Genomic DNA, 111,545 nt, shown 5'->3' with positions numbered 1-111,545 from the left:
AACAACGGACGGCTTGTAGTTGAGCATAGCCTGGCGCGAAATGAATTCAAGCTGGCGCGGCGTGGGCATAAAAAAAGCCGTCGCCCAAACGGCGACGGCCTGATATCAGCGTCAGAAGTGAGCGTTAGCCGTGCTGTTGACAGCCGGCACACTGCTTATTCTGGATCTGCTGGAAGAAGTCGTTACCTTTATCATCAACCAGAATAAACGCCGGGAAATCTTCCACTTCGATTTTCCAGATAGCTTCCATCCCCAGTTCCGGATAGGCCACGCACTCGAGGCTCTTAATGCTCTGCTGGGCGAGCACTGCTGCCGGGCCGCCAATGCTGCCGAGGTAGAAGCCGCCGTGTTTATGGCAGGCATCGGTCACCTGCTGGCTGCGGTTGCCTTTCGCCAGCATTACCATGCTCGCGCCGTGCGACTGCAGCAGATCGACATAAGAGTCCATGCGGCCTGCGGTAGTCGGACCGAGGGAGCCGGAGGCATAACCGGTCGGCGTCTTCGCCGGGCCCGCGTAGTAGATCGGGTGATCTTTGACGTACTGCGGCAGCGCCTCGCCGTTATCAATAAGCTCTTTTAGCTTGGCGTGGGCGATGTCGCGGGCCACGATGATGGTGCCGTTGAGGCTCAGGCGGGTTGAGACCGGGTGCGCCGACAGTTGCGCCAGGATTTCGCTCATCGGCTGATTCAGGTTGATGCTGACGACATTGCCTTCACCCTGCTGACGCAGATGTTCAGGGATATATTTCCCCGGATTGCTCTCCAGCTTCTCGATCCAGATGCCGTCGCGGTTGATTTTCGCTTTGATGTTGCGGTCGGCGGAGCAGGAGACGCCCATGCCGATCGGGCAGGAGGCGCCGTGGCGCGGCAGACGGATCACCCGGATATCGTGAGCGAAGTATTTCCCGCCAAACTGCGCGCCGAGGCCGAGGTTCTGCGCTTCCTGCAGCAGCTCCTGCTCCAGCTGGACGTCGCGAAACGCCTGACCGTGCTCGTTGCCTTCGGTCGGCAGGCCGTCGTAGTAGCGGGTGGAGGCCAGCTTCACGGTCTTCAGCGTCGCTTCTGCCGAGGTACCGCCGATCACAAACGCGATATGGTATGGCGGGCAGGCGGCGGTACCGAGGGTACGCATCTTCTCGACCAGATAGTTTTTCAGCTTCGCCGGAGTGATCAGCGCTTTGGTTTCCTGATAGAGATAGGTTTTATTGGCGGAACCGCCGCCTTTCGCCATACACAGGAACTTATACTCTTCACCGTCGACGCTGTAGAGATCGATCTGCGCCGGCAGGTTGGTGCCGGTGTTGACCTCTTTATACATATCCAGCGGCGCGTTCTGTGAGTAACGCAGGTTATCTTCGGTATAGGTGTTGTAAACGCCCTGCGCCAGGGCGGCTTCATCGCCACCGCCGGTCCAGACGCGCTGGCCTTTTTTACCCATGATGATCGCGGTGCCGGTATCCTGACAGGTGGGCAGAATACCTTTGGCGGCGATTTCGGAGTTGCGCAGGAACTGCAGCGCCACGTATTTGTCGTTTTCGCTGGCTTCCGGGTCGAGCAGAATCGAGGCGACCTGCTGCTGATGCGCCGGGCGAAGCATAAAGGAGGCGTCATGGAAGGCCTGCTGGGCGAGCAGGGTCAGCGCCTGCGGCTCTACTTTCAGAACCGGCTGGCCGTCAAATTCGGCGACAGAGACGTGCTCTTTGCTGAGCAGATAGTATTCGGTATCGTCGTGCGCCAGCGGGAACGGATCCTGATAAACAAACGGTTTAGTCGACATAGTCACTTACTCCATAAAGATAAAAACCGCCGGGGTGGTCCCGGCGGTTATGAATCAGAACATCATGGACATCCACGGATAGCCAATCAGCAGCAGGGCGGCCAGGAAGATGGCGCCAAAGATGGTGCCGAGGCGCCAGTAGTCTTTGGTCGGCAGGTAGCCGCTGCCGTAGTAGATTGGGCTTGGGCCAGTACCGTACGGGGTGATAATCCCCATCACGCCCAGCGAGGTGACCATCAGCAGGACGAACACTTCCATATTCATACCCGGAATGGTGGCCGCAATAGTCAGCATGGCCGGCAGCAGGGCAGTGGTGTGCGCGGTGGTGCTGGCAAACAGGTAGTGCAGCAGGTAGAACGCCAGCAGCAGGACGATGGTCGCCACGCCTGGGGAGATACCGCCCATCAGCGCGCCGCCCTCTTTACCCAGCCAGGCGATGAAACCGGTGGAGGAGAGGCCGTCGGCCAGCGCCACCAGGGTGGCAAACCAGACAAAGGTGTTCCACGCCGCTTTGTTGTTGGTGATGTCGCTCCAGGAGAGCACGCCGGTCCACAGCATCAGCACGATAACCAGCAGGGCGGCCAGCGCCGGTTCAATCCAGTCGGCGGCGAAGATCCACATCATCAGCGCGAAGCAGACGAACACCAGCAGCAGAATTTCATTGCGCGACAGTTTGCCCAGTTTTTCCAGCTCACGCGCGGCCCACAGCGGCACTTCGTTATTGATTTTCACTTCCGGCGGATAGAACCAGTAAGCCAGCAGCGGCATAGTCAGGATCAGCAGGACACCGAGCGGCAGGAAGGCGATGAACCAGGTCCCCCACGAGATGTTGATGCCGACGATGCTTTTTACCAGCGCCAGGGCCAGCAGGTTCGGTGCCAGCGCTGACAGGAACATCGAGCTGGTGATACAGGCGGCGGTGATCGCCACCCACATCAGATAGGAACCGATTTTACGCGCGCTCGGGTCGTTTGGTTTTGAACCGTACAGCGGCGGCAGGTTGGCAATAATCGGGTAGATGGTACCGCCGCTGCGCGCGGTGTTAGACGGCGTAAACGGCGCCAGCAACAGGTCAGCGAAGGTGATGGCGTAGCCCAGCGTCAGGCTGCGACGGCCAAGATATTTCACCAGGATCAGCGCCAGGCGGCGGCCAAACTGGGTTTTATCGTAGCCGGCGGCGAACATGAACGCGCCGAAGATAAGCCAGACCGTGGAGTTGCCGAAGCCGCTCACCGCCCATTTAAAGGAGGCGCCGGCCAGCTTGAAGCTCGGGGCGGCCATCTGTTCCGGGCTGAACAACAGCCACTGGCTACAGAGGGCGATCACCACCACGCCGGTGATGCCGATAACGGCGCCAGGCAGCGGTTCAAAAATTAACCCGACGATCACCCCGACGAAGATGGCGAAGTAGTGCCAGGCGTACGGCGGCAGGCCGTCCGGGACCGGAACGAACAATAACAGTACGGCAACGATAATCGGCAGCGCCATCATCAGGAGACGTTTTTTAGTCGCAGTCGTTGGATTGACTGCACCGGCAGGCGGTATGGTTGTCTTTTTCTCTTTCATAATGAGTATCTGCAAGTTGTTGAAAATAGCGTTTACGCCAGCGACATGCTCAGTGATTTCTTTAATTACAAAAGTTACTTTAGTTTTTATTTTTCGTTTCTGAGTATCGTTAGGGCGTTTATTTAACGCGTTTGTCTGGGCGTTAAATTAAATTTGTTGGTTATTTATATATTGCGCTTTCAATGGCCGTTGCAATTGATCGAGATCAAGAAAAGCAGGTGATTTCACTATTTTTTTATTATCAGTATAACCCTATATGATGAGGTGTTAATTTGGCTAAAATATCGATAAATGTTAAAATAAAAATGAACATTTAATGCTGAATTTATCTATTATTTTCGTAACCGCATGAAAATAAATGTTTTTATTGAAATTTGCGATCGTTTTTAATGTTAACATAAGTATCTAAAATGTTATCGTGCATTTGTATTATGTAAATGCTATTTATTATTTTAATAATACAATAGAGGTAGCGATGTTATTGTTGGGGTTAAATAGTTTTATAACTAACGTAATTGATTTAGTAACTAAAAAACACGCTATATTATTGGCATGACAACAGGAATTAAAAAACCAAAACCATTAATGATTCCGTCACCCCATTCTGAGTTTTTAATATTTTAAAATCTGGAGCGTAACTTATGACCAGTAACGAACGAATTCTGCAGCCATTTACTTTACCAAATGGTACGGAGCTGAAAAACCGTTTGCTCATGGCGCCGATGACCACCTGCACCGGTTATTTCGATGGGACTGTCACCAGCGAGCTGGTGGAGTACTATCGCGCTCGCGCCGGCAGCATCGGCACCATTATTGTCGAGTGCTGCTTTATTGATGACTACGGCCTGGCCTTCCCGGGCGCGATCGGCATCGATAATGATGAAAAAATTGCCGGCCTGGCGAAAATCGCCGAGGCGATCAAAGCGCAAGGTTCAAAAGCGATTCTGCAGATCTATCACGGCGGACGCATGGTCGACCCGCAGCTGATCGGGGGGCGCCAGCCGGTGGCGCCAAGCGCTATTGCCGCGCCGCGTGAGGGCGCCGCGATGCCGCGGGCGCTGAGCGGAGAAGAAGTGGAAGGGATGATCGCCAAGTTTGGCGACGGCGTCCGTCGCGCCATTCTCGCCGGCTTTGACGGCGTCGAAATTCACGGCGCCAACACCTACCTTATCCAGCAGTTCTATTCACCGAACTCCAACCAGCGCGACGACGAGTGGGGCGGTAGCCGCGACAATCGCGCCCGTTTCCCGCTGGCGGTCCTCGACATCACCCACAAAATGGCCCGCCAGTACGCTGACGATGCCTTTATCATCGGCTATCGCTTCTCGCCGGAAGAGATGGAGGTCCCGGGGATCCGCTTCGACGACACCATGTATCTGCTGGAAAAGCTGGCTGCCCGCGGTGTCGATTATCTGCACTTCTCGGTGGGCGCGACCCTGCGTCCGTCTATCGTCGATACCAGCGATCCAACACCGCTGATCGAGAAATACTGCGCGATGCGCTCTGAAACCCTGGCTCAGGTGCCGGTGATGGGCGTCGGCGGGGTGGTTAACGTTGCTGATGCCGAGCTGGGCCTCGATCACGGTTATGACCTGATCGCCGTGGGCCGCGCCTGCATCGCCTATCCGGACTGGGCGGCACGCATCGCCGCCGGTGAAGAGCTGGAGCTGTTTATCGACAGCACCCAGCGCGAGGCGCTGCACATTCCGGAACCGCTGTGGCGCTTCTCGCTGGTGGAAGCGATGATCCGCGACATGAGCATGGGCGACGCTAAATTTAAGCCGGGGATGTTTGTTGAAACCGTTCAGGATGACGCCAATGAACTGGTGATCAACGTTAGCCTCGAAAATGATCATATTGCCGATATTGAACTGGCGGCGAGCCCGGTGCAGACCGTCGAGTTCACCACCAGCTTCGAAGAGATCCGCGAACGTATTCTGACCGCCAACACCCCGCACGTGGACGCCATTTCCGGTGCTACCAGCCAGAGCGAAGCGGTGAAAAAAGCGGTCGCTAAAGCGATGCTGAAATCCAGCAAAGCGCTGGCAGCGGAAGAGGGCGGCAATGACGCCGCGCCGAAAAGTTATGACGTGGTGGTGGTCGGCAGCGGCGGCGCCGGCCTGGCGGCAGCCATTCAGGCTCACGACGAAGGCGCCAGCGTCCTGATCGTCGAAAAAATGCCGACCATTGGCGGCAACACCATCAAGGCTTCCGCCGGGATGAACGCCGCGGAAACTCGCTTCCAGCGGGTCAAAGGTATTCAGGACAGTAAAGAGTTGTTCTATCAGGAAACCCTGAAGGGCGGCCACAATAAAAACAACCCGCAGCTGCTGCGTCGCTTCGTGGAGAATGCGCCGCAAGCCATTGAGTGGCTGGCGGACCGCGGCATTATGCTCAACGACATCACCACCACCGGCGGGATGAGCATTGACCGTACCCACCGTCCGCGCGACGGATCAGCGGTCGGCGGCTATCTGATTAGCGGCCTGGTGCGCAACATCACCAAACGCGGGATCGACGTCCTGCTGGATACCTCGGTGGAAGAGATCCTGATGAGCGGGGATGAGGTGAGCGGTGTACGTCTGGTCAACGACGAAAAAGAAGTCATTGAAGTACAGACCAAAAGCATCGTAGTGGCCACCGGCGGCTTCAGCGCCAACAGCGCGATGGTGGTGAAGTATCGTCCGGACCTCGAAGGCTTCGTCACCACCAACCACAAAGGGGCAACCGGGAGTGGTATCGCGCTGCTGGAACGCATCGGCGCTGGCACCGTGGATATGGGCGAAATTCAGATTCACCCCACCGTCGAACAGCAGACTTCGTACCTGATTTCCGAATCGATTCGCGGCGGCGGCGCTATTCTTGTTAACCAGCAGGGGAACCGCTTCTTTAACGAAATGGAGACCCGCGATAAAGTCTCGGCGGCGATTATCGCCCTGCCGGAACACTATGCGTACATTGTCTTTGACGAGCATGTGCGGGCGAAAAACAAAGCTGCCGATGAGTACATCGCCAAAGGCTTCGTCACCAGCGCCAGCTCCCCGCGTGAACTGGCGGAGAAACTGGGGATGGATTACCATGCCTTCCTCGCCACCCTCGAGTGTTACAACGGGGCAGTGGAAAAACAGCATGATGAACAGTTTGGCCGGACCACCGCGCTGCGCGCGCCGATTAACGAAGGCCCGTTCCATGCCATTCGCATCGCCCCCGGGGTGCACCACACCATGGGCGGCGTGACCATTAACACCGATGGCGAAGTGCTGAACGTTGACCAGCAGCCGATCCACGGCGCCTACGCCGCCGGTGAAGTGGTGGGCGGGATCCACGGCGGCAACCGCATCGGCGGTAACGCGGTCGCGGATATCATCATCTTCGGTACCCTCGCGGGCCACCAGGCGGCGAAACGTGCCAGAGGATAACAGGTAATTGCTGATGCCGGGCTGGTGCTTTTGCCGCCCGGCTTATCCCTTCTGAAGGAGAGCCCGATGTCCGATAACCGCGTCTATAGCTACTCCGCCGTCCTGATGGGTTCCCCCATTCTGCTCAAACTTTATTCCCACGATGAGGCGCTGGCCTCCCGCGTATTTCAGTTAATTAAACGCTACGAAGATCTGCTTACCGTTAACCGTGCCGAGTCGCAGGTGATGGATATCAACCATGCCGCCGGACGCCATCCGGTCACGGTCAGTCGCCCGGTCTTTCAGCTGATTCAGTGCGCCAAAGCCGCCAGCATGGTGCGCGACAGCGCCTTTAATCTTGCCATCGGCCCGCTGGTGAAGCTGTGGCGAATTGGTTTTCAGGGGCACAGCGTGCCTGACGCGGCTGATATCAGAGCCCGACTGGCGCTGACCCGCCCACAGGAGGTGATCCTCGATGAGACTACCTGTAGCGTGTTTCTCCAGCAGCCGGGGATGGAGTTGGATCTTGGGGCGATCGCCAAAGGCTATATCGCTGACCGCGTGCGCGATTATCTCCGTCAGCAGCAGGTGGCGAAGGCGCTGATCAATCTCGGCGGCAATGTGCATACCCTCGGCGAATGGACCATTGGCCTGAAAAAACCGTTTGCCGACGCGCAGGCGCTGATTGGCTCCCTGACGATCAACGGGCAGTCGGTGGTCACTTCCGGAACCTATGAACGTTATTTTGAGCAGGACGGCAAACGCTGGCACCATATTCTCGACCCGCGCAGCGGTTATCCGCTGGATAACGAACTCGACAGCGTGACAGTGATTTCCACGGATTCTTTAGACGGCGATATCTGGACTACGCTGCTGTTCGGCCTCGGCGTAGAGAAGGGCTGCGCAGCACTGCGTCAGCGTGAGGATATCGACGCGATTTTCGTCACCAAAAATCGCGACATCATTCTCTCATCGCCGCAGCGGCTGCGTTTTGCGCCGCTGGACAGCGGCTATCAGGTTATTGACTGTACTGCTTAAGCAAACTGTACTGTTCGGCGACCAGGCGGTAGCGATAGACCGGTCGCCCGGTAGCGCCGTAGTGGATAGTGGTGTAGAGGATATTGATCTGTGCCAGCCAAATCAGATATTTGCGGCACGAGACGCGGGAGATATTTACGGCCGCCGCCAGCTCATCGGTAGAGAATTCAACGTCCGGATGGGCGTCAATCCACTGGCAGAGCGTACGCAGCGTTTGCGCGGTTAGCCCCTTGGGCAGCTTGCGCGCGTCGCTGGCCTCCGGCGCGCCGCCGTGCAGCAGACGGTCGACGTCGGCCTGTTCGTAATACGGCTGGCCGGTCATCAGTTTACGCTTCTCCCGCCAGGTGGTGAGCGCCTCTTCAAAGCGCGGAAACTGGAAAGGTTTGATCAGGTAATCAACCACCCCGTAATGCATCGCGGTCTGCACCGTGGCGGCGTCTGCCGCCGAGGTGATCATGATGACATCGATAGCGCGCCCCGACTCGCGGATGGTCGGCAGTAGATCCAGCCCGCTGTCCTGTTGCATGTAGACATCCAGCAGCACCAGATCGATCTCCCGCTGCTTATCGTTAATCATCTCCTGGGCCTGACTGAGCGTCGAAGCGCTCCCGCTGCAACGAAAGCCGGGAACTCTTGCCACGTACAGGCGATTCAGTTCGGCCACCATCGCATCATCGTCAACAATCAACACATTTATCACGCACGTTTCCTTTTACTATCCCAGGGGAGATGAACAAAAAATTGGGTAAATACGCCGGGTTCCGACTCGACGGCGAGGGTGCCGCCCAGTTCGCGCAGCTGCTGGTTGGCGAGAAACAGCCCGACGCCACGATTCTCGCCTTTGGTGGAGAAACCTTTGTTAAAGATAGCGTCGATATTATTTTCCGGGATCCCCGGTCCGTCATCGCTCACTTCACCGCTTAGCCAGCCGTCCTGGTAGTGCAGCAGCAGGCCGATCTCACCCTCCGCCTGGCCGCTCATGGCGTCCAGCGCGTTCTCGATAAGATTGCCCAGCACCGTCACCAGTACCGTGACCTGCTTCTCGTTCGGGCAATCCGGCACCAGGCTCTCTTCCGCCAGCGTCAGCGTAAAGCCGCACTCGGTGGCGCGCTGAATTTTACTTATCAGGAAGCCCGCCACCACCGGGGATTTAATACGGTGCTGAATGTCGCCGATGTCCGCCTGATAGCGGTGGGCGGTCTGCAGCACGTATTCCTCGAGTTTGCCATAGCTTTTCATATTCAGCAGGCCGAGGATCACGTGCAGTTTATTCATAAATTCATGAGAGGTGGTGCGCAGGGCATCCACATAGCTCATCATGCCATCCAGCCGCTGCAGCAGCTGGCTCACCTCGGTCTTATCGCGGAAGGTACAGATGGCGCCGACCACCGATTCCTGGTTGCGAATGGGCACCGTATTGCCGATCAGCAACAGGCCATTGCATCCCAGTTCGCGGTCGTACATCGGCTCGCCGCTCTGCAAGACGGTCTGCAGGTCGGCCAGTAGCGGCGTGTGGGCGAGGGTTTTGTCCGGGCCGGAAAAGAGGATCTCCTGCGCCGCCGGGTTGATCAAATTGACTTCGCCGTGGGCATCGACGGCAACGACGCCCTCCTTCAGGGCGTGAAGCATGGCCTGACGCTGTTGAAACTGGGTGGAAATCTCCTGCGGCTCCAGCCCCAGCAGGACGCGCTTCAGACCGCGTACCAGGCTCCAGGTGCCCAGCGCGCAGACCAGCGCGCTGAACAGGATTGTCAGGAGCACGTCCCAGCGGCTGTTGGCGATCTGTTCGTCCACTTTACTCAGCGAAATGCCGACCACCACCACGCCAATTTGCTGGTGCTGGTCGTTGAACACCGGGGTGAATACCCGCAGCGCCGGGGCCAGCACGCCGTGGTTAATGGCAACGTTCTCTTTTCCCTGCAGCGTGGGCAGGATATCCCGGCCGATAAACCGCTTACCGATGATAGAGGTATCCGGATGCGAATAGCGAATACCGTGCATATCGGTGACGATAGCGTACAGCAGGTCGTTGCGCCGGGTGATGGCCTGCGCCAGCGGCTGAATGATCTGCTGCTGCGGGGGCGCCTCCAGTCCGCGCTTCACCTGCGGCATATCAGCCATGGTGCGCGCCACCGCCAGCGCGGTCTCTTTCAGACCGTCGCGGGTGGCATTGCTGATCTGCATATACCACAGGGCATAGACCAGCAGGAGCACGGCGCCGATGACGCTGCCAATCATCAAGGATACGGCGGTGCTCAGCTTTAACGGTAAGGCGCGTTGGCGAACGCGAGGCTGCTGCTCTGATGCCTTCATGACGATCCCGGATAGATTCAGTGAAGGCATATTATCGCCGATAGGACGGTTTTCATAAAGCCGTGTAATCAAAGCCAATCGAGGCGGTTTAGCCGATACGTAAACCGTTTCACATGCTCTGCCAGCAATCCTTCTGGCTGGCCATGCCAGCGGGCGGCGAAGATGAGACGTAAGACAGCATTGCTCATATAACCGACAATCGCCCGTAAACGAGCGTTGGGGACGGTAAACTGTGACCCCGACGGCGGTAAAGCACAGAACATTCCACTTATAGTGGCGGCAGAGGTTAAATAGACCTGGTGAATATAAGGATATGCATCAGGCCGCTGATGTCGCCGAGATGCGCTTTTTCTGTTGTAAATGGAGGTTGTTATGAACAGTTCGCTAACCGCTGCAATGCAGGCCCGCCGTCACCCGGATACCACTCACATCGATCGTCTCGCCACGGCAGACATGCTGGCGATGCTGCATCAGGATGATAAGCAGATATCGGAGGCGGTCGGCGCCTGCCTGCCGGACATCGCCCGGCTGATTGATGTCGCCACCGCGACGATGGGCCGGGGAGGGCGCCTGGTCATTATCGGCGCCGGGGCGTCAGGCCGGACGGCCATCGAGGCGGTCAGCGACTATTCGCCGGAAGGCAAACACGCGCTGGTGGGACTGATTGCCGGTGGGCAGACGGCGGCGATGGCCGAGCGGGAAACCGCAGCACATAATTATGACCTGGGCGCCTTTGAACTGCAGTCGCTGGACTTTTCCAACCACGATATGCTGCTGGCGTTGACCGTCAGCGGCAAGACGCCATGGGTGTGGGGCGCGATGCGCCACGCCTGGTCGCTGGGGGCCCCTATCGCTGTCGTCACTCAGCAGGCGGCCAGCGAGGCGGCGCAGCTGGCGGATATCATTATTGCCCCACAGACCGGGCCGGAAGCGGTGGCAGGCTTAGCCAATCCGAAGGCTCAACTGGCCCAGCGGCAGATCGTCAACATGCTGACGACCGCGCTCGCCATCCGTGACGGTCGGGTGTACAGCAATCTGCGGGTGGACGTGCAGGCTGACAATTCGCACTGGGCGGAGCGGCAGATAGCGATTGTCATGGCGGCCACCGACTGCACGCGCAGTGAAGCAAAAGCGGCACTGGCCAGCTGCCATCAGCACTGCCGCACCGCGATCCTGATGCTGCTCAGCGGGCTGGATGCCTGGCACGCGCGCGAGCTGCTGACGCAACATCATAATCACCTGCGTCTCGCCCTGCGCGAAGCACACCGCAGCAGCACGACTACTCCCGCCCATTAACCCCTCAGCCAGGCGCGCGCGATTGTCGTACGCGCCTGGACTTTATTAACTAAAAAAATCTCTATTTTTTATTTTTCTCAGCAATCAGGCTGAATTTTCGATCTTATTTTTCACCAGGTATCATTTTGATGTCTCGCTTTGCTTTTTTAAGTTAAATAATTATTTGATTAAAAATGCCAGAGTGTAAATGATATTTTAAAATAAAGTAAAAGTGCGTTAATATGCTGCCTCTTATTACCGTGTGCTACGTGATAATTCTATTATGCCTGCAATGAAAAAAACGATTATTTCCTTTACCGCATTAGCGATGTTCGTCAGCGCGGCGACGCATGCTGAAGCGGATACCTCTAAAAAAACCGACTTCCTGCTGATTGGCGGCGGGATCATGAGCGCCTCGCTCGGCACCTGGCTGCAGGCGCTGCAGCCGGACTGGAACCTGACCATGGTGGAGAAACTGGACGGCGTGGCCCTGGAATCTTCCAACGGCTGGAATAACGCCGGTACCGGCCATTCAGCGAATATGGAGCTGAACTATACCCCGGAACGAGCGGACGGGTCGATTGACGTCAGCAAAGCGCTGGATATTAACGAACAGTTTATGATTTCCCGTCAGTTCTGGTCGGCACAGGTGAAACGCGGTATTTTGCACGACCCGCACTCCTTTATTAACTCCACACCGCATATGAGTTTCGTGTGGGGCGATAATGTGGATTACCTGCAAAAACGTTATAACGCGCTGCAGCAGACTACCTTATTCCAGGGGATGAAATTCTCCACCGATCACGCGCAAATTAAACAGTGGGCGCCGCTGGTGATGGAAGGTCGCGATCCGCAGCAGAAAGTGGCCGCCACCTGGACGCCGGTGGGTACCGATGTCAACTACGGCGAAATTACCCGCCAGCTGATCGGCAGCCTGAAGAAAAATAACCACTTCACCCTGCAAACCTCCTCCGAGGTGACCGATTTCAAACGCAATGCTGACAACTCCTGGCACGTGACGATTAAGAACGTGCAGAGCGGGGAAGCGCAGACTATTGACGCCAAATACGTCTTTATCGGCGCCGGCGGCGGCGCGCTGAAGCTGCTGCAGAAAACCGGCATTCCGGAAGCGGATAACTATGCCGGTTTCCCGGTGGGCGGCTCGTTCCTGATGACCGAGAACCCGGCGGTCACCGCGCAGCATCTGGAGAAAGTCTATGGTCAGGCTTCGGTCGGCGCGCCGCCGATGTCGGTGCCGCATCTTGACGCTCGTTATCTCGACGGTAAGCGCGTGGTGCTGTTCGGGCCATTCGCCACCTTCTCGACCAAGTTCCTGAAAAATGGTTCGTTCTTTGACCTGCTCAGCACTACCACCACCGATAACGTGCTGCCGATGACCCACGTCGGTCTCGACAACTTCGATCTGGTGAAATATCTCGTCAGCCAGGTGATGCTCAGTGATGATGACCGTTTTGCTGCGCTGAAAGAGTACTACCCGGACGCGCGTAAAGAAGACTGGAAATTGATCCAGGCCGGTCAGCGCGTGCAGATCATCAAGAAAGACGAGGAGAAGGGCGGCGTTCTGAAGCTCGGTACCGAAGTGGTGGTCGATCAGCAGAAAACGATTTCTGCGCTGCTCGGCGCGTCGCCGGGGGCTTCCACCGCCGCGCCGATCACCCTGAACGTACTCAAGCAGATGTTCCCGCAGCAGTTTAACTCGCCGGAGTGGCAGAGCCGTATTCACGCTATCGTGCCGAGCTACGGTCAGAAGCTGAACGGTAACGTGGCGCTAACCCAGCAGGTATGGGATGACACCGCCGCGGCGCTGCAGCTGACTAAGCCGCCGGTGATCCAGATGCCAGCGGCTGCGCCAACCGCGACCGCCAAACCGGCTGAACCGCAGCGCGACGCCTCGCCGCAGCACGATATGGCGCTTTAAAAGCACATTCGTGCAGTGAACAAAAGGGAAGACCACGGTCTTCCCTTTTTTACATCCACTTTTCCCTGCCGCTATTTATGAATGATGCTCATCACCCTGTTATGATTTCCGGGGATTATCCGTTGCCCCGAAACCGGCTAAAATAGCCAGGCACTTCACCGCTTTCCTCTCCTTAACGGATACCATAATGACTTCATCGCATCAGCGCGCCACCAGCGGGGCGCTTTTTATTTTGATTTTAAGCGGCCTGATGGCCTTTACTTCGCTCTCCACCGATATCTATCTGCCGGCCATGCCGATGATGGCCGCGCAACTGCACGGCGATGCCGAACTGACGATCACCGGATTTCTGATTGGCTTTGCACTGGCGCAACTGGTGTGGGGGCCAATAAGCGACCGGCTGGGGCGTCGCACGCCGCTGTTCATCGGCATGGTGCTATTTATTATCGGCTCCGCCGGCTGCGCGCTGTCGACCACCATCGATCAGATTGTTTTCTGGCGCGTGTTTCAGGCGCTTGGCGCCTGCACTGGGCCGATGCTGGCAAGGGCGATGGTTCGCGATCTGTTTGCTCGTACCCGCGCCGCGCAGATGCTCTCGACGCTGACTATCGTGATGGCGATTGCGCCGATTGCCGGGCCGCTGATCGGCGGGCAGATGATTAAATTCACCAACTGGCACACTATTTTCTGGCTGCTGGTGGTGATTGGCGCTCTGATGTTTATCGCCTTGTGCTGGCTGCCGGAAACTCTGCCGCCAGAGCGTCGGCAGAAAGGATCGCCGCTTAGCGCGTTTCGCAATTACGCCGCGTTGGTAAAAAACCGGACGTTTATGCGTTATACCCTCAGTCTGACTTTCTTTTACGTCGCGGCTTACGCTTTTATCACCGGTTCGCCGGATGTCTATATTCGCTATTACGGCGTTGCGCCGCAGCACTACGGCTGGCTGTTCGCGGTCAATATCGTTGGGGTTATGCTGATGAGCGTGGTCAATCGTCGTCTGGTGCAGCGCCATGCGTTAGGTTCGCTGTTGAAGGCGGCGCTGGCGGTATCGGCGATTGCCGTCGTCGTGCTGGCAGCCGGCGTGCGTCTGCATATCGGCGGCGTGGTGCTGATTGTGGTGAGTATTTTCCTGTTCTTCTCAATGAATGGGGTGATTGCCGCCACCTCAACCGCTGCAGCGCTGGATGAGGCCGGTGAATATGCCGGTTCCGCTTCGGCGCTGATCGGCTCGCTGCAGTATGGCAGCGGCATTATCTCTTCGCTGTTGCTGGCATGGCTCCACGACGGTACGCCATGGACGATGGCGTGGATCATGGCCGCTTTTACGCTCGCCAGCCTGCTTTTGGCGTGGCTCCATCGGCGCGTCGATTAATGAATTGAGTTCATAGAGACAAGTTGATTTCCCGGCTGGCGAGTAAGCGAACCGACAACGCGGAGAATATTGACGATAATTAGCGGTTGCGGTCAAAACGGACGTGAGGGTTATTGTTATACTGCCTTGAATTACTGAAGAAAAACGATAACCAGGAGTGTGGAAGGGCTATGAAAGACGATATCAACCAGGAGATCACCTTCCGCAAGCTGTCGGTCTTTATGATGTTTATGGCGAAGGGCAATATCGCCAGAACCGCCGAAGCCATGAAGCTCAGCAGCGTTAGCGTGCACCGCGCGCTGCATACGCTCGAAGAGGGTGTCGGCTGCCCGCTGTTTGTTCACAAAGGGCGCAACCTGCTGCCGCTGCAGGCGGCGTGGACGCTGCTTGAATACTGCCAGGATGTGATGAGTCTGATGAGCCGTGGGCTTGAGGCGACGCGTAAAGTCGCCGGCGTCGGTCAGGGACGGTTGCGCATCGGTACCCTCTATTCGCTGACGCTGGAAACCGTTCCACGCATCATCATGGGGATGAAGCTGCGTCGCCCGGAGCTGGAGCTGGATCTGACCATGGGCTCTAACCAGATGCTGCTGGATATGCTGGAGGACGATGCGCTGGATGCTATCTTAATCGCCACCAATGAAGGCGAGTACAATCATTCGGCCTTCGACGTGGTGCCGCTGTTTGAAGATGATATCTTCCTCGCCGCGCCGGCGACGGAACAGCTGAATACCACTCAGCTTGCCGACCTGCGCGATTATGCCGATCGTAAGTTTGTTTCGCTGGCGGAAGGGTTTGCGACTTATGCCGGATTTCAGGAGGCCTTTCAGGTGGCCGGTTTTGAGCCGGAAATTGTGACCCGGGTGAATGATATCTTTTCGATGATAAGTCTGGTGCAGGCAGGCGTCGGCTTCGCGCTGCTGCCGGGACGCATGAAGAAAGTTTATGAAAACGATGTGCAGCTGTTAAAGCTGGCGGAACCCTATCAGATGCGCCAGCTGATCTCTATCGTCTATTCGCACCATCGCGAGCGCGATGCCGACCTGCTGGCGCTGGCGGCGGAAGGGCGGATGTACGCCCGCAGTATTAATCGCTAAGCCGCTGCGCCAGATGGCGGGCGACGTCTACGCCGCTGCGCTCCAGCGAAATGGTCTCGCCGCGCCAGCCCGCCTGGCGGGTCAGGCAGGTGAGCACCCCGCCGGGCGGCATCTCGATTGCCAGCCTGGCGTCGCGTTCATCGGCGGCGATCATCGCCTCCTGCCAGTGCACGGTGCGCGCCATGTTCATCGCCAGATCGTCAGCGATCCGCTGCGGATCCCATAGCACGCGCGCCGTCGAGCCGCTTAAATAGGCGCGCTGAGGGCGCGTTAAGGTGACGTCGGCAAAGGCTTTTGCCAGCGCTGCGGCGGGTTTATCAAGCAGTGCGCAGTGCGAGGGCACGCTGACCGCCAGCCGCTGGGCTTTACTGGCGCCAGCCCGCAGCGCCAGCTGCGCCACCTCGGCCATCGCCTCATCGCGCCCGGCGATCACGATCTGCGTTTCGGCGTTGAGGTTGGCGAGATAAACCTCGTGGCCCTGCATCAGCGCCTCAACCCGCGGGCGGGTCAGCCCCATAATCGCCGTCAGCCCGTAACCTTCGGGATAAGCCTGCTCCATTAAATCGCCGCGCAGCGCCACCAGCCGCAGCGCGCTGGCGAAATCGAGCGCGCCGGCAATCACCGCTGCCGGAAACGCGCCAATAGAGAGGCCGCTGACCATCTGCGGATCCACGCCCTGGCGCTGTAGCTCGCGCGCCCAGGCGACCCCGGCGATCAGCAGACAGAGTTGTACCGCACGGGTGTGTTTTAGCGCGTCGGCGCTATCGAGAGTAGCGACTTCATCCCCCAGCACGGCGCGCGCCTGGGTGAAGATAGCCTCGCGATCGGGGATGGCCGCCAGCATGCCGGGGCGCTGGCCGCCCTGACCGGGAAAAGTAAATAAAATCTTCATCATTCCTCCCTGTGCCACGGCGTCGCGGTTAAGCGTGCGCCATGGGATGTTTTCAGCAGCGCACGGCCATCGCGCAGCCACTCATTAAGGGCGAAGGCGCCGTAGGGCGTTTCTACCTGGGTATCGGCGCGGCACGGCAGTTGGGCCACACGGGCCTGCCATTCGCGCAGCGCCTCGCGATCCAGCGGCTGCGGCGCGCGGATCAGCAGATCCAGATCGCTTGCCGCATGGAGTACCGGGATCTCAGTGGCCAGCGCATAGCCGGTACTGCCGGTGACGCCCCAGCCCCAGGACCAGGGGTATAAGGTAAGGGCGATAGCCGCCTGAACCGGCGGCTGTGAAACAAAAGGGGAGCCCAGCAGACGCTCGCGCTCCACCAGCATTTCCGGCGTCACGCAGCGCACGATATTGTGCGCCTGGACCCAACCGGCGGCGCGCTGCTCGCGCTTCATGCCCCGCACCCCCACCGGGATGCGGGCCTGGTTATCAACGTCGCGTCTCACCACCACCGGCAGCGCGGCTCGCCACTGCTGAGCCACCCACGGCTCGGCAATCGCTTCCAGGGCGCTGGCGTGGTTTAACCAGAGTAAATCGTGGGGACGCGGCGTTGATGACATGGTTTACAGTCCTGAAGTCAAAGAGATAAACAGCGGTAGCGACAGGATACACAGAACCGAGCTTAACAGCAGCACGGCTTCAGCATCAGGAGACTGGACGCCGAAGCGGTTGCCGAAGACCACGCCGAAGAAGCCGGCGGCCAGGGCAATCATCAGGATCGCGGTAATGGCAATGGAACCGTGCAGACCCAGCAGCATCACCAGACCCCAGGCAATAAACGGCTGCACCAGCAGTTTTACGATGGTGGAAGTGGCGATCAGCGCATTGAGCTGCAGTTTACGTGCCGACAGGATCACCCCGGTGAGGAACAGCGCGGCGGCGGTGGCGGCCAGGCCCAGCGGTTTGATGGAGGCCAGCAGCATTTCCGGCATTTTAATGCCGATCGCGGAAAGCACCACCCCAAGCAGCGGGCCCCAGACGATCGGTTTTTTCACCGAACGCCACATCAGCACCGGCAGCATCGCCAGCGTAGAACCGCTGTTTTCACCTGCGGCGCGGGCTTTTTCACGTTCCAGAATCAGCAGGCAGAACGGGGTCATCAGTACCGAGCCGCAGGCGATAGAGACCGCCACCGACAGCGAGGTTGACGCGCCTTCACCCAGCACGCTGCCGAGGATCGGCAGACCCAACGCGGCATAGTTTGGCAGGGCGACGGTGAGGGTCAGCACCGCGGCATCCTGCGGCGTGCGTTTGAACACGCTGGTGGCGAGGAAGTAGATCGCGGCATAGGTGATCCACATCGCGCCGGTCAGCACCAGCACCAGCGGCGACTGGGCGACGATACCGGCCCACGGCGTTTGTACCGTGGCGCTAAACAGCGTGGCGGGTAAGGCAAAATCCATTACAAAGATATTGAGCAGGGAGACATTTTTATTATCTACCATCCCGGCCTTACCGGCCCAGAAGCCCAGCAGCATAATGACGAAAATCGGGGCAAGAGCATGAATAATCACATAAGTCATAAATCACCTGTAAATAAAATAGAGTACTGGCGCGATTGTTATTTTTTCTAAAAGCCGTCCCTTCCCGGAGCGTGTATTCCGCGCTCCGGGGGACAGCTTCCGGCAGGTTTTCTTCTACTACTTACGTACGAACGTCTTACCAGCTGGCGCGCATGCGATCGCGAACCAGTTGTGAGCTACGGCGGTTTTCCGCGCCCAGGCGGCACTTCAGCGAGGTATCTTTGCGCGCGTCAGCGATGGCGTCGCGCAGGGTACGGCTGACCAGCGACAGATCGCCTTCGTCTGGCGCATCCGGATGGCTGATATCGAGCAGGGCGGAGAGCAGGCCGAGCGTCGCATAGTTGCTGACGTCGTAGGCCATCGGCGGGATCGTCGCCGCCAGTTTCTCCAGCGCCTCTACGGTACGCAGCGTAATGCGCGCCGCCGATTCTTTCCCCATCGCGTGGACCAGCACGCCGCTATCGTTAAAGGCGATCAGGCGGTTGGCCTGGTAGCCGTGGGCCAGAAACGCCCCGGACATCGCTTTTCCGACAATCAGGCCAATCACCGGGTGGCCGGCAAGACGGGCTTTGGCATAGGCGCCTGCCGCCCCGGCCAGCGCCTGGTGGATGCCGAAAGCTTCTTCGCGGCGGCCATAGGCCTGGCTCGGGACATCAATTACCGCGACGATCGGCCGTTTGACAGGCTGGTCGGCGTCAGCGGCGATGGTTTCATTGACCACTTTCGCCAGCGTCCAGCCTTCCAGCAAGCCGACTTCGCCGCCGGCGGCGCGCGGGTAGTGGTTGTTGGCGTCTGGCACCACGGCGATAAAGCGGACGCTTTCGCCAGCAATCTGGCCATCTGCGACCTGCACCGACGGGCACAGACCACTCATCAGCGGCGCGTCGGGCGCCAGTTTATTCAGCCACAGCGCGGCGCGGTTTGGGAACTGACTCATTATTTATCCTCCCGGGCAAAAAGCTGTTTAATCTGCGCGGTATCCGCCTGCTGGCGGGTATCGAACTGGCTCAAGCGACGCAGATAATCGTCATAGTTGTCGCTACGGTGCTGGGCTGGTACGCCTTTGGCGGTCGCCTCATTCATTGCGGTTTTAACGGCATTAACGCCATCGTTAACCAGCGCGTCGACCAGGCCGCTGGCGGCGCGAATTTCACCCCCGGTCATGCTCCAGATAAACGGCCGGTTGCGGGAGTCGTACTCTTCAATGCCGGCTTCCTGCTCGATAACCTGCGGGCCGTTGAGGCCGAGACGGGCTTCACGGGTGACGATAAGGTAGCTGCACAGCGCCGCGGCGATGGACATGCCGCCGAAGCAGCCGACGGTACCGGTAATGATCCCGACGACCGGGGTGTAGCGGCGCAGGTCGACAATCGCGGCATGAATATCGGCGATGGCGGCCAGACCGAGGTTGGCCTCCTGCAGACGTACGCCGCCGGTTTCGAGGCACAGTACCGCCTGGGTCGGGATACCGTTGCGGTTATCTTCCGCCGCCAGCTCCAGTGCGGCGGCCATTTTGGCACCGGAGACTTCACCCATACTGCCGCCCTGGAAGGTGCCTTCGATGGCAATCACCACCGCAGGTTGGCCGTTGATCGTGCCTTTGGCGACCACCATACCGTCGTCGGACTGCGGGACGATTCCCTGTGCGCCGAGCCACGGCGACATAATGCCTTCAAACGGATCCAGCAGTTCGCGGTAGCTGCCATCGTCCAGCAGGGCGTGGGCGCGTTCGCGAGCGCGCAGTTCGATAAAGCTGCGATCGTTACGCATGAGCGGCCTCCTCAAAGACTTGTTCAATACGAATACGGGCGACGCCCGGCGTGGCGCCGAAGTCGTGGATAATCAACTGCCCGGCGGGCAGACCGTTGATCAGGTTTAACCTGTCGAACAGCGCCTGCCAGCGCGCCTGGCTGTTATCCACGGAGGTAGTGATCTGTACGTTGAGCGTGGCGCTCTGTGCGGCGGTATAAAGCACTTCCATATCGCCTGAACCTACGACCCCTGCCAATGCTTTGCCGCTGAGGGCGCGGTTGGCAGGAAATGACAATGTAATCTGTTCCATAACATCCTCTGAATGCGTTAGCCGGCAACCCGGTCGAGAAACAGGGTGGCGGCAAGGAGATCGGCCGCGCCACCCGGCGAGGCGTTGTGCGCCAGCATCTGCGCATCAAGGCGCGACAGCGCGGCGCGACCGGCGACGCTGGCGCAACCGCCCGCCGCCAGAACCTCGCGAGCGCCTTGCTGCATAGCGTGCAGGCCGTTCATGCCGGCGCGCGACAGCACGCAGGTATCGCTCAGCGAGGTCATGATGGCCATCAGCGCATCAAGGCGCGCCTGCGGCTCGCTGGCGCCTCGCGCCCGGCTTTGCTGCAGTTGCGGCAGCGCCAGGGTGGTAACATGCGGAAATCCGCGCTGCGCTTCCTCGCGTGCGCCCGGCACCTGCCAGCGGCGGCTGGCGCGCAGACCCTTACTAAAGCTTTTCGGCGCGAAACCGTCCGGCAGGCGGGCAAGGGCGGCTGCGGCGGCGGCGATCGCCTGTGATTGACCCTCTCCACCCAACATCGCCACCGCGCTGACCAGCAGGCCCAGCGCCCAAATGGCGCCGCGGTGGGTGTTAACTCCACCTGTCGCCATCATCATCTGCGCTTCACCTTCGCGACCGAGGCGGCCGACGGTTTCGCGCAGGGCGATATCCGCCGGACGCTGCCAGCTTTGCTGCGCCAGCGCGTGAAAGGTCGGCTGCAGGCTGCGGGCGGAGCGTTCCATCAGGTCCAGATTAAGATCCTGATGCGCGCCGTTGCCGCGACTATCGACCAGGCCCGGTTTCGGACTCAGACGGGCTTCGTCAATCAGACACGCGCTGGCGGTATGCGCCAGCCAGCTGACGCGGCTTTCTGCGTGCAGGGGGGAGAGATTTTTCATTACCAGCTCCGGAATTTTGCCGGTGGGTTGTACAGTCCGTCGGACCACTCCACCAGGTCGGCGACGCTGCCGGCCGCCAGTAGCGAGCGGGTGGCATCGCTGCGGCGAATGCCGATATCTTCCGGGTACACCACTTTGCCGCTCTGGCGCAGGGCGGCGACGCGTTTGGCGTCCACCCCGAGGCCAATATCGGTGATCCCGGCCACCGCGGCGACCATCGCCCGGCGCTCTTCAAGGCTCTCCGCGCGGTACAGGTAAGCGATACCTTCTTCGGTCAGCACGTGAGTCACGTCATCACCATAAATCATCACCGGCGCCAGCGGCATGCCGGAGGTTTTGGCGACGTCGACCGCGTCGAGCGTTTCAACGAAGGTCGGTTTCACGCCGGCCTGGAAGGTTTCGACCATCTGCACCACCAGTTTTTTCCCGCGCTGCATCGGGTCTGGTTCAGTGATCATATTGAGCCAGGCCGGGGTGGCGTGGCGGCGACCGTGCGGGTCGTGGCCCATGTTCGGCGCGCCGCCGAAGCCGGATAGGCGGCCGCGGGTGACGGTGGAGGAGTTAGCCAGGCCATCAACCTGCAGGGTCGAACCGATAAACATATCTACCGCGTACTGACCTGCCAGCTGGCAGAAGGCGCGGTTAGAGCGCATTGAGCCATCCGGGCCGGTAAAGAAGATATCCGGGCGGGCGCGGATGTACTCTTCCATCCCCAGTTCGCCGCCGAAACAGTGCACGCTCTCCACCCAGCCGCTCTCGATGGCCGGGATTAAGGTCGGATGCGGATTCAGCGTCCAGTGTTTACAGATTTTGCCTTTCAGGCCGAGCTGTTCGCCGTAGGTGGGCAGCAGCAGTTCAATAGCAGCGGTATTAAAGCCGATACCGTGGTTAAGCGACTGCACCTGATGCTCCGCGTAGATGCCTTTGATCGCCATCATCGCCATCAGAATGTGTTCTTGCTTAATCAGGCGCGGGTCGCGGGTGAACAGCGGTTCAATGAAGAACGGTTTGTCGGCGACCACCACGTAATCAATCCACGAGCCGGGAATATCCACGCGCGGCAGATCGCATTCGTCGTCCACCAGTTCGTTGACCTGGGCTATCACAATGCCATCGTGGAAGGCGGCGGCTTCGACCAGCGCCGGGGTATCTTCAGTACTTGGCCCGGTGTACAGGTTGCCTTTGCGGTCGGCTTTATAGCCCGCGATCAGCGCGACGTTTGGCGACAGATCAACGTACAGGCGGGAGTAGAGTTCGATATAGGTGTGGATGGCGCCGATTTCGAGCAGGCCATCTTCCAGCAGCTGCGAAATGCGCAGGCTCTGGGTGCCGGAGAAAGAGAAATCCAGTTTACGGGCAATGCCTTTTTCAAACAGGTCCAGATGCTCGCTGCGCCCGACGCTGGGCATAATCATATGCAGGTCGTGAATTTTTTGCGGATTGACCTCGGCGAGCATGCGGGAGAGGAAATCAGCCTGTTTCTGGTTGTTGCCTTCCAGCACCACCCGATCGCCCGGGGCGAGCAGATTTTCCATTACGCTGACCAGCTGGTCAGTGGGGATGACTTTGCCGGCGATCTTCGCTTCGGCCAGCCGCCGCTGTTTTTCCGTCCGGCGACGGTTCCAGACCCGCGCCGTCGTTTGTTCAGCATTCATTGTTAACCTCCTGATTCGACAAATCGTTTTGTTTGTCCTGGTGGAAGTTAGTGTGCGATGCGCGGCGCTGCGCATCAATTAAGGACGGCGGCTAATTGTTAGCTTTAGAGTAACGATTGGGTCTTACCGTTTGTGATAGGGATCAATAATACGAAAGGCGTAGTGGTCTAAGAGAAGAGCGCAGGTGAGCAAGCCGGCCGGCACTCGGCCGGCCGTGAGAAGGGGTTATTCTTTGCTGACATCACTTAATAAGAAAGCAATACTCTGACCGCCGCTGGTCTGCTCGAGGGCAATTTTGGCGATAATCGTCAGTGGCACCGACAGCAGCATGCCGACCGGGCCCAATAGCCAGCCCCAGAAGATCAAGGACAGAAACACTACCAGCGTGGAGAGCCCCAGGCCACGTCCCATCACCCGTGGCTCCAGAATGTTGCCGAACACCAGGTTGACGATCAGGTAGCCGGCCAGGACCACCAGCGCCTCGTACAGCCCGCCAAACACCAGTACCTGCAGGATCGGCGGGATGGCCGCCAGCACCGAGCCAATATTGGGAATATAGTTGAGCGCGAAGGCCAGCAGTCCCCACATGAAGGCGAAGCGCACGTCCAGCAGCACTAGCATGCCCCAGACCACCAGGCCGGTCACCAGGCTAATCGCGGTTTTCAGCACCAGATAATGCGACACGCTGTCGATGGCCCGCTGAATGGCGCCCATCCCTTCAACCGGACGGGACATCAGCTGTTGCAGCTTGGCGGGAAGCTGGGGGACCTCCAGCAGCATAAATACCACCGTCAGCAGCAGCAGAAAAATCGAGGACATCGCGTTCGACAGCTGAGTGAGCAGGCTGGTGACCAGCGTCATCACCGCGTTAGGGTCGATGTATTTATTCAGCTCCACCACCGAGACGGTGAACCCCATGCGCTGCAGCCAGGGGGCGATGGTTTGCATCGGCTCGTAGAGATAGTTGCGATATTGCGGTAAGGTGCGCGCCAGCTCGTTAAGCGAGGTCCCCAGTGAGGCCAGCAGCACAATGGCCAGCATGACGATGAGGCCAATCAGCATCGAGATCGCCAGCACGCGCGGGACCCGGCAGCGGACCAGCAGTTGTACCAACGGATTAATGATCACCGCCAGAAAGAGGGCGAGAATAAAGGGGACAATAATGTCCGCCGCAAAGCGAATGCCGGTAAGGATGATCACCAGCATGCCCAGCATGATGACCATCTTTAATCCGTTAAGTGTAATAATGGGTTTAGCCATAGGTCCCGACCTCAATCTTCCTTGCCTATTAACAGGTTGCGTTACATTAGCATAATGACGTTTTTTTGCAGAAAAAACGCATTGAAGCAAAACGGCGGCGTAAAGAATTGCAAATTCTTTGAATTAAATGTAGCACTATGCTACAAATTTATCTGTGTATAACTACTGAGGACAATTTTCATCCGCAACGGACGAGAAGCAACACCGCGGATAATTGTAATTTTATGGACAATCAGTTCAGGATGTATATTTTAAACCACCCCGCAGTCTCTCTCTCTTTTTCCCGTTTTGCCGGCGAGCAGCACTGGCATTCGGCGCTATAGTCACCTTCTCTCTGCCTGAGCTGGCGCCAAGCGCACAGCGAAATCTACGTCAGAAATTTTCCTGTTTACGCCTCGCGTAAACGGTAATGGATTATATTCTCAAGCAGGAGAAGGGATCATGTTTTATTGGATTTTATTAGCTTTAGCTATTGTTGCTGAAATTACCGGCACCTTGTCGATGAAATGGGCGAGCGTGAGCGGTGGTCATACCGGTTTTATTTTAATGCTGGCCATGATTGCTCTGTCATATATTTTTCTTGCCTTTGCGGTTAAAAAAATTGCCCTGGGTGTGGCCTACGCGCTATGGGAAGGGATCGGCATTTTGCTGATTACCGTGTTTAGCGTGCTGTTGTTTGATGAAAGCCTGTCGCCGCTGAAGATCGCCGGCCTGACCACCCTGGTGGTGGGGATCGTCTTAATTAAGTCCGGCACCCAGAAAAAAGCGTCGTCAAAGCAGGAGGTGGCCCATGCAGCAGTTTGAGTGGATCCACGCCGCGTGGCTGGCCGTCGCCATCGTGCTTGAAATCATTGCCAACGTCTTTTTGAAGTTTTCCGATGGCTTCCGCCGCAAGGTCTACGGCATCCTGTCCCTGGCGGCGGTGCTGGGCGCGTTCAGCGCCCTGTCGCAGGCGGTTAAAGGGATCGATCTCTCGGTCGCCTATGCGCTGTGGGGCGGCTTCGGTATCGCGGCTACCATCGCCGCCGGCTGGGTGCTGTTTGGTCAGCGCCTGAATAACAAAGGCTGGGCGGGGCTCATCCTGCTGGTGGCCGGCATGGTGTTAATTAAACTCGCCTGACGTCTCGCCGCCTGCAAAGCCAGGCGGCAAAACAGGTCCTCTGTAGTATGCTTAACTCAAGATCAGCCCCTCGCTGATAGTGTGCCTGGTGACGATGAGGACTGCGCATGTTCACTGCTTTCGGCTGGCGGAAAATTCCTTCCGCCAGGACGTTGTCAATAATGATATTCCTCGCCGGCCTTGGACTCACCGCGTCGGTCATTTCTCTGCTGTATCTCTCACAACACCTGATTGCCAGCAAATCTAATGAAATCGATCAGCAGCGTTCGGTGCTGTCGGTGGAAGGGGCGGTACAGACCTCGGTCAATCGGGTGCTGTCGCTGGTGCTGGACAATGCCATCTGGGATGACGCGGTAACGCAGACCTACGCCCCGTCACTCGATCAGAAATGGCTGTACGATTCCTGGGGATCAGGCTTCAAAATCAATAACCTGTACGATGGCACCTTTGTCCTCGATGAACATTATCGTATCCTGTGGGGCGCCTTTCAGAGCCAGGTGCTGCCCCGGACTGACCTCTCATTTCTTGGGGCTGGGCTGACCAGTCTGATCCGCTCTCATGCACAGGCATTGCGTGAGGGAAAAAACGCCTTTGCCGGTATCACGCGCACGGAGGCCGGGATCGCCTTTGTCGGCATCGGCCTGATACGCCCAACGACAGGTCGGCTTCAGGTATTTGATGCGACGCGGCGCTATCTGGTGATAACCCGGCATATCAACCCCCAACTGCTGGAGCGCCTGGGTGACACCTTTCAGATTCGTCATCTGCATCTCGCCGAGGGGCCTGGCGCCTACCGTATTCCGCTGCGAACGCAGGCGGGTGAGGTGCTGGGATACCTGGCCTGGCAGCCGCGCCTGCCTGGCGCTGAAGCGGCGCAGGCCTCGTCAGGCAGCATGGGACTGATCGCCGGGGTGGCGGCCAGCCTGATCCTGCTGTTTATCCTTTTTAGCAGTTTGGGCATGTATAAGCTGGCGCGCGGGGAGCGTCAGGCGCGGGAGATAGCCATGATTGACTGGCTGAGCCGTCTGCCTAACCGGCGAGCGCTTCTGCTGCGGTTAAGCCAGGTATGCGAGACGGGGAAACACGATATTCAGTGCGTGGTGTTTATCGATCTGGATGGTTTTAAGGACGTCAATGATAACTATGGTCATGATGTCGGCGACGCCCTGATCCGCCATATCGCCAGCGCCCTACAGACGCGGGTACCGACGGGGGCCATGCTGGCGCGGATGGGCGGGGATGAGTTCGCCATGGCGGTGAGCGGCGCAAAGGCGATTGACCGGGCGGCGGCGTTCGCCTGGGCAGCGCTGGAGCTGCTGAAAGCGCCAGTGACGCTCAGCAAACGCAAAATTTATATCGGCGCCAGCATTGGCATCGCCAGCGGCGCCCCGGCGGAATGTTCCAGTACCGAGCTGTTTCGCCGGGCGGATATCGCCATGTACCACGCCAAGAAGAGCGGGAAGGGGCGGACGGCCTGGTATGACGATGCGCTGGATGCCGTGCGGCGTCATCAACTGATGATTGAGAACGGCATCCGCCAGGGGCTGGAGCAGGATGAATTTGAGGTCTGGTATCAGCCGGTGGTCGATGCCGATACCCTGGCGATGACCGGCGTGGAGGCGCTACTGCGCTGGCCGCGACGCCCGCAGGGGGCGCTGGCGCCGGATGCGTTTATTGCCATCGCCGAGAGCAGCGGCCTGATTGATGCCCTCGGGCAGTTCGTTCTGCAACGCGCCTGCAGCGACCTGCAGCCGGTGGACGATCTCCTTTTGTCGGTGAACATCTCGCCAGCGCAATTTCGCGACCCGGCTTTTGAAAACCGGGTGATGAAGACCGTCGCGGCCTGCCGCTTTCCGCCGTCGCGCCTGCAGGTGGAGGTGACGGAGAGCTATGTGCTGGAAAATCCGGAACGTTCGCAGGCGGTGGTGGAGAATCTGAAGGCCCAGGGTATTGCCGTGGCGCTGGACGATTTTGGCACTGGCTACTCAAGTATTGGCTATTTACGCCGCTTTCGCTTTGATAGCCTGAAGATCGACAAATCTCTCGCCGGGCGGGTGGACAGCGATGAACAGGCGGCGGAGATGGTGCGCGGGACGGTGCGCATTGCCCGCGCGCTGGGGATGACGGTCGTGGCGGAGGGGGTTGAGGATCTGCAGCAGCTGACGCTGCTGCGGCGGGCCGGCTGCGACCGGCTTCAGGGGTACTATTTCAGTAAACCGATGCCGATCGCCGATCTGCTGCAGCGGCGTCAGTCGCAGGGGTGATTACTCTCCGGCCAGTGCTTCCAGCTTATCGCGAAAGCCGGTAACCGAAATGGCGCGGTTGTCAGCCCGCCAGCGATCCTGCGGACCGGGAGCGGAGCTTTGCACGGCGATCACTTGCCAGCCGTCCTCCGTTTTCAACAGCAGCGGCGACCCGCTGTCACCAGGCAGCGTATCGCACTGATGCGACAGCACGCTGTTTTGCGCCCAGCCGGTCACGATGCAATCCTGATGGCTGTACAGATTATCCAGATGATCCTCCGGATATCCCGATTGGGTCACTTTACGGTCCGCTGCCTTCAGCGCAGCGGTGAGATCGGCCTTGCTACCCGGGAAGAGTGGGATCGGCGTGATGCCCGAGGGAGCATAGCGCAGTACGATCAGGCCAAAATCTGACGGCGCCGCGGCGGAGGGCACGATCCAGCCATCGCCATCGGCCTTCAGGCGCTTACCTAAGGCCGGATCCACTCGCCCTTCAATGCCGTGAATTTCATATACCCAGCCGCCCTTGCGCGAAATAAAGCGCAGAGCAACCGCTTTGTCCGGTTTGCCGCGCGGAGGCGTCAACAGACAGTGGCCAGCGGTCAGCGCCAGGTGAGGGGAGATAAGCGTCGCTGTGCACAGATTGCCGCTGGCGGTTTCCAGTTGGCCGATCGCATCCCACGGGCTTTCCTCGGGGTGGCTCACCGCTTTTCGGTCATCATGGCCGAAAAACAGCGTCTTAATATCTTTGGCGCTCAGTCCGCTATCATCGGCATGTGCGCCCAGAGGTAACAGATAAAATGAACACAGCAATAACAGAACGTCTCTACGCATATCACTCTCTGGGGAGGCTATGATGTCTATTGACAGTAGCAGGAGATTTAAGTTTTTGAAAGTAAACAATAATTCTAATCAGACCAAACCGCTGCCATCAGGCGAGGCGGGCTGACGCTGCCGCTGGCAAAACCGTCTGATTTCAAACGGTTAATGCCAGCTGATTGCTTTAGCTATTTCCGCAGAAAGCGACGTCCGACGCAACAAAATTCGTGTATCAGAACGTACTGAACCCGGCGAATAATTCATCAGTCTGGCATTGAGATTATTCCTGGTTTGCCAGCGATTCGCTGAAAAATAATGCGCTTACCCGCCAAAACTTCACCAGAATTCGCACTTCTTTACGCCTCTCGTAATTATTTTCAATGCGAAACATTTTCTCACCGAAAACGTTGTTACCGTCACTCCGCCGTTGAGTAAATAGAGAGGTAATACCGGCGATGATAGCCTGAATTCTATTTCCCCGACGTTGGGAGGGTATATGTCTAAAAAAGGTATTCGCGCACTGGTTTATGTTTCCCTGGTCTCAGTCGCTATCTGGGGCGCGACCGGTTATCTGGTGATGGAAGCGGTGCGCGTACTGTGAAGCGTCTGGTCACCGCGAGGTGGCCGGCGCGCGCTAGTTTATGACTACAGTGTCTGGCGTCTTCGGGCGCCGGGCATTTTTTGTGCCGCAGGAATTTCAGGGTAATGAGACGCGGGAAGGTGTCGTCAGCGATCGCCGTACGGTATTTATTATTCTGCAAAGCCAGCAGAAGCAGTAAATGAGAGCGTGGCGGAAATGATTAATAGAGGAAAAAGCGGGTAGCAACCACTGCGCAAATGATTAACAGGATCAGGATGAGCTCGAAACGATAGCGCCGCAGCATAGTGCTCTCCAGAAAAAACGGCGCTGAAACAGCGCCGATTATTAAGAAGGTTAGTTCACCGGGAGGAATTATGCTGCCGGCTGTGCAGCAGGTTTAGCGGCCTGGTGTTTAGTGGTTTTGTGGTGTTTTTTTGCAGCCTGCGCTTTCTGTGCTACCGGTTTAGCCGCAGCTTTGTGGTGCTTTTTAGCCGCCTGAGCTTTCTGCGGAGCAGCGGGTTTAGCTTCTACTTTTTTGTGTTTTTTAGCGGCCTGGGCTTTCTGGGCAGCGGCTGGTTTAGCTTCTGCTTTTTTGTGTTTTTTGGCAGCCTGAGCTTTCTGCTCTGCAGCTGGTTTTGCCGCGGCTTTGTGGTGTTTTTTGTGATGGGTGGTCTTGGCAGCAGTGCTGTGGGTAGCAGCCGGTGCCTGAGTGGTGCTTACTGCGTCAGCAGCGAAAGCGGCAGAAGAGAGACCCATAGCAGCGGCAACGACCAGAGCTAATACTTTTTTCATTCTGATATCCTCGAAAAGTTTTCTTAATTTCAACCCCACTGCGGGGCCGGTGAAATCACTATATGCTTGTCTTTTCGAGCTTTCCGTGAGTGTTTGGTATCGGCGTGTAACCGAATGTACAACACGCCTGGCCGTGGGGAGTGGAAGGACGCGCCGGGTAGCCCGGCGCGTACGATCACAGATAGCGGGCGGTAAGGTGTTCGCGGAAGTAGCGGCTGTTGAGATCCTCGCCGGTGGCCTGCTGGATCAGCTGCGAGGTGGAGAAGCGGCTGCCATGCTGCCAGATATTCTGCCGCAGCCAGTCGAACAGGGCGCTGAAATCGCCCTCCGCAATATCGCGGTCTAACGTCGGCAGCGCGCGCCGGGCGGCGGCCATCAGCTGGGCGGCATACATCGCACCCAGCGTATAGGAAGGGAAATAGCCGAATCCGCCGTCGGTCCAGTGAATATCCTGCATGCAGCCGTCCCGGTAGTTGCCGGTGGTCGACAGCCCCAGCCAGTGCTGCATCTTCTCGTCCCACAGCGCCGGGATATCATCTACTTCAATCTCGCCGTCAATCAGCGCGCGTTCAATTTCATAACGCAGGATCACATGCGCCGGGTAGCTGACCTCATCGGCATCGACGCGAATAAAGCCCGGTTTCACCCGCTGATTCCAGGCGACAAAGTTGTCGCTGCTAAAGGCTGGTTGATCGCCAAAACGCTCACGCACCGCCGGTAACAGGCGGTTGAGGAAAGGCTCGCTACGTCCCAGCTGCATTTCAAAAAACAGGCTCTGCGACTCGTGGATAGCGGTGGAGCGAGCGAGTCCTACCGGCTGGTCGACCCACGGGCGAGGCAGATTCTGTTCATAGCGGGCGTGGCCGGTTTCGTGGATCACGCCGAACAGGGCGCTGAGCAGGTCGTTTTCGTTGTAGCGGGTGGTGATGCGCACATCCTGGGGGACGCCGCCGCAGAACGGGTGAGCGCTGATGTCGAGGCGCCCGCCGTCGAAGTCAAAGCCGAGGATGCGCATGGCCTGCAGGCCCAGCTCGCGCTGAGCGGCAATCGGGAAAGGCCCCTGCGGGGCGAGTAATGTCTGCGTCGCTTGCTTAGCGACCGCTTGCCGCAGCAGGGAAGGCAGCCAGGACTTGAGGTCGGCAAACAGGCTATCCAGCCGGGCGCTGGTCATATCTGGTTCGAAAATATCGAGCAGCGCGTCGTAGCGTGAGCCGCCTCTGGCATCGGCGCGGATCTGCGCTTCCTGACGGCTCAGCCTGACCACTTCGCGAAGATTGTCGGCAAAGCCAGCCCAGTCGTTAGCGGGACGCTGGCTGCGCCAGGCGTGCTCACAGCGGCTGCCGGCAAGAGATTTTGCCTCCACCAGGCTCTCCGGCAGCAGCGCGGCCTGATCGTACTGACGCTGCATCTCCCGCAGATTGGCCTGCTCGACGTCATTGAGGTCCTGCTGGCGGGCTTCCTGCAGCCATTGGCCCACTTTTTTATCGGTCAGGATCTGATGCTGCAGCACGCCGAGCTCCGCCAGCGCTTCGCTCCGGGCGGCGCTGCCACCTGGGGGCATCATCGCAAACATATCCCAGCCAGCGATGGCGGAGAGATGCGAAAAGCGCGACAGGCGCTGAAAGGTACGGGTAAGCTGCTGATAAGGCGTATTTTCAGTCATAGTGGCGTTCGGTCCGTGACAGGTGAATGAACAGGTTATCGGTATCCTTCTACACTATCCTGATACGCCCGGCGGGTCGAGCGTTGCGCATAGGGGAAGGGAAAGACACATGGCGGGAGAATAAGCTCACCTCTGTGATCGGTGTGACAGAAAACGGTAACATATCGGTACTAAACTGTGATCGATTACACAGGTCTGGAGGTTAGGGGGTGGTTTATGAATCCGTTCACCTGGCTGTTTATTGCACTGCTGTCCGTTGATGCCGTCAGAGAGTTGATGGGCTTGTCTTCCATTATGGGCATGTGGTGAAACGTGGCCCGCAGGCCACGTCACACGCGACTATTTCAGTCGTTGATGTAAGCAGGTGCCGGTCAACAGCGCGGCAAGGAGCAGCAGCGCGATAAACCCACCGACGCCGTTCCAGCCGTAGTGATGCCAGAATACCCCGCCTAACGTCCCGGCAAGACTTGAACCCAAATAATAGCTGAACAGATACAGCGATGACGCCTGACCGCGGGCGCGGCGGGCGCGTGGGCCAATCCAGCTGCTGGCGACGGAATGCGCGGCGAAGAAGCCAGCGGAAAACAGCAGCATGCCGATGAAAATAAGCCACAGGGAAGAAAAGAGCGTCATCAGCAGGCCGCAGAGCATGACAGCGGTAAAGCCGAGCATCACCGGTCCGCGGCCAAAGCGTACGGTCATGGCCCCTGCCTTCGGTGAACTCCAGGTCCCGGTGAGATAAGCTACCGACAGCAGGCCTACCACCGCCTGGCTTAGCGACCATGGCGACATCATCAGCCGGTAGCCAATATAGTTAAACAGGGTGACAAAAGCGCCCATCAGCAGAAAACCTTCGACGAACAGCAGCGGCAGACCGCGGTCGCGCCAGTGCAGACGAAAGTTGATCAGCAAGTTTTTCGGTCGCAGCGAGGTCGAGCGGAAATGGCGCGACTCGGGCAGAATGCGCCAGAACATGATGGCCGCGGCCAGCGCGAAGCCACTGATCACCGCCAGCGCCACGCGCCAGCCGAAGAAATCGGTAAAGACCCCGGTCAGCAAGCGGCCGCTCATGCCGCCGATGGAGTTGCCGCTGATATATAACCCCATCGAAAAGGCGACGAAACTGGGGTGGATCTCCTCACTCAGGTAGGTCATGCCGACCGCCGCCACGCCGCTCAGCGACAGGCCGATCAGGGCACGCATAATGAGGATGCCGTGCCAACTGGTCATCATGGTCGACAGCAGCGAGCAGCAGGCGGCCAGCAGCAGGGCGGTGACCATCACCGGCTTGCGCCCGATGGCGTCGGACAGCGGGCCGGTAAACAACAGGCCCACCGCCAGCATCGCCGTGGAAATGGAGAGTGAAATACTGCTGCTGGCCGGGGAGACGCCGAACTCGTTCGACAGCACCGGCAGGATCGGTTGCACGCAGTAGAGCAGAGCAAAGGTGGCCAAACCGGCGGAGAACAGCGCGAGGGTGACGCGCATAAATTGCGGGGTGCCGCGCTTAATAAACTGATCCGGGCGGGATGCACCAGCGACGCTGACCTCGCCCGCCGGCACGGTGTCAACGGTTGTTGTACGACTCACAGAGAATTCCTTGCGTAGAAGTTGCTGCTTACCAACAGAATGTTGTGACCATTCAGCTCACATTTTTAGGGTATGAAAATGTAAATATTCTGTCTAATATATTAATAATCTCAAATAAGACGTTTTAAATATGAATATCGAGTTGCGTCATCTGCGCTATTTTGTCGCCGTCGCGGAGGAATTACATTTTGGCCGGGCCGCAGCGCGACTGAATATTTCTCAACCGCCGTTAAGCCAGCAAATTCAGATCCTCGAGCAGCAGACCGGCGCCCGCCTGTTCGCGCGCACCAATCGCAGCGTCAGTCTGACGGCGGCCGGAAAGCAGTTTCTCGCCGATAGCCGACAAATTCTTGCCCAGGTGGATGACGCGGCCGCCCGCGCTGCGCGTCTGCATCACGGTGAAACCGGCGAACTGCGTATCGGCTTTACCTCCTCGGCCCCCTTTATCAAGGCGGTATCCGATACGTTGTCGATGTTTCGTCAGCGCTACCCGGATGTGCATATTTTGACCCGCGAGACCAACACCCGCGAACAGATTGTGCCACTGAGCGAGGGGGCTCTCGATCTGGGGCTCCTGCGCAATACCCAACTGCCGGACACCCTGGCGTGGGAGCGGGTGCTGCGCGAGCCGTTGCTGGCGATGGTCCCGGCCGACCATCCGCTGGCCCGCCAGCCCTCGGTCAGCCTGGCGGCGCTGGCGCGCGAACCCTTCGTCTTTTTCGACCCGCACGTGGGTACCGGCCTGTATGACGATATCCTCGGCTTGCTGCGTCGTTACGGTCATACGCCGGTGATTGCCCAGGAGGTGGGGGAGGCGATGACCATTATTGGTCTGGTGGCCGCCGGACTGGGGGTGTCTATCCTGCCGGCCTCCTTTCAGCGCGTACAGCTCAGTGAAATGCGCTGGCTGCCGATCGACGAACAGGATGCGGTGTCGGAGATGTGGCTGGTGTGGTCGAAACATCATGAACAGGGAGCGCTGGCAAAACGCTTTCGCGAGTCGCTGCTGGCCTGGAAAACCGAGCACAATTGAGGCGAAAAGGGGCTGGAAATGTGCGGTAAATCACAAGGCTAAGTAAAAATTTGACGTTCACCATCGAAGTGCTTCACCATAGCCGAAAGTTTATTTCGAAGCGCGAAAATAAAGGGAGTCAATGGTGGTAGCGGATAGTCAACCAGGCCATATCGATCAAATTAAGCAGACCAATGCGGGCGCCGTGTATCGCCTGATTGATCAGCTCGGCCCGGTATCGCGTATCGACCTCTCCCGATTTGCGCAACTGGCTCCCGCCAGCATCACCAAGATTGTCCGCGAGATGCTGGAAGCGCATCTGGTGCAGGAGACGGAGATCCAGGAGCCCGGCAGCCGTGGCCGCCCGGCGGTGGGGTTGATGGTAGAAACCGAGGCCTGGCACTATCTTGCGGTGCGCATCAGCCGCGGCGAAATCCACCTTTCGCTGCGTGATTTAAGCAGTCAGCTGGTGGTGGAGGATCAGCTGGAGCTGGCCCTCACCGACAGCACACCGTTTCTGACCCGTATTATTGATCATATCGATCGGTTCTTTATTCGCCACCAGAAGAAGCTGGAACGGCTCACCTCCATCGCCATGACGATGCCGGGTATCATTGATACCGAAAATGGCATTATTCATCGCATGCCGTTTTATGAGGATGTCAAAGATGTGCCGCTGGGCGATGTGCTGGCCAACCATACCGGGGTGCCGGTCTACATTCAGCATGACATCAGCGCCTGGACTATGGCGGAATCGTTGTTCGGCGCCTCGCGCGGCGCCCGGGATGTCATTCAGGTGGTCATCGATCATAACGTCGGCGCCGGGGTTATCACCGACGGACGCCTGCTGCATGCTGGCAGCAGCAGCCTGGTGGAGATCGGCCATACTCAGGTCGATCCCTACGGCAAGCGCTGCTACTGCGGCAACCATGGCTGTCTGGAAACCATTGCCAGCGTAGAGAGCGTGCTGGAGCTGGCGCAGATGCGCATGGCCCAGTCGATGAGCTCGCTGCTGCACCAGCGTCCGCTGAGCGTGGAGTGGCTGTGCCAGGCCGCGCTGCAGGGCGATCTGCTGGCCAGAGACATTATCAGCGGCGTGGGTAACCACGTCGGCCGGATTCTGGCGATCATGGTCAATCTGTTTAACCCGCAGAAAATTCTGATTGGCTCGCCGTTTAATCTGGCGGCAGATATCCTTTTTCCGGCAATTTCCAGCTGCATTCGGCAACAATCGCTCCCGGCCTACAGCCAGCATATCGCGGTTGAAAGCACCCAATTTTCCAATCGTGGCACGATGGCTGGCGCGGCGCTGGTCAAGGATGCGCTCTATAACGGATCCTTACTCATACGACTGTTACAGGGTTAACATTTTTTCATAGTCACACCAAAAATTGCGCTATCTCAAGCCGACCTCTGGCGGCATCACGTAGACTTTGCCCACTGTTGATTATTTCTCTCCCGTATATTTCATCGACAAAACTGTGGGGTTAGTGATGTTTAAGCGTTTCTTTATTACAGGTACAGACACCTCTGTCGGGAAGACAGTGGTTTCCCGTGCGCTGTTGCAGGCACTTGCTGCCAGAGGCAAAAGCGTGGCCGGGTACAAGCCTGTGGCGAAGGGCAGCAAAGAGACGCCAGACGGTTTGCGTAACAAAGACGCGCTGGTGCTGCAGAGCGTCTCCACGCTGGCGTTGCCGTATGAGGCTGTCAATCCCATAGCGTTAAGTGAAGACGAAAGCAGCGTGGCGCACAGCTGCCCGATCAACTACGGTTTGCTGTCGGATGGTTTGCAGCGACTGGCCGGTCAGGTCGATCACGTGGTGGTTGAAGGCACCGGCGGCTGGCGCAGCCTGATGAACGACCTGCGACCGCTCTCCGAATGGGTGGTACAGGAGCAGCTCCCGGTGCTGATGGTGGTGGGGATCCAGGAGGGGTGTATCAACCATGCGCTGCTGACGGCCCAGGCGATCGCCAATGACGGGCTGCCGCTGATCGGCTGGGTGGCCAACCGCATTAACCCCGGTCTCGCGCACTACGCTGAAATCATCGATGTCCTCAGTAAGAAGCTGCCGGCGCCGCTGATTGGCGAGCTGCCGTACCTGCCGCGCGCCGAACAGCGTGAGCTGAGCCGCTACGTCGACTTAGACATGCTCGGCAACGTGATGGCGATAGATCGAATCCCGGCGTAACGTCCGCGACAGCACCGACGCCACCACGCAGGTGATCAGCAGGCCGGGCAGCAGCGCATACTGCCCGGTCATCTCACAAATCATCAGGGTCGACATGATTGGCGCATGGGTGGTGGCAGCCAGAAACGCCGCCATGCCGGTCAGACCGATCATCATAGCCATCTCTTCATTCCCCGGCAGCCATAGCCCGCTGACGCTGGCAAACAGCATGCCCATCGCCAGGCCGACAAACAGCGTGGGGGTAAAGACCCCGCCCGGCGCACCGGAGCCGCTGCTGGCCAGCACCGCCAGCAGTTTGCACAGGAAAACGCCGGCCAGCAGTACGCCGGACGGCGGTATCTGCAAATAGCTTTGCACCACGCTGTAGCCGTTGCCCCACACCGCCGGGGTGATGAGCGATAAGCCGCCGACAATCAGCCCACCCAGCGCCAGCTGCCACGGCGGCGTCAGTTTCAGTTTGACGAAGCCGCGATGACTGGAGTCCATCAGCCAGATAAACAGCGGGCCGCATACCCCGGCCAGCAGGCCAGTCGCCAGCATTAAACCATAGTGCAGCGCGCTGAGGTTCTGCTGCAGGACGACGTGGTACAGCGGCGCGGCGCCGCCGTTGAGAAACTGCGTCAACAGCAGGGCGATCACCGCCGAGATAACGACCGGCCCAAGCGAGGCCAGCATCAGCGTGCCAAAGAGAATTTCAGCAATAAACAGGCTGCCGGCCAGCGGGGCATGATAGGCGCTGGCCATCCCGGCAGCGGCGCCGCAGGCGACCCACAGCTTCCATTCAGTCTGCGGCGTGAAGCGGCGGGCGAACAGCGACGCTGCCAGCGCGGCCAGCAGGATCATGGCGCCTTCGCGGCCAATTGCGCTGCCGGTGACCACGACCAGCAATGACGCCAGCGATTTCACCAGGCTTGCCGGCGTATCGAAGCAACCGTCGCCGGTCTCCAGGGCTTCCATATAATCGGTGGCGGCATGCGGGCGCGCGATGCTGCGTCGCTGCCACAGCCAGAGAAGTGCCCCTGCCGCCAGGCCGCCCAGCGCCGGGGTAATCAGTCGCCGCCACGCCGGCAGCGACTGCGCCGCGTTGACCAGGCTCCCGCTGTCATTGCCAAGAAACAGCGTTTCCAGCACCATCATCGCATGGCGAAACAGCGCCACCGCCAGGGCGGCGAGAAGGCCAATCAGGGTGGCGATCAGCAGGCGGCGAAACATCACCTGCACATCAGGATAGGGATGAAGACGGTGCATCAGTCACGGCGAGGTTCGGAAAACATGGCCTTATTGTGATAGGGAATAACCTTAGATGCAAAAGCGATAAGTGCGGGTGAGGGGCTGGGAAGCGACGAAATAAAACCGCGCCGGATACCGGCGCGGTGAAGGGTTAACGATAGAGCGCTTTTTCCGCCACGGCGATCGGCAGATTCTCCTGCCACTGCGCCAGCGTTGCCTGCGCCAGCTGACCCAGCGCCTGGTAGAAGGGGTGGGCGGCATGGTCGACAAAGACGCTCAGGAAGCGCCCGGACCACGGCAGCAGGTGCCAGGCCAGCAGCTGGGCAAACAACGCATCCTGCTCCGTCTCGCACAGCCATGCCGCCAGCAGCAGCAGGGTGCCGAAATGATCTTCCGGTTCGTTACGCTCGGCGTCCAGTGCGATGCCGTTCGTGCGCATCCACTCGCGCAGGGCCAGCGTGGAATCGCCAAACAGCACTGACTCTTTATCCAGCCAGACGGATCCCCATGGCGGCGCCGGCAGGGCCCACGGGCCGATAAACAGGCGTTGCCAGGCTTCCGGTAATGACTCTTCCGTCGACGCGGCAAAGGCTGACGCCAGTGGGGCGGTTACCGGGAAGGGCCACTGTTGCTGCCAGCTGCCGTCCTGGAAGGCGGCGACCAGCGGCGCAATGTGCGCGCTATTCGGCGCATAAGAGAACAGCGCGCCCAGGGTGCGGGCGCTTAACGCGACAGCGTCGCGGTTTGGGATCGGCATCATTACTTATTCCTTTCTGCGGCGCGCGCCAGCGCGCCGTCTCATTAACCGGCAACCGCCATACCGACGGTCATATGCAGACCATAAAACAGGCCGCGACCAATACATTCCGCGATCAAGACCAACAGCAGGCCGATCAGCAGCCCCGTAGCGCGCGGCGGTTGGCGGCGGATCAGCGGACACAACCAGCAGCCAAGACCGAGAGCCAGCAGTATCAGGCGTAACGCCTGGAGTTTGCCGTAATCTGGCAGCAGGGTGGCTGCCTGCTGGACTGAACTGTGAATGGTACTGAGTCCGGCGCTTTGCATGATGATAACGACGGCGCCGATCGCCAGCGCGGCCACGCTGAGTCCGGCAAAAAACCAGCCGTTAAAGTTGACTTTCGCCAGCCGCAGCAGCAGGGCGGCGAACAGCGGCCCGCTGAGGAGCATCGTCAGGAAGAACGCGCTGGTAGTGTAGCCATTGTACCATGTTGGCACGGTATCGATTTGGTAAACCCGGGTCATCGCCAGAACAAACAGCAGCCCCAACAGCATGGCGATCACCAGCCAGACTTTACCCAGCGCCGCCGGCATTTTGCCCAGTACCGCCAGCAGCCACCAGAATCCTCCCACGGCGAAGAACAAGGCGCCGCTGGCGATTTCATTGCTCAGCGCCGAGGCGCCGACGCGGTTCAGCGAGTTAAACGCGCGCAGAGGCGAACCGAGATGCATCACCGAAGCCAGAAAACCAATGCCCATCAGCAGCCAGATAAAAAACATGCTGCGCACCAGCCGTTGCTGCGCTTCGCGCTGGTTTGTCAGCGATAGCCAGCCCAGCCCGCTGACGAGGGTCGCGCCGACCACGCATTGCCCCAGTACCGTAAACAGCACCAGCGGCCATTCATGCCATCCGCTTCCCATCTCACACCTCCTTTGGATTTGCCAGATAACCGGTGGTATCGCCACACGGACGGGCATTGGCGTTAGGTTTGATCACGATACTCGGCCTGGTAAAGTGCGCCGAGGGCAGCGGGGCCACTGCGGCCAGCTGGCCGTGCTTGGCGCGCAGCTCGGCAATCGGCCCGAAATCGAGCGCCCGCAGCGGGCAGGACTCGACGCAGATCGGCTTTTTCCCCTCGGCGACGCGCTCGTGACAGCCGTCGCACTTGGTCATGTGGCCTTTGTCGGCGTTGTACTGCGGGGCGCCGTACGGGCAGGCCATATGGCAGTAGCGGCAGCCAATGCACACCGCTTCGTTGACCACCACAAAACCATCGTCGCGCTTGTGCATCGCCCCACTTGGGCAGACCTTGGTGCAGGCCGGATCTTCGCAGTGGTTACAGGCGATGGAGAGGTAGTAGGCGAACACATTCTGCTGCCAGACGCCGTTGTCCTCCTGCCAGTCGCCGCCGGCATACTCATAGATGCGGCGGAAGCTGACCTCCGGGGTGAGATTCTTGTAGTCCTTACAGGCCAGCTCGCAGGTTTTACACCCGGTACAGCGAGCGGAATCGATAAAGAATCCATATTGCGTGCTCATGGTTTACTCCTTAAACCTTTTCGATGTCGACCAGGTTGGTATGCTGTGGATTCCCCTTCGCCAGCGGCGACGGGCGGTGGGTGGTCAGCGTATTCATGCAGGCGCCATGGTCGATCCGGTCTCCGGCCATATTCGCGTCGTGCCAGGCGCCCTGGCCCATCGCCGACACGCCCGGCATGATGCGTGGCGTCACTTTCGCCGGAAGACGGACTTCGCCGCGCTGATTAAAGACGCGCACCATATCGCCGTTTTTAATCCCGCGTTTTTCCGCGTCAAGCGGATTGAGCCACACTTCCTGGCGACAGGCCGCTTGTAATACATCGACGTTGCCGTAGCTGGAGTGGGTGCGCGCTTTATAGTGGAAACCAAACAGCTGCAGCGGATACTGGCTGCGCAGCGGATCGTCCCAGCCTTCAAATGTGGAGGCGTAGACCGGTAGCGGGCTGATAACTTCGTCTTTCTCCAGCTGCCAGTGGGCGGTAATCTCGGCGAGCCGGCTGGAGTAGATTTCAATTTTGCCGGACGGGGTTTTGAGCGGATGCGATTCAGGATCGCGTCGGAAGTCGCGATAGGCGACGAAGTGGCCGTTCGGATCTTTACGCTTGTAGATGCCCATCTGTTTCAGGTCGTCGTAGCCAGGTAGCGCCGGGTCTTTCGCCACCATTTTGGCATACAGATGCTGCAGCCACTGCGCCTGCGTGCGCCCCTCGGTAAAACGTTGATGCACGTCGTCGCCGAGCCGTTTCGCCACTTCACTTAAGATCCAGTAAATCGGTTTGCGTTCGAACTTCGCCGAGGTAGCAGGCTGGATAAAAATGAGATAGCCCATATTGCCGGCGTAGTCGTTGGGAATAATATCTTCCTGCTCAACGGTCATCAGATCGGGCAGCAGCAGGTCGGCGTATTTCGCCGACGAGGTCATAAAGTTGTCGATAACCACAATGGTCTCGCACTTGCTTTCGTCCTGCAGGATCTCGTGGGTCTTATTGATGTCGGAGTGCTGGTTGATGATGGTGTTGCCCGCGTAGTTCCACAGGAACTTGATCGGCACATCCAGCTTCTCTTTGCCGCGTACGCCGTCGCGGGTGGCGGTCATCTCCGGGCCTCGAGCGATGGCGTCGGTCCAGGTGAAGCAGGAGATGGCGGTCTTCACCGGATTTTCCAGCACCGGCAGACGTTCGATAGTGATGGTGTAGGTTGATTCGCGGGCGCCGCTGTTGCCGCCGTTGATGCCGACGTTGCCGGTTAAGATCGGCAGCATGGCGATCGCGCGGGCGGAGAGTTCGCCGTTGGCCTGGCGCTGCGGTCCCCAGCCCTGGCAAATATAAGCCGGTTTACTCATGCCGATTTCGCGCGCCAGCTTAATGATGCGATCGGCGGGGATGCCGGTAATACGCGAGGCCCACTGCGGCGTTTTAGCGACGCCGTCGTCACCCTCGCCAAGAATATACGCTTTGTAGTGGCCGTTTGCCGGCGCCCCGACCGGCAGCGTTTTCTCATCGTAGCCAACGCAGTATTTGTCGAGGAATGGCTGGTCGACGAGATCCTCGTTTATCAGCACCCAGGCGATACCGGCGACCAGCGCGGCGTCCGTGCCGGGACGAATAGGGATCCACTCATCTTCCCGACCGGCGGCGGTATCGGTGTAGCGCGGGTCGATAACGATCATCCGCGCGTTAGAGCGCTCGCGAGCCTGCTCCAGATACCAGGTAATGCCGCCGCCGCTCATCCGGGTTTCCGCCGGGTTATTGCCGAACATCACCACCAGCTTGCTGTTTTCAATATCCGAAGTACTGTTGCCGTCGTTGCTGCCGTAGGTATAGGGCATCGCGCAGGCAATCTGTGCGGTGCTGTAGGTACCGTACTGGTTAAGCGAGCCGCCGTAGCAGTTCATCAGCCGCGCTACCGGCGACGCTGAAGGCGACGAACGGGTGATGTTGCCGCCGACGATCCCCGAAGAGTAGTTAATGTACACGGCTTCATTGCCATACTGGGCAACGGTGCTTTTCAGACGGTCAGCGAGGATATCCAGCGCCTCCTGCCAGCTGATGCGTTCAAATTTGCCTTCCCCGCGCTTGCCGATGCGCTTCATGGGATAGTTAAGGCGATCCGGATGATTGATGCGCCGACGAATAGAGCGCCCGCGCAGGCAGGCGCGGACCTGGTGGTCGCCGTAGCGGTCGTCGCCGGTATTATCCGTTTCGACGTAAACCACTTCATCATCCCGCACGTGCAGCCGCAGGGCGCAGCGGCTACCGCAGTTGACCGAACAGGCGCCCCAGACAATGCGGGTGTTGTCGCCGGTAGCCTGTTGTACTGCTGCCGCGGCGCTGCGCAGTGTAAAGGGCAGGGTAAGCCCGCCGGCGGCCAGCGCCAGAGAGCTGAGGGCTGTGGATTTGAGTAGCGCGCGTCGGGAGACGCCGCCGGGGGATTCCTGATTCGACATTGCTCACTCCATGATAGTTATGCTGTGCGGAGAAGGGCCGCCACGTCATTAACAGACGCAGGGGTGAGCGATAATACGTTATGGGTAGCCAGCAGATCTTATCCCTGGTCAATGCAGGGATAAGATCTTTCATTTGAAACCGAAGTGGGTTTACTGAGCGTCGTTTTCGGCGGGACTGTCGCTGTTACGCGTATAGGTGATTTTGAAGGTGTCATTGGCGCAATGACCGACCACCTGAACCCCGGGCTGGTCTGCCTGATCGTTTGGCACAATGGCCAGGCTGAAGGCGGTTTCCGGTACGCCATTGTTGATGATCTTCTGCTGGATGTCGCTTTTGACCCGTTCACAAGAGTCGGGGGCCGCCAGCACGGTCGTGGAGCACAGCAGTAGCGCAGCGCCTGTCCAGAGGGATAGTTTCATCTTACACTCCTTATCGATGTTATCCAGAATTAAGCATAGCAGAACTGGTGTAAACAATTGTATTTGCTAATATGATCTGATGTACACAAAAGGAATCGCCTGTGAAAAGATTGTATTGGCTGATCCCGGCAGCGCTGCTGCTGACGGCGTGTGACCGCCAAAGCGCTCCGGAAGCCTTCACCCCGGAGATGGCGAGTTTTTCCAATGAGTTTGAGTTCGATCCGCTGCGCGGGCCGGTGAAAGATTTTAGCCAGACGCTATTGGATGAACACGATGTGGTGGTCAAGAAGGTGAGCGCTCAGCTGTCAAAAGAGGGATGTTTCGATCTGCTGACCCTGGAAGATGTGGAGAACAATACCGGCGCCACGCTGCTGCTGGATGCCAACTATTACGTCGATGGGCGCACCCACGAGAAGCGACTGCGCCTGCAGGGCAAGTGTCAGCTGGCAGAGATGCCCGCCACGGGGGTGAGTTGGGAGACGGATGATAACGGTTTTATTATTCGCGCCCGCGGCAAAGAGACCACCGCCACCTACCGCTATGACAGCGATGGCTATCCGCTGGGAAAAACCACCACCGCCAAAGAAGAGCAATTTACCGTCGCCTCCACGCCGTCGAAAGATCCGCGCAAGAAAATGGACTATACCGCCATCAGCACCTTCAACGAACGCACACTGGGCACGGTACGCCAGACCTGCGACTATGATCGCCACGACAATCCGCTGAGCTGTGAGCTGCAGGTGATTGATGAAAGCGTGCAGCCGCCGCTGACACGCCATTACACCATCAAGAACCGCATTGATTATTACTGAGCCGTCGGCTTCAGCAGGGCCGGTCCTGGGGTTTTGTGTTCGGCCAGATACTGGTGCTGGAACAGACACATGCGAATGGTGTTGCGGTACTCGCCGTTAATGAAAAACTCATGGATGAGTTCACCCTCGACGATAAAGCCGAGCTTGCGGTAAATATGGATCGCTTTTTCATTCTCTTTATCGACAATCAAATACAGCTTATACAGATTAAGAACCGTAAAACCGTAGTCCATGGCCAGCCGCGCCGCGCGAGTGGCAAGGCCTTTTCCCTGGAAGTCCGGTGAGATAATGATCTGGAACTCGGCCCGCCGATGAACATGGTTGATTTCAACCAGCTCTACCAGCCCGGCTTTATCGCCATTGCATTCGATGACAAAGCGACGCTCGCTTTGATCGTGGATATGTTTGTCGTACAGATCGGAGAGCTCAACGAAGGCCTCGTACGGCTCTTCAAACCAGTAGCGCATGACGCTGGCGTTGTTATCGAGCTGGTGGACAAAGCGCAAATCTTCCCGTTCGAGGGGGCGGAGTTTGACGTGTAGCGCGTCGGTCATGGGTCATCCTGTGGTTAAAGCTGAACAGCGCGTTATGAAAGGCGGCGCCCGCAGGCGCCAGCGTTGACAGGAAGCGGATCAGGGATTGATTGCCCGGCCGGTGCGGCGGTCAAGGCAGCGCAGGGTGTTCGGCTCCCAGTAGGCATTGACGTTGGCACTCTTCTGGCAGTTATCCTGCGCGTCGAAGGCGACATCGGTTTTGTCCCACTCTTTTTCCGCCCGCTTATTGACCTTCTGGCGCAGGCTGCGGGTGTCGTTCCATTGCTCTTTTTCCATCGACGCCTGCTGACGGCTTTGCGCGCTGTCGCCAGATTCAATCACCAGCCGGTCGGTGGCGGCGAAGGAGCTGGAGGTATAGACCACGGCGCTCAACGCCAGAATGGCGGTCAGGCACCAGCGTTTCTTCAGTGTCATGTTCATCACGGTTTCCTTTAAGTGATGGGTTAACCCTCAGGCTAAGTTTACTACAGCTCTTTTGCCGGGCATAGCCGACAAAACAGCGTGGGGCAGAAGCCATTATCGCGTAGAATGGTTCAACGCTTTGTCTCATTTACGAATCTTTTAATGCTCAAAACAACGCTCCTGTTCTTTGCCACCGCCCTGTGCGAAATCATCGGCTGCTATCTGCCGTGGCTATGGTTAAAGCGCGGGGCCACGCCGCTGCTGTTGATCCCCACCGGCCTGGCGCTGGCGCTGTTCGTCTGGCTCCTGACGCTCCATCCTGCCGCCAGCGGGCGGGTCTATGCCGCCTACGGTGGGGTGTACGTCTGTACCGCCTTGCTCTGGCTGCGGGTCGTGGATGGCGTCAAGCTCAGCCATTACGACTGGGCCGGGGCGATCATCGCCCTGTGCGGCATGCTGATCATCGTAGCGGGCTGGGGGCGGGCCTGAGCTCGCCTTGTGTGATCGCTGCCACTTTTTTAAACCTTAATTCTTGTATGGTAGTCGACCTGTTGCCTTACTTATCAGACATTCTCTTTTGTTATGACTCTGTAAGGAACAACGATGGCTATCGAGACACTTGCCGCCCGGACGGGGGCGACGCCGCTGCGTATCCGTCGGGTGCAGAAGATCACCCTGACGCTGCTGTTTATCGCCGGTATCGTCAACTTTCTTGACCGCTCTTCGCTGAGCGTCGCCGGGGAGGCGATACGCGCCGACCTGGGACTCAGCGCCACCGAGTTTGGGGTGCTGCTCTCCGCCTTTTCGCTCTCCTACGGCTTCGCACAATTGCCGTCGGGAATATTGCTGGATCGCGTTGGACCGCGCATTGTGCTCGGCGCCGGACTGATTTTCTGGTCCGCAATGCAGGCCCTGACCGGGATGGTCAATTCGTTCTCGCATTTTATTCTGCTGCGCATTGGCCTCGGGATTGGTGAAGCGCCATTTATGCCCGCCGGTGTGAAATCAATCAATGACTGGTATGCGCAAAGAGAGCGCGGTACGGCGGTGGGGATATTTAACTCCTCGACGGTGCTGGGGCAGGCCATTGCGCCACCGGCTCTGGTTATTATGCAACTGGCCTGGGGCTGGCGAACGATGTTTGTGGTGATTGGCTTAGCCGGTATCGTGGTCGGTCTGTGCTGGTATGTGGGCTACCGAAATCGCCGGCACTTCACCCTGCAGGAAGAGGAGCAGCAGTATCTGGCCAGCGAGGAGGTGGCCCGCCCGGCGCTGAAATTTAGCGAATGGCTGGCTCTGTTTAAACGGCGCACCACCTGGGGGATGATTCTGGGCTTTTCCGGTGTGAACTACACCGGCTGGCTGTATATCGCCTGGTTGCCCGGCTATTTGCAGGCACAGCAGGGGTTAAGCCTGGCCCGTACCGGCTGGGTGGCGGCGATCCCGTTCCTTGCGGCGGCGGTGGGGATGTGGGTCAATGGCCTGGTGGTCGATGCTCTGGCGCGCAGAGGTTACGATCTGGCGAAAACCCGGAAAACGGCGATCGTGATCGGTCTGGTGCTGTCGGCCCTGGGCACCCTGCTGGTGGTGCAATCCTCCACGCCGACCCAGGCGGTGGCTTTTATCTCCATGGCGCTGTTTTGCGTCCATTTTGCCGGGACGTCGGCCTGGGGGCTGGTGCAGGTATTGGTGGCAGAGCATAAAGTGGCTTCGGTGGCAGCGATCCAGAACTTTGGCAGCTTTGTGTTTGCCTCCTTTGCGCCGATCGTCACCGGGTGGGTGGTGGATACCACCCATTCTTTTAATCTGGCGCTGGTGATCGCCGCCGGCGTGACCTTCACCGGGGCGTTGTGCTACTTCTTTATCGTTAAAACCCGTATCGACTAACCGCCAGACCGGACTCCCGGTTAAATGACAGGCCCGCAGGGACGCGTGGCCGGTGTGTCATTCGTCGACTTCTTTTATTTCCTCGCGGCGACTGTTTCCCCATTCCATCAGCGATGATTTTGTGACGGTTCACTCCCGGCAGCGAACCGGCCATATCTTCTTGTATGGTAGTTGACAGAAATCAAAGATGTTATACCAATTGCGTGCGATGGTTGAGACACAAAGGCATTCTCCTCGAGAGTTCTCCCCGAGAATGGTTGATGAGACACATAACAACGAGAGTCATCATGGAAAACACCCTTTTAACCGCCAACGCCATGCTGCCAGGCTACGATCGCAGCGCGCTGATCCCCCGTATCGTGCACCTTGGTTTTGGCGCATTCCACCGCGCCCATCAGGCGGTATATGCCGATATTCTTGCCAGTGAACATGGCAGCGACTGGGGCTATACCGAAGTCAATCTCATCGGCGGCGAGCAGCAGATCGCCGACCTCCGCCAGCAGGATCGGCTGTACACTGTGGCCGAAATGTCCGCCGACGCCTGGACCGCACGCGTGGTTGGGGTGGTGAAGCAGGCGCTGCACGCCCAGGTTGATGGCCTCGAAGCGGTGCTGGCGGCGATGTGTGAGCCTCAGGTAGCCATTGTCTCCCTGACCATTACCGAGAAAGGTTATTGTCATTCGCCGGCCAGCGGCGAGCTGCAGCTCGATCACCCGCTGATTGTCGCCGATCTGCACAACCCACACCAGCCAAAATCGGCGCCGGGCGTGGTGGTGGAGGCTCTGGCTCGCCGTCGGGCGGCAGGCTTGCCGGCTTTTACCGTGATGTCCTGCGACAACATGCCGGAAAACGGTCACGTGATGCGCAATGTCGTCTGCGCCTACGCCCGGGCGCTGGACGCGGAGCTGGCGGCCTGGATTGAACAGAACGTCACCTTCCCATCGACCATGGTGGACCGCATTGTCCCGGCCGTTACCGCGGAAACCCTCGATAAAATTGAGCAACTGACCGGCGTGCGCGACCCGGCCGGGGTGGCCTGCGAACCTTTCCGTCAGTGGGTGATTGAGGATAACTTTGTTGCCGGACGTCCGCAGTGGGAAAAAGCGGGAGCGGAACTGGTCGCCGATGTAGTGCCTTTTGAAGAGATGAAGCTGAGGATGCTCAACGGTAGCCACTCGTTCCTGGCGTACCTGGGCTATCTGGCCGGTTATCAGCACATCAACGACTGTATGCAGGATGATAACTATCGCCGCGCGGCGCTGGCGCTGATGCTGGACGAACAGGCGCCGACGCTGAAAGTGCAGGGGGTAGATCTACCGCGCTACGCCAGTCTGCTGATTGACCGCTACTGCAATCCGGCGCTGAAGCACCGTACCTGGCAGATAGCCATGGACGGCAGCCAGAAGTTGCCGCAGCGCATGCTGGACTCCGTACGCTGGCATCTGGCGCACCAGCAAGATTTCACACTGCTGGCGCTCGGTGTGGCGGGCTGGATGCGCTATGTCGGCGGCGTTGACGATGCCGGCCAGCCGATTGAGATTTGCGATCCGCTGTTGCCGGTTATCCAACAGGCGGTGGCGGCCAGCGCCGAGGGTGAAGCGCGGGTGAAAGCGCTGCTGGGTATTGAGGCGATCTTCGGCCTGGCGTTGCCGCAGGAGCCCCGTTTCGTCTCGGCGGTGACCCGCGCCTATCTGGCGCTGCAGCGGCTGGGGGCCAAAGCCACTGTCGCCGCGTGGGCTGCCGAGCAATAATCCGCTTCCGGTGTCGGCCTCGTCGTCGACACCGGCTATTTTGTTATCTCTGCCACCTTCCGCTGATATTTCTTTTTTTGCTGTCGATCGGTTTTAGCGCGCTGAAAAGATGATCGAACGCAATGTCTATACATAACTCTATATTTCCCTGATTTACTAAAGATAATTAGCTGTTATTTTTCCGAATAATGGCTGGTAATTTACTGCCATAATGGCATAGTTAAGTCATTGAAAAAGAACTTTCTCTGGAAAAGGAGTACGGGCCATGTATAAAAAAATTTTATTGCCTGTTGATGTCTTTGAAATGGATTTAAGCGATAAAGCTGTGCGTCACGCGGAATTCCTCGCCACTGCAGAAAACGGTGAAATCACATTGCTCAACGTTCTGCCGAACAGCAGTCGTTCACTATTACGCGGCTTTACGGCGGATATTCGTAAATTTGAAGCCTATATGAAAGAAGAGTCGGAGAAAAAGATGCGCGAGGTGGCGCGACTGTTCGACATTCCGATGTCGCGGATCCATACCCGGGTGGTCTTTGGTAACGTGCGCGACGAAATTCTGGCTATCAGTAATAACGAAGAGTTCGATGTGATAGTGGTTGGCTCCCGCAAACCGGGCATCTCCACCCATCTGCTGGGCTCCAACGCCGAGTCGATTCTGCGCTACGCCAAAACGCCGGTGCTGGTCGTCCGTTAATCCCCTCATGACGACGGCTGCGTCAGCCACGCTGGGCAGCCGTCTGACCATTAATCTTCGCTAAACCAGTCGCGGTTCTCCTGGCGGATCAGTAACACGGACTCGCTGATTTCATGCAGATGGACATTCATTGCCTGCTCTACTGCCTCCGCGTCGCGTTTTTCCAGCGCGGTGAAAATCTCATGGTGCTGACGCAGGAGCATCTCCGGTGAGGTGATATGGTCCAGGCTCATGTAGCGCACGCGGTCGATGGCGGCTTTAATATTTTCCACCGTATCCCACGCCAACTGACAATCGGCAATGATCGACAGCTTCTGGTGAAACTCATCATCAAGCAGGAAAAAGTCGTTTGATTGTTGTCTGTCGACGGCAATACGCTGCTGATGGAGATTCTGCTCCAGCTGATAAACCTGCTCATCGTTAATCATGCCGGCGGCGCGGCGGACCACCGCGCACTCAATCGCCTGGCGGACAAAGCAACCATTGCGCACCTGCGACAAGGAAATTTTATTGACGTAGCTGCCGCGCTGGGGACGTATCTGGATAAGCCCATTTTCCGCCAGCTTGATGAAGGCCTCGCGCACCGGCTGACGCGACACATCGAAACGCACGGAGACTTCTTTCTCGGACAGCGGTGTGCCCGGCGGGATCAGGCAGTGAACGATATCCCGGCGGAGGATGCGATAAATTTGCTGATTAACGGGTTGCGTCGGATTCAGTTGCGATTCTGCGGCCATTGATGGTTACTTTTTAAGGGATTATGCGCACTATTTTACGCGTTTTTTGCGGTTCCGCCCATACCCGGCCCGCAGGCCGGGTGGCAGACGGTTAGCCCTGGCGGTGAACGCTGAGTCCGGCAAAACTCTGGCTCACCGGCATCATCTCCAGGGTGTTGATGTTGACGTGCTTCGGCAGGGTGGCCACCCACCAGACCGCCTCGGTCACATCTTCCGGCGTCAGGGCTTCGGTGTTCTCATAAGTTTTCCCGGCCTTGGCGTCATCACCTTTAAAGCGGACGTTGGAGAACTCGGTGCCCCCCACCAGACCCGGCTCGATGTCGGTGACGCGCACCGCGGTGCCATGCAGGTCGGTGCGTAGATTCAGACTGAACTGACGGACGAAGGCTTTGGTCGCCCCATAGACGTTGCCCCCGGCATAAGGCCAACTGCCTGCCGTGGAGCCGATGTTAATGATATGCCCGCGATTGCGCTCCACCATACCCGGCAGGACCGCGCGGGTCATGTACACCAGCCCTTTATTATTGGTGTCGATCATATCTTCCCAGTCTTCCACGCTGGCGCGGTGCGCCGGCTCCAGACCCAGCGCCAGACCGGCGTTATTCACCAGGACGTCAATCGCCTGCCACTCGGCGGGCAGATCGGCAATCAGCGTCTCAATGGCGGCGCGGTTGCGGACGTCAAGCTGGGCGATATAAAGGTTGTCACCGAGGTCGTCTTTCAGCGTCTTCAGGCGCTCTTCACGACGTCCGGTGGCAATCACTTTATGGCCGTTAGCGACGAAACGGCGAGTAATACTTTCACCAAAACCGGCGGTGGCACCGGTAACCATGATAATCATCTTACTGTTCCTCAACGCTTTTTGTGTTTTCATACCATAGCACGCACAGACGGCGACCGGTAACGGAAATCATTGCGACCCCTTAAGGAGAAGCCTAATCTTACAGGATTAGCCTGTGCAGGAGAGAAAGATGTCTGAACAAAATCCCTTTTTTAGCGTGAGTTTGCTGCCTTACCAGGCACCCCCGTTTGATCTCATCCAGGACTGCCACTATCGCCCGGCGTTTGATGAGGGTATCCGGCAGCAGCGCGCGGAGATCCGCGCGATAATCGACAACCCGGAGCCGGCGAATTTTGCCAACACGCTTGAGGCCCTTGAACAGAGCGGACAGCTGCTGGCTCGAGTGACGCGGGTCTTTTTCGCCATGGCTGGCGCCCACACCAACCCGTTCATCCAGTCTCTGGATGAAGAATTTTCTGCTGAGCTCGCCGAGCTGGGGAATGACATCTGGCTTAACGAGGCCTTATTTCAGCGAGTGAACAGCGTCTATGAGCAGCGTGACGCGCTGGCATTAGACAGCGAATCTCATCGTCTCCTGACCCTCACCTGGCAACGTTTTGTCCATGCCGGGGCGACGCTGGCGCCGGCGCAGAAGGCGGTGCTGCGCACGCTGAACACCGAAGCGGCGACCCTGCAAAGTCAGTTCCAGCAGCGGTTGCTGGGGGCGGCCAAAAGCGGTGGCCTGGTGGTTGATTACCGACATCAACTGGATGGCCTGGCGGATGAGGAGATAGCGGCGGCCGCCGACGCGGCGAGGGAAAAAGGGCTCAGTGACCGCTGGCTGCTGACGCTGACCAATACCACCCAGCAGCCGCCGCTGCTCTCTTTGCGCGACCGACAGACGCGGGAGAATCTCTTTGCCGCCGGCTGGACGCGCAATCAGCAGGGCGATGAGCATGATACACGTCGCCTGGTGCTGCGACTGGCGGCGATCCGCGCGCAGCAGGCGGAGCTGCTGGGCGCGGCCGATTACGCCAGCTGGGCGCTGACCGATCAAATGGCGGCCTCTCCGGCGGAGGCATTAAATTTTATGCGCCGGATCGCGCCGGCTGCGAGGGCGCGGGCGGAACGAGAGCTGGCTGACATCCAGCAGGTGATTGACAACGAGGGCGGGGCGTTTCGCGCCGCGGCATGGGACTGGCTCTATTACAGCGAACAGGTGCGGCGAGCTGCCTTTGCCATTGATGATGCGCAGCTTAAACCCTATTTTGCTCTCGAGCGCGTGCTGCAGGATGGCGTCTTCTGGACAGCCACGCAGCTCTTTGGCCTCCGCTTTGTCGAGCGCTTCGATATCCCCGTCTATCACCCGGATGTTCGGGTCTGGGAGATCTTCGATCACAACGGCGAAGGGATGGCGCTGTTTTACGGTGACTACTACGCACGCGACTCAAAAAGCGGCGGCGCCTGGATGGATGTGTTTGTCGAACAGTCTACCCTGCGGGAGCAGCGACCGGTTATCTACAATGTCTGCAACTACGCCCGGCCGCAGGCAGGGCAGAGCGCGCTGTTGTCGTGGGATGAGGTGATCACTCTGTTCCATGAGTTTGGCCATACCCTGCATGGGCTGTTCGCCAGCCAGCGTTACGCCAGTCTCTCCGGAACCAATACCCCGCGCGATTTTGTCGAATTTCCTTCGCAGATCTTCGAACACTGGGCCAGCCAGCCGCAGGTGTTTGCCCACTACGCGAAGCACTACCAGTCCGGGGAGCCGATGCCGGAAGCGCTACGCGACAATATGTTGCGTGCGGCAACCTTCAATAAAGGTTACGACATGAGCGAGCTGTTGGCTGCTGCGTTGCTCGATATGCGCTGGCATAGCCTGTCGACCTCGGCGATACCGGAGGACGTGGATGGGTTTGAGCAGAAGATATTGCAGGAAGAACACCTGGATCTGGCGGCCGTTCCGCCGCGCTATCGCAGCAGCTATTTCTCCCATATCTTTGGCGGCGGCTACGCGGCAGGCTATTACGCCTATCTATGGACCCAGATGCTGGCCGACGACGGCTATCAGTGGTTCGTGGAGCAGGGCGGTTTGACCCGTGAGAACGGTCAGCGTTTTCGGGAAGCGATTCTGTCGCGCGGCAATAGCACTGATTTAGCTGAACTTTATCGCCAGTGGCGCGGGCACGATCCACAGATTGAGCCGATGCTGAAAAATCGTGGGTTGAATGCGTAGGGCCATTTCGGGCTGACACGATAACCGGGCGCGATGCCCGGTTTTTTTTCGACTTTTTCTTCCCCAAAATCCCTCCAAAACTTTTCCCCAAAATAAATTTTTAAATTTTGCTAAATTTGCATGGGGGTACGGCCCAATTTTTCACGTAGCTACACCTTTACTTTCACCCAATCGAGACCCCGATCGTTGTGATACTGTGCTGTCATTTTTTCTGATGAGTGTCCTAACAGCTGTTGGGTATTGATTCCCTGTGCCTCATACAGACGTTCGGACAGTGAGCGCTGCTCATGGAAAGTAGGCATTGTTTTCCCTCTTTCAATGGAAAGGTTAGTGCTATCCACTGCGAGTTTGAAGGAAACGCTAAGGCTGTTCTCGCCAACCTGATCGCCGGCTTTTCCTTTCCCGCTGGACGTTACGTGGTGAAGAAGCCACGGGCTAACAACCCGATCCCTACAGCGCTTGATAACTTGTGCCAGGTTAATGTCCAGCACCTCACTGCGCAAACTGAGTGGAATAGCAAGTTTCACACCTGTCTTTAGCTGCTTAACGTGCAGGTATCCATCCCAAACATCTGAGAACTTCATTTTGGCGAGATCACCGCGCCTTTGTCCGGTGGCTATCGCCAACAGCATGGAGTTTTGAACGTAAGGGGCCATATAGCTGGCCGCTTCAAAGATCGCTTGCCACATTTCAAAATTCAGTCGAGAGCGGTTTACTCGAGCAACGACTTTTCTGGTAGCTAGTGCCGGGTTGTATCCTGGCTCAACTTCGCCCGCATGTTGTGCTTCCCTGAACAAATCGATCCAGACGCTACGAAGCGTTTGTGCCATTCGTGCTTTACCTTTGGCTTTATATTCGTCGGTAATGGCTGCAAGCATTTTCGTGGTTACTTCCTGTAGAGCACTGTCAGCAGTTGAGTACGTCCGCGCAGTGATTCGGATCACCAGACATCAGGGGCGACTCACGACCGCCGAGGCATTGGTGAGAGCTAATTTGCCGGAGATGTGCCAGGGGAGGGAGGCTGCCTAAATCCCCCGCAGAACGCAAAGCCGCGCAGCTAATCTGTTAGTGATATATAATCCCCTTCATAACCTGAGGGGGATTTATGTTTAAAGAAAAAATGAACCTTGAAGCTGGCTACACTCTTTTGGACGACGGCACAGTCAGGAGGGGGCATTTAGTTAGCCGCATAGATCGAAGTTACATTGTCTTGGACGAGAATCAGAACAAAATTGGCACAGCCACAGTGACTGTTATCGAGCAAACCAAGCCGCCATTTAAGGAAGATGTTCATATTGTGAGAAAGGACCTGGAAGGGAATGTGGTTCTTGATGTGCGGTATGTAGATGATTAATAATGAGTAAATTCAACATTGCAGCCAAATCGAAAGACGAGCAGGACAAGGTCAACGTCGACCTCGCCGCTTCCGGCGTAGCCTACAAAGAGCGCCTGAACATGCCGGTTGTCGCCGAAGAAGTAGCGATTATCAGGTAGGGAAGGGCGTATTTAATTTCGAGTGAGGAAGTACAGGGGAGGAAAAATCGTGCTAGATCTTGAAAGCATTTATAAAAATGTAAGTGTGGAAGATGTTCTTCTGTATTTTTCACCTATTACTCCATACCCTAGCATCGACCGTATGTATGTTAGGTATAACTTTGATGTTGTTGCTAATGGTGAGTTACTAAGGACTCATGACAGACTGTTCAAGGAAGGAAAACTAAAACATACAGGCCAACCTCTTCCCGATAAAGGCCCTAACTGGAGAGAACCTGAATTTGTCAAAGAAAAACGGTATGGGGTTACCTAGGAACTCTCAACTTCCAGTAGCCTAGGGATACAAGGAAAACAACAGTTGGTATCGTATATGAATACAACATTACTTCTGGTTTGTGCTGTTCTTATATCAAACTTGGCACTTGCTGTAGAACATAAAGAAGAAATAGTGCCAGTGCGTATAAGTTGCCCTTCCCCTTATTATCCAGCTTCTGCTATGGCTAATAAGATTAGCGGCACTGTAACATACTCTGCCGAAGTAAATGAAAAAGGAGAAGTTACTTCTGTTGATACAACCGGTACTGAGATCTTTTTTAGAGAAACTAGATCAGCAATCCGGAAATGCAAGTTTGAGCCAGGAAGACCGGGCGTTGCCCGTGGAATCATAAGATTTAGGCCGTATCAACCGTAAGTGCTCCTAACTTTTTGGGGAAGTTACCTCTGGAACTATGCTTCGCAAGAAGATTTAGATGCACATGGCATGTTTTATCTATTTCCTGCATAGGTTATCTGGTTTTTCTTGCATATGTATGGCGATAAACCTTGCTATTTTATTGGCATCTTGGCGTTACCTAGAGGCGCGCTCAAGCAAAACATCATGTACCTGCTTCAGTGGGGCTTTTCGCATATGCTCATTTTGCATCTATCCCCGGGAAGGGCGATAATTATCTCGTCAGCCTGAGCAACTGACGACTTACTTCCGGCGCCAAGTGGGGACACATGGCGCAAAAACCTTACAGCAATTCCTATCACCGATGGCGAAAGGCACCAGCGATTTTCTGTATTCAGCGTTTGACCTCTCCGGAGGTGAAGCGTGAACTTCCCACAGGAAAGCATCAAACCTCATAACGGTAGCTTCTCGGCTATAGGTAAGCACCTGCAGCCTTATCTAGCCATCGCGATAGCTCCATACTGATACTCAAACCGTGACGTGAAAGATGCAAAGGACATGCAAGAGGCGCGCTGTGGCCATGCGGTGCCTCCGCCTTTTGCTGAGGCGCTGTGAGGGCTAATTTGCCGGAGATGTGTTAGAAGAATTTGGCGGGATAGTGTCATACTGAAAAAGAGCTATAGTAGAAATGTACTACCCCCGCGTTGTGGGGGTAATTGGGTAATACAAGTGATGCTTTTTGATAAAGCAATCATCTTCCCCCGTTTGCGGGGGTTATGTAGTCCAAGCCCCTCTTTTTGAGGGGCTTTTTATGTCGAAGTGGTAGCCAGAGAGTAGCCTGAGCACCTCAGCGGCTACTTCATCGAACGCGTCCGCCACAATCGCGAGCGAAGCGTCCAACTCCCATGCGCCAGCAATCCTCGTTATCAGGAAATGGAAGAAGCAAATAAAAAGTAATCTTTACTACAATGTTGTTTAAGCGTCATTAATATATTTCTATTGAGCACCAAAGACTTAACTATCATTTTTTCATTTCTTTAGTATGGTTACCAAATTTATATTGGATCCTATCATGCGCATATTGAAAATCGTTGTAACTGGAACCGTACTGCTGCTTGCTGCCTGCGCAGAACCGCAAAGCCAGTCGGTGTTATCAATGACCAAGGTCTTGGCAAGCGAGTCAACAAATCTGTCTATAGTTGAATGTTCACTTGGCATTAAGATGCTTGATGACAAAGGAAACTCATATCAGGATACAAGCGGCATTTGTGTTAATGAAATGAATTTACGCCTGAAAAGCGGAACAATGACGCAAGCAGAGCTCGAAATTGATAAAAACCGAGCACAAAACGAAATTGCACAATATCAGCAGCAATTGGCTATTGCTGCGGCTAATGATAGAGAGGAAAGAAAAGAACAGGCCGACAGGCAAAACGCCTTTCAGATAAGGAACGCGATATGCCAAAACAGAATTGGCGGTTGCAACTACTAACGCTAAATCAGACATTCTGGTATCAGTAATGAATGCAATAACAAGCTTTGATTATCATGATCGAGCAGCCGTTATATCTATGCCAACCTGAGAAACTAAATACTAGATTTCGGCGTCAACTGGGGGACATATGATGCACAAAAACTTAAGCAATGACTGTGACTGATGGCTTCGGTCACCGGCTATTTTCTTCATTCATCGTTTTATCTCTCTGGAGATAAAGAGTGAACTTCCCTCAAGAAGGCATAAGGTTGTATAACGGAAATTTCGCAGCTATGGTCAGCACCTGAAGCTGTTTCTTTCCAATGGTGTTACCTCCCGACTGATTCTCCAATCGTGACATGAAATATACCAGAGAAATATTATCTCTGGGCTATCTTAACGCTGTGCCACCCCATTATCCCCTCCAAGTATTCCCAAGAATTATTACCACACTCAAGGGGGGCAAAAGAAGCCCATTTGGCTGAGAATGTCCTTGAAATGGCGCTTACCTATGCGAAAAACGCTTAAGGGTGTATTATAATCCGATAACTGACCATTTGGTAGTGTTAGATATGGATGATGGTTCGGTTCAGACTGCCATTTTATATAATGCTGTCCATATCAACTTAACAATATTGAAAAAGGAGTTCTGTAATGAGTATGAATTTGATAAATCTTGCAAGGAAACTAGTGACCTTACAAATTTCTGCAGATGAATTCGAAACCCATTTTTTCAATATGTGGCGAAATGAAGGGAGAACTGGCCAGCTTACACAAGATAGTAAGGATATTGGAGAGTGTGCGGCTGAACTTTTTATTCTTGCTGATTGTTATACATCGGATTCTGTGAGAAGAGAGAGCGAGCTGGATTCAGATAGTTTGCGCAAGGAGGTTAAAGCTACTCTTGCGAAGTATCAACTCCTGTAACTTTTCCAATTGGTTCTGAGATAAATGATTGATTTTGAAAGTATGGCACATGCTATCGGAGCCTGAGCAATTCCTGTGACCTATGCGCTCTGCATGCAGCACTTTAACTTTCAGGAAGTGACGCGTGCGACAACAACTTCCACGACGATCTCTTAAGTTCCACTTCCACCTTACCTGCGATAATGGGTCGCTTTCGTCCTTGCGCACGCTATTAGGAGAAGACCAGGCAGAACACCAGATGTTCCACCTAATGAACCAAACCTGCACCGGTGTTTATTAACACTTGTTCCTTGTCATTAACCATTACTCATCTTTTGTCAGAAAGGCGGTGCAATATGTCATATGGATATTTCAAAATAATTTGGATTTTAATGCTGCAAAATATGCTTAAATCAACGGAATTTTCATGGTAAAAGGAAGTTAACTTTATGATTTTTATTAGTAAATGCACCAATTGAAAAGGATGCTTCTCCCATATCTTCGGCGGCGGCTATGCGGCAGGCTATTACGCCTATCTGTGGACCCAGATGCTGGTCGACGACGGCTATCACTGGTTCGTGGAGCAGGGTGGTTTGACCCGTGAGAACGGTCAGCGCTTCCGGGAGGCGATTCTGTCGCGCGGCAATAGCACTGATTTAGCTGAACTTTATCGCCAGTGGCGCGGGCACGATCCACAGATTGAGCCGATGCTGAAAAATCGCGGGTTGAATGCGTAGGGCCATTTCGGACTGACACGATAACCGGGCGCGATGCCCGGTTATTTCGATTTTTTCTTTCCCAAAACCGCAGCAAAATTCCTCGCCAACATGAATCCTTCAATGCTGAAAAATTGCAGGGTGATAGAGCTCCATTTCTCACGTCACGACATCTTCCACGTTCATCGAGTCGAACCGCGATCGTTGTGATATTGCGCTGTCATCTTGTCTGATGCCCGCCAGAAGGGGTTCCAGCACCAGGTGAGCCAGAGTAGATGGCTAAAGAAAATCCGACATTATGCTCGCACTGCGGCGGCGAGATTCAGCGAATAGCAAACATCAGAGAGGGTTTCGATAATGTGGCTGGCTTTGATTGAGTGTCAGTGTCTCAGTCCGTCATAGCTTTCCATCTCCTGGCGGACAGCGCATGACTTCCCATACCTAAAAGGGTATGACTGGGCATCAATATAGTATTGGAAAGGGTGTTATACCTGTTATTAAGATTGAATCACCCGCCAGACAGGGCGAAGGAATACGCAGACAGAGGTGATCAGTCTATGAGTAATGCAATAACTAAAGTCCAGAATGCCAATGCACGCCGCGGCGGTGATGTATTGTTAGAAGTTCTGGAAAGTGAAGGGGTGGAATATGTGTTTGGTAATCCAGGTACCACCGAACTGCCGTTTATGGATGCGCTGTTAAGAAAACCGTCAATTCAGTACGTGTTAGCTCTGCAGGAAGCGAGTGCAGTCGCCATGGCGGACGGTTATGCGCAGGCAGCAAAAAAACCAGGCTTTCTGAATCTGCATACCGCCGGTGGTTTAGGCCACGGCATGGGAAATCTGTTGAATGCAAAATGCTCACAGACACCACTGGTGGTGACGGCGGGGCAGCAGGATTCACGCCACACGACAACCGACCCATTATTGTTGGGTGATCTGGTCGGTATGGGTAAAACGTTCGCGAAATGGTCGCAGGAGGTTACCCACGTTGATCAGCTACCGGTATTAGTTCGTCGGGCCTTCCACGATTCTGACGCTGCACCGAAAGGCTCCGTTTTCCTGTCGCTTCCGATGGATGTGATGGAGGCGATGAGTGCTATCGGCATTGGCGCGCCTTCTACTATCGACCGCAATGCAGTCGCGGGTTCGTTACCTTTGCTGGCGAGTAAGCTGGCGGCATTTACTCCGGGTAACGTCGCACTGATTGCCGGCGACGAAATCTATCAAAGTGAAGCGGCCAATGAGGTTGTTGCTCTTGCTGAGATGCTTGCCGCTGACGTGTACGGTTCAACATGGCCGAACCGGATCCCCTACCCAACAGCACACCCTCTCTGGCGGGGCAATCTGTCCACGAAAGCGACGGAAATTAACCGAGCATTAAGCCAGTACGATGCTATTTTTGCCCTTGGTGGTAAGTCGCTTATCACTATTCTTTATACCGAAGGTCAGGCAGTGCCGGAGCAGTGCAAAGTGTTCCAGTTATCAGCCGATGCGGGCGACCTGGGACGCACCTACAGTAGTGAACTCTCAGTGGTTGGCGATATTAAATCATCGTTAAAGGTGCTACTTCCTGAACTGGAGAAAGCCACGGCAAACCATCGCCGTGATTATCAACGCCGTTTTGAAAAGGCAGTTTATGAGTTTAAATTGAGCAAAGAAAGTCTGCTCGGGCAGGTTCAGGAACAACAATCTGCTACGGTAATTACGCCGCTGGTGGCGGCGTTTGAGGCAGCAAGGGCGATCGGACCAGATGTGGCCATTGTTGACGAGGCGATTGCCACCAGCGGCTCGCTTCGCAAATCTCTCAACAGTCACCGCGCGGATCAATATGCCTTTTTACGCGGCGGTGGCCTGGGATGGGGAATGCCCGCGGCTGTCGGCTATTCACTCGGTTTGGGAAAAGCGCCTGTGGTGTGCTTTGTGGGAGACGGCGCGGCGATGTACTCCCCTCAGGCTCTCTGGACGGCCGCACATGAAAAACTGCCAGTCACCTTTATTGTCATGAATAATACGGAATATAACGTATTGAAAAACTTCATGCGTTCTCAGGCGGATTATACGTCGGCCCAAACAGATCGCTTCATCGCAATGGATTTGGTTAATCCGGCAGTGGATTATCAGGCACTGGGTGCATCGATGGGGCTGGAGACCCGAAAAGTTATCCGTGCTGGCGATATCGCCCCGGCCGTTGAGGCCGCACTGGCGAGTGGCAAGCCTAACGTGATCGAAATCATCATCAGTAAAAGTTAATTGTTAATCCGTCCGGCCTGTGCCGCATCCAGTTTATCCCTGATGCTGCGGCACAGGTTCACAAAACCCGGTAAAGCCGGATTAGTGTTCTTTGCCGACCACATCAGCATATTCTCCACCATATTCGGATTTTCCAGCTTCCGGTAAACCACACCGCGTAATTGAGCATTCTCCATACTGGCGGGAATAAGCGCGACACCAACACCATGGGCCACAAAATTCATCACAGTCTGCTGCACGGAGGCTTCCAGACCTATTTGCGGACTAAATCCAGCTTTGAGGCACTGATGAAGGATGGAATCATAGAGCATCGGCGCGCTCTCGCGCGGAACCGTGATGAACGGGTCATCACTGAGTGATTCAAGCCTGAAATGCTCGCGTTGAACCTGGGGGTGGTTGGCAGGAAGGGCGGCAATGAGCGGCTCACGCAAGAGCACCAGTGAATGAATCCCCGGCGTGGCCGTCTCGGAGAAGCTGATTGCCGCGTCCAATCTGCCATCCTGTAATGCGGCGTGTAAATCAGAGGGGACCCTCTCCTGAAAATGCAATTCCACGTCGGAACAGGTATTCCTGTGCTGCATCGCAACATGCGGCACAACGCTATAGCTGGCATACATTGTTGCGCCTAATTTCAGAACCCCTTTCTGCCCTGATGCTATTGCCCGTACGTTATTACAGGCCTGCTCCAGCATTGCCAGCATCGCGCGACAGTCCAGGAGAAATTGCTCACCGGCAAGGGTTAAACTGACCCCTTTAGCGGCCCGGTTAAATAGCTTTGCACCGAGGATGGTTTCCAGCTGGGCTATTTGCCGGCTTAAGGGAGGCTGCGAAATATTAAGTTGACTGGCGGCTTTGCCAATGTTTCCGGTTTCAGCAACAGTGCAAAAGTTAATCAACTGATTAAGGGTCGGTTTCATAAGCATTCCTGAAGCAGGTTCATACCTTCCAGGGTATCACTTGTTTGCCGCAGAGGGGCATATGTAATTAAGCGTTCTGGCGTTCGAGTTGAAGCAGGTGTGTGGCAATTCCCCATCTGATTGCCAGGCATTTCCCATCCCGGAAATCGAACACCGAGTAACTTGCATTAGGGTGAGCGTACCGCGAAAAGTTATCAATAGTCCCTTTTTTAAGCACCGCCAGCACGCCCTGACTGACTTGCCCGTGCGTGACAATACAGATGCGCTGATGTTCTGTGGCTTCTTGTAGGTTGTGTATGAAACCTGTTACTCGTCGGGTTGCTTGTGCTAATGACTCTCCCTCTGGCGGGCAATACTCGGCATCATGTGTGAATAACGCATGCGCATCGTGGGGACGTTGTTGCATGAGTTGTGACGTTAACATACCTTCGAACTGGCCAAAGGCCTGTTCTTTGAGGGCCGGCTCAGCTATCAATGGGCAACGAAAATGGTCAGCCAGGCGCTGTCCCATTTGCCAGGCACGACCAAGCGGAGACGTGTAAACGCAGTCTACCTGGTAATCACTCGCTGCAAACGCGGCAAGTAAAGCTGATGTTTGGCGCTCCCCGCGGGGGGTTAACGCACTGTCACTCTGTCCCTGAATTATTCCTTTTATATTCCACTCTGTTTCCGCGTGTCGAACAAGTATCACTTGCATCATTAAATGGCCATGTATGTTGTTGATTTAAATTCTACCGTTTAGACAAATCCCTTTAATAGCGTGGGATTTTTAGCACTGGACGAAGACAGGTTCTGCCTCCCCGCTTTCCTTGTATCTGACAGCATGTAGTGATGAGATACCGTCTCTGAAATCGAGTTAGCCATCCCATTCCCTTAATCAGTGACGCCTGGTTAGGAATGTGCTGCAGACAATCCAAAAAACGCGCCAGGCAATGACCCGAGCCAGCACGCTTGTCAAATGGGATGGCTAGAATGGCAAACAGCGATTGTCTTCAGGACATTTTCGCTTCGACGTTTAACTCAGCATTTATAATATCGCGTATATTGACGAGTGCATTGCGCACCGCGGCGCCTCCTGCATAAAACAGTAATTGCAGGACAACCTCGATGATTTCTTCTCTGGTTGCCCCTGCATTTAGCGCTGCCTGAGCGTGTGCCCTCAATTGTGGAACCGTATGACCCAGAGTGACGCAGGAAGCAATGACAACCAGCTCCCGAGTTTTAGCGTCCAGCCCCGGGCGTGCAAGGATGCCTCCCATAGCCCATTCGATCGAGATATCAGTAAAATCAGGGCACAAATCGGCCATGTCCTTTCGTAGTTCTTCTCCTGCGCCATTTCCATACAGCTCATTAAACAATCTCATTCCTCGCTCACGGAGCTCTGTATTGGTAATCATTTTTAACCCTCCTGCACTAAGTGAAAACAGATTAAAACCCGCTGGTGAAATTTGATAAACAGCGTTATGTTTTTATCTTTAACAAGCCAGGCTTGATAATAGTGAATAAACTGGAAAGTATGGCGGTGTTTGTCCGCGTCGTGGACAGGGGCAGCTTTAGCGCTGTTGCTGAAGAGATGCGAATCAGCGGAACCATGGTTGGGCTGCATATCAAAGCGTTAGAGGAACATCTCGGCGTTCGCTTACTTAATCGCACAACGCGTCGGCAAAGTCTGACCGATTTTGGTCAGGGTTATTATCAGAGTTGCCGCCGGATATTAGCTGATATTGAAGATAGCGAGTCACAGGCATTTGCTCTTCACCAGAAGCCACGTGGAAAACTGAGAGTAGGTTGCCCAGTCTCCTTTGGTGTCCATGCGCTTTCGCCTGTTACTGCTCAGTTTCTTATTGAATGGACTGATATGGCAGTAGACCTGGTGCTGAGCGATAAATCGATGGATATGGCAGATGAAGGTTTAGATGTCATGATTAAGATTGGTGAGCTCCTGCATGTTAATACACTTGTTGCCCGTCCGATAGCGCCATATCGCTCAGTCATGTGCGCATCTCCGGCCTATATAAAACGGGCAGGGGAACCCATAACACCTGAAGAGTTATGCCATCATCGATGTCTTGGGTTTGCCCATCCCATTGCAGCGAATGAATGGACACTTCAGAGGGAAGGCAAACCTGTCAGAGCTCCGGTAAACATCACGATGACCTGTAACAATGGGGAAGCATTGCGAAGGGCAGCATTGAATGGATTGGGAATTATTATGCAACCCGAGATCCTGTTGGCTGAAGATTTGCAACATGGCCGACTGCTGCCTCTGATGTCTGAATTTCAACCATTAGCTAAGCCAGTGCATATATTGACCTTTGCAAACCGTCAACAGTTACCAAAAATCCGTTTATACGTTGATTTTTTATTGAAAAATTTCAGTGCATCACTCTACGCATTGAACCTTGAATAAATAATGAATTGTACGCGGCTACGGCTGACCGAATGCCGCATCGGTGGCAGAGAGGCACCATCTGACGTTGATAATACGTAATAATTCGCCTTTGTCCCGAACGTGCGTCCCTTTTTAATCTTGACTTTGCATAAGATTGCTCGGTATGTTTCTCATCGTAGTGTATTATGCCAGATAAAAAAAGCCGTCTTAGCGTGGATTATATCGTTCAAATGATATATTCGCGCTAATGATTTTTATCCAGGGAAGCAATGAATAAGGAAGTGCGCGAGTGTCTGATTGGAATATTATTGTGCTGTCTCTATTTTCAGCGACGTACCTGCCTTTGTTCTGGTTCGTAGGCATGCGGATAGCCTCTGAGGACATTCTCAGAAAGAGTAAATTTTACGAAGCGGATCCAAATGTGTTAGTCCCTGGATGGGCGAAGACATGCACGACAGTATTCTGTGTTTTGCACTACTGCCTGTTCATCATTCCGCTGACTATGATTGACTGGTTACATGGCTTGGCTGCATTTGGCGCAGGAATTCTGTTGCTTGTGTTTCTCCCTTTATTCAGGAAAAGCTATATGCCTGTTTTTAAAGCACACGCTGTGCGCGTTCACAGGAGAGACCCTTCAACAGGTCGATTATTAATTCGTGTGTTGAAGGCTTAGACTTTTAGTTGAAGATGCTCTGTTTAGCCTTTATTCATATTACGTAAGTCTTCAAGCAAACCAGGTCCGTCCGGTAACCAACCCAGATGAGTCTGGGTAGCTTTGCCTGAAGCACCAAGATCAACATGAGCCAGTGCCGCTATCCAGCCAAAATAGGCTTCAACTTCCTCAGTGCTGATTGAGCGTACAGGTAAACTCAGACTTTCAGCAAGCTGTGCTGCGATGGCATGCATAGGGACGCCTTCTTCCGCCACTGCATGGTAATGTGCACCGGTTTCACCCTTTTCCAGCGCCAGTCGGTAGAGTCTTGCCGCATCCGTGACATGAACAGCGGAAAGCCGATTTTCTCCTTGTCCTACGTAAGCCACAAAGCCTTTTTCCCGGGCAATACGAATATGTTCTGCCAGCCGGCCCTGGTGCTCAGTATCATGCACTTGAGACAAACGAACCACGATAATGTTTATCCCTTTGGCCAGCATTGAGGCAGCGGCTTCTTCTGTCGCTGCACGAGGAAATAAGGCGGAGGAGACAGGTTTATCAGTTTCACGAGCAAGTCCATGGATTCTGCTACGGTCTACAAGACCTGTTCCGGAAGAGACCACCAGTGGCCGCTGGCTTCCGGCCAGCGCCTCACCCAATGTTTCGATAACCCTGCGATCAATTTCACTGTTCTCTTTAAGTTTTGAAAAATCATGATTGAAAGCGGTGTGGATAACCCCATCGACGGAGTTCGTGGCATCGCGCAGGCTTTTCAGGTCAGTTAACTCGCCAAACATTGCTGTGGCTCCGGCCGCCTCTCACGTCTTCGCCCCTTTACCAGTGCGTGTCAGGCCGATGACCTCGTGTCCATTGCGCAGAAGTTCTGGTAGAAGATAAGAACCAATGAAGCCTGTCGCGCCGGTTAAAAGTATCTTCATAATTACATTCCTCATCGCCCAATGAGATGATGGTCCTGGACTCTGGATGCGAAAAAATTTTCCAACGGGTCCGAAGGGTGTCTATCGCGCATATAAGTATAGCGTGTAAACGGAATGAGGTTCCGTTTTAATTTGAGAGCCCATTTTTCTATTGGCTAAGAGATGAAGGGTGAAAAAAGTGATTTCTGACGATGGCGGAAAAAGAGGTGCCCGGGCGGATGCCAGACGTAATCATGAGCAGTTGCTGAAAACAGCATCCACTCTGTTCAGAGAAAAGGGCGTCATGGTTCCGATGAAGGACATTGCCAGAGAGGCAGGGATTGGGGTGGGGACGCTGTACCGCCACTTTCCTCATCGTGCTGACCTTATTGCGGCAGTATTTCGCAACGAAGTGGATGAATGTGCGATGGCGGCAGAACGTCTGTGTCAGGAACTTTCTTCCTGCGAGGCACTGGAGCGGTGGATCGCGCTTTATGTCCAGCTCATCGTTACCAAACGAGGTCTTGCCAGCGTACTCCATTCTGGTGAATCGGCTTATGCCGATCTCCCCGCGTATTTTGAAACCCGCCTCGTTTCGTCGCTGGAGAAATTACTACCGCATGTGACAGGGAATATCCGCGATAACACGCTGGCGACTGATATCCTGAGAGGGATAGCCCTGTTATGTGCACCTGCCGCGAAGGGAGATTTATTGCAGACTCAAAGACTGGTTAAGCTGTTTCTCAAAGGTATCCGCGCTGGCGATGATATCCATGGTGATTAGCTGCTGAGATAGCCGGTATGGTTTGCCTTTTATTCATACATCATTCAGTGCACTTCAACATCAAGGCGTTAAGGTTGCGTTAACAAACAGACGCAATACTGATGTGGCCGATCCCCTTATAAAATGGCCAAATGATGAACGAACAACTTCGCAATGCGCTTCCGCACAAAGACACCCCTTTTTTCCGCATGCTGCATATTATTGTCGCCACCCTGATTCTGCTGCAGATCATTAGTTCTAATCTCACCGAAAGTGAGGCGCTTCGCGACGTAACTCTGACCGGAGTCGTGACATGGTTCCATGTTATCTCTGGATTCGCGCTGATGGTTCTTGGTGTAGTGATGCTGGTATGGATGCTTAAACAACGTGGGTTTCGTTACTATTTTGCCTGGTCGTCCCTTGATTTTCGCGGTGTAGTTGAAGACATTAAAATGCTAATGACATTTCGTCTTCCTGAAGCACATGCCGGTGGCATAGCGGCGATGATCCAGGGGCTTGGCGTACTTGCTTTGTTGGCGGTCGCACTCTGTGGAGGGCTCTGGTTTGTACTGGACACCGCGCCAGGGACGTCAACGGCGCTGGCAGAAGCGGTCCTGCATTTGCATAAATTTCTGACGGTGTTCATTGAAACCTATTTCTGGGCGCATGGTGCGATGGGGTTGCTGCATATCTTCCTCACCTTTCGCAGTCAAAAGAAACATCCCGTTGTTGGATAAGGTTGTGCTCTCTCGCTAATCCCGATGAGGATGCGTATTAAAAGGTAAAAGGCATGCATCTTGAACGACACAGCATTGAAAGCGTCGGTTGGTTAAGGGCGGCGGTCCTGGGGGCGAATGACGGGATTGTCTCTACCGCCAGCCTGGTGCTCGGCGTGGCGTCTGCAAATACCAGCCCTTCGGGCGTGTTGCTGGCCGGTGTCGCCGGGCTGGTTGCGGGAGCCATGTCGATGGCAACAGGGGAATATGTTTCGGTATCATCCCAGGCGGATACGGAAACCGCCGCGCTTGCCGAGGAAAAAAGTGAGCTGGACGCAGATTATCAGGGAGAGGTTCGGGAGCTGACGTCTCTTTATATCCAACGCGGAGTGGAGCCTGCGCTTGCCCGCCAGGTTGCAGAGCAACTGATGGCTAAAGATGCCCTCGAGGCCCATGCCCGCGAAGAGTTGGGATTAACGGATACTCATTCTGCGCGACCTTTGCAGGCGGCCATTTTTTCGGCCGTGAGTTTTTCAGCCGGGGCGGGGTTACCCTTGATCGTTGCAGTGCTATCGCCAGCAAAACTGACTGTTATCGCGATTTTCCTATCCACTCTCTGTTCACTGGCTGCTCTTGGCTATTTCTCTTCCGTGGTGAGTAACGCACCGCCTGTCAGAGCTATCAGCAGAATTACGTTCTGGAGCACGCTGGCCATGCTTTTTTCGATGGGGATTGGGCGCATAGCCGGGCAGGTACTGCTGTAAAATTGCTAAATTATCAAACACACCTTTAGAGAATGAGCTATTTAATCTAACGTCCATATCGGGGTAGTCTTTAAATATAGCGAAATAACTTGTTATATAAATCTCGCTACAACGATATCTTTCATTGGCAACGTGGACGAAAAAATGGTTTTGATGGCTACTATGTTTCTGTATTCTCTGGCTCTGTCGTTTTCGCCCGGGCCAGTCAATATGGTCATTATCTCTTCAGGTGTTATGCATGGCTTTAGAAAAACATTCGCCTTCGTATCCGGTGCGACTCTGGGTTTCACCCTGTTGCTTATCTTTGTTAGTTTTGGGTTATACACAGTCATTGCCTCGCACCCATCATTTTTTAAATACCTGAATGTTCTCGGCTCGATTTTTATACTGTATCAGGGCTATAAAATTGCCACATCGCAACCTGATTGGTCATTACAAAAGGGAAGTGCACCCGGATTTGTTCAGGGAGTGTTAATGCAATGGTTCAACCCAAAAGCCTGGGCTGCCTGTACCTCTGGAACTACCTTGTTTTCTGAGCCATCAACCAGTCTGCCCCTAATACTGTTCATTATTATTTACTTTTTTATCTGTTATATCTCATTATCAATTTGGGCAATATTCGGTGATAAAATGTCAACATTTCTTCAGGGAAGGGCACAAATGCGTATCTTTAATTTATTGATGGGCGGGTTTTTATGCGTTATCGCATGTTATATGCTTTACCCACAATGATTTTAGCTGTTCAAAGCTTATGTTGTTCCATAGCGTTATAAATGTAATTAATTAGTTTATAGGCGGCGCTGCTGGTTGATATATTGGCGGGCCAAATGGCATAAACTTTTAGCGGCTCTAATGACCAGTCAGGAAGTACTTCATGCATCTCCCCGAGTTTAACATCATTTTCGCAGAGGAAACGGGGAGGTACGGCAAGCCCTATGTTCTGTTTGGCAAGGACATAGGCAGCTTCAATGTTATCAACGCATACCATAGGAGCATATTTAATGACCGCCAGTTCGCCATTTTTATGCCTGAACTCTCGAATGTTCTCTCTCATTGTTAACCCAATCCACGGCAGGGATCCCAGCTCAACGGGATGCTTAATGGGTTGGTGCTGCATGAGCAAGTCCTTAGACGCCACCAGTTGTCGTGGTAGAACAAATAGGTGTCTTGCTTTGAGTGAACTGTCCGGGAGTTCGCCAATACGGAAGGCGACATCAATGCTATCGGCGATGATGTCCTCGCGCAGATCACTATAAGAAATACTCAGGGAAATATCCGGGTTTTCTTTGATAAAATTCGCCAGATGGCGGGTGAATGGACCGTTTAAAAAAACAGCAGGGAGGGAAATGCGCAGCTTGCCGACGGTAGAGATAGAGCGTTGTTTAAATTCAATGACGCCCCTTTCATACAGCTCCAGCATCGATCTGGCGGTCTCCAGCAAACTGATGCCATCCTGGGTTAGAGAAATTTTTCGCGTATTTCTGTACAGCAAGGCGCTATTGAGGTTTTTCTCAAGTCTGGATAAATGTGTGCTTGCTGTTGCGGTCGTCAGGCCTAACGCTGCGGCGCCACCTGAGATAGAACCTCGTTCTACAATTTTGGCAAATACTATCAGGTAGCGGATGTCATCGATCATTTACAGTCCTGTGTTCACTCAGTAATGCTGGGCGTGGAGCCAGCAAAAGCGTTAATCCATCATAGAATTAACATATCCTATTTTCATCATCGGCAGCATAATTTTTCAAATGCTTCTCAACGCTGGCTAACCGGTTTCCCGGTATGGAGATTTGTGCTTCAATGGGCAGGCAGAAATCCTCGAAGCATCATCGGTAATATTCCCCGTCAGGAGGTAAGTTTGCACATTGATACCCATCGTTTGCATCTTCGCCCGGTCATGGCTTCCGATGTCGACGATCTGTACCGAATTTATGGCGATCCCGCGACCAATACCTTCAACCCCGCAGGACCGTACCCGAATATAGACTATGCGGAAGTCGTCCTGCGGCGCTGGCTCGCGCACTGGCAAACGCACGGATTCGGAAACTGGGCAATATCAATGCGCAATACCCCTGAACACATCATTGGCTTTGGTGGCGTCAGTCTACGCAGTTATAACGATGTCACCATTAACAATCTTGGATATCGGTTTTCTACTGAGGCATGGGGAAAAGGCCTGGCCACCGAGTTTGCGATTGGCGCGATGAGATATGGCTTCGAGGTGCTTAAACTTGCGGAGATGTCAGCGGTTGTCCGGGCTAACCATCTGGCTTCGCAGAAAGTTCTCGAGAAAGCCGGGATGAGGTACATTAACGATATTGCTGATATAAAAGATGCGCCGCCAAGCCTGCTTTATTCATTGACGTTAAACGAGTGGTTAAGCCAGATCAGTGGCTGTACATAACGTTTAGGTTAACCCTGGCGACGGGTAATGACGCGGTCGCCTTGGGGGTCTTTCCGGCAAACCTGCTGGCTTGCCCACGAAGATACTCTTAGACATCCGCCCCCAATTTTATGCTGGTATTATGGGAGTAACCGCTGCGCGTCACGCCTGCTTTACCCCATACAGCGATGTGCTTTTTATTAGCTAAATGCGCACGTAATAATAAAAATAATTTCTTCAGCTTTATTCATTTTCAGAATTATCGCACAAGGTCTTACCTTAATCTGAAATGGCTGAGGGATAGTTGTTTTTGAAAACTTATACCCCGTATTATTTGATAATCATCTTTATCTCTGAAAAGGTCGTGTATGAGTAATTTTGTGCTATTAGCCCTGGCGGTGGTGTTATTGTTAACATCATTATTTTGTGGTCTGTCATATGTTAAAGACAGAAGGAAGCTTAAGATGCGTTTTAACAAAACCCGGCGTTAATGGGTTGCTATTGAGGATAGCGCAAGAGCGATGGCCGAGAATCGCGCCAGCTCTTGCTTAGTATCAATCTGGAATTTTTTCATGATGTTTATTTTGTGTGAAAAAACCGTCTTATGGCTGATGCCCAGCTCTTGCGCTATCTGTTGATTGTTCATTCCCGTTTTTATCGCATCGATAATATAAAGCTGCGATTTGGTCAATGTTAGTCGCGGGCATTTAAGGCAGCGTCTGCTGTCTTTTTCCGCCCCCCCAGCGACGGGTTTACTTAATGCCGTCAGGCGGTTTGCAATTTGCTTTTTAATGCTGCGGAGATCGGCGTTGATACTGATAAAACAGGCATCACGCAGACAAAGCGGCAAACGGTCAACCCGGGCACAGCTGTCGCTGGGGACAAAAACAAAGACAGGCGTCTGTTGCGGTATCTTCTTGAAGTACGGGTGACACAGGTAATGTTCACCGGTTTCCATTTCCGTAAAAAGCACATCAGTCTGGCTAATGATGTCAGATGAATATTCGTGAAGGGAAAAGGGCGTACAGATATTTTCTTCGATTGCGATCTCGATCAGTAGCTCGCAAATTCCCCGCTTCAGATAAATATTTTCAGTGTTAATTAAAAAATCAGGCATAGTGATGATGAACGCGAAATGGATTAAGGTTGATAAAATTCTTTGAAGCAAATTTGTTTTGCGAATATGGGCTTAGGATATTTCTAATAACAAACAAAAGCAATAAGTCCAAAATTGGACTTATTGCTGTGCGGATGATATAAGATTTTTAAAATCAGTGAGTTACGTATATTGGCCGCATAGAAGTTGTCGGCAATTTGGCACAAACTGCTTAAATTGCTTATATTGCATGCGTTAATTCTGGTCTCAAATATATTAATCAAAGTAATTTATTCACTGTGTGAATTGCTATTTCAAAAATACGTTGTGCAGGCGCGGATCCTCGATGAGATCGCGCCTGAGCGAAGCCAGGGGTTGTCTTTGACAAAAAGGGAGCGAGGTATTGTCCCGCCGCTGCGGAGGGTGAACAGCAACGGCGTACAAAAGAATCAGTTATCGGGGTTGTTGGAAATGCCTTTCCAGACCATCCCCAGGCCGAGCAACATCGACGCGAAGAGGGCGAACAGGGTGGTGGAGATAAAAATACCGGTCATGGTGGTGCCTCAGAAAGTGCGTATGCAGGTTATTAGGCACGGGACGGCGAGAAAGGTTCCTTGCAGGGCTGACTATTTTTCCGTCAGGGTTTGCCGGCTGATGCCAGCAAGGTAATGGCTTGTCAGCGCGCCTCGGGCGGCGGAGCGAGCCGCTGGTGAGGAACGCGCTTATCACTGCAGTCGTAAAGGGCAAAACGGACGGTGGGGGTGGTGGCACGGTCCGGGCGTTGACATCCCTTTGAACAAGTTATATATACATGTCGCTTCTGTTTATTGAATGTTAAACAGCATCAGTTATGGGACTCAGAAGCGCCACTGCCCCCGCCGTCGGGCGGGGGTCACTCTGCCACCCGGCCTGGTTATTTTTTCCTGTGGCGAGTGATAAAAAATTTTATTTTCGCTCTTGAAAAATGCACTGCAGATATTATTTTATATAGCGGACAAGCAATGCTTGCCTTTATGTTGAGCTTTTGAATGGATATTCAGGAGGTTAATTATGGCACTCAAAACCTTGTCAGCACTCCCTGTTTTCGCTGATTCTCTTTTTGCCGATCGTTTCAACCGCATTGACCGTCTTTTCAGCCAGTTAACTGGCGATACGCCGGTGGGCGCCTTGCCGGCCTATGATTTGCAGAAAATAGATGACAGTAATTTCCTGCTCAGCGTCAGCGTGCCCGGCTGGAAAGATGAGGAACTGGAAATAGAGACCGTCGGCGGTAATCTGCATATTACCGGCAAACGTGGAGAAACTGATCCCGGGACCGACGGTAGCCAGCGCTGGATATATAAAGGCATCCGCCGCGCTGATTTCCAGCTGAGTTTCTCGCTTCCTGAACATGCCCAGATTAATCAGGCACAGCTGGATAGTGGGATCTTAAAGGTGACTATCCATCAGGAGATCCCGGAAAGCGAAAAACCGCGCAAAATTGCCATTGAGAGTCACGGCCGGGTGATTGAACACAAGGTCTGATTCGGCGACAGTTCAGACGAGTATTCGCTAAGGCCCGCGCAGCGGGCCTTTATTTTTCCACCCGAACTGACGCGATCGGTCTACTGCCGACGAGAGAAATCGATATGCTATTCTTTTAACTGGCGCGATGCTGCTGTTATTCCTTTGATATTTTGTGAGGGGTCTGAATGACAGACGAGATGAGTTACGATGCAAAACCGACCTCAGCGCTAACGGCGGAAGTGGCTCAGATGCTGGTTGCTCGGGGCTGGCGGCTAACCACGGCAGAGTCCTGCACCGGGGGCAATCTGGCGGCGGCGCTCTGTGCTCAGGCGGATACCGCGGCGTTTTATGATACCGGCGTCGTCACTTTCAGCGATGAAGCCAAACGAAACGTGCTGCAGGTTCGTGCGGAAACCCTGGCGGTACACAGCGCCGTCAGCGAAGCGTGCGTCCAGGAGATGTCGGCCGGTATTCTGGCAATGGCTGACGCCGATATCGCCATCGCCATCAGCGGCTACGCGGGACCGGAGGGCGGGGAAGATGGTACCCCCGCCGGCACGGTATGGTTTGCCTGGAATTTTCGCGGCCAGACTGAAACCAAACGGATGTGCTTTGCCGGCGACTGTGAGACCGTGGTGGCGAAAGCGGTACGATATGCCCTGGCGGCACTGAGCGAAAAGCTTGCCCACTGGCAATGACGATGCCCGGGTGCGCGTCCTTACAGGTCCGTTGCCTGGCGCGCTACCGGCCAGCAGATCTCCCCGATGCCGTTAAGGCAGGGTCGGGAAAAGAGAAATCCCTGAAACAGGCGAATGCCTACCGACTGCAGCCAGCACCACTCCTCAATGGTTTCGACGCCCTCGGCGACCACGGTGATGCCGAGATCTTCACAGCAGCGCACGACCGAGGCGACAATCGCCTGTTTGGTGCCGCTAATATGAATATCGCGCACCAGCTCCGCATCCACTTTGATTTTATCAGGCTGAAAGCGGGTCAGGAGCGACAGACCGGAGTAACCGGCGCCAAAATCGTCGATGGCCAGTTTCATGCCGGCCACGCGCAGCGCTTTGAGTACTTTGCGGAACTGGTCGAAACAGGAGATAACCTCCGTCTCAGTCACCTCGATCAAGACCTGTTCTGGCCTGAGACCTGCCGCCAGCAGGTTGTCCATCAGCCAGCCTACGGCGTCAGGATGGTTATACAGCGAGCCTGGCAGCAGGTTGACCGCCAGTTGCTGTTTGCCGAGCGGAAGGCGGGCGGCGAGAGAGAAGGCAAACGCTTTGCTCTCAAGGTCGAAACGGTAGCGATCTTCCGCCGCAATGGCGGCAAACATTTCCACGGGTGAGCCGCCGGTTGGGCTGCGGATCAGGGCTTCAAAGGAAGAGACCCGCCTTTTGGCCGGCTCGACGATGGCCTGCAGAGCGAACTGGCAGGGCTGATCCGTCAGGTTGCGCGGCGAGGCATTGCCCACTGCGGGAGTCATCGACCAGCGAGAAGGCTGCAGAGACTCGGGCAGGCAATAGCGCCCGCCGTCGGCGATAAAGGCGCTAATCAGTCTGAACATGCGGTCATTGATCGGCTCAGTTTCACCAAAGGTGCTGAAGCGCAGGATCTCTTCTACCGCAGCATCATTCTCATGATAGCGGAGATCCAACATCCGCATACCGACGTCCCGAAAACGGCGATAGGCCGAGTAGTCGCGCATCAGCTCCACCACGTCGCGATGGCGGGGGTCGCATTGTATTGCGCTGAATAACGACTCGAGGATTTCCTCATTTCCTTCCAGCACCTGGAAGAACTGCTGGCCATTAAACAGCAGAATGCCGGTTATCCCGAGGGGCATATTTTTTCCGCTGGCGCGATGAATAAGGGCGTCAAGATCGGTCAGTGGCCGGGCTGGATCAACCTGGCTGCGGTAAATCAGGGTGGTTAGCATAGTCATTCCGTTCGCTGTGGCAGGGTGCGATGGCCTGTACAGAGCGTAAAAAGGGAGGTTTGGCTTTGTCCACAAGGAGGAAGCCCGCTTTTCTGACATTCAACCAACCGTGATGTCCGCTACGCGGAACGGGATATTCACATGGTGATTCCTTTCACTCTACAGGGAATCGGATGTTTAGCTATCTTTTTCTCACTATCGTTGCTAAAAGACAATAACAGGCCATACATTTCGTCTAAAACTCGGGGGCGGAGACTGAACTTAGCGATTAAATAATGGCTGTCAGGAATTATCCTACCACGCTATGACGTGTTCTGGAAAAAAAGAAATGAGCTTGCATGGATAATATGAGGTCAATATTATCTATGCCAATCAAATTCTTTTTATTTTTCGAGGTTGTCATGGGTGATTTGCTTATTGTTTTATGTTTGATTTTTTGCCCCATTATTTCTTTGTGGAGCGGTATTTCCTATATTAAAGAGAGGCGTAAAAGACGTTATGTCTTCCGTTCCAGAAGATAATGAGTTAGCATAATAATATTTTACGAGGTTAACGTCTGGCGAGTATCTGGACAAGATTGTTGAATTGCTGACGACTCTTTAAATGGAACTTATTCATAATGTTCTTTTTATGCGAATGGATCGTTTTGTGACTAATTTTTAGTACAGTGGCCACTTCATGCGGGCTCAGGCCAATGCTGAACGCGTAGATGACTTTGGTTTGCGCGTCGCTCAATGACTTACAGGGACAATTTATGCAGCGACGCAGACGATTAAAGGGAGAGCCATGCTGTTCCGTTAAGGGGCGTTGAATTGCATGACCTATCACCTCCTTAAGAAGATGAACGGCGGTGTGCGGGTGTATAAATACCGCATGCTTAAAACAGTTGGGTAAGTGATCGATGACGGTAACCTCTTCATCATTCAGGAAAATAAAAAGTTGATAATTCTCTGTAGCGTGCTGTAAAAGTTCATGGCATAAGTACCATTCTCCCGCCACCATTTCCGTGAATATGACATCGGCTTGTGCAATCGACGCCGGCTTCCATTGCTGAGAAAACTGATAATGCGATCGCTCGCACGCCTGTATCGTTTCATTGACCAGTTCGGCAATCACGACCCGCAGATAGTGATTTTTTATATTGAACAAAAAATTCGTCATATAACTTCCCTGTTGGGTATTAAAATGATATCAGGATAAATTAAAACATATAATGGCAATGCGCCGAATATTTTTAGACGAGATAATCTAAGGGATGTTTTACACTAATGCAATATTCGCAGGAGAAAGTGGGATAACGGCAGATGAGCATACGAAAGTTCCTAATAAACAAAACGTTAAGCATATGTCTGTTAGGGTTTTTCACTGATAATTATTTTTTTATTTTTGCCGTGCATAAAAAGCTTAGTGCTGTCCGCCACCTGTTGTTAAAATTAGAGGAGGATAAGACTACAGGAAGTATGCGGTATCTATGAAGCAGATGCTCTATTTAAAAATGCTGGCGTGGCTGGAAGATAATATCTACTGTAACCCGTCTATCGATGACCTGGCGCAGTATATGGGGTATTCGCGCCGGTTTGTCTATGAGGTGTTTTATCAGTATGGTCAGTTACCCATCGGGCAGTATATCCGGCTGCGGCGGTTGACCATCGCGGCGGTGAGTCTGCGATTAACACGGCAACCGATCGCCGCCATTGCCTGGCAGTTAAGCTATGACTCGCCGCAGACTTTTTCCCGGGAGTTTAAGAAGCGCTTCTCGCTCTCGCCACGGGAATACCGTTGCGCCGTGCACTGGGACACGGCTTTGCTGTTAAAGAAATTCGACCCGGAGGGTGAGAGCCTGCCTCAGGCCCGTTTCTGTTCACTGCCCGAGAGGGTCTATCGTGGCTCTCCAATGAAGTATGAGCAGCGCCTGTCGGATATGGTATTGCAAAGCACGTCGAAGACGGCTGTCAGACAAAAGGTTGACCGTTTTTTTACCGCCGGCGGTGGCCGTCTCTCTGTGTTATCCGATTATTATGCGGCGAGAAACAATGAGCTTAACGTCGAGGTTAACGCTTTTGTCGGTTGTCATCGGGAGCGAGGGGCGCTGCCCGCGCTGACGACGAACAGCACGTTGACGACAAGGCCTGGGCTGTATGTTGGCGTTGAATTCTATGGCAGTTGGGCGCGTTACGCCCGTTTATCCAGCGATCTGTATATGGAGTTGCTGCCAGCGCTGGGAGCAAGCCGCCGGGAGGGAGTCGACATTGAATGCTTTCTCGAGCGTCATACGGAAGGTGGGCCAGCGGCGGAAAGGCGCTATCGCGTACGCTATTTTATTCCTGTGACGCTGTCTGGTGAGGTGACAGCGCGGCCAGCGCCCGGCTAACTGACAAATGACAAATAAAGGTGGCCCGGTGGCCACCTTTCACGAATATCACAACACAAACCACAGCAGCCAGGTGATCAGAAAGCCCGTCACCCCCATGATGGTCGTCAATACGGTCCAGGTTTTTAACCCGTCCGGCACCGAGAGCCCGAGATAGCGCGTGACGACCCAGAACCCGGCATCGTTGACGTGCGATAACCCGAGCGAGCCGAAGCAAGTCGCCAGCGTCACCAGCACCAGCTGAATCGGATCCAGCCCGATGACCGCCTGAGACAGCAGACCGGAGGTGGTGAGGATCGCCACGGTGGCCGATCCCTGCGAGGCCCGGAGTACCAGCGAGAGCAGGAAGGCGGCGGGCATCAGCGGCAGATGAATTGTCTCCAGCGCCTCGGCTAAGGCATTGCCGATGCCGGAGGCGACCAGTACGCCGCCAAAGGCGCCGCCGGCGCCGGCGACGAGGATCACGTCCGCCGACGAGGGGATCGCGCTGCCGGTGACTTCGCCCAGCTTTTTCAGGCTCATCCGCCGACGGATGCCCAGCGTCCAGCTGGCCAGGCCCAGGGAGATCAACAGGGCGACCGGTGGAGTACCAATGACGGTCATCAGCTGGCGAACCGCGTTTTCCGGCAGCAGCAGTGCCTGACACAGCGTCCCGGAAACAATCAGCATAATGGGCACCACGATCAGTCCACCGATAACCAGCGCATTCGGCGGCGGCAGACGGGTCTGCTGCGCGTTAACGGAGAGGTCCGGCACTTCAGCTGTTTGCTGCTGTTCCAGCACGTTAATCGACAGATGATAATGGCGCCGATTGATAAACCGGGCGACAAAATAACCCACGATACCAACGACTATCGATACTCCAATCCCCGCCAGCATCAGCCAGCCCACATCGCTATGCAGAATGCCTGCCGCGGCCGCTGCGCCAGGGTGGGTGGGCAGCGCGACGTGCACGGTTAACATCACTCCGGCCATCGGCAGGCCAAACTTCAGCGGCGACACGTGGGCGACTTTGCTGAAGCCGTAAATTAACGGAATGATGATGATAAAGCCGACTTCAAAAAAGACCGGCGTGCCGAGAATAAAAGCCACGATGGTTAAGGCGGCAATGGTCCGTTTTGCGCCCAGTACGCCGGTCAACGTTTTCGCCAGCGATTCGGCGCCGCCGGACATTTCAATCAGCACCCCCAGCATTGAGCCCAGAATAATAATGCTGGCGATGTGACCAAGCAGGCCGCCCATGCCTTTTTCAATGGTGGTAATAATTTTATCTGCCGGAATGCCGGTGGCGAATGCCACCAGCAGGCTGACGATCAGGAGCGCCACAAAAGGATGCGCTTTCGCCTTGATCACCAACAGGAGCAACAGCACTACGCTGGCTAACGCAATAAGTAACAGCGCCGATGTCGACATAGGTTTGCCTCGGGTATTAACAGGTGTACAGAGAGTTATTTTTTTAGAAAACGGTGTTTATTTTTTCCGGTAGGGCGAGAACCACCCCAGCCCGGAAAGCGTGTCTGCTCGGGGGATATATTCGCAGCCGATCCAGCCGTCATAACCGGTTTTATCCAGTAGCGCATAGAGCCACGGATAGTTTATTTCGCCCTCATCCGGTTCATGACGGTCGGGCAGGGAGGCAATCTGAATATGGCGATACTGGCCGGCATATTCGGTAATGAGATGGCTTAAATTGCCGTCCACCTTCTGCGCGTGAAACAGATCTAACTGCACCGAGACGTTCGGCCTGTCGACCCGTTTCACCATCTCCAGCGTTTGATATTGGCTGTGGTAGAGATAGCCCGGTTTGGTCTGGGGATTCAGCGCTTCGATGAGTATCCGCTTGTCGTGGCGGGCAAAGCACTCCGCCGCGTAGCGCAGATTATCGATAAGCACGGCCTCGCAGGCTGCGCGATCCATCCCCGGCTGTACCACGCCGGCCATGAGATGCACCTGCGGGCAATCCAGCTGGCAGGCATACTCCAGCGCCAGCTGGATCTGCTGGCGGGCCTCGGCGCTTCTGCCTGGCACCGCGGCGAGCCCCCATTCTCCGGCGTTGACGTCGCCGGGTGGGGTATTGAACAGCACCAGCTGCAGCTGGTTCTCCTGCAGGCGCTGTTTAATTTCCCCGGCCTCATACTCATAGGGAAACAGAAACTCCACGGCTTCAAAACCCGCGCGGGCAGCGGCGGCGAACCGGTCCAGGAACGGCAGTTCAGTAAACAGCATGGTTAAATTAGCAGCAAATTTTGGCATGGTTTTATCTCAGTTCATCCACTTCGTCAGTGGTCAGGTAGCGGATCTCACGGTTGCCGAGGGTAAATATCAGCCGCGCGGTCTCTTCCAGCTCTTCGGTATTGTTGGTGGCTTCGCGCAGCGATGAGCCGGTGACCACCGGACCGTGGTTGGCCAGTAAAAAGGCGTTATAGCGGGGCGCCAGACCGGCCAGTGCCTGGGCAATACGGTCATCGCCCGGCCGGTAGTAGGGAACCACCGGGACGTCGCCGACACGCATCACCACATAGGGGGTAAAGGGACGAATACAGTTGTGCGGATCGAGCCCCTGCAGGCAGGAGAGCGCGGTCAGATAGTGGCTGTGCAAGTGGACGATCGCCTTGCAGGCCGGGTTGTGCAAATAGACCGCCCGGTGAAAAGTGACCTCTTTCGACGGTTTGTCGCCGGAGAGCCATTCACCTTGCAGCGTCACCACCGACAACCGCTGCGCCTGCAGTTCGCCGAGGCAGGAGCCGGTCGGCGTCGCCAGCAGGTTGCCGTCCGGCAGCAGCAGCGACAGATTGCCGGCGGAGCCGGTGGCATAGCCGCGGCTAAACAACGAGGCGCCAATCTGCACCATTTCATCTCGCAGCTGTTGCTCAGTCATGACGAAACTCCTGCTGGGCACGGGCAAAGAAGTGGATATCGCCGAAGTTACCTGACTTCAGCGCCAGGGAGAGCGGCTGGCGGGTGTCACGCACCCAGGGCACCCCGGGGGAGATGGTCGGCCCAATATGGAACGCCTCGACCCCCAGCGTCTGCGCCACAATGCTCGATGTTTCCCCTCCGGCCACAATAAACCGGGTAAATCCTTTCGCCTTCAGGGCGGCGGCAAGGGCGGCAAACAGCTGTTCCACCCGTTCGCTGCTGGCCTTGTCGCCATACTGCGCCTGGATCCGCTGCAGCGTTTGCGGCTCGGTGGTGGCATAGATCATCGGCGCCAGCGGCGCATCGCGCTGCGCGTCCACCCAGTCAGTCAGCGTCCTGACGTAGCTCTCCAGATCGGTAAAACAGGCGCTTAAGTCGACGGCGCGGGCGGGGGCCTGTTCACGATAGGCCGCCACCTGGCTGTTGGTCATCACCGAGCAGGAGCCCGAGAGCACCACCGCCGGGCCGGCCAGCGGCATGCCCGCCTGAGCGCTTTCACCCCTGGCGCCATGGCGTTGCGCCCAGTCGCGGGCGAGGCCGATGGCGAGACCGGAACCGCCGGAGACCAGCTTCATCTCTCGCAGCGCCACGCCCTGGGTGAGCAAATCCTGTTCACTGAGGGCGTCGAGCACCACATAGCTCACCGCCGGATCGCTGATTGTCGCCAGCGCGGTGGCGACCGCCTCCGGCCCCCGGGCGACAATCGGCCAGGCAATCAGCGCGGCTTTTCCGCGCCCCTGGCGCTCAATTAAGCGGCCCAGGTGCGCATCCTCCATCGGCGTCACCGGATGGTGGCGCATCCCGGACTCATTCAGCAGTTGCTCGCCGACAAACAGATACCCCTGATAGACCGTGCGGCCGTTCACCGGCAGCGCCGGGGAAATCACCGTCCGCCTCTCACCCAGCTCGGCCAGCAGGGCGTCCAGCACCGGGCCAATGTTGCCCTGCGCGGTGCTGTCGAACGTGGAACAGTACTTGAAGTAGAATTGCTGACAGCCCTGGGCCTGCAGCCAGCGCAGGGCGGCCAGCGACTGGCTGACGGCCATTTCCACCGGGCAGGAGCGGGTTTTCAGGCTGATGACCACCGCCTCGCTGGTCAGCGGAAGATCGCGGGTCGGCACGCCATTCAGTTGCACCGTCGGCATGCCGTTGCGCACGAGAAAGCTGGCGATATCCGTGGCGCCGGTGAAGTCATCGGCAATGACACCAAGCTGCATGTTATCTCTCCTCACTGTTTGTGGCCCGGCAGGGTGATGCCGTTGAAAATCTTGATCACCGCGCTGTCATCTTCCCGGCCGAATCCGGCATTGCTGGCGGAGGTGAACATATTTAGCGCGGTGGTGGCGAGCGGCAGCGGGAAGGTCAGCGCCCGGGCGGTGTCATTCACCAGACCGAGATCTTTGACAAAAATATCGACGGCGGATTTTGGCGAGTAATCGCCATCCAGGACGTGCTGCATGCGATTCTCAAACATCCAGGAATTACCCGCCGCGTGCGTCACCACGTCATACATCGTCTCCAGCGGGATCCCGGCGCGGGCGGCAAGCGCCATCGCTTCGGCGGCAACAGCGATATGCACCCCAGCCAGCAGCTGATGAATAATCTTTACCGTCGAGCCAAGGCCGATGTCGCTGCCGATGCGGTAGACTTTGCCGGCCACGGCGTCCAGTACCGGCGCGAGGCGGGCAAAGGCGGCATCGCTTCCGGAGGCCATCACCGTCATGTCGCCAGCGGCCGCTTTCACTGCGCCGCCCGATACCGGCGCGTCAAGCATCAATAGCTGGTATTCCGCCAGCGCCACGGCTATCGCCTGGGCATCGGCGGAGGCGATGGTGGACGACACCATCACGACGGTGCCGGGTTTCAGATGGGCGGCGAGGCCGGTTTCGCCGAACAGGATCCCCCGCACCTGGGCGGCATTGACCACCAGCAAGACGACCGCATCCAGGTCAGCGGCGAAAGGCACCGCGCTGGGGCCCGCGCCTTTGGCGCCCGCCGCCAGCAGTGCGCGACAGTTGTCGGGGTTGATGTCAACGCCCCAGGTGTTCAGGCCCGCCTGCAGGCAGGCGCGGGCGGCGCCCATGCCCATTGAACCCAGTCCAATCACGCAGACGTTAGTGTGTGCAGCCATGATGGTCTCCTTGTGAATATTCGTTAATTAATGTGATTTAATGATAGAATAAAGCGTTATCATGTGAATTTATGTGAGAGCTATCACGAATAACCCACATGAATATAAAAAATTCACAGGCGGAAAGAGGCTGCACAACGGCGATTCTTGCCCTAAAATAGCGTAAAAACAGCAGCAAAGCGCGATAACAACACAGGGTGTCGCCAGGTCCGCAGCCCGAGTGGTGACGCCTGGTGTGAAAAAATGGTAAGGGGAGAGCGGTGATTCCAATAGAACGACATCAGCGTATTTTAGCCCTGGTGGAGCAGCGTGGGGCGGTAAGCATTAATGAGCTGACGGAGATCCTCGGCGTGTCCCATATGACCATCCGTCGGGACGTCAGTAAACTGGAGGAACAGGGGCTGCTGGTCAGCGTCTCAGGCGGCGTGCGCGCCGTCAACCGGCTGGCCACGGAACCCAGTCATCTGGTGAAAAGCACGCTGCAGAGCGAGGAGAAACAGGCGATTGGCGCGCTGGCGGCGAGTCACATCGCCAAAAACAGCTGTATCTATCTCGATGCCGGGACCACTACCCTGGCGCTGGCGCGGGCGATCCTCGACCGGGATGATCTGCAGGTGGTGACCAATGATTTTGAGATAACCCAACTGCTGATCGATGCCAGCCAGTGCGGCGTGATCCACACCGGCGGCACGCTGTGCCGGGAGAATCGCTCCTGCGTGGGCGAATCGGCGGCGCGAACGTTACGCCACCTGGCTATCGATACGGCCTTTATCTCCGCCAGCGGCTGGGACAGCCGCGGTATTTTCACCCCTGATGAGAACAAGGTTACCGTCAAGGAGACCGTCAGCCAGGTCAGCGCGAGAAGCATCCTGCTGTGCGACAGTTCGAAATACAATCAGGTGGCCACCTTTATGGCGTTACCCTTGACCCGGTTCACCACTATTATTACCGATCGGCATCTGTCCGATGCCGCCGCCAGTCATATCGCCCGGCACGCCTGCGAGGTGCTGCGGGCCGGCTAACGCACGGTACCGCCGGGTTAGCGTTGCCAGTGCTCGATCAGCGCTGCGCCGATCCCGGCGATATGTTGATTACGCTCGGCCATACTCGCCGGGGTATCCCGCAGATAGAGCACCACAATGCGCTCCGGTTTGCCGTCCGGGCCGAGCAGGGCGACAATGCCGCGCGCACCCCGTTCGCCAGCCCCGGTTTTGTCGGCGATAAACCAGCCCGGCGGCAGCACGGCGCGGATCAGCGGGCCGGCAACCCGATCGTCCACCATCCACTGCAGGAGTTGCTGTTGCGAACGGGCGCTCAGATGCTGCGCGGTCAGTAGTTTGCGCAGCGTGGCGGCCATGCTGGCCGGGGTGGTGGTGTCGCGCGCGTCGCCGGGAAGCGCCTCATTCAGTGCCGTTTCCCAGCGGTCAAGACGGGTGACGTTGTCACCGATCTGGCGCAGAAAGGCAGTTAATCCCGCGGGGCCGCCGACGGTGGCCAGCAGCAGATTGCCAGCGCTGTTATCGCTCAGGGTGATGGCGGCGGCGCAGAGTTCGCCGATCGTCATCCCGTCGACAAGGTGTTTTTCGCTGACCGGGGAGTAGTCCACCAGATCCTGCTGGCGGTAGTGGATCCGCCGATCCAGTTGTTCGAGCCCGGCATCCACCCGCGCCAGCACCGCGCCGCACAGCAGCACTTTAAAGGTGCTCACCATGGGAAAGCGTTCATCGGCGCGCCAGGCGGCCAGCGTGCGGCCGCTGGCCAGATCCATTTCCACCATCCCCACGCGGCCCGACAGCTGGCTTTCGCTTTGTTTAATCTGCTCAAGCGGCTGTGGACCGGCGTATACCACCAGTGGCAGGGTGGCTAACAGGGAGATAACACACAGGCGAACATAACGCATAACCGCAATACTTCCTTGAGTGAGGGCCGATAAGGGCGAGCAAAGGGGCGACAAATAAGAATAACCCGGCGTTTTGCTGATTCACAATTCCTCTTTTTTCCTTCATCATTTGTCATCTTTTATTTCGAATAATCAATATTTAGCCCAGCCTCAGCACGCTATTTTTTGACTCAAGGCCGCGATGAACTATAAGAAAGTACGTAATGCCGCACTCAGGCTGGCGCCGTTTGTTGACGACAATGCCCGCCGGACTCCGCGGTTCGCCAATGATATACGCCATCCCGGGAGGAACTGGTGCACCCGATAATTAAGGTCATGCTGGTGGGAGGTAAGGCCGACGGGCTGTTGGTCAGCGTCGCCGATGACGCGACCGAGGTCTCGGTGACGCCTGCGCAGTACGGTGCGCTATCCGGGCAACCGCTGAGCTATCGTATTGTCAGTCAAACCATTGACGATGAACGCTATTATTTTGGCGTCTTCAGTGAAGCCCATCAGGATAGCGACAAGCTGACGCGGGTCGCCCTGACCCGTGGAATGAAAAAAATGTTCTGTTAAACCCTGCCCGAATGAGGGCGTGAGAGGGTATTCCTGGCGCCGCTCTGCTACTGTGGCAGCCTTCTATTTCCAGGGCAGGACCTATGATGATTCAGTACATCCGTATTCAAAACTTTCGCTCGGTCAGGGATATCGCGCTGGAGCTCGGGCCGCTGAACATTGTCTTCGGCCCCAACGGCTGCGGCAAATCCAATATTTATAACGCCATCCACCTGCTGACCGCCGCCGCTGACGGCAAGCTGTCGGGGTTTATCAGCGAAGAGGGCGGTCTGGAGAATATGATGTGGTCCGGGGAGCGTTCGCCCGTTGATCGTCATCCCCGCCGTCTGCAAATCGCCTGCCGGACCGACAGCTTCGATTATGAGCTGCAGATAGGCTTCCCGGAAAAATTGCCCTATCCGACGCAGTTCATGCTCGATCCCATCGTTAAAGAAGAGAACATCTGGCTGGCCGGCTACTCCCGCCGGCCTTCCTCCCGCGTACTGCAGCGTAAGAATCAGGCGGCGTTTCTCGTCGATGTGACGGGGGAGAAAAGTACGTTCACTGAGAGCATCTATGAAAACGAGTCGGTGTTCGGTCAGCTCGGCGAACCGCATCGTTTTCCCGAGGTGTCGCGAGTGCGGGAAACCCTGCGCCGCTGGCGGTTTTATCATGAATTCGCTATCGGCCGCCTTTCAGACCATTGTCGAGATCGGCGCGGAAGAGATTTTGCACGAGATCCTCGCCGACGCCTTTCCTGGCTGCCAGTTTTACTGTGAAAACGAGCAGTCACGTTTCGCCCTGAAAATGCGTCGCGAGGGGATCCGCCGCCCGCTGCTGGCGGCGGAGATGTCTGACGGTACGCTGCGCTTTCTGTGCCTCGCTGTTGCGCTGCTCAGCCCGCGCCCGCCGGCCTTTCTGGCGATCAATGAACCGGAGAACAGCCTGCATCGCGACATGTTGCCCGCGCTGGCCCGGCTGATTATCGAGGCCTCGCGCTACAGCCAGATCTGGCTGACCAGCCACTCGGCAGAGCTGGCGGAGCTGATTGCCTCCGGGGCGCCTTGTCAGCGCTATGCCCTGGAGAATCGCGGCGGGGAGACGCGGATTGTCGAGTGAGTCCCGTCGTCCCTGACGGGAGCCGGAGTCAGGCGGGGGTCTGCGTCCCCGCTGCTGGCAGCAGATTTTTCCCGCCCCGTAAGGTAAAGAACGAGAGCAGGGTGAAGCTCAGGGTGATACACCCGAGGATCAAATAAGCCTGATGGAAGCCGACGGTGTCGTACATCCGGCCGACCCAGGCGGAAAGCACCACCCCGGAAAGCTGTTTCGACAGGTTAAAGCCGATCAGAAACAGGGTGGCCGAGAGCCGCGGGTTAAAGGCGGAGGAAATATATTTAAAGGTCCCGACCAGCAGGAAGGGGATCTCAAACATATGCAGCATCTTGAGGATCACCACCTCCACCGCCGATGAGGCAAAAGACGACCCGAGAATACGCACCGACATGATCATCCCCGCGGTCAGCAGGGCGTTTTTGGCGCCGATGCGGTTAACAATGGCCGGAGCGCAGAACATAATTAGCGCGTTGAGCAGCTCGCCACCGGTGGTGACGAAGCCAAACACTTCGGTACCGCGCTGCGGGCTGGCGAAAAAGCTTTTGAAAAAGTTGGCGAACTGCTGGTCAAACACGTCGTAGACGCTGGCGACGCCCACCACATAGATAATAAAGCCCCAGAAGCGCGGCATACGCAGCAGCTCTGCCGCCGTGCGCAGCGAAAAGGCCTGGCGATTGGCGCCCAGCGCTTCGATAACCTCGGCGCTGTTGCTGCTTTCCGGTCGCGACAACCAGAGCAGCAGACCGAGCACCAGCGCAAAACCGGAGGCGATCCAGAAGGTGATGTTGGGATCGATGCCGAACAGAACGCCGGTTATCGAGGCGCACAGCGCCCAGCCGACGCAGCCTGCGACCCGCACTTTGCCATATTCAAAGCGGTTGGCCCGGCTGACGCGCTCGATATAGGCTTCCACCGCCCCGGAGCCGCTGGAGAAAACAATCCCCAGATAGATCCCGCCCGCCAGCGCCCCGGCGATGATATTCATTTGCAGCAGCGGTGAAAAAACGAAAATAAAGAACGGTGCGAACAGAATTAACAGCACCGTAATAGTCCACAGCAGATGTTTGCGCAGGCCGAGCTTATCCGACATCAGGCCAAACACCGGCTGAAAAATAATGGCGAATAACGAAATAGACGAGAAAACGATCCCGGTTTCCGTTTTGGTTAAATGGTTAACGTCCGCCAGCCACACCGGAAAAAACGGAAAGTAGGCCGACATAATGAAATAGTAAAAGAAAAAGAACAGCAGGAAATAGACAAAATTATGCCGTTCTCGTGGCGCCAGTTCAGAGAATTTCATCACCATGATCCCTTGTTATTCTGTTTGTAGGGTGGGGGCTGTCGCCCCCACGGATTAAAGGCAACGCAAAAAGACCTCGTACTGCCAGCGCGTTTGACTCAGGAGCCACTGCGGTAGCACGCTGGGGGTCCAGGAGTCATCGCCGCCCACCCCCATATGCAGGCCGTCGAGGGTGATCCACACGCCGTCTTCGGCCTGCATCTTGTGCCAGTGGTCGGTCTCCATCAGCTGACGGGTACTCCACGGCTGAACGGAGAAGTGGAAATGTCCGCTGACGTGCCAGCGTCCCCAGTCCAGCGCCTGGGTATCACAGCGCAGGCCGTTTTCCGTCGGGAAGATGTAGGGCGTCGTCATCGCCGCCAGCGGCTGCTCCCAGCGGGCGAAGCAGGCGCTGCTCCGCCGGTCGGGGTAGTTCTCATGCGGCCCCAGCCCCAGCCAGCTCACCGGCGCCTGCTGATCCGCCACCTGGAAGTGCAGCCCGACCCGCGGCAGCGGCGGCAGGGTTTCTGCCCGTTCGCCGTCCACCGCCAGCCGCAGCGTACCGTCCGCGGTGAAGTGCATGCGCCAGTGGCTGACAATCACTACCTCTTCGCCGCGCAGATAGTGCCAGCGGCAGTCGACGAGGGTTTCATTTGCCAGGCGCTGCGCGTCGCACTGGACGCAGTGCGCCTCAAGATCGTACAGGCCGGCGCTTTTCCAGCGCTCCACCCAGGCGTTGGGGTCGATACGCTCTACTTCGCTGACCCCGATGTCGTTGTCGAGCGGCGCGCGAATAAACTGGTCACGCAGGGGGGTCAACAGCTGCTCCTGACCGCCAACCGACCAGCGGCTCAGCAGACCCGTCCGGCGATCGATGGTCCAGCATTGCGAACCGGCGCGGATCTGCCAGACCTCGTCGCTGACGATAAGATCCGGAGCGCCGGCAGGCACGGTGGGCGCCGGCAGCGCCAGCGGGGCGGGCAGGGGAAACTGTTGCCAGGCGACGCGGTGATCCGCTTCTGACCAGTCGGTCGCCCGGGGCTGGGTCACCTCCAGCGTCAGCCACACCGCGCGGGCGCCTTCAGGCAGGATTAGGCTGTCGAGCAGCGTTATCTCGTCGCTGCCCTCAGGGGGCAGCGCAAGGGTCAGGTTGCCGTGATACAGGGTTTCACCGGCCGACTGCACCTGCCAGCGCACCACTTCGTTATCGGTTGGACGGAACAGGTATTCGCTGGTGATGCGCACCCGCAGCGGCGAGGTCGACAGCAGCGTGAACTGAAAATATTGCTGGGCGTGCTTCGCCTCCACCAGCGACGGGTGTGGCGTGCGATCGGGAAACACCAGACCGTTCATACAGAACTGGCGATCGTTAGGCTTATCGCCAAAGTCGCCGCCATAGGCCCAGCCGACGCTGCCGTCGTCAAAGATTTTGCGGATCGCCTGATCGGCCCAGTCCCAGATAAACCCGCCCTGCAACCGCGGATACTCGCGGAAGGCCTGCCAGTAATCGGCGAAGTTGCCGAGGCTGTTGCCCATCGCGTGGGCATATTCGCAAAGGATCAGCGGCCGCTGCTCGCCGGGCAGGCTGATCCATTTTTTGATCCCCCATTTGGGTACCGCCGGGATCGGCTGGTCGCGTTCGACGCGGGCGTACATCGGACAGATAATATCGGTGGCGGTGGTATCCGCGCCGCCTCCCTCGTACTGCACCGGACGGCTCGGGTCGTTGCGTTTCAGCCAGTGGTACAGCGCTTCGTGGTTACCGCCGCCGCCCGACTCGTTGCCCAGCGACCAGATGATAATGCACGGATGGTTGCGGTTGCTCTGTACCATCCGGGTGACGCGGGCGCTGAAGGCTGGCAGCCACGCCGGATCGTCGGACAGCCGATTCATCGGCACCATCCCGTGGGTTTCAATATTAGCTTCATCGACCACGTACAGACCGTAGCGGTTGCAGAGTTCATACCAGCGCGGCGCGTTGGGGTAGTGCGAGCAGCGCACGGCGTTAAAGTTGTTCTGCTTCATCAACAGAATGTCCTGCACCATATCCGCCTCGGTGACCACCTGACCGCGCAAATGATGATGCTCATGGCGGTTAACGCCGCGGATCAGCAGCGGTTTGCCGTTGAGACGCAGCAGGCCATCGACAATCTCGATGCGGCGAAAACCGATGTCCCATGCTTCGGCCTCCAGCAGTTCGTCGCCGCGCCACAGGGTGACCACGGCGCGATAACAGTTTGGAGTTTCCGCGCTCCAGTGCGCCGGCGCCGTCACCGCCAGAGCAAAATCGACCCGTTCCGCGTAGTGGCCGCGTTCATCCACCGCCGGGGTGCCTAACGGCTGCCGCCCGGCGGCGACCTGCTCCTCGCCACGCCACAGGCTAACCCCGATGCTGAGCCCGGCAAGGGCCGCCTCTGTCGCTTCGACGGTCGCCTGGACCTGCAGAGTGCCATCGCGGTAGAGGGCGTCGAGGGCTGGCGTCAACTGCACGTCGCATAGCCGTTGCTGCGGCTTATTCAGCAGCCACACCGAGCGGAAAATGCCGCTCATCCGCCACATATCCTGGTCTTCCAGCCAGCTGCCGGCGCTCCAGCGCATGACCATCACGCACAGGCGGTTGTCGCCCGGGCGCAGGAAGGGGCTGAGATCGAACGCTGCCGGCAGGCGACTGTCCTGCGAATAGCCGACCCAGACGCCATTGCACCACAGATGAAACGCCGAGTTGACGCCATCGAAAATAATCTGCGTTTGCCCGTTCTCGCGCCATGTGTCCTCAACCGTAAAGTGCAGGGAATAACAGCCGGTCGGGTTATCCTCCGGCACCCGCGGTGGCGTGGTATCGATGGGATAGCGGACGTTGGTGTAGATCGGCGCGTCATAGCCCTCCATCTGCCAGTTGGAAGGCACTGGCGTGCCGCGGCTGTCCGGCAGATCCTGCGTCAGCCACTGCGCATCGACGGCAAACGGGCTGCGGGCATAAACGAACTGCCACTCGCCGTCCAGCTGACGACGGCGTGTGGAGAGATGGTTATCCCGGGCGGCAAGCTCATCGCGCCAGCTGGCGAAAGCGGGATGCGCCGGCAGGCGGTTAAGGTGGGTAATGGTCTGGTTCTGCCAGTCTTCACGGGCGAGGACGGCGTCAAAGTCGGGCATGTTGCTGTGGCCGGTATCGCTAATTTGCATTTTAATCCCCGGTAAGTCAGAAAATGTCGTTCGCTAAACATGATGATTAACGTTATCGGGTAATTTGTTTTTTCCAGCAATCACGCTGGAAATGAAATGAACAGACGATCACGAAAGCGAGGGCAAAACGCTGTTTTTTGTCGCGCGTTAAACATAAAATGTTAGCGCACGACATTGTTATCGCTGAGGAGAAAAATATGCCGCGTCGTACCGCAACCCTTGAGGATGTCGCCCGCGCGGCGGGGGTCTCCCAACAGACCGTCTCCCGGGTGCTGAACCGTCCTGAGGTGGTGTCAGCCCGCACCCGGGAGCAGGTGATCCGCGCGATGCAGACGCTGCACTACGTGCCTAACCGCTCGGCGCAACTGCTTGCCGGCAAGGCGGCGCCCTCCATCGGGTTAATTACCGCCTCGCTGACGCTGCATGCCCCCTCGCAGATCGCCGCCGCGATAAAAAGCCATGCCAGCCTGCATCAGCTGGAAGTGGCGATAGCGATGCCGGCGCAGGCCGATTTTGTCGCGCTGCAGGCGCGGCTGGATGAGCTGCGCGCCCAGCATATTCGCGGGGTGATCGTCAGTCTGCCCCTGGAGAGCGCCACCGCCGAGCGGCTGGTGCAAGAGAACCCGGATATGGCCTGCCTGTTTCTTGATGTCTCTCCGGAGGCCGATGTCTGCTGCGTGCGCTTCGACCACCGCGACGGCTGCGGAGCCTGCGTACGCCACCTGTGGGAGCTGGGGCATCGCGAATTCGGCCTGCTGGCGGGGCCGGAAAGTTCGGTTTCCGCCCGTCTGCGCCTCGCCAGCTGGCGCGAGGCGCTGCACAGTCTGAATATCGCTCGCTCAACAACGGTGTTCGGCGACTGGAGCGCCGCCAGCGGCTGGCAAAAAACGTTTGAGCTGCTGCATCTGCAGCCGCGGATCAGCGCGATTGTGGTGGCGAACGATCAAATGGCGCTCGGCGTGCTCAGCGCGCTCGCCCAGCTTAATCGCAGCGGTAGCCGGGCGGTATCGGTGACCGGCTATGACGACACCGCCGACAGTCTCTACTTCCAGCCGCCTCTCACCACGGTGGCGCAGGACTTCGATCTGCTGGGCAAGCGGGCGGTGGAGCGGCTGATCGCCCTGATGGCGGCCCCGCAGCTGCGGATCCGCGAGCTGCTGCCGACCCGGCTTATTGTGCGCCAGTCGGCCTGGCCCGCCGCCGTCGCGGAGGATCAGCAGCAGACCCTCGCGCAACTGAAAGCGCTGGTGGAAAAACTTTAGCGCAGGCCGTTGAGGCTTTATTGAGGTTGACTCTGTTAACCTCGTCATCAAACGTAGAGAGGTCAGGATTATCTGTCTGCGAAAAATGCAAAACACAATCTATCCATGCAAGCATTGATTTACCGCCAGTCATATGGCGGTTTTTTTTTGCCGTCGCCCGCCTCTACCGTTTTCTTCCGTTCGCCTTTCCGCCTGGCATATCCTGCCGCGGCATGCTAGATCTTGCTTCCGGGGCTCCATCCGGGAGACGACGGGAGGCAAGGGTATGATGGTGATAGAGGGTAAAGAGGCGATCGCGCGGGTGGACTGGCAGCGGGTGCGAACCATTATCGCCGAGGCCGGATTGAATGAGCGCGATGTTCAGCAACTGGAGCAGGCGTTCCGCCAGAGCACCTTCTGCTGGTTTGGCTATGAGAACGGTCAACTGATTGCCGTGGCGCGAGCCATCAGCGACTGTACCTGGAGCAGCTATCTGGCGGATGTGGCGATCGTCCCCGAACGTCAGGGGCAGGGTTACGGACAACAGTTGATGCTGGCCATCCGGGAGCAGTTGCTTCCCTTTGGCAAAATTTTTATCTATGCGGTCGCCGATAAAATTACGTTTTATCAGCGCTTTGGTTTTGCCATGCTGACCACTGGCATGGTCTGCGCCAGCGAGGAGGGCATGCACAACATGCAGGAGCAGGGCTATATCCGTCGGCCCTGAAAGCAGGCGCTCAGGAACGCCTGGCTTAAACGTGTAAACCAGGCGCAGGCTGTCAGAGGGGGCGTTCGAGCACGAAAAGATACGCTTCCCGCGACCAGAACAGGGCGGTGCGGCGGCGCTCCACCGACATGGTTTTCACTTCCCATCCCTCACGGGTATAGCTGCTGAGAAACTGGCTCATTTTGTCAGGGTCAGCCTTGGCTTCGCCAAAAAACAGGCTGCCCAGTAGCCCCTCTTTATAGATCACTACCCGACACTCTTTCTTCATCATCGACCCTCCTGGCGACCCGTTTACTGTGGCCGTCTATTGTCCGTTGCCGCGACGATTTTGCAATCGGAGAAGTAGCAAACTGTTTCCGGTACTGCAGCGGACTGAGCGCGAAGTGCTGGCGAAAATGGTGACGCAGGGTGCCGGCGCTGGCAAACCCGCAGCGCTCAGCGATCTGATCGATGGACATCGTGCTCTCCGTCAGGTGCTGGCGGGCGCGCAGCAGCCGCTCGTCCAGCAGCCAGCGGGCGGGTGTTTTACCGGTGGCCTCCTCAAAGCGGCGCAGGAAAGTGCGTGGTCCCATGCCGGCGCGCTGGGCGAGGGAAGCGACGGTATGGCTGGCGGCAAGATGCTGGTGCAGATAGTCAAACAGCTGCCCAAGGCGCTGGCTCTCCCGGCTGCGGGCTACCGGGCGCAGGACCTGCTGCGCCTGACCGCCGTCGCGATGGGGAGAGACTACCAGGCGGCGGGCGACGACGTTGGCGGCTTCGCTGCCGAAATCCTCGCGCACCAGATGCAGACAAAGGTCGATCCCCGCCGCGCTGCCGGCGGAAGTCATCAGCAAAGCATCGCCCACGTAGAGCACATCTTCCACCACCTGGATCTGCGGGAAACGCGACTGCAGCGCCGCGGTGTAGCGCCAGTGGGTCGTTGCCTGGCGGCCATTGAGCAGCCCGGCGGCGGCGAGAACGAACACCCCGGAACAGATGGAAATAATCCGGCATCCGCGGGCGTGGGCGGCAACGAGGGCGGCGCACAGCGCCTCGGGGACCGGGGCGTCGACACCGCGCCAGCCGGGGACCACAATCGTATCCGCCTGGGCGAGAAGTTCAGGCCCGCCGTCAGTCATCAGGCGGATGCCGCCGGTAGCGCACAGCGGCCCTTCATCGACGGCGGCGACGGCGAACTGGTACCAGTTGTCGCCCATTTCCGGGCGCGGCAGGCCGAAGATCTCCACGGCTACGCCAAACTCAAAGGTGCACAGGCCATCGTAGGCGAGGGCGACCACCTGATGACGTGACGGTGTCACAGAAGGGGTTGTCAGGATGTTAGCGTTTTCTGTCATGGTTGTCGGCAGATCAGGGTGATGGGCGTCAGTAAAGTAGTGTTATCACAGACAAGGAGAAGACGCCATGAGTGTAGTAACCCAATTTCCCCCTGCCACCTCCGCTGAGGCTATCCGCTGGTTCCGCCATAAGTTGCATCTTGAGACCGACTGCGCCGATGTGCACAGCGCCCAGCGTGCCGGCGAGGTCGACTTTGTCCTGCTGCACGTGGTCGGCAGCGAGGAAGCCTTCGCCAGACGTCACTTGCCAGGCGCGCAGCATCTCCCGCACAGCCAGATCACCGCCGAGCGAATGGCCGCCTGGCCGGCGGAGACCCTCTTTGTGGTCTACTGCGCCGGGCCGCACTGCAACGGTGCTGACGTTGCCGCGGTGAAGCTAGCTGAGCTCGGGCGGCCGGTGAAAATGATGCTCGGCGGACTCACCGGCTGGGAAGATGAGGGCTATGCGTTTGTTTCCGGTAAATGAAAATATTTCATGTACCATGAAATATTCTCGTTTGCGACCCACCACTCTGCATGCCAGTATCTGGACATATAGCCATCCAGAAGTCTAAAAATTCAAATAATGAACTATCACGGTGGGCAACTAACGCGCCCACCGCTAAGGAGACAGCATGCAACGTCAACAGGCCCCGTTCCGCGCAGACATCGTCGGCAGTTTTTTGCGCCCGGACAGCATTAAACAGGCGCGTCAGCAGCTGGCTGAGGGGATTATCGACGCCGGTCAGCTACGCGAGATTGAGAATAACGCGATCCGTCATCTGGTTCAGCAGCAATGCGACTGCGGCCTGCATGTGGTCACCGACGGTGAGTTTCGGCGCGCATGGTGGCATTTCGATTTCTTCGATGGCCTGCAGGGCGTTGAACGTTACGATGCCGAGCAGGGGATCCAGTTTAACGGCGTGCAGACCAAAGCGCACGGCGTTCGCGTCACCGGCAAGCTGGCGTTTGGCGACCACCCGATGCTGGAAGACTTCCGCTATCTGAAAAGCATCAGCGGCGACGCGCAGCCGAAGATGACCATTCCCAGCCCGAGCGTGCTGCACTTCCGCGGCGGGCGGAAAGATATTGATGCCACCGTTTACCCGGATCTTAGCGACTACTTCGACGATCTGGCCACCACCTGGCGCGACGCGATCCGCGCGTTTTATGACGCCGGCTGCCGCTATCTGCAGCTGGACGATACCGTGTGGGCCTACCTGTGCTCCGATGCCCAGCGTCAGCAGGTACGCGAGCGCGGCGACGATCCGGATGCGCTGGCGCGCATTTATGCCCGGGTGCTGAACCAGGCGCTGGAAGGTAAGCCGGCCGATCTGACGGTGGGCCTGCACGTCTGTCGGGGTAACTTCCGTTCAACCTGGATCTCGGAAGGCGGTTACGAGCCGGTGGCCGAGGTGCTGTTTGGCGGCGTCAATGTCGATGCCTTCTTCCTTGAGTACGACAACGACCGCTCCGGGGATTTCGCGCCGTTGCGCTTTATTCGTCCCGGCCATCAGCAGGTGGTCCTCGGATTGATCACCACCAAAAATGGCGAGCTGGAGAACCCGCAGGGGGTGAAAGCGCGTCTCGCCGAGGCCGCGCAGTATGTGCCGCTCGAGCAGATTTGCCTGAGTCCGCAGTGCGGTTTCGCCTCTACGGAAGAGGGCAATGCCCTCAGCGAAGACCAGCAGTGGCAAAAAGTCCGTCTGGTGACGTCGATCGCCGCCGACGTCTGGTAATGACTTTCTTAGCGCAGCGTTGCACCGTGATGAGGCAACGCTGCCGTCCCTCCCGTCTCCGCCGCCCACCTGTCCCGCATCCTGCTGTTTTCACAACCTGGCACCGTTTTTGCCTTATCACCTCTGGTTAGCTGTTAATTCTTTATTTTTGCGCTACTCAGGAGTGAATCATGCAACGTAGAACGTTATTAAAAGCTTTTGCACTCTCCGCCTCTGTAATGGCTATGGGTCTTTCATTCCAGGCCTATGCCGCCGACACCATCAAAGTCGGGATCATGCATTCGCTCTCCGGGACGATGGCGATTTCCGAAACGCCGCTGAAGGACGTCGCGCTGATGGCCATCGACGACATCAACGCCAAAGGCGGGGTACTGGGCAAGAAGCTGGAGCCGGTGGTGGTCGACCCGGCCTCCAACTGGCCGCTGTTTGCCGAGAAGGCACGCCAGCTGCTGGCCCAGGATAAAGTGGCGGTGGTGTTTGGCTGCTGGACGTCGGTCTCACGTAAATCGGTGCTGCCGGTGTTTGAGGAGCTGAACGGCCTGCTGTTCTACCCGGTTCAGTATGAAGGGGAAGAGATGTCCCCCAACGTCTTCTATACCGGCGCGGCGCCTAACCAGCAGGCTATCCCGGCGGTGGAATACTTGCTAAGTGAGGATGGCGGCGGCGCCAAACGTTTCTTCCTGCTGGGGACGGACTACGTCTATCCGCGCACCACCAACAAGATCCTCCGCGCCTTCCTGCATGCCAAAGGGATCCAGGACAAAGATATCGAGGAGGTCTACACCCCGTTCGGCTACAGCGATTACCAGACCATCGTCGCCAATATCAAAAAATTCTCCGCCGGTGGCAAAACGGCGGTGGTCTCCACCATCAATGGCGATTCCAATGTGCCGTTCTACAAAGAGCTGGCTAACCAGGGTCTGAAAGCGACCGATGTGCCGGTGGTGGCCTTCTCGGTAGGGGAAGAAGAGCTGCGCGGCATCGATACCAAACCGCTGGTCGGCAACCTCGCGGCATGGAACTACTTTGAGTCCGTCGATAATCCGACCAACAAAGCCTTCGTCGCCGACTATCGCGCGTACGCCAAAGCGCACAAGCTGCCGAATGCCGATACGGTGGTGACCAACGATCCGATGGAAGCGACCTGGGTGGGTCTGCATATGTGGGCGCAGGCGGTGACCAAAGCGGGCACCACCGATGTCGATAAAGTGCGCGAGGCGATGGCCGGGCAGACCTTCAACGCGCCGTCCGGTTTTACCCTGACCATGGATGCCACTAACCATCATCTGCATAAGCCGGTGATGATCGGTGAAATTGAAGGCAACGGTCAGTTCAACGTGGTCTGGCAAACCGATAAACCCGTCCGCGCGCAGCCGTGGAGTCCGTGGATCCCCGGTAACGATAAGAAACCTGACCATCCGGTGAAAACCGTCAGCCAGTAAGCGCCAGGGCCGGCGGGGCTGGAGCATAGCGCCCGTCGGCCGCTGACCAGAGGAGAACGACATGAACGCATTGCGTCTCATGAATGTGTTGGCGCTACTGCTGATCCTGCTACCATGGCGGGCGCAGGCCGCGGAGGCGGACGACTTCGTTGCCGCCAGTCGCAGCCAGCAGGCGCAGCTGTTGACCCAGTGGGCGGCAGCGCCGCAGGCGGATCGTCTGCCGCTGCTGCGGGCGTTGACCACCGAGAGCCTGGTGATGGACGAGGGAAAACATGCTTTCCGCACCCGACAGGGCGGATTACAGCCATTGGGCGCTGTCGCCGCGCCGCAGGGCGAAACCCGACCGGTCCGTCTGACCAACAGGCTGCGCAATCTGGCTGCCGGCGCGCTGGCCAGCCACCTTATTTTAAGTGACAACGTCACGGAGAGAGCTTCCGCCGCGCGCACGCTTCAGCGGGAAGCGACCCCGGCCATGGCCGCGCTGCTGCAACAGCGGCTGCAGGCAGAAACCGATGAAAATGTGCGGGGCCTGCTGGAGGTGGCGCTGGCGCGCCTGCAGCTCACTCAGCCTGAGGCCAGCGCGCGGCTGGCCGCCGTGACGCTGCTTGGCCATTCCGCGGACCCGGAAACCCAGGCGCTGCTGATCCCCTTTACCGATGCCCAGCATGAGCCGGATGCGGCGGTGCGCGAGGCGGCCAGCGACAGCCTGCAAAAGATCAAACATCGTCTGCTGCTCGGCGATCTGCTGGGCCAGGCCTTTATGGGGCTGTCGCTGGGATCGGTGCTGTTGCTGGCCGCGCTGGGGCTGGCGATCACCTATGGCCTGCTGGGGGTGATTAACATGGCCCACGGTGAGATGTTAATGATCGGCGCCTACAGCTGCTGGCTGGTACAGCAGGCGCTGGCGCAGCTCGCGCCGCAATGGCTGGCCTTTTATCCGCTGGTCGCGCTGCCGGTGGCGTTTCTGGTGACCGCCGGGATCGGCATGGCGCTGGAGCGCACCATTATTCGTCATCTGTATGGTCGGCCGCTGGAAACGCTGCTCGCCACCTGGGGGATCAGCCTGATGCTTATCCAGCTGGTGAGGATGCTGTTTGGCGCGCAGAACGTGGAGGTGGCAAACCCGGCCTGGCTCTCCGGCGGCGTGCAGGTCCTGCCGAACCTGATCCTGCCGTGGAATCGGCTGGCGGTGCTGGCGTTCGTCCTGCTGGTGCTGTGTTTTACCTGGCTCATCCTGAACCGTACCCGTCTGGGGATGAACGTCCGCGCCGTGACGCAGAACCGGGCGATGGCCGCCTGCTGCGGCGTGCCTACCGGGCGGGTGGATATGCTGGCTTTTGGCCTCGGCTCCGGTATTGCCGGACTGGGCGGCGTGGCGCTGTCGCAGCTTGGCAACGTCGGGCCTGAACTGGGTCAGGGATACATCATCGACTCGTTTCTGGTGGTGGTGCTGGGCGGCGTCGGCCAGCTGGCCGGCAGCGTGGCGGCGGCCTTTGGGCTGGGCATTTTCAACAAAATTCTCGAACCCCAAATGGGCGCGGTGCTGGGCAAAATCCTGATCCTGGTGATGATTATTCTGTTTATTCAGAAACGCCCGCAGGGTCTGTTCGCGCTGAAAGGGAGGGTTATTGACTGATGAGCCAACCAATCACCTTAACGCTGGCGCAGCGCGCGCCGCGGCCTCTGCGCTGGCTGGGGATCCTGCTGGTGCTGGGGCTGCTGAGTATGCCATTCCTGGCGCTGCTGCCGGCCTCGCATCCGCTGGCGGTGCCGAGCTGGCTGCTGACGCTGAGCGGCAAAATCCTCTGCTACGCCATTGTGGCGGTGGCGCTGGATCTGGTCTGGGGCTATGCGGGTATGCTGTCGCTGGGGCACGGGATCTTCTTTGCCCTCGGCGGGTACGCCATGGGGATGTACCTGATGCGCCAGGCGGCGGGCGACGGTCTGCCGGCGTTTATGTCTTTTCTCTCATGGAGCGAGCTGCCCTGGTTCTGGTGGGGCACGCAGCATTTCGCCTGGGCGATGGCGCTGGTGGTGCTGGTTCCCGGTCTGCTGGCCCTGGTTTTCGGCTGGTTTGCCTTTCGCTCGAAGATCAAAGGGGTCTATTTCTCGATCATGACCCAGGCCCTGACCTATGCCGGTATGCTGCTGTTCTTTCGCAACGAGACCGGGCTTGGCGGCAACAACGGCTTCACCGGTTTTACCACGCTGCTGGGTTTTCCGGTCACCGCCACCGGCACCCGCGCCACCCTGTTTATGGCCACGGTTTTGCTGCTGTTGCTGACCCTGTGGCTGGGCTCGGCGCTGGCGCAGAGTAAGTTTGGCCGGATCCTCACCGCGGTACGTGACGCCGAAAACCGGCTGATGTTCTGCGGGTACGACCCGCGCGGCTTCAAGCTGCTGGTATGGACGCTGTCGGCGGTGCTCTGCGGTCTGGCGGGGGCGTTATATGTCCCGCAGGTCGGGATCATCAACCCCAGCGAAATGTCGCCGACCAACTCCATCGAGGCCGCCATCTGGGTCGCGCTCGGCGGGCGCGGCACCCTGATCGGCCCGGTGCTTGGCGCCGGGCTGGTCAACGGCGCGAAAAGCATTTTCACCGTGGCGATGCCAGAGTACTGGCAGCTGTTTCTGGGCCTCATCTTCATCATCGTGACCCTGTTTTTACCCCGCGGAGTGATGGGCCTGCTGCGTCGAGGAGACCGCTAATGCAACCGGATGAAGGACTGTTTACCCGTCAGCTGCCCGGCGATCGCTTTCGCGAACAAACCGATCCGGTGCTGCAGCTGGAGAATATCAACGTCAGCTTTGACGGTTTCCGGGCGCTGACGGATCTGTCGCTGGCGATAGGCGTCGGCGAACTGCGCTGTGTGATCGGCCCCAACGGGGCGGGCAAGACCACCCTGATGGATGTGATCACCGGCAAGACCCGGCCGCAAAGCGGCAAAGCGCTCTATGACCAGTCGGTGGATCTGACCACTCTTGACCCGGTGGCCATCGCCCGCCAGGGCATCGGGCGCAAGTTTCAGAAGCCGACGGTCTTCGAAGCGCTGACGGTGGCGGAAAATCTCGCCCTGGCGATGAAGGGTGATAAATCGGTGTGGGCCAGCCTGCGCGCCCGGCTGAGCAGCGAACAGGACGATCGGCTGAATGAGGTACTGCGCCTGCTGCGTCTCGACGGCGAGCGCTACCGCCAGGCCGGTCTGCTGTCCCATGGCCAGAAACAGTTCCTTGAGATCGGCATGCTGCTGGTGCAGGAGCCGCATCTGCTGCTGCTTGATGAGCCGGCGGCCGGCATGACCGATGCGGAAACGGAGTATACGGCGGAGCTGTTTCGTACCCTGGCTGGACAGCACTCCCTGATGGTGGTGGAGCACGACATGGGATTTGTCGAGACCATCGCCGACCGGGTGACGGTCCTGCATCAGGGCCAGGTGCTGGCGGAGGGATCGCTGCGGGAGGTGCAGGCCAATGAGCAGGTCATTGAAGTTTATCTGGGACGTTAAGGAGCGCCAATGTTACAGGTGAGTCAGCTACATCAATACTACGGCGGCAGCCATATTTTGCGTGGGGTGGATTTTTCCGCCCGTCAGGGCGAAGTCACCTGCCTGCTGGGGCGCAATGGCGTCGGTAAGACCACGCTGCTGAAATGCCTGATGGGGCTGATCCCGGCGCGCAGCGGTGAGGTACGCTGGCAGGATCAGAACATCACCCATCGCAAACCGCACCAGCGGGTGCAGGCCGGGGTCGCCTACGTTCCCCAGGGGCGCGAGATATTTCCGCGCCTGACGGTGGAAGAAAACCTGCTGATGGGGCTGTCGCGCTTTCCTGCCCGCGAAGCGCAGCAGGTGCCGGAGGAGATCTACCAGCTTTTCCCGGTGCTCAAGACCATGAAGCAGCGGCGGGGCGGTGACTTATCCGGCGGTCAACAGCAACAGCTGGCGATTGGCCGCGCGCTGGCCAGCCGTCCGCAGCTGCTGATCCTTGATGAACCCACCGAGGGGATCCAGCCTTCGGTTATCAAAGAGATTGGCGAGGTGATCCGCCAGCTGGCGAGCCGCGGGGATATGGCGATCCTGCTGGTGGAGCAGTTCTATGACTTTGCCGCCGGGCTGGCGGACCACTACCTGGTGATGTCGCGCGGCGCCATCGTCCAGCAGGGCAAGGGCAGTGATATGGAGAGCGACGGCGTGCGCGCCATGGTGACCATCTGACCAGGCCGGCGGCGTGCGCGCCGCCGGTTTGCGGACTATTTGCGCAACAGCCGCTGCAGGCGCGCCAGGCGCCAGTTTTTGATCCATTCGCCGAACACGAACAGGCGTAATCCTCTCACCACCAGCAGGGCGCCCCAGATCAGGGCGACCCAGCCGGACCAGTAGTACTGTGGATTAGTGAAGCGGTTAAGCACCGCCAGCAGCACGCAGACTACCACCGCCACCGACAGCGAACGGAAAAAGCGGCTCTCCTGATGCACCCGCGCTTTGGCTTCCTCTATGCGCAGATCCAGCGAGGCTTCCGGGCCCGGCGCACCCTCCCGCGAGGCTTCGCCGCCGATCTCGGCCACCGTGACCTCAAAGACCGCGGCAAGGGCGCTGAGGGTCTCCAGCCCCGGGCGTTCGCCATTCTCAATGCGCTGGATCGTGCGGACGCTGAGACCCGCCATTTCGGCCAGCTGCTCCTGGGACCAGGCGCGCTGTAGCCGTAATTGTTTGACCTGATTGTTGCTGTTCATATTCGTATGCTCCATGACGTTCTGCGGATGTAAACCTGTGATGGAGTATGGTGAACCGGGCCGCCAGCCACCACGACAGCGACCCGACAACGGCCCGACATCAACCCGACAGCCGCATGCCAGCTGGCGTCAGGCGTTAGCCAGCGGACAATCCGGCTGCCAGGGACGGGCATTCATCCCGCGGAAAATCATCAGCCAGGCGGCGACAATCGCCACGATAAGAATGACAAAAAGCGACCAGTGCGGCAGATGGGTGAGGATCATCCCGGTGAACATCGGGTTGAATGCCGCGCCCAGCCACCCCAGCGACTGGGCGGAGAAGTAGCTGGCCTTCATCCCCGGCGGGGCAATATGGTCAATCAGCATATACTCCCCGGGGGCATAAATCACTTCCCCGAGGGTGAAGATCGCCGCCGAGATCCCCCATGCCCACAGGCTGGCGCCAGAGAACATAAAGCCCACGAGGCCGATAACAAAGCAGACGGTGCCGAAGGTCATCAGCGGGCGAATATTTCTGGCGCTCAGCCGCCGGCCAACCGCGTACTGCAAAGCGACCACCACCGCGGCGTTAACCGGCAGCACCACGGCCACCACTTTCTCGGCGAAGTCACTGCTGGCGACCACCAGCACATACTGCGAGAGACAGGAGGCGAAAGCGCCGCTGACGAAGGAGGCCAGCAGCCCGGAACAGGTAAACCACAGCAGCGCCCGGTCATGCAGCAACACCGAGGGAGACCAGGCGACAGCGCCCGGCTGGGCCGCGGCCACCTCCCGCTGGAGAAACAGCTGAATAAACACCAATGGAAAGGCGGCGCAGGCGGCCGCCAGCCAGAACGGCAAATTGATGCTGTGCATCACCAGCAGCGTGCCGATGGGCGGCCCAACGGTCCAGCCGATATTGAGGATGGTATAGTTCAGCGAGAAGATACGCGCTTTTTTCTCCGGCGTCAGTCGGTCGGCGAACCAGGCTTTTAGCACGGTGGAAAACACCGAGTATGCGCAGTTGATCAACGCAAAGAAGATCACCACCAGGATAGCGTTATTGACCAGCGGTATCGCGCTAAATCCCAGAATAAACACCAGCACTGACCACACCATATAGCGCTTTTTGTCGAACTTATCCGCGAGGATGCCAAAGCCCATGCTGAACAGCACGCCGACCACCAGCGCCAGCGACAACGCGTAGCCAATCACATCGACATCCAGCTGATAACGTCGGGTGAGGTAGATAGTCATAAACGGCAGTGTGGCCCCTCGGCCAATAGTTAGCAGTAACGACGATGCCAGCAGCGCGATGGTGGAGCGCCTGAGAGTGGTGATCATGATTTCCTTGCCTGTCATGTTGTTATAATTTTACGTCTTCGATCACAAATAACACGCTCATTACGCCTTGTACAGGTCAGCCCGGTCGCCGGGCGCACTTCCTGGCCTGCCAAAAATAATGATCTATCCTGGCGGCCGCTTTTTGGTTACTTTGATTTTGTTCACAAAAATTCTAATAACGACAGAGGCAGGGTATGACGAGGAAAGATGGACTACTGGCGCTGCTGGTAGTTGTGGTGTGGGGGCTTAACTTTGTGGTGATTAAGCTGGGATTACACAATATGCCGCCGCTGATGCTGGCGGGGCTGCGCTTTATGCTGGTCGCCTTCCCGGCGCTGCTGTTTGTATCCCGCCCGGCCATCCCGCTGCGCCTGCTGCTGGGTTATGGCCTGACCATTAGCTTTGGTCAGTTTGCCTTTCTGTTCTGCGCTATTGGCCTGGGTATGCCTGCCGGGCTGGCATCGCTGGTGCTGCAGGCGCAAGCCTTCTTCACCATCATTCTCGGCGCCTTCGTCTTTGGCGAACGTCTGCAGGGCAAGCAACTGGCGGGGATCGCGCTGGCGATCTTTGGCGTGCTGGTGCTGGTGGAGGGCAGCCTTGGCGGGGAGCATGTGCCGCTGGTGGGCTTTATGCTGACCCTGGCGGCGGCGCTCAGCTGGGCCTGCGGTAATATCTTCAACAAGAAAATCATGTCGCATGCCGCCCGGCCGCCCATTATGTCGCTGGTGGTGTGGAGCGCGTTGATCCCGGTGCTGCCGTTTATGCTGGCCTCATGGCTGATTGATGGCCCGCAGACCATGCTGGCGAGCCTGCAACACATCGATCTGCTGACGATACTGTCGCTGCTCTATCTGGCATTTATCGCCACTATCGTCGGCTATGGTATCTGGGGATCGCTGCTGGGGCGCTATGAGACCTGGCGGGTGGCGCCGCTGTCGCTGCTGGTGCCGGTGGTGGGGATGGCCAGCGCTGCGCTGTTGCTGGGGGAGACGCTGAGCGGACTGCAGCTCACCGGGGCGGTACTGATTATGGCCGGGCTCTATATTAACGTCTTCGGCTTACGTCTGGTGCGGCCGGGTATGGCGCGCGGATAAAAAAAAGCCCCGAAGAAGGGGCTACACAATTATGCGTGTAATGGCATCACAGGTCGTGCTGCTGGTAGTACGGCACGCCCAGTTCGTCGGATTTATCACTGCCAGCCGCCATATGATTGAAATCAAATGGCGAATCGTTATGTTCCGAAGGGATAATCATTGTATCACGCTGGTTTTGACGCACCGGCGTGGTGTTTTGCTCCGCATAGCTGAGGCTGGAGACCAGCGACAGGAGTACGATAGCTGCGGCAGCGAATAATTTCATGATTTCCTCAATACGTCTTTGATAATACAGGCGATTAACATCAGTTATTTAGCGGATGCAGATAGCGGGATTCGCCAGGTACATTCGTTATGCGATACTTGTGGGGCGGAACATCGAAATAGTTCTTGAACGTTCGCGTCAGGGTCTGCTGCGACTCGAAACCGTAGCGTTCCGCCAGGTACAAAATGGGCTCATTGCTCTGCTTGAGCTTTTGCGCAATCTCCGTCAGCTTGCGGCTGCGGATGTACTGGCCGAGGGAATGGCCGGTCTCTTTCTTAAACATACGTTGCAGGTGCCACTTGGAGTAACCTGAACGCTCAGACACTTTTTCCAGCGACAGGGGCGATTCCAGGTTATCCTCGATCCACGACAAAATACTATGGATAGTGATGGCGTCATTATTACGTCTGGACATCATCTTACCTCTTCTTATTTTACGGCAGGACCTTCTTGAGTAGTTGCTCAAGCGCGACGACTTCGTCCGCCGACAGATTTTTTGTTAACTCCTGGTGTAACTTCTGACCCACAACCTGATGACACTGCTCGCAAAGGGCTGCGCCGTCCGGTGTCAACTGCACCAGCACGCCGCGCTTGTCAGCGGGGTTGGGTAACCGTTCAATCCAGCCTTTGCACGCCAGGCGGTCGAGCATACGCGTCATCGCGCCCGGGTCGACGGAAAGCACGGTTTTCAGCTCAACGGGGGTAATACATACCTCGCAACGAATGGAACAGAGCACGCGAAACTGGGTCGCGGTAATATCCATGGGTGAGAGGTAGTCGTTGAGCAGGCGATCTTTTTTCTGGTTAACCATCTGGATCAAGCGGCCCAACGGGATCATTTCATTAAACAGGTCGCTGGTACTTTTCATGATGGTTGCCCAGGCAAGTAATTAGTTGCAGGTGATACTATTGCCCAGGCAATCATAAGTCAACATTATGAATTGGCCGATGCCACGATTTGCTAAAATAAAAAAATCTGACGTGGGTCACTGTTTGTGGTTTTGCTAACGCTTGTTAATTTTTAGCGGAAGTGGTTTATCAGCAGGCTGGCGGCGAAAGTGTCGAAGCCGGTATACTCACGGAACGAAACAATACTTAAAAAATGAATATTAACGGGACTTTAATTAACTATGTTCGATTTGTTTAAAGCAATAGGGCTTGGCCTGGCGGTGCTTTTACCGCTGGCAAACCCACTCACAACCGTGGCGCTGTTCCTCGGCCTGGCGGGCAATATGAACAACGCCGAGCGGAACAAGCAGGCGTTGATGGCATCGGTGTATGTGTTCGCCATTCTGATGGTGTCGTGGTATGCCGGTCAGGTGGTGATGAATACATTCGGCATATCAATACCTGGGCTGCGTATCGCCGGGGGATTGATTGTAGCCTTTATCGGTTTCCGCATGCTGTTTCCCCAGCAAAAAGCCCACGATTCGATGGAAGCGAAGATCAAATCGGAAGAACTGCAGGATGAACCGACCGCCAATATCGCCTTTGTGCCGCTGGCGATGCCAAGCACCGCCGGTCCGGGAACCATTGCGATGATTATTAGCTCCGCCTCGACCGTTAAGCACGGTGTGGACTTCCCGGAGTGGGTGGTACTGGCGGCGCCGCCGATCATCTTTTTGCTGTTAGGGGTGATTCTGTGGGCTTGTCTGCGCAGTTCCGGCGCGATTATGCGTCTGGTAGGCAAAGGCGGCATCGAGGCCATTTCGCGGCTGATGGGCTTCCTGCTGGTCTGTATGGGCGTGCAGTTTATTATTAATGGCGTGCTGGAGATCATTTCGACCTGGCACCCCTGATCGCCCCGGATGGGATGAGAGACAACAGCCTGCCGGTAGCCATGCCGGCAGGCTTTTTTATCGCGGTAACTCAGGAGTGGTGCGGTTGATGGTCTTCCAGCGATACCGGCCAGCGGCGGAAGATCATCAGAGACCATACCAGCGCGGCCAGCGCCGGGATGGCACCGATGTAGCCGATGGAAGCCATCGACAGATGCAGACTCACCTGGCTGCCCACCAGCGCGCCAGCGCCAATACCAATATTAAAGATGCCCGAGAACAGGGACATGGCGACGTCGGTGGCATCCGGCGCGGAAGCCAGCACTTTTACCTGCATACCGAGGCCGATAATCATGATCGCCACGCCCCAGAAGATACTGAGCAGCATCAGATGATGTGCATTGTCCGAGGCAGGCAGCAGCAACAGCAGGCAGGCCAGCAGCAGGCCGATAGCGATGCTGATCAGCCCGGAAGCGTGCTGGTTGCCGAGCTTACCGAACAGAATGCTGCCGATAATACCGGCCCCGCCGAGGATCAACAGCAGCACGGTAGCAAAGTTGCCGCTCAGGCCCGCCACCGTCTGGACAAAGGGCTCGATATAGCTGTAGGCGGTATAGTGGGCGGTCACCACCACCACGGTCAGAATATAAACGCTGACCAGCGCCGGGCGGCGGAACAGCACCGGCAGGCTTTTCAGCGAGCCAGAATGTTCGCTCGGTAGCGTCGGCAGCAGTTTTACCAGACAGGCAAGGGTGGCTAACGCGCCGAGGCCAATCGCCAGGAAGGTCATTCGCCAGCCAAAATACTGGCCGATGATGCGGCCAATCGGAATACCGAACACCATCGCCAGGGCTGTACCGGTGGCGATCAGGCTCAGCGCCTGCGCCCGTTTGCCAGGCGGCGCCATACGGATGGCCAGCGCTGAGGTAATCGACCAGAAAACCGCATGCGCAAAAGCGATGCCAATGCGGCTAATCACCAGGACGTCAAAACTCCACGCAAAAAACGACAGAACGTGGCTGGCAATAAACAGAATAAACAGGCCGATGAGCAGCCGCCGGCGCTCTATTTTGCTGGTCAGCAGCATAAACGGCAGCGACATCAGCGCCACCACCCACGCATAAATGGTGAGCATCATGCCCACCTGGGCGGTTTCCATGCCGAAGCTGCCGGCAATATCGGACAGCAGACCGACAGGGGCGAATTCTGTGGTGTTAAAAATAAACGCGGCGATGGCCAACGTCACGACACGTAGCCACGCTACCTTGCGTGAGACCGTATTCGTAGTCATAAGCTCTGGACGGGTGATTCAAGGGAAGATGTGACGGTGATCTTAAAACGATTACTGGCGAAAAGACAATCATTTTGTGATCTGCATCTCATTTCGATGCAAGTGGCTGGCCGCGGTTAAGCAATTAATTTTGCTATGGATAGTGTCAGGGGAGCGCTTTTATGTCATGTTGAAGGAAAGTAAAAAAAGTAAGGACAGTGTATGCAGGAAATTCAATTTTATCTGGTCGATGCCTTCAGCGATAAAAACTTTGGCGGTAATGCCGCGGCCGTTTGCCCGCTCAGCGAGTGGTTAGCGGACGATGTATTGCTGAAAATGGCCCAACAGCATAACCAGTCCGAAACGGCGTTTTTCGTCCACACCGACGAAGGCTATGAGCTGCGCTGGTTTACCACGCTGGGCGAGATCAACCTCTGCGGCCACGCCACCCTGGCGACGGCGCATGTTATTTTCGAGTATCTTGACCATCCCTCGGCGACGATTACCTTCAGCACCCGTTTTGTCGGTGAACTGCGGGTGACCCGCAGCGGCGACTGGCTGACGCTCGACTTCCCGGCGTGGACGACCACCCCGGTGGACAACCCGCCGGCGGATCTGCTGGCCGGACTGGGGCTTGAGTCTGCCGTCGAGGTGCGGGAAGGGCGTGATTATCTGGTCGTGCTGGCGGATCGCCAGCAGGTTGAAGCGGTGCAGACCGATATGGCACGTCTGCAGAAGCTCGGCAAAATGATCTGCGTCAGCGCGCCGGATGAGGAGTATGACTTTGTCAGCCGCTTCTTCTGCCCGGGAGAAGGGGTGCCAGAGGATCCGGTGACCGGCTCCGCCCACAGCATGCTGATCCCCTGGTGGGGCGAAAAGCTGGGGAAAACCACCATGATGGCGCGCCAGGTTTCCGCCCGCGGCGGCGACCTGCGCTGCCAGTGGCAGGGCGACAGGGTGCTGATTAGCGGCCAGGCCACCACCTATCTGCGCGGAACGGTTTACCTGCGTTAATCATCGCCACCGCGTCGCCCCGGGGAGCGGTAATCTACTTCCGCTCCCCGGGGCGACATAGCATCAGCCCAGCGATGCGCCGCCACACATCACCAGCTCCTGTCCGGTCATCGCCGATGCGCCCTCGCTCAGCAACCAGCTCACCAGAGAGACCACTTCCTGCGGAGTAATGAGTCGCCCAAGCGGCGGAAGCCGCGGCGGGGAACTTTCTCTGCCTGGCTGATGAAGCATCGGCGTATCGGTTGCCCCGGGAGCCACGACGTTGACCGTCACCCCGGCAGGCGCCAGTTCTGCCGCCCAGCTACTGGCGAGAGCGACCAGCGCGGCTTTGGTGGCCGCATACTGCGAGCGACCAGCGGCGCCTCGTGAGGTACGGCTTCCCAGCAGAACGATCCTCCCGCCTGGCCCCATGGTCGGGGCGAAGTGATTGACCAATGTCTGAGCAGCATCGACGTGTAAACGCCACAGCGACTCGCTGCGCTGAGGGTCCAGATTGCCCAGAGTGGCGGCCGCCATTGAACCCGCGGCGTGAATGATGGCCTGCGGGGGCTCAATCTGCTCCAGCGCCGCCAGCAGCGCGCTGCGTTGGCTGACGTCGACCATCAGATGGCGAAAGTTCGGCTGTGAGAAGGGCGGCAGCGAACGGCTCATGCCGATCACCTGCCAGCCGTCCGCCAGCAACTGCCTCACCACTGCGGCGCCGATCCCGGAGCTGGCCCCGGTTACCATTGCCCGCTTCATCGCGCCTCCAGCATCTCAGCGGGGATTTTGAATACCGCCTTTCTGACCGGCGCTGGCGTCGAAACCGCACACAGCGCCTGGTGCGGTTCGCCGGGGTAAAAGACCGCGAAGTCGCCGGGACGCAGCAGAATAGAGACACTCTCCGGGGCTGGCTGACATATATAGAGGTCGGGCTTAAGCTCATTATCTTCCGGGCGCATCGCGGGAGCCATGCCCGCCTGGATCCGCTCCTCGCCGGCCAGGATGACCTGAATATCCGCCCACTGGCGATGATATTCCGTATGCCGCTCGGCCGCAGGCTGGGTTTGCACCACGCTGAGGGTGCAGAACCACGGCGCACCGTCGGGCTGGAAGCGGCCATTCTCTCTGGCACTGAGGGCAGCCAGCGAACAGGCCTCGCTGCTCAATAGCTGCTTTAACGCCGGCGGCAGACCAGCCTGCTGCAGCGCCTGCAGATTACCGATAATCATGCGCTTTCTCCTTTTACCCACTGTGGCGAGACACGAACATACTTGATCGCCTGGCGATACCAGGTGTAGGCGATATGCAAATTACCGTCTGCTCCCTGTTTGATGCTGGGGTAGGAGAACTCCCGGTTCAGCTTCTGCTCCGAATTATTGGTCATGCAGTAGCCGTCACCCTCATCGAGATTGCGCAGCCACGGCCAGCTTTCACCACCATCGGCTGAAATAGCGACGGTCATCGGCGCGCGTGGTGCGCCCCAGAAGGCGCTTTTCCCGGTCGCTTCCGGCTCCCTTCGGCCATCGTCGTCAGCAATTTCATCATACAGCGAGGCGCGGCGTTCCGTGGCGCCGGCGGCGCTCATATTATTGAACACCAGCGCCAGTTCGCCATTGTCCAGGGTGGTCGCCTGAATGGACGAGTTGTTGTTCGGAAGCGTCGTCGGTACCGGCGCAGACCAGCTCTCTCCCTGGTCGCTGGACTGGCTGAACCAGATATGATCCGCCCAGCGGCTGCGGAAGAAGGCTGCCAGTCTGCCGTCCGGAAGCGGAGTGATACTCATATGGACACAACCCAGGCTCTCCGGGACCGCCACGTCACGCCAGCTTTTTCCGCAGTCTGAAGAGATCTTCACCGCGCTGACGTCATTGTTACCCACCCATTTCTCGCCGGGTTCGGTACGGCAGTAAAAGACCGGCAGCAGCCAGTTGCCGTCAGACATAACGCTTATTGGCTGGCGAATAAAGGTACCCGGTTGATCCAGCAGCGTATCGATGGCCCCCCAGCTTCGTCCGCCATCGTGGGAGAGGCGGTAGCGCACAATGGCGGTATCCTGGTTTCCGGCAAATTGCGCTGTCCACAACAGCCACAGCACGTTATCGGGCGCCTGAAATAGCACCGGGTTTTGTTCTGAGCGGTCTGGATCATCAGATAGCTTGACTGCCTCACTCCAGCGGTCACTGCCGGGGGCTAACCGCGATCCCCAGATAGAGATATCGGCTTTTCCCTCCTGGGAGCCGCCAAACCAGACGCACATCAGGCTGCCGTCATCCAGCGGCAGCAGATTGGCGGCATGGTTCTGCGGGCAGGCGCAGGGAAGCATTGCCCATGCGATGTGTTCATCTTGCTGGTGTTGGCGAATGACGCCGTCAAAAGGCGGAATTACGGTCATGTTTTATACTCCACGTTGCTCAACTGGGGCGGGGGATGGTTGTGATTTATTTGGGATCAGGCGGTCAATCACCATGATGATGGCCGGGGTTGCCAGGGCGACATACATGTTATTGATGCCGAACGGGTCGCCGAGTAAATACCAGACGGACGTCACCACACAGGCGCCGATCAGGCCGGCATTCGCGCCCCGAGTGCTTCTGAAGAAGGGGGCATAGAAGGCGATGACCGCCACCACGGTAATGGAGAGGCGAATGGCGCGGGTAAAGAAGGAGAGTTTCAGCACCTCCGGTACCAGCAGCACAAAGATCAGCGGCAGGAAGCCGATAATTAGCGACGCCCAGCGTGTGGCTCTGAACTCCTGGTCCGGCGTTGGGTTGCGCCATGGTACGTAAAAATCCTTCACCACCAGCGAGGCAATGGCCAGGGCTACGGTACTTACGCTGACGAAAATCGATGCCACAAGTGACGTTGTCACCAGACCTGCCAGCCACGGGTTCATGTCCTGCAGAAAGACCGGGAGGGCATACAGGCTGTTGATCTCGGGATGCAGGTATTTCGCCGCGACGCCGATAATGGCGATGGCAAAGGCGATAGGCAGGCAGAAAAAGAAGGCGATCCAGGTGGAGCGTTTCGCTGAACGAACGTCTTTGGTTGAGCTAATGGCCTGAATGACAAACTGGGTGCAAAAAATGGAGCCGATAGTGCCGATGAGCCAGGCGAAGATCGTGCCAGCACCAATGTTGCCATCCCATGTCCAGTAATAATCCGGCATCTTCTCCATCATCGGCGAGAAGCCGCCGGTTTTGGACAGGGCAAAACCCAGAATGATCAGCAGACCGGCGTATTTTAACGCGCTGTGTAACATGGTGACCCAGGCGACGCCCTTCATGCCGCCGAACGCGAAATAAAAGGTACTCACAATGGCGGTAATAAAGGCGGCTACCGGTAAATTCACTTTTAATACGGTGGAGATGGCTGCGGCACCGCTGACGTAGTTACCCACGTTAACCAGCAGCAGCGCATAAATCATAATCAGGGAGATAATATTTTTGGTACTGTTGCCATATTTTTCAGCGATGGCGCCGGAAATGGTGATTTTTCCGGTGTTATAGATGCGTTTCACCAGGATTAAACCGAACAGCGGAAAGCCGATGGCTGCCCCCAGCACGGACCACGAGGCGGCAATTCCGCTCTCAAAGGCGGCCTGGGCAGTACCGATGGTCGATTTGGCGCCAATATATTCTGACATCAGTAATATACCGACAATAAAGGCCGGCATGGCGCGCGAGCCTTCCATAAAATCCCCGGAATTTTTACTACGAATACGGAATGTCAGCCAGGTGGTAAACAGAATATAGGCAATAACAATGCCGACAATAATAAAGGTATCTTCAGCGGTAAAATGATTCATCTTAGCCTCTCTCTGGGCGTACGAATCCTGGGCACGGCGGTACCCGGTCTGTTTTATTAAAAAAGCGCAGCAAGTATTACGCTAAATAACGAGCGATGATGTCGCGTATCTGCTGCAGCTGTTGGTCACTGAACTGCACCGCGTAGCGGCTGTCGCCCACCTCATGACCCATCAGTTGCAGGGCTTTTTTCACTGCCGCGGGTGAGAACGCCACCTTATACAGATCGGTGCGCAGGCCCGTCACGCGCTCCTGCGCCTGGCGCGATCCGGCGATATCTCCGGCGTGAAACAGCGACCAGATCGCGTTGATTTCAGCGGGGGCGACGTTGGCAAGCCCTGAGATGCAGGCCGAACAGCCGTCGACATACCCCTGATGGATAAGGGAGTCCGGCCCGTTCAGAACGTCGAAACCGTCAATGTCGCGTACCGCGTCAAGAAAGCCTTTCAGGCTATCGTAGCTGCCGGCGCTGTCCTTAATGCCGACGATATTCTCGTGTCGGGCCAGCTGGCGTGCCG

General features: G+C 56.8%; 108 protein-coding genes and 6 pseudogenes (1 of these 114 cut by a window edge). 55 read left to right on the top strand and 59 right to left on the bottom strand.

Annotated elements, in window-relative coordinates; all coding sequences use genetic code 11:
- Nucleotides 1-124: 124 nt before the first annotated feature.
- Entirely contained in the window at nt 125-1,777 is a 1,653-nt protein-coding gene (gene fumA / locus DTA24_RS15640; RefSeq protein ID WP_012968327.1) for a class I fumarate hydratase FumA, read from the bottom strand.
- A 54-nt stretch (nt 1,778-1,831) separates the two neighbouring features.
- Nucleotides 1,832-3,343 carry an anion permease gene (locus DTA24_RS15635; RefSeq protein WP_012968326.1) on the bottom strand — a complete coding sequence of 504 codons (1,512 nt, stop codon included), beginning with the start codon at nt 3,341-3,343 and terminating at the stop codon, nt 1,832-1,834.
- A gap of 641 nt (nt 3,344-3,984) precedes the next feature.
- On the opposite strand from DTA24_RS15635, the gene DTA24_RS15625 reads away from it, so the two are divergent.
- Nucleotides 3,985-6,762, top strand: coding sequence for a flavocytochrome c (locus tag DTA24_RS15625; RefSeq protein ID WP_032732931.1), 2,778 nt, complete (start codon nt 3,985-3,987; stop codon nt 6,760-6,762).
- Nucleotides 6,763-6,828: 66 nt separating this feature from the next.
- On the top strand, nt 6,829-7,779 hold the full coding sequence (locus tag DTA24_RS15620) for an FAD:protein FMN transferase (RefSeq protein WP_060619328.1): 951 nt from the start codon (nt 6,829-6,831) through the stop codon (nt 7,777-7,779).
- Here the strand turns inward: DTA24_RS15620 and dcuR are convergent.
- Both dcuR and DTA24_RS15610 read right to left on the bottom strand, forming a co-directional pair.
- Nucleotides 7,760-8,479: a two-component system response regulator DcuR gene (gene dcuR, locus DTA24_RS15615; protein ID WP_008805043.1), complete on the bottom strand. Its 720-nt coding sequence runs from the start codon at nt 8,477-8,479 to the stop codon at nt 7,760-7,762. The genes DTA24_RS15620 and dcuR overlap by 20 nt on opposite strands.
- Nucleotides 8,476-10,092: a sensor histidine kinase gene (locus DTA24_RS15610; protein ID WP_032732932.1), complete on the bottom strand. Its 1,617-nt coding sequence runs from the start codon at nt 10,090-10,092 to the stop codon at nt 8,476-8,478. The genes dcuR and DTA24_RS15610 overlap by 4 nt, the downstream gene beginning before the upstream one ends.
- Nucleotides 10,093-10,464: 372 nt before the next feature.
- On the opposite strand from DTA24_RS15610, the gene DTA24_RS15605 reads away from it, so the two are divergent.
- The 4 genes from DTA24_RS15605 to DTA24_RS15590 all read left to right on the top strand — a co-directional run bounded on the left by DTA24_RS15605 (nt 10,465) and on the right by DTA24_RS15590 (nt 15,775).
- Complete coding sequence (locus DTA24_RS15605) at nt 10,465-11,388, top strand: N-acetylmuramic acid 6-phosphate etherase (RefSeq protein WP_060619329.1); 924 nt, start codon at nt 10,465-10,467, stop codon at nt 11,386-11,388.
- Nucleotides 11,389-11,695: 307 nt separating this feature from the next.
- The gene (gene mqo, locus DTA24_RS15600) at nt 11,696-13,306 is read left to right on the top strand and encodes a malate dehydrogenase (quinone) (RefSeq protein ID WP_264756987.1); all 1,611 of its coding nucleotides are present in this window, start codon (nt 11,696-11,698) and stop codon (nt 13,304-13,306) included.
- A 187-nt stretch (nt 13,307-13,493) separates the two neighbouring features.
- Entirely contained in the window at nt 13,494-14,678 is a 1,185-nt protein-coding gene (locus DTA24_RS15595; protein ID WP_023340078.1) for a multidrug effflux MFS transporter, read from the top strand.
- A gap of 170 nt (nt 14,679-14,848) precedes the next feature.
- Complete coding sequence (locus tag DTA24_RS15590) at nt 14,849-15,775, top strand: LysR substrate-binding domain-containing protein (protein WP_008805039.1); 927 nt, start codon at nt 14,849-14,851, stop codon at nt 15,773-15,775.
- Here the strand turns inward: DTA24_RS15590 and mdcH are convergent.
- The 9 genes from mdcH to DTA24_RS15545 all read right to left on the bottom strand — a co-directional run bounded on the left by mdcH (nt 15,765) and on the right by DTA24_RS15545 (nt 24,084).
- On the bottom strand, nt 15,765-16,667 hold the full coding sequence (mdcH, locus tag DTA24_RS15585; protein ID WP_012968320.1) for a malonate decarboxylase subunit epsilon: 903 nt from the start codon (nt 16,665-16,667) through the stop codon (nt 15,765-15,767). The genes DTA24_RS15590 and mdcH overlap by 11 nt on opposite strands.
- Nucleotides 16,667-17,284 carry a malonate decarboxylase holo-ACP synthase gene (locus DTA24_RS15580; RefSeq protein WP_022066048.1) on the bottom strand — a complete coding sequence of 206 codons (618 nt, stop codon included), beginning with the start codon at nt 17,282-17,284 and terminating at the stop codon, nt 16,667-16,669. The genes mdcH and DTA24_RS15580 overlap by 1 nt, the downstream gene beginning before the upstream one ends.
- 3 nt (nt 17,285-17,287) lie before the next feature.
- On the bottom strand, nt 17,288-18,247 hold the full coding sequence (locus DTA24_RS15575) for an AEC family transporter (protein WP_012541868.1): 960 nt from the start codon (nt 18,245-18,247) through the stop codon (nt 17,288-17,290).
- Nucleotides 18,248-18,383: 136 nt separating this feature from the next.
- Entirely contained in the window at nt 18,384-19,184 is an 801-nt protein-coding gene (gene mdcE, locus DTA24_RS15570; protein WP_038422479.1) for a biotin-independent malonate decarboxylase subunit gamma, read from the bottom strand.
- Nucleotides 19,184-20,017 (bottom strand): biotin-independent malonate decarboxylase subunit beta, encoded by an 834-nt coding sequence (locus DTA24_RS15565; RefSeq protein WP_123836934.1) that lies wholly within the window; start codon nt 20,015-20,017, stop codon nt 19,184-19,186. The genes mdcE and DTA24_RS15565 overlap by 1 nt, the downstream gene beginning before the upstream one ends.
- A complete protein-coding gene (gene mdcC, locus DTA24_RS15560; RefSeq protein ID WP_012541865.1) occupies nt 20,010-20,309 on the bottom strand; it encodes a malonate decarboxylase acyl carrier protein in 300 nt (99 codons plus the stop codon). The genes DTA24_RS15565 and mdcC overlap by 8 nt, the downstream gene beginning before the upstream one ends.
- A 17-nt stretch (nt 20,310-20,326) precedes the next feature.
- Complete coding sequence (locus DTA24_RS15555) at nt 20,327-21,169, bottom strand: triphosphoribosyl-dephospho-CoA synthase (protein WP_060619331.1); 843 nt, start codon at nt 21,167-21,169, stop codon at nt 20,327-20,329.
- Complete coding sequence (gene mdcA / locus DTA24_RS15550; RefSeq protein ID WP_023340083.1) at nt 21,169-22,824, bottom strand: malonate decarboxylase subunit alpha; 1,656 nt, start codon at nt 22,822-22,824, stop codon at nt 21,169-21,171. The genes DTA24_RS15555 and mdcA overlap by 1 nt, the downstream gene beginning before the upstream one ends.
- 225 nt (nt 22,825-23,049) lie before the next feature.
- Complete coding sequence (locus DTA24_RS15545; RefSeq protein ID WP_008805030.1) at nt 23,050-24,084, bottom strand: AI-2E family transporter; 1,035 nt, start codon at nt 24,082-24,084, stop codon at nt 23,050-23,052.
- A 441-nt stretch (nt 24,085-24,525) separates the two neighbouring features.
- Between DTA24_RS15545 and kpnE the strand changes: the two genes are divergently transcribed.
- The 3 genes from kpnE to DTA24_RS15530 all read left to right on the top strand — a co-directional run bounded on the left by kpnE (nt 24,526) and on the right by DTA24_RS15530 (nt 27,468).
- Nucleotides 24,526-24,888: a multidrug efflux SMR transporter subunit KpnE gene (gene kpnE / locus DTA24_RS15540; protein ID WP_008805029.1), complete on the top strand. Its 363-nt coding sequence runs from the start codon at nt 24,526-24,528 to the stop codon at nt 24,886-24,888.
- On the top strand, nt 24,875-25,204 hold the full coding sequence (gene kpnF, locus DTA24_RS15535) for a multidrug efflux SMR transporter subunit KpnF (protein WP_008805028.1): 330 nt from the start codon (nt 24,875-24,877) through the stop codon (nt 25,202-25,204). Before kpnE ends, kpnF begins: the two co-directional genes overlap by 14 nt.
- A 107-nt stretch (nt 25,205-25,311) precedes the next feature.
- Complete coding sequence (locus DTA24_RS15530) at nt 25,312-27,468, top strand: putative bifunctional diguanylate cyclase/phosphodiesterase (RefSeq protein WP_023340084.1); 2,157 nt, start codon at nt 25,312-25,314, stop codon at nt 27,466-27,468.
- Here DTA24_RS15530 and DTA24_RS15525 read toward each other — a convergent pair whose 3' ends face one another.
- Nucleotides 27,469-28,281 carry a trypsin-like serine peptidase gene (locus DTA24_RS15525; protein WP_012968314.1) on the bottom strand — a complete coding sequence of 271 codons (813 nt, stop codon included), beginning with the start codon at nt 28,279-28,281 and terminating at the stop codon, nt 27,469-27,471.
- A gap of 626 nt (nt 28,282-28,907) precedes the next feature.
- Between DTA24_RS15525 and DTA24_RS28240 the strand changes: the two genes are divergently transcribed.
- Nucleotides 28,908-29,045, top strand: a complete 138-nt coding sequence (locus tag DTA24_RS28240) for a hypothetical protein (RefSeq protein ID WP_153690771.1) — start codon at nt 28,908-28,910, stop codon at nt 29,043-29,045.
- Between the two features lie 173 nt (nt 29,046-29,218).
- Here DTA24_RS28240 and asr read toward each other — a convergent pair whose 3' ends face one another.
- The gene (gene asr, locus DTA24_RS15520) at nt 29,219-29,638 is read right to left on the bottom strand and encodes an acid resistance repetitive basic protein Asr (RefSeq protein WP_043875352.1); all 420 of its coding nucleotides are present in this window, start codon (nt 29,636-29,638) and stop codon (nt 29,219-29,221) included.
- A gap of 175 nt (nt 29,639-29,813) precedes the next feature.
- A complete protein-coding gene (locus DTA24_RS15515) occupies nt 29,814-31,301 on the bottom strand; it encodes a carboxypeptidase M32 (RefSeq protein ID WP_012541857.1) in 1,488 nt (495 codons plus the stop codon).
- A 216-nt stretch (nt 31,302-31,517) separates the two neighbouring features.
- Between DTA24_RS15515 and DTA24_RS28885 the strand changes: the two genes are divergently transcribed.
- Complete coding sequence (locus tag DTA24_RS28885; RefSeq protein WP_004206050.1) at nt 31,518-31,610, top strand: KPN_01571 family protein; 93 nt, start codon at nt 31,518-31,520, stop codon at nt 31,608-31,610.
- 30 nt (nt 31,611-31,640) lie between these two features.
- Here the strand turns inward: DTA24_RS28885 and DTA24_RS15510 are convergent, their stop codons facing one another.
- Nucleotides 31,641-32,891: an MFS transporter gene (locus DTA24_RS15510; protein WP_110196380.1), complete on the bottom strand. Its 1,251-nt coding sequence runs from the start codon at nt 32,889-32,891 to the stop codon at nt 31,641-31,643.
- Between the two features lie 130 nt (nt 32,892-33,021).
- On the opposite strand from DTA24_RS15510, the gene DTA24_RS15505 reads away from it, so the two are divergent.
- The 3 genes from DTA24_RS15505 to bioD all read left to right on the top strand — a co-directional run bounded on the left by DTA24_RS15505 (nt 33,022) and on the right by bioD (nt 36,092).
- Nucleotides 33,022-33,924, top strand: a complete 903-nt coding sequence (locus DTA24_RS15505; RefSeq protein WP_008805022.1) for a LysR family transcriptional regulator — start codon at nt 33,022-33,024, stop codon at nt 33,922-33,924.
- A 124-nt stretch (nt 33,925-34,048) separates the two neighbouring features.
- Nucleotides 34,049-35,269, top strand: a complete 1,221-nt coding sequence (gene mlc / locus DTA24_RS15500; protein WP_032691385.1) for a sugar metabolism global transcriptional regulator Mlc — start codon at nt 34,049-34,051, stop codon at nt 35,267-35,269.
- Between the two features lie 127 nt (nt 35,270-35,396).
- Nucleotides 35,397-36,092, top strand: a complete 696-nt coding sequence (gene bioD, locus DTA24_RS15495) for a dethiobiotin synthase (protein WP_012541855.1) — start codon at nt 35,397-35,399, stop codon at nt 36,090-36,092.
- Here the strand turns inward: bioD and clcB are convergent.
- From clcB to DTA24_RS15465, 6 genes are all read right to left on the bottom strand, one after another.
- A complete protein-coding gene (gene clcB / locus DTA24_RS15490; RefSeq protein ID WP_104458820.1) occupies nt 36,045-37,340 on the bottom strand; it encodes a voltage-gated ClC-type chloride channel ClcB in 1,296 nt (431 codons plus the stop codon). The two genes, bioD and clcB, sit on opposite strands and share 48 nt — an antisense overlap.
- A gap of 133 nt (nt 37,341-37,473) precedes the next feature.
- Nucleotides 37,474-38,082, bottom strand: a complete 609-nt coding sequence (gene dmsD / locus DTA24_RS15485) for a Tat proofreading chaperone DmsD (RefSeq protein WP_008805018.1) — start codon at nt 38,080-38,082, stop codon at nt 37,474-37,476.
- Nucleotides 38,083-38,123: 41 nt separating this feature from the next.
- Complete coding sequence (locus tag DTA24_RS15480) at nt 38,124-38,981, bottom strand: DmsC/YnfH family molybdoenzyme membrane anchor subunit (RefSeq protein WP_023340086.1); 858 nt, start codon at nt 38,979-38,981, stop codon at nt 38,124-38,126.
- Nucleotide 38,982: 1 nt separating this feature from the next.
- Nucleotides 38,983-39,600: a DMSO/selenate family reductase complex B subunit gene (locus DTA24_RS15475; RefSeq protein ID WP_008805016.1), complete on the bottom strand. Its 618-nt coding sequence runs from the start codon at nt 39,598-39,600 to the stop codon at nt 38,983-38,985.
- A 10-nt stretch (nt 39,601-39,610) separates the two neighbouring features.
- Nucleotides 39,611-42,046, bottom strand: coding sequence for a selenate/tellurate reductase subunit YnfE (ynfE, locus tag DTA24_RS15470; protein ID WP_023322551.1), 2,436 nt, complete (start codon nt 42,044-42,046; stop codon nt 39,611-39,613).
- A 150-nt stretch (nt 42,047-42,196) separates the two neighbouring features.
- The gene (locus DTA24_RS15465; protein ID WP_008805014.1) at nt 42,197-42,466 is read right to left on the bottom strand and encodes a DUF1161 domain-containing protein; all 270 of its coding nucleotides are present in this window, start codon (nt 42,464-42,466) and stop codon (nt 42,197-42,199) included.
- 101 nt (nt 42,467-42,567) lie between these two features.
- Here DTA24_RS15465 and DTA24_RS15460 point away from each other — a divergent pair, with 101 nt between their 5' ends.
- Nucleotides 42,568-43,278: a YnfC family lipoprotein gene (locus DTA24_RS15460; protein ID WP_008805013.1), complete on the top strand. Its 711-nt coding sequence runs from the start codon at nt 42,568-42,570 to the stop codon at nt 43,276-43,278.
- Here the strand turns inward: DTA24_RS15460 and speG are convergent.
- Both speG and DTA24_RS15450 read right to left on the bottom strand, forming a co-directional pair.
- Nucleotides 43,272-43,832 carry a spermidine N1-acetyltransferase gene (gene speG, locus DTA24_RS15455; protein WP_008805012.1) on the bottom strand — a complete coding sequence of 187 codons (561 nt, stop codon included), beginning with the start codon at nt 43,830-43,832 and terminating at the stop codon, nt 43,272-43,274. The genes DTA24_RS15460 and speG overlap by 7 nt on opposite strands.
- Before the next feature lie 78 nt (nt 43,833-43,910).
- Entirely contained in the window at nt 43,911-44,252 is a 342-nt protein-coding gene (locus DTA24_RS15450) for a DUF1283 family protein (RefSeq protein ID WP_023322552.1), read from the bottom strand.
- Nucleotides 44,253-44,360: 108 nt separating this feature from the next.
- On the opposite strand from DTA24_RS15450, the gene DTA24_RS15445 reads away from it, so the two are divergent.
- From DTA24_RS15445 to DTA24_RS15430, 4 genes are all read left to right on the top strand, one after another.
- Nucleotides 44,361-44,723, top strand: coding sequence for a YnfA family protein (locus tag DTA24_RS15445; RefSeq protein WP_162493261.1), 363 nt, complete (start codon nt 44,361-44,363; stop codon nt 44,721-44,723).
- Between the two features lie 114 nt (nt 44,724-44,837).
- Nucleotides 44,838-46,121, top strand: a complete 1,284-nt coding sequence (locus DTA24_RS15440; protein WP_023322553.1) for an MFS transporter — start codon at nt 44,838-44,840, stop codon at nt 46,119-46,121.
- A gap of 287 nt (nt 46,122-46,408) precedes the next feature.
- Complete coding sequence (locus DTA24_RS15435; protein WP_023322555.1) at nt 46,409-47,872, top strand: mannitol dehydrogenase family protein; 1,464 nt, start codon at nt 46,409-46,411, stop codon at nt 47,870-47,872.
- Between the two features lie 265 nt (nt 47,873-48,137).
- Entirely contained in the window at nt 48,138-48,569 is a 432-nt protein-coding gene (locus DTA24_RS15430) for a universal stress protein (protein ID WP_008805007.1), read from the top strand.
- A 50-nt stretch (nt 48,570-48,619) separates the two neighbouring features.
- Here the strand turns inward: DTA24_RS15430 and DTA24_RS15425 are convergent, their stop codons facing one another.
- Together DTA24_RS15425 and ydfG are read right to left on the bottom strand one after the other, a co-directional pair.
- A complete protein-coding gene (locus DTA24_RS15425; protein WP_008805006.1) occupies nt 48,620-49,306 on the bottom strand; it encodes a GntR family transcriptional regulator in 687 nt (228 codons plus the stop codon).
- Nucleotides 49,307-49,397: 91 nt separating this feature from the next.
- A complete protein-coding gene (gene ydfG / locus DTA24_RS15420; RefSeq protein WP_008805005.1) occupies nt 49,398-50,147 on the bottom strand; it encodes a bifunctional NADP-dependent 3-hydroxy acid dehydrogenase/3-hydroxypropionate dehydrogenase YdfG in 750 nt (249 codons plus the stop codon).
- 130 nt (nt 50,148-50,277) lie between these two features.
- Between ydfG and dcp the strand changes: the two genes are divergently transcribed.
- Nucleotides 50,278-52,323: a peptidyl-dipeptidase Dcp gene (dcp, locus tag DTA24_RS15415; RefSeq protein WP_123836933.1), complete on the top strand. Its 2,046-nt coding sequence runs from the start codon at nt 50,278-50,280 to the stop codon at nt 52,321-52,323.
- Nucleotides 52,324-52,472: 149 nt separating this feature from the next.
- Here dcp and DTA24_RS15410 read toward each other — a convergent pair whose 3' ends face one another.
- The gene (locus DTA24_RS15410; RefSeq protein ID WP_227540378.1) at nt 52,473-53,201 is read right to left on the bottom strand and encodes a tyrosine-type recombinase/integrase; all 729 of its coding nucleotides are present in this window, start codon (nt 53,199-53,201) and stop codon (nt 52,473-52,475) included.
- A 227-nt stretch (nt 53,202-53,428) separates the two neighbouring features.
- On the opposite strand from DTA24_RS15410, the gene DTA24_RS15405 reads away from it, so the two are divergent.
- The 8 genes and pseudogenes from DTA24_RS15405 (at nt 53,429) to DTA24_RS15365 (ending at nt 59,835) form a co-directional block, all read left to right on the top strand.
- On the top strand, nt 53,429-53,677 hold the full coding sequence (locus DTA24_RS15405) for a hypothetical protein (RefSeq protein WP_016160798.1): 249 nt from the start codon (nt 53,429-53,431) through the stop codon (nt 53,675-53,677).
- Between the two features lie 2 nt (nt 53,678-53,679).
- Nucleotides 53,680-53,805, top strand: a pseudogene (locus DTA24_RS15400) (DNA polymerase III subunit theta); the annotation flags it as partial.
- 61 nt (nt 53,806-53,866) lie between these two features.
- Nucleotides 53,867-54,130: a hypothetical protein gene (locus DTA24_RS15395; protein WP_032755662.1), complete on the top strand. Its 264-nt coding sequence runs from the start codon at nt 53,867-53,869 to the stop codon at nt 54,128-54,130.
- Nucleotides 54,131-54,187: 57 nt separating this feature from the next.
- A complete protein-coding gene (locus tag DTA24_RS15390; RefSeq protein WP_077257022.1) occupies nt 54,188-54,508 on the top strand; it encodes a TonB family protein in 321 nt (106 codons plus the stop codon).
- 1,051 nt (nt 54,509-55,559) lie between these two features.
- Nucleotides 55,560-55,979 carry a hypothetical protein gene (locus DTA24_RS15380; protein WP_023322559.1) on the top strand — a complete coding sequence of 140 codons (420 nt, stop codon included), beginning with the start codon at nt 55,560-55,562 and terminating at the stop codon, nt 55,977-55,979.
- Between the two features lie 636 nt (nt 55,980-56,615).
- Nucleotides 56,616-56,888 carry a colicin immunity domain-containing protein gene (locus tag DTA24_RS15375; protein WP_072045565.1) on the top strand — a complete coding sequence of 91 codons (273 nt, stop codon included), beginning with the start codon at nt 56,616-56,618 and terminating at the stop codon, nt 56,886-56,888.
- 467 nt (nt 56,889-57,355) lie between these two features.
- Nucleotides 57,356-57,604: pseudogene (locus tag DTA24_RS15370) on the top strand (M3 family metallopeptidase); the annotation flags it as partial.
- A gap of 536 nt (nt 57,605-58,140) precedes the next feature.
- Nucleotides 58,141-59,835, top strand: a complete 1,695-nt coding sequence (locus DTA24_RS15365; protein WP_046881510.1) for a thiamine pyrophosphate-binding protein — start codon at nt 58,141-58,143, stop codon at nt 59,833-59,835.
- Here the strand turns inward: DTA24_RS15365 and DTA24_RS15360 are convergent.
- From DTA24_RS15360 to DTA24_RS15350, 3 genes are all read right to left on the bottom strand, one after another.
- A complete protein-coding gene (locus tag DTA24_RS15360) occupies nt 59,832-60,752 on the bottom strand; it encodes a LysR family transcriptional regulator (RefSeq protein WP_123836932.1) in 921 nt (306 codons plus the stop codon). The two genes, DTA24_RS15365 and DTA24_RS15360, sit on opposite strands and share 4 nt — an antisense overlap.
- A gap of 67 nt (nt 60,753-60,819) precedes the next feature.
- Nucleotides 60,820-61,452, bottom strand: a complete 633-nt coding sequence (locus tag DTA24_RS15355; protein WP_123836931.1) for a histidine phosphatase family protein — start codon at nt 61,450-61,452, stop codon at nt 60,820-60,822.
- Nucleotides 61,453-61,744: 292 nt separating this feature from the next.
- A complete protein-coding gene (locus DTA24_RS15350; protein ID WP_008805000.1) occupies nt 61,745-62,149 on the bottom strand; it encodes a carboxymuconolactone decarboxylase family protein in 405 nt (134 codons plus the stop codon).
- Nucleotides 62,150-62,250: 101 nt separating this feature from the next.
- Here DTA24_RS15350 and DTA24_RS15345 point away from each other — a divergent pair, with 101 nt between their 5' ends.
- Nucleotides 62,251-63,162, top strand: coding sequence for a LysR family transcriptional regulator (locus tag DTA24_RS15345; protein WP_016160975.1), 912 nt, complete (start codon nt 62,251-62,253; stop codon nt 63,160-63,162).
- A gap of 678 nt (nt 63,163-63,840) precedes the next feature.
- Here the strand turns inward: DTA24_RS15345 and DTA24_RS15340 are convergent.
- A pseudogene (locus tag DTA24_RS15340) lies at nt 63,841-64,734 on the bottom strand (SDR family oxidoreductase).
- A gap of 169 nt (nt 64,735-64,903) precedes the next feature.
- On the opposite strand from DTA24_RS15340, the gene DTA24_RS15335 reads away from it, so the two are divergent.
- The 4 genes from DTA24_RS15335 (at nt 64,904) to DTA24_RS15320 (ending at nt 67,688) form a co-directional block, all read left to right on the top strand.
- Nucleotides 64,904-65,497 carry a TetR/AcrR family transcriptional regulator gene (locus DTA24_RS15335; protein ID WP_046881503.1) on the top strand — a complete coding sequence of 198 codons (594 nt, stop codon included), beginning with the start codon at nt 64,904-64,906 and terminating at the stop codon, nt 65,495-65,497.
- Nucleotides 65,498-65,631: 134 nt separating this feature from the next.
- Complete coding sequence (locus DTA24_RS15330) at nt 65,632-66,213, top strand: cytochrome b/b6 domain-containing protein (RefSeq protein ID WP_008804998.1); 582 nt, start codon at nt 65,632-65,634, stop codon at nt 66,211-66,213.
- A gap of 53 nt (nt 66,214-66,266) precedes the next feature.
- A complete protein-coding gene (locus DTA24_RS15325; RefSeq protein WP_012541806.1) occupies nt 66,267-66,956 on the top strand; it encodes a VIT family protein in 690 nt (229 codons plus the stop codon).
- Between the two features lie 144 nt (nt 66,957-67,100).
- Entirely contained in the window at nt 67,101-67,688 is a 588-nt protein-coding gene (locus DTA24_RS15320) for a LysE family translocator (RefSeq protein ID WP_044613252.1), read from the top strand.
- Nucleotides 67,689-67,698: 10 nt separating this feature from the next.
- On the opposite strand, the gene DTA24_RS15315 is transcribed toward DTA24_RS15320, so the two are convergent.
- Entirely contained in the window at nt 67,699-68,592 is an 894-nt protein-coding gene (locus DTA24_RS15315) for a LysR family transcriptional regulator (RefSeq protein WP_012541802.1), read from the bottom strand.
- A gap of 219 nt (nt 68,593-68,811) precedes the next feature.
- Between DTA24_RS15315 and DTA24_RS15310 the strand changes: the two genes are divergently transcribed.
- A complete protein-coding gene (locus DTA24_RS15310) occupies nt 68,812-69,357 on the top strand; it encodes a GNAT family N-acetyltransferase (protein ID WP_038422502.1) in 546 nt (181 codons plus the stop codon).
- 347 nt (nt 69,358-69,704) lie between these two features.
- Nucleotides 69,705-69,827 (top strand): small membrane protein, encoded by a 123-nt coding sequence (locus tag DTA24_RS29105; protein ID WP_016160978.1) that lies wholly within the window; start codon nt 69,705-69,707, stop codon nt 69,825-69,827.
- On the opposite strand, the gene DTA24_RS15305 is transcribed toward DTA24_RS29105, so the two are convergent.
- Both DTA24_RS15305 and DTA24_RS29005 read right to left on the bottom strand, forming a co-directional pair.
- Entirely contained in the window at nt 69,824-70,453 is a 630-nt protein-coding gene (locus DTA24_RS15305; RefSeq protein WP_012541798.1) for a helix-turn-helix transcriptional regulator, read from the bottom strand. The two genes, DTA24_RS29105 and DTA24_RS15305, sit on opposite strands and share 4 nt — an antisense overlap.
- A 428-nt stretch (nt 70,454-70,881) precedes the next feature.
- Nucleotides 70,882-70,977 (bottom strand): YnaM/YnfT family protein, encoded by a 96-nt coding sequence (locus DTA24_RS29005; protein ID WP_272481883.1) that lies wholly within the window; start codon nt 70,975-70,977, stop codon nt 70,882-70,884.
- Here DTA24_RS29005 and DTA24_RS28230 point away from each other — a divergent pair.
- From DTA24_RS28230 to DTA24_RS15290, 3 genes and pseudogenes are all read left to right on the top strand, one after another.
- Nucleotides 70,937-71,029, top strand: a pseudogene (locus tag DTA24_RS28230) (hypothetical protein); the annotation flags it as partial. The gene DTA24_RS29005 and the pseudogene DTA24_RS28230 overlap by 41 nt on opposite strands.
- 453 nt (nt 71,030-71,482) lie before the next feature.
- A complete protein-coding gene (locus DTA24_RS15295; RefSeq protein ID WP_040968489.1) occupies nt 71,483-71,956 on the top strand; it encodes an Hsp20 family protein in 474 nt (157 codons plus the stop codon).
- A gap of 167 nt (nt 71,957-72,123) precedes the next feature.
- The gene (locus tag DTA24_RS15290; RefSeq protein WP_032739867.1) at nt 72,124-72,636 is read left to right on the top strand and encodes a 2-oxo-tetronate isomerase; all 513 of its coding nucleotides are present in this window, start codon (nt 72,124-72,126) and stop codon (nt 72,634-72,636) included.
- A gap of 20 nt (nt 72,637-72,656) precedes the next feature.
- Here DTA24_RS15290 and DTA24_RS15285 read toward each other — a convergent pair whose 3' ends face one another.
- Entirely contained in the window at nt 72,657-73,874 is a 1,218-nt protein-coding gene (locus DTA24_RS15285) for a diguanylate phosphodiesterase (protein WP_044649784.1), read from the bottom strand.
- Nucleotides 73,875-74,212: 338 nt separating this feature from the next.
- Between DTA24_RS15285 and DTA24_RS15275 the strand changes: the two genes are divergently transcribed.
- A complete protein-coding gene (locus DTA24_RS15275) occupies nt 74,213-74,395 on the top strand; it encodes a small membrane protein (RefSeq protein ID WP_071787621.1) in 183 nt (60 codons plus the stop codon).
- 28 nt (nt 74,396-74,423) lie between these two features.
- Here DTA24_RS15275 and kbvR read toward each other — a convergent pair whose 3' ends face one another.
- Complete coding sequence (gene kbvR / locus DTA24_RS15270; RefSeq protein WP_123836930.1) at nt 74,424-75,035, bottom strand: LuxR family transcriptional regulator KbvR; 612 nt, start codon at nt 75,033-75,035, stop codon at nt 74,424-74,426.
- A 310-nt stretch (nt 75,036-75,345) separates the two neighbouring features.
- Between kbvR and DTA24_RS15265 the strand changes: the two genes are divergently transcribed.
- Nucleotides 75,346-76,245: a helix-turn-helix domain-containing protein gene (locus tag DTA24_RS15265; protein ID WP_049156970.1), complete on the top strand. Its 900-nt coding sequence runs from the start codon at nt 75,346-75,348 to the stop codon at nt 76,243-76,245.
- 48 nt (nt 76,246-76,293) lie between these two features.
- Here DTA24_RS15265 and DTA24_RS15260 read toward each other — a convergent pair whose 3' ends face one another.
- Genes DTA24_RS15260 through ltnD form a run of 5 tightly spaced genes read right to left on the bottom strand, consistent with a single transcriptional unit; the run spans nt 76,294 to nt 81,295 of the window.
- Nucleotides 76,294-77,658, bottom strand: coding sequence for a GntP family transporter (locus tag DTA24_RS15260; RefSeq protein ID WP_008804987.1), 1,365 nt, complete (start codon nt 77,656-77,658; stop codon nt 76,294-76,296).
- 57 nt (nt 77,659-77,715) lie between these two features.
- Nucleotides 77,716-78,498 carry an HPr family phosphocarrier protein gene (locus tag DTA24_RS15255; protein ID WP_049156967.1) on the bottom strand — a complete coding sequence of 261 codons (783 nt, stop codon included), beginning with the start codon at nt 78,496-78,498 and terminating at the stop codon, nt 77,716-77,718.
- A 4-nt stretch (nt 78,499-78,502) separates the two neighbouring features.
- Nucleotides 78,503-79,123 (bottom strand): aldolase, encoded by a 621-nt coding sequence (locus DTA24_RS15250; protein ID WP_008804985.1) that lies wholly within the window; start codon nt 79,121-79,123, stop codon nt 78,503-78,505.
- Nucleotides 79,116-80,381, bottom strand: a complete 1,266-nt coding sequence (gene otnK / locus DTA24_RS15245; protein WP_123836929.1) for a 3-oxo-tetronate kinase — start codon at nt 80,379-80,381, stop codon at nt 79,116-79,118. The genes DTA24_RS15250 and otnK overlap by 8 nt, the downstream gene beginning before the upstream one ends.
- Before the next feature lie 11 nt (nt 80,382-80,392).
- Nucleotides 80,393-81,295 carry an L-threonate dehydrogenase gene (gene ltnD / locus DTA24_RS15240; protein WP_008804983.1) on the bottom strand — a complete coding sequence of 301 codons (903 nt, stop codon included), beginning with the start codon at nt 81,293-81,295 and terminating at the stop codon, nt 80,393-80,395.
- Between the two features lie 260 nt (nt 81,296-81,555).
- Here ltnD and DTA24_RS15235 point away from each other — a divergent pair, with 260 nt between their 5' ends.
- Nucleotides 81,556-82,317, top strand: a complete 762-nt coding sequence (locus DTA24_RS15235) for a DeoR/GlpR family DNA-binding transcription regulator (protein ID WP_012968281.1) — start codon at nt 81,556-81,558, stop codon at nt 82,315-82,317.
- A gap of 17 nt (nt 82,318-82,334) precedes the next feature.
- Here the strand turns inward: DTA24_RS15235 and DTA24_RS15230 are convergent, their stop codons facing one another.
- Complete coding sequence (locus DTA24_RS15230) at nt 82,335-83,195, bottom strand: class A beta-lactamase LEN-51 (RefSeq protein WP_123836928.1); 861 nt, start codon at nt 83,193-83,195, stop codon at nt 82,335-82,337.
- Between the two features lie 294 nt (nt 83,196-83,489).
- On the opposite strand from DTA24_RS15230, the gene DTA24_RS15225 reads away from it, so the two are divergent.
- Nucleotides 83,490-83,750, top strand: coding sequence for a hypothetical protein (locus tag DTA24_RS15225; RefSeq protein ID WP_012968279.1), 261 nt, complete (start codon nt 83,490-83,492; stop codon nt 83,748-83,750).
- A gap of 86 nt (nt 83,751-83,836) precedes the next feature.
- A pseudogene (locus DTA24_RS15220) lies at nt 83,837-84,848 on the top strand (AAA family ATPase).
- Between the two features lie 28 nt (nt 84,849-84,876).
- Here the strand turns inward: DTA24_RS15220 and DTA24_RS15215 are convergent.
- Together DTA24_RS15215 and DTA24_RS28630 are read right to left on the bottom strand one after the other, a co-directional pair.
- Nucleotides 84,877-86,142, bottom strand: coding sequence for an MFS transporter (locus DTA24_RS15215; protein WP_012968277.1), 1,266 nt, complete (start codon nt 86,140-86,142; stop codon nt 84,877-84,879).
- Between the two features lie 54 nt (nt 86,143-86,196).
- Entirely contained in the window at nt 86,197-89,304 is a 3,108-nt protein-coding gene (locus DTA24_RS28630) for a beta-galactosidase (RefSeq protein ID WP_123836927.1), read from the bottom strand.
- A gap of 197 nt (nt 89,305-89,501) precedes the next feature.
- Here DTA24_RS28630 and DTA24_RS15205 point away from each other — a divergent pair, with 197 nt between their 5' ends.
- Nucleotides 89,502-90,566, top strand: a complete 1,065-nt coding sequence (locus DTA24_RS15205) for a LacI family DNA-binding transcriptional regulator (protein WP_012541786.1) — start codon at nt 89,502-89,504, stop codon at nt 90,564-90,566.
- A 7-nt stretch (nt 90,567-90,573) separates the two neighbouring features.
- Here DTA24_RS15205 and DTA24_RS29000 read toward each other — a convergent pair.
- Nucleotides 90,574-90,767 (bottom strand): annotated as a pseudogene (locus DTA24_RS29000) (hypothetical protein); the annotation flags it as partial.
- A 64-nt stretch (nt 90,768-90,831) separates the two neighbouring features.
- On the opposite strand from DTA24_RS29000, the gene DTA24_RS15195 reads away from it, so the two are divergent.
- Nucleotides 90,832-91,272 (top strand): GNAT family N-acetyltransferase, encoded by a 441-nt coding sequence (locus tag DTA24_RS15195; protein ID WP_012968274.1) that lies wholly within the window; start codon nt 90,832-90,834, stop codon nt 91,270-91,272.
- A gap of 52 nt (nt 91,273-91,324) precedes the next feature.
- Here DTA24_RS15195 and DTA24_RS15190 read toward each other — a convergent pair whose 3' ends face one another.
- The gene (locus DTA24_RS15190) at nt 91,325-91,540 is read right to left on the bottom strand and encodes a DUF4177 domain-containing protein (protein ID WP_004205985.1); all 216 of its coding nucleotides are present in this window, start codon (nt 91,538-91,540) and stop codon (nt 91,325-91,327) included.
- The gene (gene ftrA, locus DTA24_RS15185) at nt 91,509-92,606 is read right to left on the bottom strand and encodes a transcriptional regulator FtrA (protein ID WP_049009634.1); all 1,098 of its coding nucleotides are present in this window, start codon (nt 92,604-92,606) and stop codon (nt 91,509-91,511) included. The genes DTA24_RS15190 and ftrA overlap by 32 nt, the downstream gene beginning before the upstream one ends.
- A gap of 67 nt (nt 92,607-92,673) precedes the next feature.
- On the opposite strand from ftrA, the gene DTA24_RS15180 reads away from it, so the two are divergent.
- The 7 genes from DTA24_RS15180 (at nt 92,674) to urtE (ending at nt 99,980) form a co-directional block, all read left to right on the top strand.
- Complete coding sequence (locus DTA24_RS15180) at nt 92,674-93,072, top strand: rhodanese-like domain-containing protein (protein WP_123836926.1); 399 nt, start codon at nt 92,674-92,676, stop codon at nt 93,070-93,072.
- Between the two features lie 148 nt (nt 93,073-93,220).
- Nucleotides 93,221-94,324, top strand: a complete 1,104-nt coding sequence (locus DTA24_RS15175) for a cobalamin-independent methionine synthase II family protein (RefSeq protein WP_012541782.1) — start codon at nt 93,221-93,223, stop codon at nt 94,322-94,324.
- Nucleotides 94,325-94,494: 170 nt separating this feature from the next.
- Nucleotides 94,495-95,766, top strand: coding sequence for an urea ABC transporter substrate-binding protein (gene urtA / locus DTA24_RS15170; protein WP_012968272.1), 1,272 nt, complete (start codon nt 94,495-94,497; stop codon nt 95,764-95,766).
- 61 nt (nt 95,767-95,827) lie between these two features.
- Complete coding sequence (gene urtB, locus DTA24_RS15165; RefSeq protein WP_080835232.1) at nt 95,828-97,402, top strand: urea ABC transporter permease subunit UrtB; 1,575 nt, start codon at nt 95,828-95,830, stop codon at nt 97,400-97,402.
- Nucleotides 97,402-98,475 carry an urea ABC transporter permease subunit UrtC gene (gene urtC, locus DTA24_RS15160; protein WP_123836925.1) on the top strand — a complete coding sequence of 358 codons (1,074 nt, stop codon included), beginning with the start codon at nt 97,402-97,404 and terminating at the stop codon, nt 98,473-98,475. The genes urtB and urtC overlap by 1 nt, the downstream gene beginning before the upstream one ends.
- Complete coding sequence (urtD, locus tag DTA24_RS15155; RefSeq protein ID WP_002904321.1) at nt 98,475-99,272, top strand: urea ABC transporter ATP-binding protein UrtD; 798 nt, start codon at nt 98,475-98,477, stop codon at nt 99,270-99,272. The genes urtC and urtD overlap by 1 nt, the downstream gene beginning before the upstream one ends.
- 9 nt (nt 99,273-99,281) lie before the next feature.
- Nucleotides 99,282-99,980 (top strand): urea ABC transporter ATP-binding subunit UrtE, encoded by a 699-nt coding sequence (gene urtE / locus DTA24_RS15150; RefSeq protein WP_032730312.1) that lies wholly within the window; start codon nt 99,282-99,284, stop codon nt 99,978-99,980.
- 35 nt (nt 99,981-100,015) lie between these two features.
- Here urtE and DTA24_RS15145 read toward each other — a convergent pair whose 3' ends face one another.
- Complete coding sequence (locus DTA24_RS15145) at nt 100,016-100,498, bottom strand: helix-turn-helix domain-containing protein (protein ID WP_123836924.1); 483 nt, start codon at nt 100,496-100,498, stop codon at nt 100,016-100,018.
- A gap of 129 nt (nt 100,499-100,627) precedes the next feature.
- Nucleotides 100,628-101,821, bottom strand: a complete 1,194-nt coding sequence (ydeE, locus tag DTA24_RS15140; RefSeq protein ID WP_012968270.1) for an efflux MFS transporter YdeE — start codon at nt 101,819-101,821, stop codon at nt 100,628-100,630.
- Between the two features lie 194 nt (nt 101,822-102,015).
- On the opposite strand from ydeE, the gene eamA reads away from it, so the two are divergent.
- The gene (gene eamA, locus DTA24_RS15135) at nt 102,016-102,915 is read left to right on the top strand and encodes an O-acetylserine/cysteine exporter (RefSeq protein WP_008804965.1); all 900 of its coding nucleotides are present in this window, start codon (nt 102,016-102,018) and stop codon (nt 102,913-102,915) included.
- Nucleotides 102,916-102,961: 46 nt separating this feature from the next.
- On the opposite strand, the gene marB is transcribed toward eamA, so the two are convergent.
- Genes marB through marR form a run of 3 tightly spaced genes read right to left on the bottom strand, consistent with a single transcriptional unit; the run spans nt 102,962 to nt 104,049 of the window.
- A complete protein-coding gene (gene marB, locus DTA24_RS15130; protein ID WP_008804964.1) occupies nt 102,962-103,180 on the bottom strand; it encodes a multiple antibiotic resistance protein MarB in 219 nt (72 codons plus the stop codon).
- Nucleotides 103,181-103,220: 40 nt separating this feature from the next.
- Nucleotides 103,221-103,595: an MDR efflux pump AcrAB transcriptional activator MarA gene (gene marA, locus DTA24_RS15125; protein ID WP_002904397.1), complete on the bottom strand. Its 375-nt coding sequence runs from the start codon at nt 103,593-103,595 to the stop codon at nt 103,221-103,223.
- 19 nt (nt 103,596-103,614) lie between these two features.
- On the bottom strand, nt 103,615-104,049 hold the full coding sequence (marR, locus tag DTA24_RS15120; RefSeq protein WP_008804963.1) for a multiple antibiotic resistance transcriptional regulator MarR: 435 nt from the start codon (nt 104,047-104,049) through the stop codon (nt 103,615-103,617).
- A 261-nt stretch (nt 104,050-104,310) separates the two neighbouring features.
- On the opposite strand from marR, the gene DTA24_RS15115 reads away from it, so the two are divergent.
- Nucleotides 104,311-104,979, top strand: coding sequence for a MarC family NAAT transporter (locus DTA24_RS15115; RefSeq protein ID WP_002904403.1), 669 nt, complete (start codon nt 104,311-104,313; stop codon nt 104,977-104,979).
- Nucleotides 104,980-105,049: 70 nt separating this feature from the next.
- Here the strand turns inward: DTA24_RS15115 and DTA24_RS15110 are convergent, their stop codons facing one another.
- A complete protein-coding gene (locus DTA24_RS15110; protein ID WP_032735546.1) occupies nt 105,050-106,249 on the bottom strand; it encodes a sugar transporter in 1,200 nt (399 codons plus the stop codon).
- Between the two features lie 201 nt (nt 106,250-106,450).
- On the opposite strand from DTA24_RS15110, the gene DTA24_RS15105 reads away from it, so the two are divergent.
- The gene (locus tag DTA24_RS15105) at nt 106,451-107,242 is read left to right on the top strand and encodes a PhzF family phenazine biosynthesis protein (protein WP_012968269.1); all 792 of its coding nucleotides are present in this window, start codon (nt 106,451-106,453) and stop codon (nt 107,240-107,242) included.
- A gap of 63 nt (nt 107,243-107,305) precedes the next feature.
- On the opposite strand, the gene DTA24_RS15100 is transcribed toward DTA24_RS15105, so the two are convergent.
- From DTA24_RS15100 to DTA24_RS15080, 5 genes are all read right to left on the bottom strand, one after another.
- On the bottom strand, nt 107,306-107,983 hold the full coding sequence (locus tag DTA24_RS15100; protein WP_123836923.1) for an SDR family NAD(P)-dependent oxidoreductase: 678 nt from the start codon (nt 107,981-107,983) through the stop codon (nt 107,306-107,308).
- Complete coding sequence (locus DTA24_RS15095; protein WP_008804960.1) at nt 107,980-108,453, bottom strand: YhcH/YjgK/YiaL family protein; 474 nt, start codon at nt 108,451-108,453, stop codon at nt 107,980-107,982. Before DTA24_RS15095 ends, DTA24_RS15100 begins: the two co-directional genes overlap by 4 nt.
- Nucleotides 108,450-109,616 carry a sialidase family protein gene (locus tag DTA24_RS15090; protein WP_016160991.1) on the bottom strand — a complete coding sequence of 389 codons (1,167 nt, stop codon included), beginning with the start codon at nt 109,614-109,616 and terminating at the stop codon, nt 108,450-108,452. The genes DTA24_RS15095 and DTA24_RS15090 overlap by 4 nt, the downstream gene beginning before the upstream one ends.
- 3 nt (nt 109,617-109,619) lie before the next feature.
- A complete protein-coding gene (locus tag DTA24_RS15085) occupies nt 109,620-111,029 on the bottom strand; it encodes a sodium:solute symporter family protein (RefSeq protein ID WP_004151621.1) in 1,410 nt (469 codons plus the stop codon).
- Between the two features lie 76 nt (nt 111,030-111,105).
- Nucleotides 111,106-111,545 carry the final stretch of a dihydrodipicolinate synthase family protein gene (locus tag DTA24_RS15080; protein WP_008804958.1) on the bottom strand. The gene runs 445 nt beyond the window's last position, so the window shows 440 of its 885 coding nt (coding positions 446-885); its start codon lies beyond the right edge, outside the window — the gene reads right to left on this strand; its stop codon occupies nt 111,106-111,108.

Source organism: Klebsiella sp. P1CD1 (genome assembly GCF_003790505.1).
Classification (GTDB): Bacteria; Pseudomonadota; Gammaproteobacteria; order Enterobacterales; family Enterobacteriaceae; genus Klebsiella; species Klebsiella variicola.
The sequence above is the reverse complement of the archived record's forward strand: the minus strand, read 5'-3'. Positions and strand labels throughout refer to the sequence as shown.

Excerpts from the sequence above, each read along its gene's own strand:
- DTA24_RS15195 (WP_012968274.1), top strand. The coding sequence starts at position 90,832 with ATGATGGTGATAGAGGGTAAAGAGGCGATCGCGCGGGTGGACTGGCAG.
- DTA24_RS15610 (WP_032732932.1), bottom strand. The coding sequence starts at position 10,092 with ATGAAGGCATCAGAGCAGCAGCCTCGCGTTCGCCAACGCGCCTTACCG.
- DTA24_RS15255 (WP_049156967.1), bottom strand. The coding sequence starts at position 78,498 with ATGCCAAAATTTGCTGCTAATTTAACCATGCTGTTTACTGAACTGCCG.
- DTA24_RS15565 (WP_123836934.1), bottom strand. The coding sequence starts at position 20,017 with ATGCGTAACGATCGCAGCTTTATCGAACTGCGCGCTCGCGAACGCGCC.
- mdcH (WP_012968320.1), bottom strand. The coding sequence starts at position 16,667 with ATGAAGATTTTATTTACTTTTCCCGGTCAGGGCGGCCAGCGCCCCGGC.
- DTA24_RS15285 (WP_044649784.1), bottom strand. The coding sequence starts at position 73,874 with ATGCTAACCACCCTGATTTACCGCAGCCAGGTTGATCCAGCCCGGCCA.
- DTA24_RS15465 (WP_008805014.1), bottom strand. The coding sequence starts at position 42,466 with ATGAAACTATCCCTCTGGACAGGCGCTGCGCTACTGCTGTGCTCCACG.
- DTA24_RS15590 (WP_008805039.1), top strand. The coding sequence starts at position 14,849 with ATGAAAGACGATATCAACCAGGAGATCACCTTCCGCAAGCTGTCGGTC.
- DTA24_RS15530 (WP_023340084.1), top strand. The coding sequence starts at position 25,312 with ATGTTCACTGCTTTCGGCTGGCGGAAAATTCCTTCCGCCAGGACGTTG.
- ynfE (WP_023322551.1), bottom strand. The coding sequence starts at position 42,046 with ATGTCGAATCAGGAATCCCCCGGCGGCGTCTCCCGACGCGCGCTACTC.
- DTA24_RS15480 (WP_023340086.1), bottom strand. The coding sequence starts at position 38,981 with ATGGGAAGCGGATGGCATGAATGGCCGCTGGTGCTGTTTACGGTACTG.
- DTA24_RS15440 (WP_023322553.1), top strand. The coding sequence starts at position 44,838 with ATGGCTATCGAGACACTTGCCGCCCGGACGGGGGCGACGCCGCTGCGT.
- DTA24_RS15405 (WP_016160798.1), top strand. The coding sequence starts at position 53,429 with ATGTTTAAAGAAAAAATGAACCTTGAAGCTGGCTACACTCTTTTGGAC.
- ydfG (WP_008805005.1), bottom strand. The coding sequence starts at position 50,147 with ATGATTATCATGGTTACCGGTGCCACCGCCGGTTTTGGTGAAAGTATT.
- clcB (WP_104458820.1), bottom strand. The coding sequence starts at position 37,340 with ATGCACCGTCTTCATCCCTATCCTGATGTGCAGGTGATGTTTCGCCGC.
- mqo (WP_264756987.1), top strand. The coding sequence starts at position 11,696 with ATGTTCGTCAGCGCGGCGACGCATGCTGAAGCGGATACCTCTAAAAAA.
- DTA24_RS15115 (WP_002904403.1), top strand. The coding sequence starts at position 104,311 with ATGTTCGATTTGTTTAAAGCAATAGGGCTTGGCCTGGCGGTGCTTTTA.
- bioD (WP_012541855.1), top strand. The coding sequence starts at position 35,397 with ATGTTTAAGCGTTTCTTTATTACAGGTACAGACACCTCTGTCGGGAAG.
- DTA24_RS15375 (WP_072045565.1), top strand. The coding sequence starts at position 56,616 with ATGAGTATGAATTTGATAAATCTTGCAAGGAAACTAGTGACCTTACAA.
- kpnE (WP_008805029.1), top strand. The coding sequence starts at position 24,526 with ATGTTTTATTGGATTTTATTAGCTTTAGCTATTGTTGCTGAAATTACC.
- DTA24_RS15620 (WP_060619328.1), top strand. The coding sequence starts at position 6,829 with ATGTCCGATAACCGCGTCTATAGCTACTCCGCCGTCCTGATGGGTTCC.
- DTA24_RS15635 (WP_012968326.1), bottom strand. The coding sequence starts at position 3,343 with ATGAAAGAGAAAAAGACAACCATACCGCCTGCCGGTGCAGTCAATCCA.
- dmsD (WP_008805018.1), bottom strand. The coding sequence starts at position 38,082 with ATGATGCCGATCCCAAACCGCGACGCTGTCGCGTTAAGCGCCCGCACC.
- DTA24_RS15295 (WP_040968489.1), top strand. The coding sequence starts at position 71,483 with ATGGCACTCAAAACCTTGTCAGCACTCCCTGTTTTCGCTGATTCTCTT.
- DTA24_RS15090 (WP_016160991.1), bottom strand. The coding sequence starts at position 109,616 with ATGACCGTAATTCCGCCTTTTGACGGCGTCATTCGCCAACACCAGCAA.
- DTA24_RS15555 (WP_060619331.1), bottom strand. The coding sequence starts at position 21,169 with ATGAAAAATCTCTCCCCCCTGCACGCAGAAAGCCGCGTCAGCTGGCTG.
- DTA24_RS15105 (WP_012968269.1), top strand. The coding sequence starts at position 106,451 with ATGCAGGAAATTCAATTTTATCTGGTCGATGCCTTCAGCGATAAAAAC.
- mdcA (WP_023340083.1), bottom strand. The coding sequence starts at position 22,824 with ATGAATGCTGAACAAACGACGGCGCGGGTCTGGAACCGTCGCCGGACG.
- marR (WP_008804963.1), bottom strand. The coding sequence starts at position 104,049 with ATGAAAAGTACCAGCGACCTGTTTAATGAAATGATCCCGTTGGGCCGC.
- ftrA (WP_049009634.1), bottom strand. The coding sequence starts at position 92,606 with ATGACAGAAAACGCTAACATCCTGACAACCCCTTCTGTGACACCGTCA.
- DTA24_RS15595 (WP_023340078.1), top strand. The coding sequence starts at position 13,494 with ATGACTTCATCGCATCAGCGCGCCACCAGCGGGGCGCTTTTTATTTTG.
- mdcE (WP_038422479.1), bottom strand. The coding sequence starts at position 19,184 with ATGAGTCAGTTCCCAAACCGCGCCGCGCTGTGGCTGAATAAACTGGCG.
- DTA24_RS29105 (WP_016160978.1), top strand. The coding sequence starts at position 69,705 with ATGAGTAATTTTGTGCTATTAGCCCTGGCGGTGGTGTTATTGTTAACA.
- DTA24_RS28630 (WP_123836927.1), bottom strand. The coding sequence starts at position 89,304 with ATGCAAATTAGCGATACCGGCCACAGCAACATGCCCGACTTTGACGCC.
- DTA24_RS15575 (WP_012541868.1), bottom strand. The coding sequence starts at position 18,247 with ATGACTTATGTGATTATTCATGCTCTTGCCCCGATTTTCGTCATTATG.
- DTA24_RS15410 (WP_227540378.1), bottom strand. The coding sequence starts at position 53,201 with ATGCTTGCAGCCATTACCGACGAATATAAAGCCAAAGGTAAAGCACGA.
- urtA (WP_012968272.1), top strand. The coding sequence starts at position 94,495 with ATGCAACGTAGAACGTTATTAAAAGCTTTTGCACTCTCCGCCTCTGTA.
- marA (WP_002904397.1), bottom strand. The coding sequence starts at position 103,595 with ATGTCCAGACGTAATAATGACGCCATCACTATCCATAGTATTTTGTCG.
- DTA24_RS28240 (WP_153690771.1), top strand. The coding sequence starts at position 28,908 with ATGACTACAGTGTCTGGCGTCTTCGGGCGCCGGGCATTTTTTGTGCCG.
- DTA24_RS15180 (WP_123836926.1), top strand. The coding sequence starts at position 92,674 with ATGAGTGTAGTAACCCAATTTCCCCCTGCCACCTCCGCTGAGGCTATC.
- DTA24_RS15260 (WP_008804987.1), bottom strand. The coding sequence starts at position 77,658 with ATGTCGACATCGGCGCTGTTACTTATTGCGTTAGCCAGCGTAGTGCTG.
- ltnD (WP_008804983.1), bottom strand. The coding sequence starts at position 81,295 with ATGGCTGCACACACTAACGTCTGCGTGATTGGACTGGGTTCAATGGGC.
- urtE (WP_032730312.1), top strand. The coding sequence starts at position 99,282 with ATGTTACAGGTGAGTCAGCTACATCAATACTACGGCGGCAGCCATATT.
- DTA24_RS15625 (WP_032732931.1), top strand. The coding sequence starts at position 3,985 with ATGACCAGTAACGAACGAATTCTGCAGCCATTTACTTTACCAAATGGT.
- DTA24_RS15215 (WP_012968277.1), bottom strand. The coding sequence starts at position 86,142 with ATGAAATTCTCTGAACTGGCGCCACGAGAACGGCATAATTTTGTCTAT.
- DTA24_RS15390 (WP_077257022.1), top strand. The coding sequence starts at position 54,188 with ATGAATACAACATTACTTCTGGTTTGTGCTGTTCTTATATCAAACTTG.
- DTA24_RS15250 (WP_008804985.1), bottom strand. The coding sequence starts at position 79,123 with ATGACTGAGCAACAGCTGCGAGATGAAATGGTGCAGATTGGCGCCTCG.
- eamA (WP_008804965.1), top strand. The coding sequence starts at position 102,016 with ATGACGAGGAAAGATGGACTACTGGCGCTGCTGGTAGTTGTGGTGTGG.
- speG (WP_008805012.1), bottom strand. The coding sequence starts at position 43,832 with ATGACCGACGCGCTACACGTCAAACTCCGCCCCCTCGAACGGGAAGAT.
- DTA24_RS15605 (WP_060619329.1), top strand. The coding sequence starts at position 10,465 with ATGAACAGTTCGCTAACCGCTGCAATGCAGGCCCGCCGTCACCCGGAT.
- DTA24_RS15265 (WP_049156970.1), top strand. The coding sequence starts at position 75,346 with ATGAAGCAGATGCTCTATTTAAAAATGCTGGCGTGGCTGGAAGATAAT.
- DTA24_RS15525 (WP_012968314.1), bottom strand. The coding sequence starts at position 28,281 with ATGCGTAGAGACGTTCTGTTATTGCTGTGTTCATTTTATCTGTTACCT.
- urtD (WP_002904321.1), top strand. The coding sequence starts at position 98,475 with ATGCAACCGGATGAAGGACTGTTTACCCGTCAGCTGCCCGGCGATCGC.
- kbvR (WP_123836930.1), bottom strand. The coding sequence starts at position 75,035 with ATGACGAATTTTTTGTTCAATATAAAAAATCACTATCTGCGGGTCGTG.
- DTA24_RS15580 (WP_022066048.1), bottom strand. The coding sequence starts at position 17,284 with ATGTCATCAACGCCGCGTCCCCACGATTTACTCTGGTTAAACCACGCC.
- fumA (WP_012968327.1), bottom strand. The coding sequence starts at position 1,777 with ATGTCGACTAAACCGTTTGTTTATCAGGATCCGTTCCCGCTGGCGCAC.
- dcp (WP_123836933.1), top strand. The coding sequence starts at position 50,278 with ATGTCTGAACAAAATCCCTTTTTTAGCGTGAGTTTGCTGCCTTACCAG.
- urtB (WP_080835232.1), top strand. The coding sequence starts at position 95,828 with ATGAACGCATTGCGTCTCATGAATGTGTTGGCGCTACTGCTGATCCTG.
- otnK (WP_123836929.1), bottom strand. The coding sequence starts at position 80,381 with ATGCAGCTTGGTGTCATTGCCGATGACTTCACCGGCGCCACGGATATC.
- DTA24_RS15445 (WP_162493261.1), top strand. The coding sequence starts at position 44,361 with ATGGTTCAACGCTTTGTCTCATTTACGAATCTTTTAATGCTCAAAACA.
- DTA24_RS15350 (WP_008805000.1), bottom strand. The coding sequence starts at position 62,149 with ATGATTACCAATACAGAGCTCCGTGAGCGAGGAATGAGATTGTTTAAT.
- DTA24_RS15230 (WP_123836928.1), bottom strand. The coding sequence starts at position 83,195 with ATGCGTTATGTTCGCCTGTGTGTTATCTCCCTGTTAGCCACCCTGCCA.
- DTA24_RS15145 (WP_123836924.1), bottom strand. The coding sequence starts at position 100,498 with ATGAACAGCAACAATCAGGTCAAACAATTACGGCTACAGCGCGCCTGG.
- DTA24_RS15275 (WP_071787621.1), top strand. The coding sequence starts at position 74,213 with ATGGATAATATGAGGTCAATATTATCTATGCCAATCAAATTCTTTTTA.
- kpnF (WP_008805028.1), top strand. The coding sequence starts at position 24,875 with ATGCAGCAGTTTGAGTGGATCCACGCCGCGTGGCTGGCCGTCGCCATC.
- DTA24_RS15355 (WP_123836931.1), bottom strand. The coding sequence starts at position 61,452 with ATGATGCAAGTGATACTTGTTCGACACGCGGAAACAGAGTGGAATATA.
- DTA24_RS15085 (WP_004151621.1), bottom strand. The coding sequence starts at position 111,029 with ATGAATCATTTTACCGCTGAAGATACCTTTATTATTGTCGGCATTGTT.
- DTA24_RS15435 (WP_023322555.1), top strand. The coding sequence starts at position 46,409 with ATGGAAAACACCCTTTTAACCGCCAACGCCATGCTGCCAGGCTACGAT.
- DTA24_RS15505 (WP_008805022.1), top strand. The coding sequence starts at position 33,022 with ATGAATATCGAGTTGCGTCATCTGCGCTATTTTGTCGCCGTCGCGGAG.
- DTA24_RS15330 (WP_008804998.1), top strand. The coding sequence starts at position 65,632 with ATGAACGAACAACTTCGCAATGCGCTTCCGCACAAAGACACCCCTTTT.
- ydeE (WP_012968270.1), bottom strand. The coding sequence starts at position 101,821 with ATGATCACCACTCTCAGGCGCTCCACCATCGCGCTGCTGGCATCGTCG.
- DTA24_RS15545 (WP_008805030.1), bottom strand. The coding sequence starts at position 24,084 with ATGGCTAAACCCATTATTACACTTAACGGATTAAAGATGGTCATCATG.
- DTA24_RS15450 (WP_023322552.1), bottom strand. The coding sequence starts at position 44,252 with ATGAACATGACACTGAAGAAACGCTGGTGCCTGACCGCCATTCTGGCG.
- urtC (WP_123836925.1), top strand. The coding sequence starts at position 97,402 with ATGAGCCAACCAATCACCTTAACGCTGGCGCAGCGCGCGCCGCGGCCT.
- DTA24_RS15365 (WP_046881510.1), top strand. The coding sequence starts at position 58,141 with ATGAGTAATGCAATAACTAAAGTCCAGAATGCCAATGCACGCCGCGGC.
- DTA24_RS15205 (WP_012541786.1), top strand. The coding sequence starts at position 89,502 with ATGCCGCGTCGTACCGCAACCCTTGAGGATGTCGCCCGCGCGGCGGGG.
- asr (WP_043875352.1), bottom strand. The coding sequence starts at position 29,638 with ATGAAAAAAGTATTAGCTCTGGTCGTTGCCGCTGCTATGGGTCTCTCT.
- DTA24_RS15325 (WP_012541806.1), top strand. The coding sequence starts at position 66,267 with ATGCATCTTGAACGACACAGCATTGAAAGCGTCGGTTGGTTAAGGGCG.
- DTA24_RS15425 (WP_008805006.1), bottom strand. The coding sequence starts at position 49,306 with ATGGCCGCAGAATCGCAACTGAATCCGACGCAACCCGTTAATCAGCAA.
- DTA24_RS15475 (WP_008805016.1), bottom strand. The coding sequence starts at position 39,600 with ATGAGCACGCAATATGGATTCTTTATCGATTCCGCTCGCTGTACCGGG.
- DTA24_RS15320 (WP_044613252.1), top strand. The coding sequence starts at position 67,101 with ATGGTTTTGATGGCTACTATGTTTCTGTATTCTCTGGCTCTGTCGTTT.
- DTA24_RS15315 (WP_012541802.1), bottom strand. The coding sequence starts at position 68,592 with ATGATCGATGACATCCGCTACCTGATAGTATTTGCCAAAATTGTAGAA.
- DTA24_RS15305 (WP_012541798.1), bottom strand. The coding sequence starts at position 70,453 with ATGCCTGATTTTTTAATTAACACTGAAAATATTTATCTGAAGCGGGGA.
- DTA24_RS15110 (WP_032735546.1), bottom strand. The coding sequence starts at position 106,249 with ATGACTACGAATACGGTCTCACGCAAGGTAGCGTGGCTACGTGTCGTG.
- marB (WP_008804964.1), bottom strand. The coding sequence starts at position 103,180 with ATGAAATTATTCGCTGCCGCAGCTATCGTACTCCTGTCGCTGGTCTCC.
- DTA24_RS15360 (WP_123836932.1), bottom strand. The coding sequence starts at position 60,752 with ATGAAACCGACCCTTAATCAGTTGATTAACTTTTGCACTGTTGCTGAA.
- DTA24_RS28885 (WP_004206050.1), top strand. The coding sequence starts at position 31,518 with ATGAATCCGTTCACCTGGCTGTTTATTGCACTGCTGTCCGTTGATGCC.
- DTA24_RS15515 (WP_012541857.1), bottom strand. The coding sequence starts at position 31,301 with ATGACTGAAAATACGCCTTATCAGCAGCTTACCCGTACCTTTCAGCGC.
- DTA24_RS15190 (WP_004205985.1), bottom strand. The coding sequence starts at position 91,540 with ATGAAGAAAGAGTGTCGGGTAGTGATCTATAAAGAGGGGCTACTGGGC.
- DTA24_RS15175 (WP_012541782.1), top strand. The coding sequence starts at position 93,221 with ATGCAACGTCAACAGGCCCCGTTCCGCGCAGACATCGTCGGCAGTTTT.
- mdcC (WP_012541865.1), bottom strand. The coding sequence starts at position 20,309 with ATGGAACAGATTACATTGTCATTTCCTGCCAACCGCGCCCTCAGCGGC.
- DTA24_RS15380 (WP_023322559.1), top strand. The coding sequence starts at position 55,560 with ATGCGCATATTGAAAATCGTTGTAACTGGAACCGTACTGCTGCTTGCT.
- DTA24_RS15100 (WP_123836923.1), bottom strand. The coding sequence starts at position 107,983 with ATGAAGCGGGCAATGGTAACCGGGGCCAGCTCCGGGATCGGCGCCGCA.
- DTA24_RS15290 (WP_032739867.1), top strand. The coding sequence starts at position 72,124 with ATGACAGACGAGATGAGTTACGATGCAAAACCGACCTCAGCGCTAACG.
- DTA24_RS15430 (WP_008805007.1), top strand. The coding sequence starts at position 48,138 with ATGTATAAAAAAATTTTATTGCCTGTTGATGTCTTTGAAATGGATTTA.
- DTA24_RS15095 (WP_008804960.1), bottom strand. The coding sequence starts at position 108,453 with ATGATTATCGGTAATCTGCAGGCGCTGCAGCAGGCTGGTCTGCCGCCG.